Consider the following 91,206-nt stretch of genomic DNA (forward strand, 5'->3'; position numbering starts at 1 on the left):
GATGGTACTGCACCCGGGAGGGTGTGGGAGAGTAGGACACCGCCGGACATTCTTCCGATTCAGGGCCACCCCACCAAGGGGGTGGCCCTGAATCGCGTTTACCGTGCGCCGCAGCAGTCACCGCACGTCCGACCGCCGGGCATTTTCCGGCTTACCGTCCAGCGCCGGTGTCGGTGATAAACCGGGCGCGGTCCGAGCTGACCGGCGAATACCATCCCGCTGGTGACGGCACGCATCGCGGACCGAACGACCGTCGATCCGCTGTGGCGGAACCGGGACTTCGTCGTGTTCTGGTCGGCGCAGACCCTCTCCGTGGTCGGCGACGGCTTCGCTGCGCTGGCGATACCGCTGGTCGTACTTCAGCTGACCGGCTCGGTGGCACTGATGGGTCTGCTCACCGCGGTTGCCGGGGTGGCCTCGGTGGCCACCGCCGTCTTCGCAGGCGTGCTCGTCGACCGGGTGGACCGGAGACGCCTGCTGATCGGCACCGATCTCATCCGTGCCGGACTGTTCACCGCCATTCCGGTGGCCTGGTTGTGGGGCCCGCAGCTGTGGCTGCTCTACCTGGTGCTCCCGGCCAGCGCTGCGGTCGGCATGGTGTTCCGGGTGGCGTACGTCGCGGCAGTGCCGGGGCTCGTCGACGTCGGGCGGATCACCGAGGCCAACGGCAAGCTGTCGGCCAGCTACGCGGTCGCCGGCATCGGCGGCCCGCTGCTGGCCGGGCTGGTGGTCGCCGGGTTCGGTCACTCGACCGCGATCGCGGTGAACGCGGCAAGCTTCGCCGTGGCGGCCACCGCGCTGTGCCTCGTACGGCTGCGGGAGGAAGGGCCCACGCGGACCGTGACATCCCTCGCCGGCCTGCGCGACGAGTTGCTGGAGGGGGCTCGTTTCCTCTGGCAGCATCCGGTCCTACGCGGCCTCACCCTGCTGCTGTCGGCGTTCATCTTCCTCACCTACGGGCTCGACGACGTGTTGATCTACCACGTGCGGCAGAACCTGGAGGGCACCGACGGCACGGTCGGCCTGGTGCTGGGGGTGGCGGCTGCCGGTACGCTCCTCGGCTCGCTCGTGGTGGCCCCGCTGCGGCGCCGGCTCGGCTTCGGAGCGACCTGGTCGGGCAGCATGGCGCTGGCCGGCGTGGCCGTGGCGGTGCTGGGCTCCGCGCGTACCGTGCCCGTGGTGGCGGCGCTGGCAGCGGGTTACCTCGGTGCGGTGGCCGTCGGGGCGATCTGCTCGCTGTCGCTGCGCCAGGAGGTGACCCCGAACCGGCTTCTCGGACGGGTCACCTCGGTGTTCTGGGCAACCCACTACGCGCTGGGCCCGCTCGGTGCCGCCGTCATCACCTGGGGCGCCGAGGCGTACGGCGTACCGCTGGTGTGTGTCCTCGCCGGCGGTGGGTGCGTCGTGGTGGCTCTCGTGGGGCTGGCCACGCCGGTGCGGCACGTCCGTCCCGGCTGACTGGACCCTCGGCCGTGCGGTATGGCGGCCGAGCCGTCAACCGCGGGTCTGCACGCTCTCCCGGATCTGCCGCAGCAGGCCGGCGGAGTCCTCGACCGATCGGGCGGGGAACATGGCGAGCACCACGCTGCCGTGGTCGGCCCAGCCACAGACCGCGAACTCGCCACCCTCGCCGCTGGTGCTGCCGCATTTCATCACACCGCCCAGCCGGCCCGGCGACACGTCACGGAGGTCGGTCACGGCGGCGGTCTCATCGGCCATCAGCTCGAACAGGCTCTCCAGGTCCCGCTCCGGCTGCCACAGCAGGGTCGTCCCACCGAAGATCAGCACCGATCGCCGGGCGTCGGCCGGATCCTGGTAGACGGCACCGAAGCTGCTGTCCAACTGGATGTCGGCGGCGAGACCGCTGCGCAGGTAGTCGGCCGTGCTGACCGCCCGGTCGCTGTTGTCCAGGCGAAGGCCGGCGACCTGGTCGGGCGTGGCGATCCGGGCGTCCTTCTGCTGGAAGATCCGCCAGCCCCAGCTGCCGAGCGCGCCGACCCCCACCAGCGCGATGATCGCCAGCAGCGCGACGGCCAGGCGCCGCCGGCGGGACCGGACCGTCGTACGGTCGGTGCCCTCCGTCGGTTCGCGGTCGCCCAGCTCGATCGGCTCGCCGGTCAGCTCGACCGGCGGAGCGTCCTCGTCGAGCTGGCGGGCGCTGAGATGTGCGTCGGACATAGCCGACACCGTACGCGAACCACCGGTGGCGCACGTCGGGTCCGTCGAAGCGCTCCGTAGACTTTCAGGGTGACCGAGAGACTGGATGCCCGACGCCCCGACGCCCCGACCCTCGCCGGCCAGTACCAGCCCGGCGAGGTAGAGCAGCGACGGTACGAGCAGTGGGTAGCCGACGGTCGGTTCCGGGCCGCCGCGGACAGCGAGCGGGAGCCCTTCACCATCGTCATCCCGCCGCCGAACGTCACCGGCTCGCTGCACATGGGCCACGCGCTCGACCACACGGTCCAGGACGCCCTGGTGCGGCGCAAGCGGATGCAGGGCTACGAGGCGCTGTGGCTGCCGGGCATGGACCACGCCGGCATCGCCACCCAGAACGTGGTCGAGCGGCAGCTCGCCGCGCAGGGGCTGTCCCGGCACGATCTGGGCCGGGAGAAGTTCGTCGAGCGGGTGTGGGAGTGGAAGGCCTCCTCCGGCGGTGCGATCCTCGGCCAGATGCGCCGGCTCGGCGATTCGGTCGACTGGGACCGTGAACGCTTCACCATGGACGAGGGCCTGTCGCGCGCCGTCCAGACCATGTTCAAGAAGCTGTACGACGACGGTCTGATCTACCGGGCGAACCGGATCATCAACTGGTGCCCGCGCTGTCTCACCGCCCTGTCGGACATCGAGGTGGAGCACACCGACGACGACGGTGAGCTGGTCTCCATCCGCTACAGCGACGACGTGGTGGTGGCCACCACCCGGGCGGAGACGATGCTCGGCGACACCGCGGTCGCGGTGCACCCCGACGATGAGCGGTACCGCCACCTGATCGGCACCGAGGTCGAGCTGCCGCTGACCGGCCGGCGGATCCCGATCGTCGGTGACGCGCACGTCGACCCGACCTTCGGCACCGGCATGGTGAAGGTGACCCCGGCCCACGACCCGAACGACTTCGAGATCGGGCAGCGGCACGACCTGCCCACCCTGACGATCATGGACGAGCGGGGAGTCATCACCGCGCCCGGACCCTTCGAGGGCCTGGACCGTTTCGAGGCGCGCCCGGCGATCGTGGCCGCGCTGCGGGCGGAGGGACGCATCGTCGCCGAGAAGCGGCCGTACGTGCACGCCGTCGGCCACTGCTCCCGCTGCGGTACCACCGTCGAGCCCCGGCTGTCGCTGCAGTGGTTCGTCAACACCTCGCCGCTGGCCAAGGCGGCCGGCGACGCGGTGCGCGACGGCCGGGTGCGCATCGAGCCGGCGGAGCTGGCCAAGCGCTACTTCGCCTGGGTCGACAACATGCACGACTGGTGCATCTCCCGGCAGCTCTGGTGGGGCCACCGGATCCCGGTCTGGTACGGCCCGGCCGGCGAGGTGGTCTGTGTCGGTCCGGACGAGCAACCGCCGACCGGCGAGGGCTGGAGCCAGGACGAGGACGTGCTGGACACCTGGTTCTCCAGCGGCCTCTGGCCGTTCTCCACGCTCGGCTGGCCGGAGCAGACCCCGGAACTCGCGAAGTTCTACCCGACCAGCGTGCTGGTCACCGGGTACGACATCCTGTTCTTCTGGGTGGCCCGGATGATGATGTTCGGCCTGTACGCGATGGACGGCCGGCAGCCGTTCGACGTGATCGCCCTGCACGGCATGGTCCGCGACGAGCACGGCAAGAAGATGTCCAAGTCGTTCGGCAACGTGGTCGATCCGCTGGACTGGATCGACCGCTACGGTGCCGACGCGACCCGCTTCACCCTCGCCCGGGGCGCCAACCCCGGTGGCGACGTGCCGGTCAGCGAGGAGTGGTGCCAGGGGTCCCGCAACTTCTGCAACAAGCTCTGGAACGCCACCAGGTTCGCGCTGATCAACGGCGCGCACACCGACGGCCCGATGCCGGAGGCCGGGCGGCTGTCGACCGTCGACCGGTGGATCCTGTCCCGGCTGGCCCACGTGACCGCCGAGGTCGACGAGCAGTTCGAGGCGTACGAGTTCGCCAAGGTCTGTGACCTGCTGTACCACTTCGCCTGGGACGACGTCTGCGACTGGTACGTGGAACTGAGCAAGCCGGTGCTGGCCGGCGGCGGTGAGCCGGCCGCGGTCACCCGGCGGGTCCTCGGTCACGTGCTCGACCAACTGCTGCGGCTGCTGCACCCGGTGATCCCGTTCGTCACCGAGGAGCTGTGGACCGCGCTCACCGGCGGGGAGACCGTGCTGACCGCGGCCTGGCCCACCGCCGACCGCGCGCTGATCGACGCCGCCGCCGAGACCGAGGTGGCCACCCTGCAGCGGGTCGTGACCGAGGTCCGTCGGTTCCGCTCCGACCAGGGGCTGCGCCCGACCCAACGGGTCGCGGCCCGGCTCGACGGTTTGTCCGGTGCCGGGGTGGCGGCGCACGAGCCGCTGATCCGGTCCCTGGCCCGGCTCGACCCGGCCGGCGACGACTTCCAGGCCAGCGCGACCCTGGCCATGCCGGGCGAGGTCAGCGTCGCGTTGGACACCAGGGGCTCGATCGACGTGGCCGCCGAACGCGCCCGGCTGACCAAGGACCGCGCGGCAGCGGAGAAGGAGGCCGGGCAGGCACGGGCGAAGCTGGACAATCCGGCGTTCGTCGGCAAGGCCCCCGAGCACGTCGTTGCCAAGATCCGTGAACGGCTGGCGGTGGCCGAGGCCGACCTGGCCCGCATCGACGCCGCACTGGAGGCGCTTCCCTCGTGACCGACCGTACCGACCACACCGGCGGCCTCCCCGAGGAGCGGGCCGGCGCAGAGCCCAGCGAGCGGACCAACCGTGCCCGTACCGGCGCGGAGCGCGGCGAACGGGTGAACCGGGCCGAGCGTGCCGCCTTCGCGGAGGTCGAGGCCGAACTGGCGGCGCGCGGCTTCACTCGGATGGTCTTCGAGCTGGACCGCATCTCGTCCCTGCTGGACCTGCTGGGCAGCCCGCAGCGGGCGTACCCGTCGATCCACCTCACCGGCACCAACGGCAAGACCTCCACCGCTCGGATGATCGACTCGCTGCTACGGGCCTTCGGGTTGCACACCGGGCGCTACACGAGCCCGCATCTGGAGACCGTGCGGGAGCGGATCAGCCTGGACGGTGAACCGGTTGACGAGGCCCGGTTCACCGCCGTCTACCAGGAGGTGAAGCCGCTGGCCGAGCTGGTCGACGACCGTTCGGCCGAGCCGCTGACCTACTTCGACATGACCACGGCGCTCGCCTTCGCCGCGTTCGCGGACGCCCCGGTCGACGTGGCCGTGGTCGAGGTCGGTCTGGGTGGAGCCGAGGACGCCACCAACGTCATCCAGGCGGGGGTGTGTGTCATGACCCCGATCGGGCTCGATCACACCGAATGGCTCGGCGACACGCTCCAGGACATCGCGGTCGCCAAGGCCGGCATCATCCACTCCGGCGCGACGGTCATCTGCGCCGCCCAGGAGGAGGAGGCCGCCCGGCCGATCCTGCAACGCTGCGCCGAGGTGGGCGCGACCGTCGCCCGGGAGGGCTCGGAGTTCGGCGTACTGCGTCGGGCCGTCGCCGTCGGCGGCCAGGTGCTCACCCTGCAGGGCCTGGGCGGGGTGTACGAGGAGGTCTTCGTTCCGCTGCACGGTGCCCACCAGGCACAGAACGCGGCGGTGGCGCTCGCGGCCGTCGAGGCGTTTCTCGGTGCGGGTGCCCGCCGTCAGCTCGACGTGGAGGCGGTACGGGAGGGTTTCGCCGCCGCCAGTTCCCCCGGCCGGTTGGAGCGGGTGCGCAGCGCCCCGACGATCCTGCTCGACGGTGCGCACAATCCGCAGGGCATGGCGGCCACCGTCACCGCACTTCAGGAGGAGTTCGCGTTCAGCAAGCTCGTCGCCGTCGTGGGGACCCTTGCCGACAAGGACGCCGCCAGCATGCTGGAGCTGCTGGAACCGGTGGTCGACCAGCTGGTGGTGACGCGGAACAGCTCACCCCGGGCGCTGCCGGTCAAGGAGTTGGCCGCGCTGGCGGCGGAGGTGTTCGGCCCGGACCGGGTCGAGGTGGCCGAGGAGATGCCGGACGCGATCGAGGCCGCGGTGGCGCTGGCCGAGGAGGACGTACCGGGCGAACTGGCCGGCGTCGGGGTGCTCATCACCGGCTCCGTGGTGACCGTGGCCGACGCGCGCCGGCTCCTGAAGCGATGACCGGGGACGGCGACGGCCGGCCGCGACGGTCGGGCCTGCGTGATCCGCTACGGGCGGTACGCGGGCTCGGTGCGGGTGCCCTCGGCCTGGAGGCCCTGGTGCTGCTGCTGGCGATCCAGCCGATCCGGGTGGTCGGCGGCGACCTCGGTGGTGCGGCGATCGCCGCGGTCGTGACGCTGGCCGTGGTCGCCGCCGTGCTCGCCGGCATGATGCGTCGGCCGTGGGCCTGGCACGCCGGCACCGTGCTGCAGGGACTGCTGCTGCTGTCCGGCCTGCTGCACTGGTCGCTGTTCGTGCTCGGCGTGATGTTCGCGCTGGTGTGGGCGTACGCGCTGCACGTGCGCCGGGTGATCCTGGGCTGACCGGCCGTCGTGCTTGATCCTGGGCTGACCGGCCGTCGCGCTGGCGGCCGGGCGGCACCCGGCTCCGGCCGCTGCGCGCGGCACCCGGGCCCACGTCGCCGGGGTCACGCCTCGGCGAGCTCCCGCCACTGGGTGAGCGCGATGCCGTGACCGTCGGGATCGCGGAACGCCGCCGCCCACACCTCGAGCTTGCTGCCCCGGTTGACCACGCGGGGCGCGTAGGTGAACCGGACCCCGGACTCGCGCAGCCGTTCGTACGCCGACTGGATGTCGTCAACGTCGAGGTTGACGTGGACCAGTCGGCGGCTGATCGGCTGGGCTCCGGTCACCTCGCGTAGCACCAGGCGGGTCGTGCCCGAGGAGAGCACCGCGTTGCCGTTACCCCGGTCGACCTCGGTGAAGCCGAGCCGGTCCCGGTAGAACTCCAGGGAACGGGGCAACTCGGTCACCAGCAGGGTGATGCCCACCCCGCTGATCGGGGCCGCCGGGTCGGCGACGTCCGGGTCGAAACCGAAGATCGCCTCGTCCAGCTCCCGCGCGCCGACGGTCTCCGTGCGGTCGTCGGCCGATTGTGGGCGGTCGTCGGCCCTCGTGCTGCCGGTGGTCGCTGGCTGGCCGTCGGTCGTGGTGCGGTCGGGGGTGGCGGTCGGGTTCGGTGCCGGATCGTCGAGCGGCAGGTCGAGCGGGTCGAGCGGATCCATCGGATCGGTGAGGGCCGTCGGGGTGGACGTCGGCTCCACGGGCCGCCCCACGGGGGCCGGGTCGGCGAAGAGGTCGTCGGCTTCGTTCCCGACGGACGTCGCCGCCGAGGTCGGTCGAGGCTCGGTGAACCGTTCCTCCGCCGGCATCCTGGGCGAGGGCGTGGCTCGGCGGGGGAGCCGTTGCTCGTCGGAGCGTTCCACCACGGTTCCCTCCAGCACGACCGGTCCACCCGGGCGCTGGCGTACCCGTACCGTCTCGTGCTGCTCGACGGGCTCGGCCGCGCTCTCGTGCGAGGCGCCCAGCGGGCCGCCGTGTGTGCCGTCCGGCGGGTCGCCCAGCGGGTCATGGAAGTCGTCCTCCGGCGCCCGGCCGGCCCACGGCGGTGCCTCCTGCCCGATCAGCACCTCGTCGGGTGGGACCGTGGCGAACTCGGGCGGCAGGTCGGCGGGGATGCCGGCCTCTGTGTGGGTGGGTACCTCGTCCCAGAGCACCCGGACATGTCGCGGGTCGTCGAGCGCCACCCGGATCGGCAGGGTCTGCCCCAGCGACGGCCACTTCGACACCGGAACGCGCGGCTCGATGATCTTCTTCGAGCGGGGCGGCAGCCCAGGCGCGTCGATCACCAGTTGCAGCTCGCAGCGGCCGAAGGCGTACTGGGTCGGCGGCTCGGAGGCGCTGTGCACGTGGCCGGCGCCGACCACCCAGGTGCGGCCGCCGCCCCGGACGGTGGCCAGCGCGATCGCCAGGGCCAACAGGGCGGCGCCGAGCGCGACGATGGCCCAGCTGGTCATGCCCAGGCCGAAGAGGATCACGAAGGTGGCCACGGTGCCCAGCACCGCGGCGATCAACTTGCGTACCGGTGCGATGGGTCGGTTCCCGCCACCATTCGCCACAGTGGACCTCCCGGGGGTCAGGGCCAGGCTAGGCCGGATCGGAGGCCGGGGGAAGGCCGGCCACCGCGCCGGCGCCGGGACCGGGTCGCTAGGCTGACCGTACCCAGCCCGACCGGCTTCCGCTCTGAGGAGGAACCCAGCGTGTCCAGCAGCAGCCCGGACGAGCGTACCCTCGTCCTGATCAAGCCCGACGCGGTCCGCCGAGGGCTGGTGGGCGAGATCGTCTCCCGGTTCGAGCGCAAGGGGCTGCGGATCGACGCGATGGTGTCCCGGACGATGGATGCCGCGCTTGCCGACGAGCACTACGCGGAGCACGTCGAGAAGCCGTTCTACCCCCCGTTGAAGGCGTTCATGACCGGGGGTCCGCTGATCGCGCTCGTGCTCTCCGGCGACCAGGTCGTCGAGGTGGTGCGCGGCCTGATCGGTGCCACCGACGGGCGGAAGGCCGCCGCCGGCACGATCCGCGGCGACCTCTCCCTGTCCAACCGGGAGAACCTGGTGCACGCCTCCGACTCGGCCGACAGCGCCAAGCGCGAACTGGCGCTCTGGTTCCCCGAGCTGAGCTGAGACTGAGACCGTCAGGCCGCCCAGGGCAGCTTGTCCGGGTTGGCCACCATGAAGATGTCGGTGATCCGTCCGGCGGCCGTGCCGAGGGTGACCGCGTACGCGTCGCCGGCCGCCGTGGTCACCACGGCGGCCGGCTGGCCGTTGAGTTCCGTGCGTCGCACGGTGAGCGGCCAGCCCTTGTCGCGGATGCCCAGCAGGAACCGGACGACCCGGTCGACGCCGGTGATCGGGTTGCGGGCCGCCTTCACCCGGCCGCCGCCGTCGCTCCACGCGGTCGCGTCCGCGGCGACCAGGTCGGTCAGCGCGGCCAGATCGCCCTCGGTGGCGGCGGCGATGAACGCTTCCAGCAGTCGCTCCTGCTCGGCCCGGTCGGCGGTGAAGCGGCGCTGATCCCGCCCGATCCGGACGCTCGCCCGGTGGTGCAGCTGCCGACAGTCCTCGGCGGAGCGGTCCAGCAGTTCGGCGATCTCGGCGTAGGGCAGTTCGAAGGCGGTGTGCAGCACGTAGACGGCGCGCTCCGGCGGAGTCAGCCGCTCCAGCAGGTGCAGCAGCGCGGTGGAGAGCGAATCGCGCAGCTCGGCGCGCTCCAGCGGACCGAACGGCGACGGCGCGGTCGGCACCGGCTCCGGCAACCATGGCCCGACGTACGTCTCACGGGCGGCCTGGCGGGCCCGCAGCCGGTCCATCGACAGGTGGGTCACCACCCGGGACAGGTAGCGACGCGGCTCGCTCACCTCGGCGCGGTCGACCCGCAGCCAGCGCAGGTAGGTCTCCTGGAGGACGTCCTCGGCGTCGTGGCGGCTGCCCAGCAGCCGGTAGGCCAGCCCGAGCAGCATCGGCCGGTGCGCGTCGAGCGCACCGGCCGCCTCCGCCGCGTCGACCCGGCTCACACGTCCGTCGGCAGCTCGTTGCGGAAGGTCACCGCGATCCGGTTCCACACGTTGATTGTGGCAATCGCCAGAACCAGGTCGGCGAGGGCCTTCTCCGGCCAGACCTTCGCCGCCGCATTCCATACGTCGTCGGGCACCCCGTGCTCGCCCAAGCGGGTGACCGCGTCGGTCAACGCCAGCGCGGCGCGTTCCCGCTCGTCGAAGAAGGGCGCCTCCCGCCAGGCGGCCACCGCGAACAGCCGCCGGCTCGACTCGCCGGCGCCGAGCGCGTCGCGACTGTGCATGTCGACGCAGTAGGCGCAGCCGTTGAGCATCGACGCGCGCAGCTTGACCAGCTCCAGCACGGTGTGGTCCACGTTGGCCCGGACGTACTTCTCCAGTCCCAGCACGGCGTCGAAGGCCCCCGGTGCCACCTCGGCCACGTTCATCCGCTGCATGACAACCTCCCGCTAGATCGGTGTTGACACCCCCACGACGAACCGGCTGCCCCGCCGCGTGACACCCCACCCCTGTGACGCCGGTCATGCCGGCCCTGACACTCGTTGATCATGAGGTTGTTGTCTGCGCCACGCCGGAGCGGCCGACAACAACCTCATGATCAACGGCAGATCGAGGTGGGGTGGGGTGGGGGGTTATTGGGGGGAGGGGGTGGGGGTGGGGTGGGTATGATCGGGGGTAGGCGATGATCCGGCTATCACCGGGGAGCTTCCGGAAGAACGGCCGGGTGACCGGCTCAGTAGAACCGGACGGGACGGCCCGTCACAGCCGACCTAACGAGCGGGCGGTCGATCCTGACCGCCAAGCGGGGTGGTACCGCGGGCCCGACCCGGGGCGCCGGTCACGGCGTACCGGAGAGGCTCGTCCTCGCAGACCCACACGACAGTGAGCGTCAGCGAGGAGAGCGACCCCCGATGGCCTATCCGTTGCACGACCCGACCGCCGGCGGCGTACCGGCGAGCCCGGACCTGCCCGCGGTCGAGCGCCGGGTCCTGGAGCACTGGACGGCCGACAAGACCTTCGAGGCCTCCGTCGAGGCGAGGCCGGCCTCCAGCCGGCGACCGGACGGCCAGGGCGGCGTGGACGGCGACGACGCACGCGCCGCCGACAACGAGTACGTCTTCTACGACGGACCGCCGTTCGCCAACGGCCTGCCGCACTACGGCCACCTGTTCACCGGCTACGTCAAGGACGTGGTGCCGCGCTACCAGACCATGCGCGGCCGGCGGGTGGAGCGGCGGTTCGGCTGGGACTGCCACGGCCTGCCCGCCGAGGTGGTCGCGGAGAAGCAGCTCGGCATCACCAGCAAGGCGGAAATCCTCGACCTGGGCGTGGCCCGGTTCAACGAGGCGTGCCGCGCCTCGGTGCTGGAGTTCACCCAGGACTGGGAGCGGTACGTCACCCGGCAGGCCCGCTGGGTCGACTTCGCCAACGACTACAAGACCCTCGACCTGGACTACATGGAGAGCGTCATGTGGGCCTTCAAGACCCTGCACGACAAGGGTCTGGTCTACGAGGGCTTCCGGGTGCTGGCGTACTGCTGGCGTTGTGAGACGCCGCTGTCGAACACCGAGACCCGGATGGACGACGTCTACCGCGACCGTCACGACCCGACGTTGACGGTGTGGTTCGAGCTGACCGGCGACGAGTCCGCGCCGGAACTGCTCCGAGGACCGGTGCGGTTGGGTGTCTGGACCACCACGCCGTGGACCCTGCCGTCGAACCTGGCCCTGGCCGTCGGTCCGGACATCGAGTACGCGGTGCTGGAGCGCGACAACGTCCGCTACCTGGTGGGCGCGGCACGGTTGGGCGCGTACGCCAAGGAGTTGGAGGGGTACGAGCAGGTGGGGGTGGTTCGCGGCGCCGACCTGGTCGGCCGCCGGTACACCCCGCTCTTCGACTTCCTGGTCGAGCACGCCGGTGACAACGCGTACCAGGTGCTCGGTGCGGACTTCGTGACCACCGAGGACGGCACCGGGATCGTGCACCTGGCACCCGCCTTCGGCGAGGACGACCAGAACGTCTGCAACGCGGCGGGCATCCCCACCATCGTCACCGTGGACGACCACACCCGCTTCACCGCGCTGGTTCCGCCCTTCGAGGGTGAGCAGGTCTTCGACGTCAACAAGCCGGTGATCCGTCAGCTCAAGGACCGGGGGGTGGTGCTCAAGCAGGACACCTACACCCACGCGTACCCGCACTGTTGGCGCTGTGACACGCCGCTGGTCTACAAGGCGGTGTCGTCGTGGTTCGTGGCGGTGACGCAGTTCAAGGACCGGATGGTCGAGCTGAACCAGCAGATCAACTGGACGCCCGGGCACATCAAGGACGGCTCGTTCGGCAAGTGGCTGGCCAACGCCCGCGACTGGTCGATCAGCCGCAACCGGTTCTGGGGCTCGCCGATCCCGGTGTGGAAGTCCGACGATCCCAACCACCCCCGCGTCGACGTGTACGGGTCGTTGGAGGAGCTGGAGCGGGACTTCGGCGTACGCCTGAGCGACCTGCACCGGCCGGCGGTGGACGAGCTGGTCCGCCCCAACCCGGACGACCCGACCGGCAGGTCGATGATGCGCCGGGTGCCGGAGGTGCTGGACTGCTGGTTCGAGTCCGGCTCGATGCCGTTCGCCCAGGTGCACTACCCGTTCGAGAACCGTGACTGGTTCGAGCACCACTACCCGGGCGACTTCATCGTCGAGTACATCGGGCAGACCCGCGGCTGGTTCTACACCATGCACGTGCTGGCCACCGCGCTGTTCGACCGGCCGGCGTTCCGCAACTGCCTGAGCCACGGCATCCTGCTCGGCTCCGACGGGCGCAAGATGTCCAAGAGCCTGCGCAACTACCCGGACGTCTACCACGTCTTCGACTCCTACGGCTCCGACGCGATGCGTTGGACGCTGATGTCCTCGCCGGTGATGCGCGGTGCGGACATGGCGGTCACCGAGGCGGGCGTCCGCGACGCGGTGCGGCAGGTGCTGCTGCCGTTGTGGAACGTCTGGTACTTCTTCTCGCTCTACGCCAACGCTGACGGCTACCTGGCGAAGCGGAGGACGGAGACCACGTCGGGCGGTGGTGGCGACGCGGCCGGCAACCTGCTCGACCGGTACGTGCTGGCCAAGACGAACGAGCTGGTGTCGACGGTCGGCGCGCAGATGGACGCGTACGACATCTCCGGTGCCTGCGCCACCGTCCGGTCCTACCTGGACGCGCTGACCAATTGGTACGTGCGTCGTTCCCGGGACCGGTTCTGGACGGGGGACACCGACGCGTTCGACACGCTCTGGACGGTGCTGGAGACGCTCTGCCGGGTGGTGGCGCCGCTGGCGCCGCTGACCGCGGAGGAGATCTGGCGCGGGCTGACCGGCGAGCGGTCGGTGCACCTGACCGACTGGCCGAAGGCCGAGGAGTTCCCGGCCGACCACGACCTGGTGGCCGCCATGGACGACGTGCGGTCGGTGGCCTCGGCGGCGTTGTCGCTGCGCAAGGCCAAGGGGCTGCGGGTACGGCTGCCACTGTCGAGGCTGACCGTGGCCAGCCCGGTGGCCGGGCGACTGCGGCCCTTCGCCGATCTGGTCGCCGACGAGGTCAACGTCAAGGAGGTCGTCTTCACCGACGAGGTGTCGGCGTACTGCCAGCAGGTGCTCACGGTGGTGCCCCGGGCGCTCGGGCCCCGGGTGGGCAAGCAGGTGCAGCAGGTTATCAAGGCCGTCAAGGCGGGGGAGTGGGAGCTGGTCGACGGCGCCCCGGTCGCCGCGGGGGTAACCCTCGCCGACGGTGAGTACGAACTGCGCCTGGTCGCCGCCGACGCCGAGCACTCGGCGCCGCTGCCCGGCGCTGAGGGCGTGGTGGTGCTGGACACCACGGTGACCGCCGAGCTGGCGGCGGAGGGGTTGGCCCGGGACTTCGTCCGGGTGGTGCAGCAGGCTCGCCGGGACGCCGACCTCGACGTGTCCGACCGGATCGTGGTGACGGCCTCGGCCTCCGACGAGGTCCGGGCGGCGGTGGCCGGGTACCACGACTTCGTGGCCCGCGAGGTGCTGGCCGACAGCGTCGACTTCGCCGAGGGCATCGACGGCTTCGCCGGTGAGGTCGGCGAGGGTGAGTCCGTGACGGTCGTCGTCCGTCGCGTCTGAGTCGTCGGGAGGGGCCCGTTCCGGTCGGAGGGCCCCTCCCCGACCCCCCCGTACTCAGCCAGCGGACCCGCCCGACCTCGCGCATGCTGGGGTGGGGCGGTCCGCTACGGTGACACCGCCTCTTACCTCACTCGATCCGCCCGGAGGACCAGTGCCGCTGCTCTACACCATCGGCAAGCTCACCGTGGGGCCGGCGATGCGGCTGGCGTTCCGTCCGAAGGTGGAGGGGCTGGAGCACATCCCGGACAGCGGTGGCGCGATCTTCGCCGGCAACCACCTGTCGGTGGCCGACGAGCTGTTCCTCGGCACGGTGGTGCCCCGGCACCTGGCGTTCTGGGCGAAGTCCGAGTACTTCAAGGGCACCGGCATCAAGGGGCGGTTCTCCAAGTTCGTGCTCACCGGTCTCGGTGCGATCCCGGTGGAGCGGGCCGGTGGTCGGGCCGCGTTGGCCGCGTTCGACGCGGCCATCCCGGCGCTCAAGGGCGGCGATCTGGTGGTCGTCTACCCGGAGGGCACCCGCTCGCCGGACGGCCGGTTGTACCGGGGGCGTACCGGTGCGGTCCGGCTGGCCATCGCGGCCGGTGTGCCGATCATCCCGGTGGGCATGATCGGCACGGAGAAGGTGCAGCCGATCGGAGCGCGGGTGCCGCGACCGTTCACCGGCAAGATCACCGTCAGGTTCGGCAAGCCGCTCGACTTCACCGGCCGGCCGGACGACCGGCTGTCGCTGCGGCAGATGACCGACGAGATGATGAGCGAGATTCAGAAGCTCACCGGCCAGGAGTACGTCTCCCGCTACGCCCCGCCGCGTGCCCACCCGCCGGTCGCTGGGGAGGCCGAAGCCGGCTGAGCCTGCTCACGGCTGACTCGGCGCACGGGCTGAGTCGGCCCGCCGGCAGCGGGCCTGCTGCCCGACGACTGCTCGGGCTCGATCTCGGGCTCGATCAGCCGCTCGTGGTGACGATCTGTTCCCGCAGGGTGCCCAGCAGGCGGGAGCTGTCGTCCACGGAGAGCCCGGTGAAGACGCCGGTGGTGATGCTGCCGTGGTCGACCGAGGTGCACACCACCGCGCCGACTCCGTCGGTACGGCCCACGGCGCAGCGCTCGTGGCGGCCCCGTACGCCGGTCTCCATGACCTGCGCCTCGCCGAGGGCGTACTGGTCGGTCAGGCGCTCGATCTCGGCGTCGGCGTCCGCGGACGGGGTGAACCGGAAGCCGGTCCCGCCGAAGACGGTCACCCGCTTGCCGTTGCTGGTGTGGTAGATGCCGGCGAAGGTGTCCTCGGCGAGCCAGTGCGCCTCGCGCATCTGGGTCTCCAACTGGCGCGCGTCGCGGGCACTGCGGGGATCCTCGCGTAGTCGCAGGTCGGCCACCTGGGACGGCAGGGCGGCGTTGGCCGGGTACTGGCTGGTCATCGGCATGCCGTAGTAGGCGGGGCAGCCGCAGCAGCAGGCCAGTGTCAGCAGCAGCAACCAGGGCCAGCGGCGCCGTTTCCGGACCGGGACCGGGACGTACCCCGGGGGTGGCTGCCAACCCGGTGGTGGCGCGACCGGCGGGGCCTTCTTCCCGCCCCGTCGACCGCTCGGCGCAGGCATCACCGGGGGGCCGGCCGGGGCCGGGGGATAGGGTCCCGGTGGTTGCTGCTGGGGCGGCGCCACCGGAGGCGGCGACGGAACCGGCGAGACCGGGGGCGCGGGCGACACCGGAGGCGCGGGCGGCCCGGAGTACGGCCGGGTCGGCGGTGGGCTCGGGTAGGACAGCGTCGGTGGTAGGGCGGGAAAGTCGGCCGAGGGCAGCTCCCAGCCGCTGGTGTCGACGCCGGCCCACGGGTCGACCGGGGTCTGGTGCTCCGGCTGTGGTGCCGGCGCCACCGGTGGTGGCGTGGGTTCGCTGGACTCGCCCCAACCGCGTCGGCGCGGGGGTGCCGGCGGCACCGGGGCCGAGCCGCTCCAGCGCGGGGCGGCTTCCTCCGGCGCGGACTCGGGCAGCACGCGGGTGCCCTGCGGACCGACCGGCGGCTCCGTCGGGGCGGAGGGCTGCCCGTCGTCGGGGAGGGCCTCGGTGTTCCCGGTGCCGACCGGTCCGACACCGGTGGGCGCGGCCCCGGCCGGCGCGGTCTGGTCTGGGGCGGCCTGATTCGGTGCGGTCCGGGCCGTCGCAACCTGCTCCGGCCCGGCCGGTTGGTCGCCCGCCTCGGCCGAGTCGGTGGACAGTTCGTGGGTGACCGCCGGCTCCCCGTCCCGGTGTTGATCCGGACGGCTCCCGTCGACCGGCCGGTCGGCTCCCGGCTGCGGCTCCGGCATCGCGGCAATCTCCTCTCGCGCCGGTCCGAGGTTAGTACCGGTGTGCCACCGGGACCGACCCGGGATGACGGGGAGGTCGGTATCCCTCGGTCCGTCAGCGCGGGTCATTCACCGGTGGTGGTCGTGTGCACACGCTTAGTCTCGGCGTATGTCCGAGCCGGAAACCGTGCCCGGTACGCCGCCGGTGAGCGATATCGGCCGGATGACGGGCTTCAGTGACGGGGTCTTCGCCATCGTGATCACCCTGTTGGTGGTCGAGCTCCAGGTGCCTGAACACCGGCCGGGTGAGCTGCTCCACGCGCTGCTCGAACAGGCGTCGGTCTACCTCGCCTTCCTGCTCTCGTTCGGGTACGTCGGCGTGCTCTGGCTCAACCACCACACCCTGCTTCGGCTCATCCGTGGCACCACGGTCGGCCTCAACTGGATCAACCTGTGGCTGCTGCTCGGCGTCGTGATCATCCCGTTCCCCACCACGGTGCTCGCCGACGCCTTCGCCCACGCGGGCACCGACGGCGACCGGCGGGTCGCCGTGGTGCTCTACGCCCTTGCCGCGGCCGCGATGTCCGCGCCCTGGCTCGCCTTCTTCGCCTACCTGCGACGGCACCCGAGGCTGCTCGGGGAGGGGTTCGACCGGGCCTTCGTGGCCGCTCAGCGGGTCCGCCCGGTGGTCGGCATGGCGCTCTATCTCACCACTGCGGCGCTGGGCTGGTTCGTCAACCCGATCCTCGGGTTGGTGGGCATCGGTGTCATGATCGTTTTCCATGCGATGACCAGCGAAGGCCTGCGGCGTCGGCGGACGCGCCGGTGAAGGCCGGCCCGACCGGTCGCGCTCGCCCCGTCGGCGTGGGTGTCGGTGGAGCACCGCGTACCCTTGGGCATCATGAGTGTTCCGTCCACCACTTCGCGTCCCGTCGCGGCCAACTCCGTGTGGCCCCGGCTGGAGCCGTTGCTGCCCCAGGTCACCAAGCCCATCCAGTACGTCGGTGGCGAGCTGGGTGCGGTGGTCAAGGAGTGGGACGCGGCGACCGTACGGTGGGCGCTGATGTACCCGGACGCGTACGAGGTGGGCCTGCCCAACCAGGGTGTGCAGATCCTCTACGAGGTGCTCAACGAGCTGCCGGACACCCTCGCGGAACGGACCTACGCGGTCTGGCCGGACCTGGAGAAGCTGATGCGCGCCCACGGCGTGCCGCAGTTCACCGTCGACGCCCACCGCCCGGTGCGCGACTTCGACCTGTTCGGCGTGTCGTTCGCCACCGAGCTGGGCTACACCAACCTGCTCACCGCGATCGACCTGGCCGGGATTCCGCTGCTCGCGGCCGACCGCACGGACACCGATCCGGTGATCGTGGCCGGCGGGCACGCCGCGTTCAACCCCGAGCCCATCGCCGACTTCGTCGACGCCGCAGTGCTGGGCGACGGCGAGGAGGCGGTCCTGGAGATCACCGGGATCGTCCGGGAGTGGAAGGCGGAGGGCAGCCCCGGCGGCCGGGACGAACTGCTGCTGCGGCTGGCGCGTACCGAGAGCGTCTACGTGCCGCGCTTCTACGACGTGGACTACCTCCCCGACGGCCGGATCCAGCGGGTCGTGCCGAACCGTGCGGACGTGCCGTTCCGGGTGCACAAGCGCACGACGATGGATCTGGACGCCTGGCCGTACCCGAAGAAGCCCCTCGTACCGCTCGCCGAGACGGTGCACGAGCGGTACGCGGTCGAGATCTTCCGGGGTTGCACCCGGGGTTGCCGGTTCTGTCAGGCGGGCATGATCACTCGCCCGGTTCGCGAGCGTTCCATCACCACCGTGGGGCAGATGGTGCAGCAGGGGCTGGAGTTCTCCGGCTTCCACGAGGTGGGCCTGTTGTCGCTGTCGTCGGCCGACCATTCCGAGATCGGTGACATGTGCTCCGGCCTGGCCGAGCAGTACCAGGGCACCAACGTGTCGCTGTCACTGCCGTCGACCCGGGTGGACGCGTTCAACATCGAGCTGGCGCAGGAGTTGTCCCGCAACGGCCGACGGACCGGTTTGACCTTCGCCCCCGAGGGCGGGTCGGAACGGATCCGCAAGGTGATCAACAAGATGGTGTCGAAGGACGACCTCATCCGTACCGTCGTCACCGCGTACACCAACGGCTGGCGGCAGGTGAAGCTCTACTTCATGTGCGGCCTGCCCACTGAGACCGACGCCGACGTCCTGGAGATCGCGGACATGGCGCACGAGGTCATCCGGGCCGGCCGTGCCGCCACCGGCTCCAAGGACATCCGGTGCACCGTGTCGATCGGCGGTTTCGTGCCGAAGCCGCACACCCCGTTCCAGTGGGCGGCGATGCAGCGGCCGGAGGTCATCGACCACCGGCTCCGACTGCTCAAGCAGGCCATCAACGCCGACCGCTCGCTGGGCCGGGCGATCGGTTACCGCTACCACGACGGCGAGCCGTCGCTGATCGAGGGCCTGCTGTCCCGGGGTGACCGCCGGGTCGGCGCGGTGATCCGCCGGGTCTGGGAGAACGGCGGCCGGTTCGACGGCTGGAGCGAACACTTCTCCTACCAGCGCTGGGTGGACGCCGCCGCCGAGGTGCTGCCCGCCTTCGGGGTGGACCTCGACTGGTACACCACCCGCGAGCGCGACGAGCTGGAGGTCCTGCCCTGGGACCACCTGGACTCGGGCCTGGACAAGGACTGGCTCTGGCAGGACTGGCAGGACGCGCTCAGCGAGTACGAGCAGGACGACTGCCGGTGGACGCCCTGCTTCGACTGCGGCGTCTGCCCGGCGATGGACACCGAGATCCAGATCGGCCCGACCGGCCGGAAGCTTCTCCCGTTGACCCCGGTCAACGGCTTGAAGCTGCCCACCGGCGCCCAGCAGTGACCCCGGCGGCACGGGTGGGGCCCGACACCGAGGAGCACGACAATCAGTAGGAAACCTCAGCCCGAGGGCGGCCAGGCACCGGTCGTCCAGCGCGTCCGGATCCGGTACGCCAAGCGCGGACCGCTGCGGTTCACCTCGCACCGGGACTTCGCTCGGGCCTTCGAGCGGGCGCTGCGCCGGGCCGGCGTACCGGTGGCCTTCTCACAGGGCTTCACCCCGCACCCGAAGATCTCGTACGCCAGCGCGGCGCCGACGGGAGTGGCGAGCGAGGCGGAGTACCTGGAGATCGGCCTGCGCGAGCCGGTCGATCCGGAGCAGCTGCGGTTGGCGCTGGACGCGGCGCTCTCGCCCGGCCTCGACGTGCTCGACGCCGTGGTGGCCGGCGGCGCGAGCCTGCCCGACCGGATCGAGGCGTCCCGCTGGCGGATCGAGCTGCCGCAGGTGGATCCCGAGGTACTGGTCAAGGCCGTGGCCGCCTTCACCGCCGCCGGCGAGGTGCTGGTCGAGCGGATGACCAAGCAGGGGCGGCGGACGTTCGACGCGCGTGGCGCGGTCATCGACATCGATGTGATCGCCGCACCGGTGACGCCTTCCGGGGACCCGGCCGTACCGTGTGCGATACTCGAACTGGTCGTGCGGCAGGTCACCCCGTCCGTACGGCCCGATGACGTCCTTTCCGGCCTCCGCGTGGTGGCCGGCCTGGAGCCGCCGGTGGCCCCAAAGGTGATCCGGCTGGCTCAGGGCACGCTGACCGCGCAGGGTGCGATCGTGGATCCGCTGGACGCGGACCGCGACGGGGCAACCATCGGCGGGCGCTGACCGACGGTCGGCGTCCAGGCAGGCAGACTTCGCCGGTCGCGCACCCCGTGCGCCCGGGGAAACACCTTTTGCGGCAACCCTGCGTGGCAGCGCTCACCCGCGCCCGGGGAAGCCAGAACTGGAGAACGTCCATGCTCGAGAACGGGCCCGAGGGCGGCGAACGGACCGGTGTCAACCCGGCCGACGAGGCCGCCGAGAACCGCACCGCCGACGCGACCGGCGAGGCGACGGGATCCCCGCCGCCACGCGGTGCGGCCGAAGGCGGCACGTCCGCTGCGCCACCTGAGGCGGCCACCGGCGCCGTGAGCGGCGTCGCCGATCTGGAGGATGCCGCCGGCCTGGAGGGCACCGCGGACCTGGAGGGCACCGCCGACCTGGGTGCTGCGTCCACCGCCGAGCCGGCTCCCCGGCGACGGGCGACCCGCCGCCGGGCCACCTCGGTCAGCCGGCCCGAACAGTCGGAGGCCCCGGTGGAGGCGTCCGGCGCGGCGACGACCGGTAGCGGGGAAGCACCCCAGGCCGAGGTCTTCGCCCCGGTCTCCGGTGACCTCGACGCCGCGGCGAAGACTCCACGACGCCGTCGCAAGGCCACCGCCGCGCCGAAGGCCGTCGAGGAGTCGCTGACGGTGGCCGGGGCGGAGGCCGCCGAAGGCGACGTCGTACCGCCGGTCAAGGTGACCCGTACCCGTCGCAAGAAGTCGACGCCCGCAGCCGCGGAGCCGTCCGCAGCCGCGGAGCCGTCCGTGGACGCCGCGGAGCCGCTGACCAGCGTCGAGCCGGAGCAGTCCGCCGTCAGCGAGGTGGACGGTGGGGTCGCGCCGCCGTCGGCCGGCACCGACTTCGGCTCCGCCGCGCTGCCCACCGAGGGCGGGGCCGACCCGGAGGAAGCTGCCGCCCCGGAGGAAGCTGTCGAGCCGGAAGTTGCCGCGTCGGCGGGCCCGGAGGCGGCGGCGCCGGAGAGCCGGTCCCGTCGTCGTAAGGCCGCGCTCACCGCACCGACGGTGCTCTTCATGGCTCCGGAGGAGGTGATCGCGGCCCGCGCCGCCGCGGACGCTCAGGCCGCCGAGGAGGAGACCGCCGAGGAACCGGCCGAGCCGCCCCGGCGGCGCCGTCGGGGCCGCCGGGAGAGCGAGCCGGTGGTGGCGGCCGAGGCCGAGGAGGAGCCCGCCGAGGAGGTCGCGGAGGAGGCCGCCGAGGAGGAGGACGACGACGAGGAGACCGCGGGCGGCCGGCGCCGCCGCCGTCGTGGCCGCCGGGGACGGGGCCGGGGCAAGGGCGGTGCCGACGACGTCGAGGAGTCCGAGGAGAACGAGGCCGAGGAGGCCGTTCAGGCCGAGGCGGACGAGGCCGAGTCCGAGGAGGGTGACGAGGCCGAGGGCGGCGACGGGATGACCCGTCGGCGTCGCCGTCGGCGTCGCCGAGGTGCCGGAGACACCGAGGGTGCCGCCGACGACGGCGTGCCCACCGTGGTGAAGATCCGGGAGCCGCGCCGGACGGTCGACGAGGTGCAGGGTGTCTCCGGCTCGACCCGGTTGGAAGCCAAGCGGCAGCGCCGTCGGGACGGCCGTGAGCAGCGCCGGACCCGTCCGCCGATCCTCAGCGAGTCGGAGTTCCTGGCCCGCCGGGAGGCGGTCGACCGGGTGATGGCGGTACGCCAGCGCGGCGACCGTACCCAGATCGCCGTGCTGGAGGACGGCGTCCTGGTCGAGCACTACGTCACCCGGAGTTCGGCCGGCACCATGGCCGGCAACGTCTACCTCGGCAAGGTGCAGAACGTGCTGCCGAGCATGGAGGCGGCGTTCGTCGACATCGGCCGGGGCCGCAACGCCGTCCTGTACGCCGGCGAGGTCAACTGGGACACCACCGGCCTGGAGGGGCGGGCCCGCTCGATCGAGCAGGCCCTCAGGTCCGGTGATTCGGTGCTGGTCCAGGTCACCAAGGACCCGATCGGGCACAAGGGTGCCCGGTTGACCAGCCACATCGCGCTCTCCGGCCGGCATCTGGTCTACGTACCCGGCGGCAACGCCTCCGGGATCAGCCGCAAGCTTCCGGACACCGAGCGCAAGCGACTGCGTGACGTGTTGAAGAAGCTCGTGCCCGATGGCGCCGGAGTGATCGTCCGGACCGCCGCCGAGGGTGCCAGTGAGGACGAACTGGCCCGGGACGTCAAGCGGCTCCAGGCGCAGTGGGAGGACATCCAGGCCAAGGCCGCCGAGGGTGGTGCGCCGGTGCTCCTCTACCAGGAGCCCGACCTGGTGATCCGGGTGGTCCGGGACCTGTTCAACGAGGACTTCCGCGAGCTGGTGATGGAGGGCGACGAGGCGTACGGCATGGTCGAGTCGTACCTGTCGCACGTGTCGCCGGATCTGGTCGCGCGGTTGCGCCGGCACGTCGGCACCACGGACGTCTTCGCCGAGTACCGCATCGACGAGCAGATCCTCAAGGGGCTCGACCGCAAGGTCTTCCTGCCCTCCGGCGGCCACCTGGTGATCGACCGGACCGAGGCGATGACCGTGGTCGACGTCAACACCGGCAAGTACACCGGTGCCGGGGGCAACCTGGAGGAGACGGTCACCCGCAACAACCTGGAGGCGGCCGAGGAGATCGTCCGGCAGCTGCGGCTGCGCGACATCGGCGGCATCGTGGTGATCGACTTCATCGACATGGTGCTGGAGTCGAATCGGGAACTGGTGCTGCGCCGACTGACCGAGTGCCTGGGTCGGGACCGTACCAAGCACCAGGTCACCGAGATCACCTCGCTGGGCCTGGTGCAGATGACCCGGAAGCGGATCGGCGCCGGACTGCTGGAGGCGTTCAGCGAGACCTGCGAGTGCTGCAAGGGCCGGGGCCTGATCATCCACACCGAGCCGGTGCCGGAGAAGCCACGCTCCGGCGGCGGGGAGAAGGTCAAGGCGGTCGCCTCGGCGGGTGCCCCGACGACCGATCAGTCGAACGGTTCGTCCCGCCGCCGTGCTCGCAAGAGCGCCCCGGCGGAGCGGACGGTGGTGGAGGTCACCGAGACCGACACCACGAGCACCGTCGACGCCGACTACCACGACACCATGGGCTACGACCTGTCGCGTTACGAGACGGACACCCCGGCCGCGCCGGACGTCGCCGACAGCCAGCAGGGTGAGTCGGCACGCCTGGCCGCCCCGGACGATCCGGACGCGTTCGGTGACGCCGACGAGGAGGACGGTGGCGAGGGCGGCACCGGCCGGCGTCGCTCCCGTCGCGGGGGCGCACGCCGCCGTACCCGGCCCTGACCGCTGGCTGTTCCGCCCGACGACGGGCGACCGAGGCTCCATGGGTCCCGTCCGGTGGTGACACCCGCCGGACGGGACCTTCCCGTATCGTCGATGCGCGGTCGCCGCGCGCCCGGCACGGGGCGTGGGCTCGTGTCCGTGTGATCCGGCACGCGATGGGCGGCCGCCGGAGGAGGAGACGATGCGCCGATCGTTCGCCGTCGCGGTGACCGTCGCGACGCTGCTCGCCAGCGTCGCCTGCTCGGCCGAGCGCCGGGGGGTGGACGAACCGACCGCGACGACCTCGACGCGCGTCGAGACCACCACCGACGCGACGACGACGCCCACCCCGGAGCAGCCGGTGGCGTCGTCCGCCCCCGGTGCGGCGGGCGGTAACGCCGCGGCGGTCTGTGCCGCCGCGCAGCAGGCCAGCGGCGATGCCGGTAAGAGGTACGTGGAGCAGCTCGCGGCCATGGCCACGGCGGCCGGCGGGGGTGACACCGCAAAGGCGGAGGCGGCCGGCAGGCGCGCCGAGGCGGCCCTGTCCGAGTGGGCGAGGGCGCTTCGCCAGCAGGCGGCACGCGCCGACGACCGGCAACTCAAGGAGCTGTTGACGGAGTTGTCGACCGAGGTTGGTCGGCTCGGCACCGACATCGAGGCGCTCGAGGGAACCTCACTCGACCGGCTGCAGCAGCGCCTCGACCGGCTCTGCGCCCGCTGACCCGGCCGGCCCGGTTTGGGTCTCGGCCCGACCATGGCGTACGCTAGCCTGCGGCGCACTTTGGTGTGCCGAGTTCCCGCGTGCCCGCGCCGCCGTGCCTCTGCTACCCGGCGAGCCGCCGTGGGGACGACCGTCAGCAGCCTCAACGACAGGGAGTCCGCCTCCGATGTACGCGATCGTCAAGACCGGCGGCAAGCAGTACAAGGTCGCCGAAGGCGACGTGATCGAGGTCGAGAAGCTCGCCGGTGCCCCCGGCGACGCGGTGAAGCTCGCCGCGGTGCTCCTCGTCGACGGTGACGACCTGGTGACCGACGCGGCGAAGCTCGCGCAGGTCGAGGTGTCCGGCGAGATCGCCGCGCACACCAAGGGCCCGAAGATCCGGATCCACAAGTTCAAGAACAAGACCGGCTACCACAAGCGCCAGGGTCACCGCCAGCCGCTGACCCAGGTCAAGGTGACCGGCATTTCCAGCGGGAAGTAGGTCGTCTCAAGATGGCTCACAAAAAGGGTGCGTCCAGCTCGCGTAACGGTCGTGACTCCGCGGCCCAGCGGCTCGGCGTGAAGCGCTTCGGTGGTCAGGTCGTCAGCGCCGGCGAGATCATCGTCCGGCAGCGTGGCACCAAGTTCCACCCCGGTGACCTGGTCGGCCGCGGTGGCGACGACACGCTCTTCGCGCTGGCCGCCGGTTCGGTCCAGTTCGGCACCAAGCGCGGTCGCAAGACCGTCAGCATCGTGCCGCAGCAGTAGCTCTCATCGGCGAAGCGGGCCGTGGACCTGATGTCCCGGCCCGCTTCGCCTTTTCTCGTGCGAGGGCTCCACCTCGCTGGAAGGATTGACGTCCGTGGCGACGTTCGTTGACCGGGTCGTCCTGCATCTGCAGGCCGGCGATGGTGGGCACGGCTGTGTCTCGATCCACCGGGAGAAGTTCAAGCCGTTCGGCGGTCCCGACGGTGGCAACGGCGGGCACGGCGGCAGCGTCTCCCTGGTGGTCGATCCGCAGGTGACCACCCTGCTCGACTTCCACTTCCGGCCGCACGTCAAAGCGCAGAACGGGCGCGGCGGCGCGGGGTCGAACCGGGACGGCGCCAACGGCGCCGATCTGGTGCTCAAGGTGCCCGACGGGACGGTCGTGCAGACCCAGGACGGCACCGTACTGGCCGACATGGTCGGCGCCGGCACCACCTTCGAGGTGGCCCGTGGCGGGCGCGGTGGCCGGGGCAACGCCTCGCTGGCCAACGCGCGCCGGAAGGCGCCCGGCTTCGCCGAGCTAGGGGAACCGGGCGAGCAGCTCGACGTCGTGCTGGAGCTGAAGAGCGTCGCCGACGTGGGCCTGGTGGGCTTTCCGTCGGCCGGCAAGTCGTCGCTGATCTCGGTGATCTCGGCCGCGAAGCCCAAGATCGCCGACTACCCGTTCACCACGCTGGTGCCGAACCTCGGCGTCGTGCGGGTCGACAACCACACCTTCACCGTCGCCGACGTACCCGGGCTGATTCCGGGCGCGGCCACGGGCAAGGGGCTGGGGTTGGAGTTCCTCCGGCACGTGGAGCGCTGTGCCGTGCTGGTGCATGTCATCGACACCGCGACCCTGGAGCCGGGCCGGGACCCGTTGGCCGACATCGACACCATCGAGGCGGAGCTGTCGGCGTACGGTGGGCTGGCCGACCGGCCCCGACTGGTCGCGCTGAACAAGGTCGACGTGCCGGACGGCCGGGACCTCGCCGACATCGTCCGGCCCGACCTCCAGGCGCGTGGCCTGCGGGTCTTCGAGGTCTCCGCAGCCACTCGGGAAGGGCTCAAGGAGCTCACCTACGCGATGGCCGAGCTGGTGGAACAGGCACGACGGGCGGCGCCGCCGGCCGAGCCGACGCGCGTCGTGATCCGCCCGAAGGCGGTCGACGACGCCGGATTCACCATCGAGGCCGAGGACGACGGCTCGTACACCGTGCGTGGTGTCCGCCCGGAGCGCTGGGTACGCCAGACGAACTTCGACAACGACGAGGCGGTGGGCTATCTCGCCGACCGACTGGCTCGCCTCGGTGTGGAGGATCAGCTGGCCAAGGCGGGCGCGCAGCCGGGTGACCTGGTCCGCATCGGCGAGCGGGAATTCGACTGGCAGCCGACCCTCTACGCCGGCGCCGAGTTCGTCCCGGGGGCCCGGGGCCGTGACGTTCGCCTGGAGGAACAGTCGACCCGGGCCAGTGCGGCCGAACGACTGGCGGCCCGGAAGGCCCGCCGGCAGCGCCCCGCCGACGAGGTCGAGCCGGCCCCGGCCGACGAGGACGACGCCGAATAGCTCGATGCGCTCCGAAATGGGGACGCCTGCTGGAAACCTTCGCGAAATTTCGTCGCCCTAGCGTTGGGTGATGCTGATCGAGTCCCGCCCCCTGGCGGATCCGGAGGTTGCCGCACTGGTCACGGCCGGGCAGCGCGAACTGCGTGAGATCGTCGACGGGGCCGCCGGGCGGGACATCGGCACGCACAGTGACGTCTGCTGGTTGACGGCGGTGCTCGCCGGTCGGGCGGTGGCCTGCGGCGGGATCCGGGCGCGGGACGGCGACACCGGCGAGCTGGAGCGGCTGTACGTCCGTCCCGCCTACCGGCGGCGCGGCATCGCCCGCCAACTCGTCGCCGCGCTCGAGGAACTGGCGTACCGGCGGGGGCATTCCGTGGTGCGGGTGGAGACCGGCCCGTATCCGCCGGTGGCGGTGGCGTTGTTCCGGGCCTGCGGGTACGAGCCGATCCCGGGTGATGGTGGGCAGGCCGACGGGCCGCACCGGACGTGCCTCGCAAAACGCCTGCCGGTACCGGCCTGAGGCGGATCAGGGGCGGTCGAAGGGCTGGTCGAGCCGGCCCCCGCTGCCACCGGCCCGGCGCGACAGGAGCAGCCCGAGCAGGATCATGCCGAAGCCGAGCCCCAGGTGCAGCCAGTTGTCCGCGTCGTTGAGCGGGATGAAGTTCGCCGCGCTCTGTTCGTTGACGGCCAGACCGTAGATCCACAACCCGAGGTAGAGCACGCCCCCGCCGACCAGGAAGAGACGGGCCCCGCCGACGCTTCGGGCCAGCGCCAGGCCGGCCACGCCGAAGCCGAGATGCAGCAGGTTGTGCAGGACAGAGACCTGGAACACGCCGAGGAGCCGGGCCTCCGAGTGGTGTCCGGCGAATGCCATGTCGCCGTAGTCCGTGGTGATGCCGGGCACGAACCCGAGCACCCCGAGCACCAGGAAGACCACCGCCACGACCAGAGCGGCGAGTTGGACGGCGGTGCGTCCCACCTGGCGGCCGACTGACCGACGGGCCATCGATCCCACCTCCCTGCGCGGATAACGCCCTCGACGCAAGGCCACCACGGTGCGTGAGGTGGCCCCGACCTGCCAGTTCTTCATTCTCCTGCCGCTTGAACCCCTCCGCAGACAAACCCGCAATCGCGCATGGGAGCGGAAACGGAGGGTAGGGATTCGGCGGCGGCACATCGCCGCACCCCGAAGACCCCCGACGATCCGCGCAGCGGAAGGGACATCATGACCTACGATCTGTCATCCACCCCCGCGACCTACGGAAGCGATTCGAGCAATGGCAGCGGCGTGCGTGAACAGGCCCGGCAGGTGGGCTCCGAGGCCGCGCACGCCGGAGGCGCGGTGGCCGAGACCGCCCGCGAGCAGGGCCGGGAGGTTGGCCGGGAGGCCGCCCGTCAGGCCCGCGACCTGTACGGCGAGGCCCGTACACAACTGGCCGGCCAGGCCGGTGAGCAGCAGCGGCGCGCCGCAGGTGGCCTCCGGTCGCTGGCCGACGAGATGCGGTCGATGGCCGACAACGGTGGCCAGGCCGGTCCGGTCAGTGAGCTCGCCCGCCAGGCCTCCGACCGCGTGCACGGCGTGGCCGGCTGGCTGGAGCAGCGCCAGCCTGGCGACCTGCTCACCGAGGTACGCGACTACGCCCGCCGCAACCCCGGGACGTTCCTGGTCGGAGCGGCCCTGCTCGGCGTGGTGGCCGGCCGGCTGACCCGCAACCTCTCCGCGAACGGCGACGACCGCGCCGCCAACGCCTCGACCGGTGACCCGTACGGCGACCCCGAGCGGACGGTGGCCCTGCCGACGCAGGCGCCGCCGCCCGTGACGCCCGTCGGATCGGCGGGAACGGCAGCCGCCGGCGACCTCGACCCGCGTACGCGGCCCGCCGACCTCCGGTCCGTCGACGAGGGCTACACCGGCACGGGCACCCCGCTGCCTCCGGTGAGCCAGACCGACCCGCTGCCCGGCGTGCCGTCGACCGGGACCACCCGGCCGTGAGGGCCCGAGCCATCCGAAGGGAGGCGACGGCATGACCACGCCGACGCAGAGTTCCGGAACGCACGCCGGGTACCACCCGCCCTCCGCGGAGGAGGTCCGGGGTAGCTCCATCGGCGAACTGATGCGCCAGGTCACCAGCGATCTGTCGACGCTGATGCGGCAGGAGGTGGAGCTGGCCAAGGCCGAGATCCGCCAGGAGGGGAAGAAGGCGGGCAAGGCCGCCGGGCTTTTCGGTGGCGCCGGGTTCGGCGCGTACATGGTCGCCCTGTTCCTCTCACTGGCGCTCTGGGCCGGGCTGTCCAACGTGATGGACGCCGGCTGGGCCGGACTGATCGTGGCCGTCCTCTGGGCGGCGATCGCGGCGCTCCTTTACACGATGGGCCGCAGGAACGCGGAGCGCATCCGCGGATTGAAGCAGACCAACGACAGCGTGCAGCGCATCCCCGACGCGCTCAAGCCACACCCGGATGGAGTGACCCGATGAGCACCGATCCCGATCAGATCCGCCGGGAGATCGAAGCCACCCGCAACAACCTGAGCTCCGACGTGGACGCCTTGGCGTACAAGGTCAGCCCGGGCCGCATCGTCGACGACCGTAAGCAGCGGGTACGCACCGCGCTGCAGAATGTGAGGGACACGGTAATGGGAACCGCATCCGACCTCGGCCACCAGACCAGCCAGGGTGCCCACTCGGCCGGTGACCGCGCCGCGGCAGCGGCGTCCGCGGTCGGCGACGCCGCGCACTCGGCCGCCTCGACCGTCGGCGACGCGGCCCACCGCGCCCCGCAGGTCATCCGGCAGAAGTCCGAGGGGAACCCGCTGGCCGCCGGCCTCATCGCGTTCGGCGTCGGCATGCTCGTCTCCTCACTCATTCCGGCGACCCGGCGCGAGCAGCAGTTGGCCACCCAGACACGGGAGAAGGCCGCCGAGCACGGCTCGGTGGTGACCGAGAAGCTGGGCCAGGTGGCGAGCGAGATGAAGGAGGAGCTGCGCGAACCGGCGCAGCAGGCCGCCGAGTCGGTGAAGGCCACGGCGCAGGACGCCGCGCAGGCGGTGACCGACGACACGCGGTCCGCCGCCCACGACGTGAAGGAGCAGGCGCGACACTCCCGGGACCAGGTGCGGTCCTGACACCCGGCCGCCACTCGCGGCGGTAGGTCGTCGCACGACGCCGGTGTGACCGCGGCAAGGGCTCCTCCTCGGGACAACCCGACCGGAGGAGCCCTTGCCCTCTGCTCCGTTTCGAGGCACTCGCGCCGGGTAGCGCTTCCTGTGGGCGGCCGGGCACCGGCCGCCCGGGTGGAGGAGGCGTGATGAGCAGCAACGGAACGAGATGGGCCCTGCTGGGCGCCGTGACCGTGACGGCGGTCGGCGTCGGCCGGGCGGTGCGCCGGCGGCGGCGCCGGCACCAGCCCCACCAGGAGGACGGCTGGTACGTGGTGCGGCGGGGAGTGACGGTCGACCGGCCGGTCGAGGCGGTGATCGGCTTCTGGACCGAGCGGGAGCGACCCGACCGCGCCCTGGCCGAATGGGCGACCCTGGAGCAGATCGACGGCGATCGGTGGCGGTGCGTGTCGCGTGATCCCGACAGCGGGGGCACCGAGTGGCGGGCCGAGATCACCGTGACCGGCCCGGGTCGGTTGCGGTGGTCGGTGATCGAGGGCCCGGAGCAGCAGGGCACGGTGGAACTGGTGCCCGCACCACAGGGCCGGGGCACGGAGATCCGAGCGGAGCTGCGGTACCGCTCCGGCCCGGTACGCCGCGCCTTGGGCCTGGCCGGCGGTGACGAGCCTGACCTGCGGCTGCGCGACACGCTCCGCCGGGTCAAGTCCCTGATCGAGTGCGGTCAGGTCATCGAGACCCGGCGGGACCCGTCCGGGCGGAGCCGGTTGCAGGAGCGGACCACGGACGAGGTCCGGGAGCGGCTGACGACGGGAGGACGGGCGTGAGGGCGCTGTGCTGGGAGGGCGTCGGCAAGCTGAAGGTTCGCGACGTGCCGGAGCCGCGGGTACGCGCCGACGGCGACATCATCGTCCGGGTCCGGGCCAGCAGCGTCTGCGGCTCGGACCTGCATCTGATCAACGGCTTCATCCCCGCGATGCGGGAGGGCGACGTCCTGGGTCACGAGTTCATGGGCGAGGTGGTCGAGGTCGGGCCCGGGGTGCGTCGACTGGCCGTCGGCGACCGGGTGGTGGTGGGCTCGGTGGTGGCCTGCGGCGGCTGCTGGTACTGCCGAACCGAGCAGTACTCGCTGTGCGACAACTCCAACCCACAGCCGGTCTTCGCGGAGAAGCTGTGGGGGCACTCGCCGGCCGGCATCCTCGGCTACTCGCACGCCGCCGGGGGCTACTCCGGTAGCCACGCCGAGTACGTACGGGTGCCGTTCGGCGACATCGGTGCGTTCAAGGTGCCGGACGGGGTGTCCGACGACGCGGTGGTCTTCGCCTCGGACGCCATGCCGACCGGTTGGATGGCGGCCGACTTCTGCAACCTCACCGGCGGTGAGGTGGTCGCGGTGTGGGGGGCCGGGGGAGTCGGCCAGATGGCCGCCCGGGCCGCTCAACTCCTCGGTGCCGAGCGCGTCATCATGGTCGACCGGCTGCCCGAGCGGCTGGCCACCGCCGCCGACCGGCTCGGCGTCGAGACGGTCAACTACGCCGAGACCGACGTGCTGGAGGCGTTGCGCGAGATGACCTCCGGTCGCGGACCGGACGCCTGCATCGACGCGGTCGGCATGGAGGCGCACGACGTCGGGCCGGCCTACGCCTACGACAGGGCGAAGCAGGGCGCCCGGTTGCAGACCGACCGGCCGACCTCCGTCCGGCAGGCCATCATGGCGGCGCGCAAGGGCGGCACGGTCAGCATCGTCGGGGTCTACGCCGGGCTGGTGGACAAGTTCCCGCTGGGCGCGGCGATGAACAAGGCCCTGGTGCTGCGGATGGGGCAGATGCACGCGCAGCGTTACATCCCGATGTTGCTCGACCGGCTCGCCGCCGGGGAGATCGACCCGGGTTACCTGGCCACCCACCCCCTGCCGCTGGAGCAGGGCGCGCGGGGCTACGAGATGTTCGAGAAGAAGCAGGACGGCTGCCTGCGTACGGTGTTGCATCCGGCCTGAGCCCCCGCCGTCGCCGCCGGTGACTCCGGCGGCGACGGCCTCGGGCGCACCGGCGGTGGGCTCAGCCGGTGCGCCGCACGGCGGTGACCACGAAGCCGCTGCCCGGCAGTGCCGGCATCCGGCTCAGGTCCACGGCGAGATCCTGCGGCGGTACGTCGTAGCGGATGGCCTCGGTCAGCAGGGTGACCGCCCGCTTCATCAGCTCGATCGTGATCCACTCTCCGGCGCAGCGGTGTCCGGTGAGATGACCCCCACCGCCCTGCGGCACCAGTGCGAACGGGTCGCCCCGCCAGCCGGCGAAGCGTTCGGGGCGGAACCGCTCCGGCTCCGGCCACAGCGCGGGGTGATGGTCGGTGCCGTAGAGATCCAGCAGGACGCGGCGGCCCTGCGGGAAGCGGTAGCCCTGCCAGTCGAAGGCTCGTCGGGTCCGGGCGGCGGCCACCGGGAAGAACGGGTAGTAGCGCCGTACCTCCTGCACGAACTGCTCGGTGCCGGCGTCGTCGTCGCGTACCCGCTGCCGCCAGGCGGGATGGTCGTGCAGGGCCAGCGCGGCGAAGACCACGAACCGGGCCACCGCGACGGTCGGGCGGAGCACGTTGAGCAGCTCCACCGCGGCCACCCGGCGGGGAAGCCGGTGACCGTCGCCGTCCTGGTGCTCGGCGATCACGCGCAGCGCGGTGCCCTCGGGTGCGGGCAGCGACCCGTCGCGTACCCGCTCGACGAGGTCGCCGGCCCAGTACTCGGCGCGCCGACGGCCCAGCCGGCCACGCCAGTGCCGGGGACCGACCGCCGCGGCGCTGTCGATCATCGCCTGTAGGTCGGCGGTGCGCCGGTCCAACTCGCCCTCGGTCACCGGCACCCCCGCCCAGGCGCTGACCGCCCGGGTCAGCATCGATGCGACCTCGGTGTGCAGGGTCACCGTCGGGGCCAGTTCCCAGGCCGGCAGCCGGGCCCGCCACTCGTCGGCGAAGAGCTGCCCGAGCCGTCGAACCGCGGTCGGGGTCATCAGCGACATGAACATGGCCTTGCGGACGTGGTGGGCGTCGCCGTCGAGGCCCTGGACGCCGCCCCGGCCGGTCAACGTCCGCTGACCGCGCGCCGGCATGGCACCCGCACGTACCAACCGGTCGACGTCGTAGAAGAGCTCGGCGGCGGCGCGCCCGCGCAGGCAGATCGTCGGTTCCAGCAGCATCCGGGTCTGGAAGATGTCGGTGCCGTACCGATCGCACCGCTGCCCGATGAACCGGTAACCGGCCCGCAGGAAGGCCAGGGTGCTGTCCGGACTGCGGTCCGTCGGAATGGTCGCCATCGGGCCCCCCGCTGCCAGGCACGGCCGTCGCCGACCGGCCGTTCGTCCGTCGCGCGCTGCGTCTACCCAGGTCACGGCCGCTGAACCCCCCGTCCACGGTCGGCCGGTCGGGTTTGTCGGTTGCTGGCCCCTCCCAGGACCGGGCAAGCCTGGTTGGCTGGACCTGGCGACGTCGCCGGGCGCCCGGTCGGGGAGGTCCTCCACCCCGTTTCCGACCGGTCGTTCGGCGCGCCGCCGGTCAGGCGGCTCGGCGTGCCACGGGGAGGAAACATGCGGGACAACCGTGCGGGGTACTGGCGGCGGTGGCCGACCGGGGCGGCCGGCGGGGAGGGGCCGCCGCTGGTGGCACCGCCGCGCCGACCGTCCCGGCCAGACCGTCACTTCACCGTGCATCTCGGCTTCACCGCCGCCGATCTCCTCGCCGCCCGTGAGGCGGCGGTCGGGTACGCCGAGGCGTTGAGCGTGCTCCGACCCGAGCTGGCGATCGGTGCCTCCGCGCTGTCACCGGCGGACGCCTGGCAGCGTGCGGAGCGGCTGTTCTGCGGAGCGCTCGGGCCGGACGGCGAGCGCTGTGTCGATGTCGCCGGCCACGCCGGTTTCCATCACGCGCCCGGCCCCGGTGGCCTCGGCTGGGGCGACGGCGATCGTTCCTGGACGCCGCACTGACGCGTTCAGTCCAGGTCGAACTCACCGTCCTGGGCGCCCGCGACGAAGGCGTCCCACTCGGCCTGGGTGAACACCAGCACCGGGCCGTCCGGTTCGGCGGAGTTGCGCATGCCGATGAGATCGTCGACGAAGGCGACCTCCACCGCGGCCTCCGAGGTGTCGCCCTCGGCCCGCTGCCAGACCGCCCGGGAGAGGTCGAAGTCACCCTTGGGGTGCGCTGTCATGTCCCGTCCTCCAGTACCAGGGGAAATGGGGAAGCCGGTTCGTTCCCTCATCGGGCAGGATAAGCGGATGCCGAGCCTGAGCCGTGCAGAGGCGACCGCGCGTGGCGCGTCGATCACCGTCGAGTCCTACCACGTGGACCTCGACCTGAGCGGGGACGCTGAGCGGTTCCGCTCACACGTCACGATCCGGTTCCGGGCCACCGGCACCGAGACCTTCGCCGAGGTCAAGCCGGCGAAACTGCTCGCCGTACGCCTCAACGACACCGATCTCGACCCCGCCACGCTGGACGACAACCGGCTGCCGCTGAGCGGGTTGGCGGCGCAGAACACGCTGACCGTCGAGGCCGAGATGGCGTACACGAACACGGGCGAGGGGATGCACCGCTTCGTCGACCCGGCCGACGGCGAGACCTACCTCTACGTGATGTCGTTCCTGGACGACGTGCAGCGGGTCTTCGCCGCCTTCGACCAGCCCGACCTGAAGGCGCCGGTGACGCTGTCGGTGACCGCGCCGGAGCACTGGACGGTGGCGGCCAACGCGGAGCTGGCGAGCAGTCCGGGGCCGGGCCGCTGGGAGTTCGCCCCCACCCTGCCGATCGCGATGTACTTCTTCACGCTGATCGCCGGCCCGTGGCACGTGCTCCGGGACACCCACGACGGGATCCCGCTGGGGGTGTACTGCCGGCGCTCACTCGCCGAACATCTGAACACCGACGCGGCGGAGATCTTCACGGTCACCAAGGAGTGCCTCGACCGATTCCACCAGCTGTTCGACGAGCGCTACCCGTTCGGCAAGTACGACCAGGCGTTCGTGCCCGAGTTCAACGCCGGCGCGATGGAGAATCCGGGTCTGGTGACCCTCCGCGACGACTACGTCTTCCGGTCGGCGGTCACGGACAGCCAGCGCGAGCTGCGCGCCACCACCATCGCCCACGAGATGGCCCACATGTGGTTCGGTGACCTGGTCACCATGCGCTGGTGGGACGACCTGTGGCTGAACGAGTCGTTCGCGGAGTACCTGGGCACCCGGGTCACCGCCGAGGCGACCCGGTTCGACCGGGCGTGGACGACGTTCGCGCTGCGCCGCAAGGCGTGGGGCTACGCCGCCGACCAGCGTCCCTCCACCCATCCGGTGGCGCCCGAGCGGGTGGCCGACGCCGCCGAGGGGCTGCTCAACTTCGACGGCATCTCGTACGCCAAGGGGGCCAGCGTCCTGCGACAGTTGGTGGCGTGGCTCGGCGACGAGGCGTTCCTGGCCGGTCTCAACGACCACTTCGCCCGGCACCGCTTCGGCAACGCGACCCTTGCCGACCTCCTCGACAGCCTGGCCGCCAGCAGCGGCCGGGAGTTGACCGACTGGGCGGAATCCTGGCTGCGCACCGCGCAGGTCAACACGCTGCGGGCCGAGGTGGCGGTGGACGCCGACGGTCGATACGGCGAGGTGGTGATCGCTCAGACCGCGCCGCCGACGTACCCGGTGCTGCGTCCGCACCGCATCGGCGTGGGCCGGTACGCCGTGGACGGCACCGCCGAGCGCTGCGAGGTCGACCTCGATCCGAAGACCGACAACGGTCGTACCCGGCTCGACGCCCTGGTCGGCGAGCCGGCGGCCGCGGTCCTGCTGCCCAACGACGGCGACCTGACCTTTGCCAAGATCCGCCTCGACGCCGCCTCGGCCGACGCGGTGCCCTTGCTGCTGCCCCGCCTTGCCGACCCGCTGGCCCGTGCCCTGCTATGGGGTGAGGCGTTGGACGCGGCGACCGACGGGGAACGACCGGTCACCGGGCTGGTCGACCTGATCGTCGCGGCGCTGCCCGCCGAGTCGGAAGTGATCATCGTCGAGGACGTGCTGTCGATGAGCCGTGCGCTGATCGACCGTTACCTCGACCCGTTGGCCCGGCGGTCCGCCCTGGCCCGGGTCGCCGAGTCCTGCCGGCGGCTGCTCGACGGCGCCGTACCGGGGGAGTCGTTGCAGCTGGCCGCCGCACGCGGGCTGATCGCGGCGAGCACCGACGCCGAGTTGCTCTCCGGGTGGCTCGCCGGTCGGGCCGTACCTGCCGGGTTGGCCGTGGACGCCGAACTGCGGTGGGCGGTGCTCGGCCGGTTGGTGGTGCTCGGGGCGGCCGGAGCGGCCGAGATCGAGGCGGAACTGGCCGCCGACCCGAGCGCCACCGGTGCCGAGCGGGCCGCCCGGTGCCGGGCCGCCCTGCCGGAGCCGGCTGACAAGCAGGCCGCGTGGGAGATCATCGTGGCGAACACGGAGTTGTCGAACCGGCTGATCGAGGCGACGGCAGAGGGCTTCTGGCAGCCCGAACAGGCGGAGCTGACCAGCGAGTACGTGGCCAGCTACTTCGCCGACATGCCGGCCGCCGCGCGGCTGCGTACGCCCTGGGTGGCCGACGAGGTCGCCAAGCTGGCCTTCCCCCGCCACGCCGTGTCCCAGCAGACCCGGGAGGCGGCCGCGGCGCTGCTGGCCCGCGACGACCTCACGCCGGGGCTGCGTCGGGTGGTCACCGACGCCGACGACGACCTGCGCCGGGCGCTGGTGGCGCGCACGGCGGTGGCCGCCGCGAGCGCCTGACGCGGGTGGCCGGTCCGCTACCGAGGATGGTGGGTCGGTCCGACGCGTGGCGTGCCGGGATTAGGATCATGGGGTGGAGGAAGACATCCGGCGGATCGGGATCATGGGCGGTACCTTCGATCCGATCCATCAGGGGCACCTGGTGGCCGCGAGCGAGGTGGCGGACCGGTTCGGTCTCGACGAAGTGATCTTCGTGCCGACGGGGCAGCCGTGGCAGAAGGCCGACGTCCCGGTCAGCTCCGCCGAGGACCGCTACCTGATGACCGTGATCGCCACGGCCTCCAATCCCCGGTTCCAGGTCAGCCGGGTCGACATCGACCGGGGTGGGCCCACGTACACCGTCGACACCCTGCGCGACCTGCGCGCCCGCTACGGACCGAAGGCCCAGCTGTTCTTCATCACCGGCGCGGACGCCCTGGAACGAATTCTCAGCTGGAAGGATCTCGACGAGATCTTCGGACTGGCGCACTTCATCGGGGTCACCCGGCCGGGCTTCGAGCTGACCGACGCGCACCTGCCCGCCGACACGGTCAGCCTGGTGCAGGTGCCGGCGATGGCGATCTCCTCCACCGACTGCCGGGCGCGGGTCGCCCGAGGCGAGCCGATCTGGTACCTCGTCCCGGACGGTGTGGTGCAGTACATCGCGAAGAGGCGGCTCTACCGGGAGTGATTCGCCCGTTTCATCCCACTTTTCGGGCAAAACTGGCGGGTCGCTTTTCCGGGTCGTGTGAGAGGCTGGAAGCATCGCACGGTTGATCGAAGGAGAACGGTGACAGTTTCCGAACGCGCTCACGAGCTGGCGATCGTCGCCGCCCAGGCCGCAGCCGACAAGAAGGCTCAGGACATCGTCATCATCGACGTGGGTGACCAGCTCGCCATCACCGACGCGTTCCTGCTCGCCGCGGCCCCGAACGAGCGTCAGGTGCTGGCCATCGTCGACGCCATCGAGGAAGCCCTGCTCGAGCTGCCGGAGAAGGCGAAGCCGGTGCGGCGGGAGGGCGAGCGCGGCGGCCGGTGGGTGCTGCTCGACTACGTCGACATCGTGGTGCACGTCCAGCACACCGAGGAACGCGAGTTCTACGCCCTCGACCGGCTCTGGAAGGACTGCCCGACCATTCCGTTCGTCGACCGGGACCTCGCCCGCGCCGAGGCGGCCGCCGGATCGGGCGAGTGACCAGGCTGATCATCTGGCGGCACGGCAACACCGACTGGAACGCCGCCAGCCGGGTGCAGGGACAGACCGACGTACCGCTGAACGATCTCGGCCGGGAACAGGCGCGGACCGCCGCGCCGCTGCTCGCCGCGCTGCGCCCGGACGCCCTGATCGCCAGCGACCTGAGCCGCGCCGCGGAGACCGCCGCCGCGCTGTCCGCGTTGACCGGCCTGCCGGTACGCTCCGACCCCCGGTTGCGGGAACGCCACTTCGGCAGCTGGCAGGGGCTGCTGCTCACCGAGGTGGTCGAGCGTTTCCCCGAGGAGTACGCCCGCTGGCGGGCCGGCGATCCCGATCCGGGGGCTGATATCGAGCCGTTGGACGAGGTGAGCAAACGCATCGGCACCGCGTTGCAGGAGGTCGCCGACGAGCTGGCCGGCGGCACCGTTGTGATCGCCACCCACGGCGCCGCCGCCCGCCAGGGCTGCGGCCACCTGCTCGGCTGGGCACCCGACGTGCTGCGGACCGTCGGCTCGCTGGGCAACTGTCACTGGACGGAGCTGCGCCACGACGTTGTGCGTGGCTGGCACCTGCGCGCCCACAACGTCGGCCCGATCGACGTCCCCGCCGTCCCGGCCGGCGGCACCGCGGTCTCCGCGGAGTCGGTCTGACGACGCGGCCGGGCAGCCGCCCAGCTTGATCCGCTACGGTGCCCGCATGCCAGTCGCGGTCGTCACCGACTCCACCGCCTATCTCCCGCCCGAGCTGGTGCGGGAGCATCGACTGACCGTGGTACCGCTGACCGTGGTGCTGGCCGGCGTGGAGGGCCTGGAGGGCGTCGAGACTCTTCCGGCGGATGCCACCCGGGCGCTTCGCGCTCGGCGGGTGTCGGTGAGCACGTCACGGCCGTCGCCGGAGCAGTTCGGGCGGACCTACCGGGAACTGCTCGACGCCGGGGCCGAGGGCATCGTCTCGGTGCACCTGTCGGCCGGGCTCTCCGGCACCGTGGAGGCCGCCGAGCTGGCCGCCGCCGAACTGGGCGGCCGGGTCAGCGTGGTGGACAGTCGCTCCTGCGGCATGGGCCTCGGTTTTCCGGCGATCGCCGCGGCGCAGGCCGCCGAGCGGGGTGCCGACCTGGCCGGCGTACGCGCCGCGGCAGACTCCGCGATCGGCCGCACCAGCATCCACTTCTACGTCGACACGCTGGAGTTCCTCCGCCGGGGTGGGCGGATCAACGCGGCGGAGGCGTTGCTCGGCACCGCCCTGTCGGTCAAGCCGATCCTGCACATGTCGGACGGCCGCATCGTGCTGCGGGACAAGGTGCGTACCGCCAGCCGGGGCATGGCGCGGCTGGTCGACCTCGCGGTCGAGGCGGCCGGTGACGGGCCGGTGGACCTGGCCGTGCACCATCTCGACGCGCCGCAGCGGGCTGCCGACCTGGTCGGTACGCTGACCGCCCGGCTCGGCGACCGGCTACGCGACACGCACGTCTCCGAGGCCGGTGCCGCCGTCGCCGTGCACGTCGGGCCGGGCCTCGCCTGCGTGGTGATCCACCGCCGGCCGGACGCCGCCGGCTGACCTGCTTGGCCGTCATGGACCGTTCCCCAACCGCCGCCGGCCGGGCGGGCCCGCGCGCTCGCCGCCGCGAGTTCGTCGGTGCCGGATCCCTAGGCTGCCCACGATTCCGCTGGGCTGTTCGGCGGTGGTGGCGGGGGTGGGTGAGGATTGGTCACGGGGCCGGGCTGGGGAGGTGCGGACGAATGTCCTGTGTGGTTACCGGTGGTGGACGCGGGGTCGGGCGGGGGATCGTGGAGCGGCTGCTCGCCGACGGCCGGACGGTGGTGGTGATCGAACGCGATGCCGACGCGTTGTCCTGGGTGGAGCGCCACCCCCGCTCCGACCGGCTCGCCGCGGTCGTCGGTGACGCCGCCGACGAGGGCATCGCCGGCCGGGCCGCCGACCTGGCGGAACGGGCCGAGCCGCTCACCGGCTGGGTGAACAACGCCGCGGTGTTCCGGGACGCCTCCGTCCACGACGCTCCGGTCGGCGAGGTGGTCGATCTGATCACCCGTAACCTGCGCCCGGCCGTGGTCGGAGCCGCCACCGCGGTCCGGCGCTTCCTCGCCGCCGGCACCGCTGGCGCCGTGGTGAACGTCTCGTCCCACCAGGCCACCCGACCGGTGCCGGGCTGCCTGCCGTACGCCACCGCGAAGGCGGCTGTCGAAGGGCTCACCCGGTCGCTGGCCGTCGAGTACGGCCGGTTCGGCATCCGCGCCAACGCGGTCGCTCTCGGTTCGGTGGCGACCGAACGCCACGAGGCGTTCCTCGCCGGGGCGGCGCCGGACGAGGCGCGGCGGATCGAGGCGGACCTGGTCCGGCTGCACCCGGTGGGCCGGATCGGCCAGCCGCAGGACGTGGCGGAGACGGTCGCGTTCCTGCTCTCACCGGCGGCGGGCTTCGTCAACGGGGTGACCCTGCCGGTCGACGGCGGCCGCGCCGCTCTCGGTCTGGACCCGGAGTCCCGCACGAACTGAATTCGGTGCCCAGCGCGGGCGGAGAGCCAGGCCCTATCTAGCGCATCCTGTGCATGATCAGGGCGTTGTCCACAGACTCTCGCCTGTCCACAGATCCGGTGCGCGCGTCGCGCGGGACCGGGTCTCGCCGCCCTAGCCTCGCGCCGTGTCAAAGGACGAAGACGAGGAGACGGCGGTCCGGCAGCGCCTGTGGCGACTGATGCCCGGTGCGCCGGCCGACGCGCTGGACCTGTCGCCGGATGCCGTCGTACCGCCGACGTCCGGCCGGAGGCGGTCGCCCGTCGAGGTGCGGTCGCCCGTCGCGCCCCCGCCGCTGGCGACGGACTGGCCGACAATGCTGCTGCCGGTGCGCGGCCCGGCCCACGCCGAGCCGGGTCGGCCGATTCCGGTCGGCCCCGATGGCGCTGCCGGCCCACTGGGGATGGCTGGTCCGGCCGGCACCGATCGGCTGGCGCACACCGTCGACGAGGGACCGATCGCGGTCGAATCGGTGCGGCCGGTCGATGAGACGTCGCCGAGGAATCTCCTGCCTGGTCCGGGGCCGTTCGACCCGGGGCGGCGCGGTGTCCGTGCGCTCGCGGTGATCGCCGTCCTCGTGGTGCTGGCCGCGGGCCTCGGGGCGTGGCGATCCCGACCGCGGGTGGAGCCGGTCGTCGCGGTGACCGGTGCCGCCGTGACGTCGGATCCGTCCGGCACGGCCGGCGACGAGCCGGCGGTGGCGGACGCCGCGCCGACCGGTGAACTGGTGGTCGCCGTGGCCGGCAAGGTCCGGCGGCCCGGGCTGGTACGCCTGCCGCCCGGGGCGCGGGTGGCCGACGCCGTCGAGGCCGCCGGAGGCGCACTGCCGGGAGTGGATGTGGCGATGCTGAACCCGGCCCGTCGGGTCAGCGACGGCGAACTGATCCTGGTCGGCGTGCCGGCGCCAACCGCGGCGGCGGGGCCTGCGCCGGGTGCGGGCCCGGGCGTGGGTGGCGACCCCGGCACGGGTGGGCGAGTCAACCTGAACACCGCCACGTCGGCGCAGCTCGAACAGTTGCCCGGGGTGGGGCCGGTGCTCGCCGGGCGGATCATCGAGCATCGCGAACAGCACGGGGGCTTCCGGTCCGTCGGCGACCTGCGTCAGGTCAACGGGATCGGCGACGCACGGTACGAGCAGCTCAAGGACTTGGTGACGGTATGAGGCCCGGCGGGGCGGCAGGCGCCGGTCGCCGTGCCGGTGACAGCGGAGCGAACGAACTGCCCGCGACGGTGCCGCCGTCGGCCGGGATCGTCGAGGTCGCGACCGTACCCGACCTCCGACTGGCCGGGCTGGCCGTGACGGCCTGGCTCACCGCGTTGGCGGGGCTGCACCTCGACACCGAGCGGATGCTGCTGGTGGCGGCCGGCGCGACGGGTCTCGCCGGGCTGGCGGCACTGCGCCTGCTCGGGTTCCTCGGTCAGCCCGGCCCGGCCGCGCGCCGCCACGGCTGGATCGTGGTGGCGATGCTGATCGGCGTCGTCTGCGGCGGAGCGGCCACCTCGGCCCGGTTGACCGTACGGGACGCGGACTCCGTTCGAACGTTGATGGACGAGCGGGCCCGGGTCACCACCGAGTTGGTCGTCCGGGACGATCCCCGCGCGGTACGCGGGGGCATCGTGGGCCGCCCACCGACCCTGCTGGTGCCGGCCCGGCTGGTCGCCCTGACCGGGCCGCAGGGCCAGCGGATCACCGCACCGGTACGGGTGCTGGTGCTCGCCAACGATCCGGCGTGGCGAGGTCTGCTGCCGGGTCAGCGGCTCACGGCCGAGGGGCGGCTGGCCGAACCGCGCGGAGGCGACCTCACCGGTGCGGTGCTGATGGCCGTCGGCCCACCCGTGCGGCTCGGCACGTCCTCGGCGCTGCAACGAGCGGCCGGACGGCTCCGGGCGGGCCTCCAGCAGGCGTGTGCACCCCTGCCGAACGACCCCGGTGGCCTGTTGCCCGGCCTGGTCGTCGGAGACACCAGCCGGCTGCCCGACACCGTGGAGGAGGACTTCCGGGCCACCGGAATGACCCATCTGAACGCCGTGTCCGGATCGAATGTCGCGATCGTGGTGGGTGCGGTGCTGCTGCTGGCCCGCTGGGCCCGAGCCGGTCCGGTGCTGGCCGCCGGCCTCTGCGGGTTGGCCCTGGTGGGTTTCGTCATCCTGGTCCGGCCGTCGCCGAGCGTGGTGCGCGCGGCCACCATGGGGGCCATCGGGCTCGCCGCGCTGGCCGCCGGTCGGCCTCGGGCGGCGGTGCCCGCGCTGGCCGCCGCCGTGGCGGTGCTGGTGCTGGTCGACCCCGACCTGGCCGGCGACGCGGGTTTCGCGCTGTCCGTGCTGGCCACTGGGGGCCTGCTGCTGCTCGCGCCGGGTTGGCGGGACGGCCTGCGTCGGCGGGGCGTGCCGACGGGGGCGGCCGAGGCGCTGGCGGTGCCTGCCGCGGCGCAACTCGCCTGCGCGCCGGTGATCGCCGGCCTGACGGGCACGGTCAGCCTGGTGGCGGTGCCCGCGAACCTTCTCGCGGTGCCGGCGATCGCTCCGGCGACGGTGCTCGGTGTGGTGGCAGCGACCGTGTCGCCGATCTGGCCGGTCGGCGCGGAGATCGTCGCCTGGCTGGCGCACTGGCCGGCGTGGTGGCTGGTGCTGGTCGCCCGGTACGGCGCCCGCCTGCCGGCGGGGAACCTGCCCTGGCCGGGTGGGGTCTCCGGGGCGCTGCTGCTGGCCGCACTGACCGTGACGTTGCTGGTCGCCGCCCGGCGACCGCTGGTACGCCGTCTGGTGGCGGTCTGTGCCGTCGCGGTGGTGCTGGGTGCCGTGCCGGTGCGGGTGATCGCGCCGGGGTGGCCGCCCGACGGTTGGGTCGTCACGGCCTGCGCGGTGGGTCAGGGCGACACGGTGCTGCTGCCGGTCGCGCCCGGTCGGGCGGTCGTGGTCGACGCCGGCCCGGATCCGGCGGCGGCCGACGCCTGCCTGCGCCGACTCGGCGTACGCCGGGTGTCGCTGCTGGTGGTCAGCCACTTCCACGTGGACCACACCGGCGGTGTGGCCGGGATCTTCCGGGGCAGACGGGTGGACACGGTGCTGGTGCCGCGGTGGCCGGAACCGGCGGCCGGCCGGGATCTGGTGCACGGCACCGCCGCGGCACACGCCAGCCCGGTGGCGGCGGCCCCGGCGGGGTGGCGTTACCGGGCCGGCACGGTCGACCTGACCGTGCTCGGTCCGCCGCACCCGATGCGGGGGACCCGCTCGGATCCGAACAACAACTCCCTGGTGCTGCTCGCCACGGTGCACGGGGTGCGGATCCTGCTGACCGGTGACGCGGAGGTCGAGGAGCAGCAGGCGCTGCGGGAGCGGCTGCCGCCGGACGGGCTGCGGGCCGACGTGCTCAAGGTCGCCCACCACGGCAGCGCCTACCAGGACCCGGCCTTTCTGGACGCGGTCCGGCCCTCCGTCGCCCTGGTGCCGGTCGGCGCGGGCAACACCTATGGTCATCCCAACGAGGCGGTGCTCGCCCGGCTGGCCCGGGGCGGGGCCCGGGTGCTGCGTACCGACGTCGACGGTGACGTGGCGGTGGTGCGGTCGTCGTCGGGGCTAGCGGTGGTGAATGCCGGCGTCGACCGGGTTCGTTCACCGCGATGAATCGACGGCAATTTACGGGAAAAGCGGAAATGTAAGCAAATTGTCCGGATTTGCGCTGAGTGCGGGGTCTGCCGGCACAGTACCGACGAGCAGACTGGACCAGCCGGCCCAGCGTGCGAATATGGGCGGCGTGACCGCCGCCAGTGCCGCTCCTATTGTGCTCGTCCTCGGCGACGAGGAGCTGCTCGCCACGCGCGCGGTGACCGAAACCGTCGCCGCCGCCCGTGCCGCCGACCCCGACGTCGACGTGCGCGAGTACCAGGCCGGCCAGCTCACCGTCGGCGAGATCGACGAGATGCTCAGCCCGTCGCTCTTCGGGGGGCGTCGGGTGCTGGTGCTCCGCTCCGGTCAGGACGCCCGCAAGGACCTGGTCGCCGCCCTGCTGGCGTACGCGAAGAGCCCCGATCCGGAGGTGCAGCTCGTCGTGACGCACCTCGGTGCCGCGAAGGGCAAGGCCTTCGCCGACGGCCTGAAGTCGGCCGGTGCCCAGGTCGTGTCGGCCGCTCGGCTCAAGGGGCATCGCGAGCGGGTGGCCTTCGTCCGCGACGAGATCCGCCGGGCGGGCGGGCGGTGCACGGACGACGCCGCCGAGGCACTGATCGCGGCGGTCGGCAACGACCTGCGCGAACTCGCGGCGGCCTGCTCCCAGTTGATCGCCGACACGGACGGTCGGATCGGCGCCGACACGGTGGCCCGCTACTACCGGGGTCGGGTGGAGGTGAGCGGCTTCACCGTTGCGGACGCCACGATGGTGGGTGACCTGCCGGGCGCACTGGAGGCGCTGCGCTGGGCGCTGCACGTCGGGGTGGACCCGGTACCGATCGCCGACGCCCTCGCCGACGGCATCCGGACCGTCGCCCGGGTCGCCTCGGCCGGCCGGGGCAGTCCGTACCAGCTCGCCAGCAGTCTGGGCATGCCGCCATGGAAGGTCGAGCGAGCCCAACGGCAGGCCCGTGGGTGGACTCCCGACGGGCTGGTCCTGGCCATGCGGGCGGCCGCGGAGTGCAACGCGGCGGTCAAGGGCGGCTCCGACGACCGGGCGTACGCGCTGGAGAAGGCGGTCTTCTCGGTGGCGGCCGCCCGACGGGGCGGCGCCAGGTGAGTGGAACCCTCCGTGGCTCATGGGCCACGATCCCGCCGGACGAGGAGCGGTATCGGCCGTTCTACGCCCGGGCGCTCGGGCTCCGTTTCGTCAACCCGGGCGGGGTGCTCTGCTTCATCTTCTTCGAGGGCGCGATCGCACTGGCGGCCCTGCTCGCCCTCGCCGAACTGGTGAATTGGTGGGCGGTGCTCGTCCTGCCGACCGCGGTGGCCGTGATGGTCAAGCTCAACGACCTGGTGGCCGCCGCCGTGGTGCGCGGCGCCGCCGCCGTGCCCGAGCAGGAACGTGACCGGTTCCGCCGGCAGATGGAGCCCGTCGTCGGGCGTGCCCGGGTCGACTGGCTGCGGCACAGCGTGCCCGGTGAGGTGGTGCGGGTCGAGCCGGCGGACGATCAGCCCGGGCCTCCGGGCCGGCCGGCACCGCGCGGTGCCGAGGGTGGGACCGACCGGGGGCCGACCGGACCTCGACCGGAGACCACCGAGCCCGGGTCCTGAGGGGCGCGCGCGGTCCGGGAGGAGACGGCCGGTGGATGCACGTGCGGAAGCCCCGAGGCGGTGCCCCGGGGCTTCCGTCAGGTCTGGGCGCTAGCTCAGGAGGCGAGCGACGAGACGCGCTTGGCGATCGCGGACTTGCGGTTCGCGGCCTGGTTGCTGTGGATGACGCCCTTGCTGGCAGCCTTGTCCAGCTTGCGCGAGGCGTCCTGCATGAGGGCGGTGGCCTTCTCGACGTCACCGGCCTCAGCGGCCTCGTGGAACTTGCGGATGGCGGTCTTCAGCGACGACTTGACCGACTTGTTACGCAGCCGGCGCTTCTCGTTCTGCCGGTTGCGCTTGATCTGGGACTTGATGTTCGCCACGCGACAGCCTCGTCTTGATAGCTCGGGTTGGTCAGCTTGTGCGCGCGACGAGCATGCGTCATCGCTGCGCGAAGAGCCAGGTTACCAGGTCTGCTCGAACGGGCCAAAACAGCCTCCAGTCAACCGGGGCGGGTGCGGGGGTGGGTGGTCAGGTCCAGCCTTGGCGGCGGGCCAGCCAGTGCAGCGCCTGGTCGCCGGTCCAGCGCTGGTGAGCGGGCAGGTTGGTCGAGGCGGTCGGTGGTGCCGACGCGGCCGCGGTGAGGTGGTAGCCGGCCAGTGCGGCCAGCGTCACGTCCAGCGCGTCCGACGGTGCGTCGGCGGCGGCCGGGTGGGCGGCGAAGCGAGCGTCCACGTCCAGCCCGCTGGCGTACCCGGTGATCAGCAGGCCGGCCAGGTCGAACCAGGCCGGCCCGTGACACAGCCAGGTCCAGTCGCAGAACCAGGCGGCCCCGGTCGGGTCGATCAGTACGTTGTCCACCCGCAGGTCGCCGTGGATCAGTCCGGTTCCGGCGGCGTACCCGGGTAGCCGGGACTCCAGCGCGGCCAGGTCGTCCAGTCGTCCCGCGACCACGGCGGGTAGCGGCGGTGCGGGTTCACGCCCGGCGCACACCTCACTCCACCAGAGGATGTCGTCGCGGGCCAGGTCGGCGAGCCGGGGCAGGCCGAGTCCGACCAACTCGGCCGGCGGATAGGCGAGCGCGGCGGCGATGTCGGCGTACCCGGCGAGGGTGGCGTCGATCTCGGCCGGTTGCCACGGCAGCCGGGGTGTGTGTCCGTCGACCGGGTCCAGGCAGAGCGCGTACCAGCCGGCCTCCCACAGCGCCCAGCGCAACCGGGGTGCCGGCAGTGGGGCGGGCAGCCGGGCCAGGATCGCGGCTTCCCGGGCGTACCAGTCGACCAGATGCGGTTGCTCGGCGTGGGGCGCGGCCTTGACGAAGGCGCTACCCCCGTCGGCGGTGCGCAGCACCGCGGCGAACCCCCGGGTGAAGCCGGCGCCGGCGCTGCGGGCCTCGACCACGTCAGCGCCGAGCCGCGCCGACACCGCCGAGCGCAGCGCGGCCGGCAGCGCACGCCACGCGGGCCGTTCGGCGGTCGCGTGATAGGCCACGGGCGGCGGACCGGGAGCGCGCACCCGTCCATGCTGCCCGATGTCGCACCGCCCGGCGATCCTCGGCGCGGATCCGGGCACCAGGTGCGGCGTCTGCCAGACTGCCAGGCCATGAGGACCGACGACTTCTGGCAGTTGATCGACCGGGCCCGCACCGGTGGGGGAGAGCCGGACGCCATCGCCGCCCGGGCCGTCGCACTGCTCGCCGCCCGCGATCCCGAGGAAATCGTCGGGTACGCGCACCACCAGCAGAGGGTCCTCGCCGCGTCGTACCGGGTGGATCTGTGGGGCGCCGCGTACCTGATCAACGGTGGTGCCTCCGACGACGGATTCGAGTACTTCCGCGGCTGGCTGATGACCCAGGGCCGGGAGGTCTTCGCTCGGGCGGTGGCCGATCCGGACTCGCTGGCCGAACTGCCGCAGGTCCGGTCCGCCTCGCTCAGCGGCGAGGAGTTCGAGTGCGAGGACATGCTCGCCGTGCCGTGGGACGCGTACCGCAAGGCGACCGCGACCGACCTGCCGGCGGAGCGCGCGGCAACGCCGGAGCCGGACCTGAACGACTTCTGGGACTTCGACGACGAGGAGGAGGCCCGCCGTCGACTGCCCCGGCTTGCCGCTCTCTTCGTCGAGCCGCCGCAGGAGTGACGGACGCCCGGCCGATGTCCGCCGGGGACATGGGAGCATAGAGAGGGCTGGCGTGTGCCGGCCCCTCACGTCAGCCGACCAGAACGGACCGCTGTGCCACCGACGCTCGATCCCGGCGCGAACGCTCCTGGTGCCACCGACCCGGCGCGGATCAGGAACTTCTGCATCATCGCTCACATCGACCACGGAAAGTCGACCCTGGCCGACCGGATGTTGCAGCTCACCGGCGTGGTCGACCCGCGGCAGATGCGCGCGCAGTACCTCGACCGGATGGACATCGAGCGCGAGCGTGGCATCACCATCAAGAGCCAGGCGGTCCGGATGCCGTGGACGATCGTCGAGGGCGAGCGGGCCGGTGAGCAGGCCGTGCTCAACATGATCGACACCCCCGGCCACGTCGACTTCACCTATGAGGTGTCCCGGTCGCTGGCAGCCTGCGAGGGGGCGATCCTGCTCGTGGACGCGGCCCAGGGCATCGAGGCGCAGACGCTGGCCAACCTGTATCTGGCGCTCGAGAACGACCTGCACATCATTCCGGTGCTCAACAAGATCGATCTGCCGGCGGCGCAGCCGGAGAAGTACGCCGAGGAACTGGCCCACCTCATCGGCGGTGACCCGGCGGACTGCATCAAGGTCTCCGGCAAGACCGGCGAGGGGGTGCCGCACCTGCTCGACGAGATCGTCCGACAGTTCGTCCCGCCGGTCGGCGACGCCGAGGCACCGGCCCGCGCGATGATCTTCGACTCGGTGTACGACGTCTACCGGGGCGTGGTCACCTACGTCCGGGTGATCGACGGTCAGATCAGCGCCCGGGACCGGATCAAGATGATGTCCACCGGCGCGGTGCACGAGTTGCTGGAGATCGGCGTCATCTCGCCGGAGATGGTGAAGGCCGACGCCCTCGGCGTCGGCGAGGTCGGCTACCTGATCACCGGCGTGAAGGACGTGCGGCAGTCCCGGGTCGGCGACACCGTCACCATCAACAACCGCCCGGCGGCCGAGCCGCTCGGCGGTTACAAGGACCCGAAGCCGATGGTCTACTCGGGTCTGTACCCGATCGACGGATCGGACTACCCGGCGCTGCGCGACGCCCTGGACAAACTCAAGCTCAACGACGCCGCGCTGACCTACGAGCCGGAGACCTCCGGCGCGCTGGGCTTCGGGTTCCGCTGCGGCTTCCTCGGCCTGCTGCACCTGGAGATCATCCGGGAGCGGCTGGAGCGGGAGTTCAACCTGGACCTGATCTCCACCGCCCCGAACGTGGTCTACCGGGCCATCCAGGAGGACGGCGCGGAGATCGTCGTCACCAACCCGAGCGAGTACCCGACCGGCAAGATCGCCGAGGTGTACGAACCGACGGTGCGGGCCAGCGTGCTCACCCCGAACGACTACGTCGGCGCGGTGATGGAACTCTGTCAGGGCCGGCGGGGCAACCTGCTCGGCATGGAGTACCTCTCCGCCGACCGGGTGGAGCTGCGCTACACGCTGCCCCTGGCCGAGATCATCTTTGACTTCTTCGACCAGCTCAAGAGCCGGACCAAGGGCTACGCCTCGCTGGACTACGAGCCCACCGACGAGCAGGCGTCCGACCTGGTGAAGGTCGACATCCTGCTGCACGGTGAGCCGGTGGACGCGTTCAGCGCGATCGTGCACAAGGACAAGGCGTACGCCTACGGCACCACGATCGCGGCTAAGTTGCGCAACCTGATTCCGCGCCAGCAGTTCGAGGTGCCGATCCAGGCCGCCATCGGCAGCCGGGTCATCGCCCGGGAGACCATCCGGGCGATCCGCAAGGACGTGCTCGCCAAGTGCTACGGCGGTGACATCAGCCGTAAGCGCAAGCTGCTGGAGAAGCAGAAGGAGGGCAAGAAGCGGATGAAGATGGTGGGCCGGGTGGAGGTCCCGCAGGAGGCCTTCATCGCCGCACTCTCCTCCGACTCCGACGGCAAGGCGACCGGCAAGAAGTGACCGCCCGGGCAGCCGGGCGGCCGGCCCGGAGGACAGTTGGCGGATGTCCACATCTCACACTGAAATAATCATTTCTTTGTGAAAACGCGCTTCCACGGGAAGTCCAGCCCGGACGGGCAATGCGGCCGTCTCATGGACGGGCGACACGAACCGTGTCGCCCGTCCATGACGCTTCGGGCGGTTTGGGTATCGGGCGTCGAGGGAATCTGATCGACACGACAGGAACCCCCCGAATGACATCTTCTGGGTAAGGAGATCCGCCATGGAGCTCACCGTCTGGGGCATCATCACCGCGCTGATCGTCGGTCTGATCATCGGCGCGCTGGGCCGCCTCGTGGTGCCGGGTCGGCAGGACATGCCCATCTGGCTGCACATGATCATCGGTGTCGGTGCGGCGCTGCTCGGTACTGTGCTCGCCCGTGCGATGGGCATCGCCACGGTGACCGCCGGTATCGACTGGGCCGAGCTGGCCGTCCAGGTCGCCCTGGCCGCGATCGCGGTCGCCCTGGTGGCCGGCGTGGGCAGTCGCCGTCGCGGCGTCACCCATCGGTAACCACCTCCGCCTCGACGGGCGCCCGGCCACCCGGCCGGGCGCCCGTCGGCGTTGCGGGCCCGCCCTGCCCGCGGCCGACGAGCGAGGGCCGGCGACGGGGAACCGGCGAGCGGGGCCGGGGCGGGCCTGACCAGGCGTATCGACGAGTTTTTCGGAGTCGTCGTGACGTCTCGGACGGAAAAGCCGGTTTGGGATCTTCGTGGGTCGGGCATTAGGCGGTCACGACAGGAACGCCACACATTGTGGAACGTCTTTGTGAAGGAGATCCGCCATGGAGCTCACCGTCTGGGGCATCATCACCGCGCTGATCGTCGGTCTGATCATCGGCGCGCTGGGCCGACTGGTGGTGCCGGGCCGTCAGAACATGCCGATGTGGCTGCACATGCTCATCGGTGTCGGCGCCGCGCTGCTCGGTACGGTGATCGCCCGCGCGTCCGGCTTCGCCGAGACCGCCGGTATCGACTGGCGGGAGCTGATGCTCCAGGTGCTGCTGGCCGCCGTCGCCGTCGCGCTGGTCGCCGGTGTGGGCCGCAACCGCCGGGGTATCACCCACCGGTAACCGCTGAGTGTCGAAAGGCGCCCGACCATTCAGGTCGGGCGCCTTTCGCGTGCGTACGCAAGGTTCGGGATTCGTCGCGCCAGGCCTGGTCGGCGACACCCGTGCGGAGCCGCGGCGCGGCGTAGCGGCTCCCGTAGGATGCGGATCATGACGGGCAGGGTGGCATCGGTCAACGTCGGCATCGTGACCGAGGCGGCGTGGGCCGGTGACGCGAGCGGCCGCAGCGGCATCGACAAGCGGCCGTCCGAGGCCCCCGTGCTCTTCCGCGCCGACGGGGTGGCCGGCGACTTCATCGGTGAACGGGCCCACCACGGTGGTCCGGACAAGGCGGTCTACGCGTACGCGGAGGAGGACGCGGCCTGGTGGGAGGCCGAGCTCGGGCGCACCATCCGTCCCGGTGGCTTCGGCGAGAACCTCACCACGTACGCGGTCGACGTGACCGGCGCGGTGATCGGCGAGCAGTGGGCGGTCGGCGAGGCCCTGCTTCAGGTGAGCATGCCGCGCACGCCGTGCACCACCTTCGCCGGTTTCTGGGGGGTACCGGACCTGATCAGGCGGTTCACCGCCCGGGCAACCCCCGGGGCGTACCTGCGGGTGATGCGCGAGGGCGCGGTGGGCGCCGGTGACCCGGTCGAGGTCGTGCACCGGCCGGCGCACGGGGTGACCGTCGGCGAGGTGTTCCGGGCGACCAGCCTGGAGCTGGAGCTGCTGCCCCGGTTGCTGGCGGCCGACGAACTACCCGAGTCGATCCGGGAGAAGGTACGTCGTCGTCTCGGGGAACCGCCCGGCTGACCGGCCGGCGGGCCCGATGCGGCGAAGGGCCCCGGGCGGCACGACCTGAGGCGGCGCCCGGGGCCCTTCGTCACGGCCTGGTCAGCGGAGCCAGGGGATGTTGCGGTTGAGCAGACCGCGCTGCTTGAGTTCCTTACGCAGCGGGATCTCGTCGTCGATGTAGCCGTCCCAGTTGATGCCCCAGTAGTTGGCCGTGTGGGTGCCCTCACCGAGAAGCTGACGCTGCACCGGCGTGCGGTTGCGGTACCACTCGCCGTCCTTGTCGACGTGCAGCTCGTCCAGCGGGCGGATCCACCGGTACGTGTAGCCGACGAACAGCATCTTGCGGGTGATCGAGGACAGGTTCGTCGACCGGGAGTGCCACTGACGCCGGTCGAAGATGAACGCGTCACCCGGGTTGGCGGTGATCTCGACCGTGCCCTCCGGGTCCGGGTTGTGCACGCTCAGGTCCGCCGGGCGGGGCAGCGAGTTCCACAGGTGGCTGCCGGGGATCACCTTCGTCGCACCCCGACCCTTCTCCGACAGGTCGGAGAGCACGTAGGCGACCTTCAGCGAGAACATCGGCCGCGGCACGTTCGGGTCCATCGTCTCCGGGTCGGAGTTCTGCCGGTACCCGTCCTGGTGCCAGCCCCAGTACGGCTTCTCGGGCTCCAGCGCCGGAGGCGTGACATCGAGGTGGTTGTGGTGGGTGTAGATGTTCCAACCCGCCAGACCCCACATGTAGGGGAACGCGATCGGGTGGGTCAGCAACTCGCCGAAGAGCTCGTCGCGCTCAAGGAAACCCAGCAGGTGCAGGGTGCCGTCCTTGGTCGTGTTGCCCTTGGCCTTCTCCTCCTCGTACACCCGGTCGACCGCGGCCTCGAGAGCGGCCCGGTGATCCTCGGTCAGGACGTTGCGCAGCAGGAGAAAGCCCTGCTCATGGAACTCCTTGCGGTCGACGTCGCTGATCGGTTCATATCCGGTCCGGTCGCCGTAGTCGAATGCCACGTCGTACCCCTCCCCAAGAGGTGAAACCATTTCTGGGCACAGGCCGCCGATCGTAACGCGCGGGCGCACGGCTCGGGGGGCGGCCCGCACGGATCCCGCGGGCATCACGACGGAAGGCGGCCAAGCAACTACTGGCAGTTACGCAGAGTGGCCTAACGAGGGGACATAAACCGAATGCCCGATTTCACAGTGACTGCGGGTAAGGAGATCGGGGTCGTTCAGACGTCGGCGTGAACCTCGGCGTAGACCTGTTCGGCGGTTCGTTCGCTCTCCGGCAAGCGCTTCCAGGTGCCGCGCTTGGCGGTCCACTCCCGCCCGTCGAAGCGCACCCGTTTCACCCCGTGCTCCTTGGCATGGGAGACCAGCCAGTGCGCGTACCGCCAGCCGGCGCGTTCACCGGCACCGCTCATGCTCCGGCCGCCGCTCTCGCCCCGAAGGTGGGCGCGCATGCCCACGGTCAGGTGGGTCGGAGCGCCGTCGGCATCGGCGTCGGTGCTGAAGTAGTCCGGCCCGTCGGCCACGTCGTCGACGGCGGAGTAGGCGGTCAGGCCCCAGTCCAGCCTCAGTCCCCGGGCGAGCGCGCTGAGCGCGGCGGCCCCGCGCAGCACCGGGTCGCCGCCGACCGTGCAGGTGACCGCCGTGGTGGCGTGACCGAGCAGGGCCCGGGTGAGCACCTCCGACTCGTCGGCCCACTTCTCGTACGCCTCCGGGAACGCCGAACGCTGCACCTTCTGGGCGGCGTCGGTGACCCGCATGTCCTCCCAGCCACGCACCTTCTTCAGCGCCGCGTAGAACTTCCTCGCCGCGTACCGGGGGTCACGGATCTGCTCCGGCGTGCCCCAGCCCTGACTCGGCCGCTGCTGGAACAGCCCCACCGAGTCGCGGTCACCACCGGCCAGGTTGCGCAGCCCGGATTCCTGGTACGCCGTGGCCAACGCCACCACCACCGCCCGCTCGGGCATCTCGCGCTGCACGCCGATGGCCGCGATCGTCGCCGCGTTCGCCATCTGCTGCGAGTCGAGTGTCACCTCACCGTCGGCCTGCACCGTGCAGGCTCGGCCGGTCAGCGGCAGCCGCAACCCCTCACCGGCCTGGCGCAGCACCACGACGATCCCGATCACGGCGATCAGGACGAGGACCACGAAGCCCGTCGCGACTGACCGAGTTCGCACCCGCACCTCCTGTGTCAAGGTCCGCCAAGCGTACGTCCCTCATCGGCCGGTGCGGGTCGTCCGACCGGTTCCACCCGCCGCGCGCCCACCGCGCGCATACGAGGTTCCCCGTCCCGGGCCCGCCTCACCTGCCGAGTTCGGCCACCCAGCGCGGCGCCCGCTTCTCGCGGAACGCGGTGACGCCTTCGATCCCGTCCGCCGACAGGAAGTAACCGGTGGACAGCTCGGCCAGCTCCGCCAGCTCGGCGCGCAGGTCGGTGGCCGCCGGGCGGCGCAGCAGCCCCTTGGCGCCGGCCAACGCGGCCGGAGCGCCCCGCACCAGCGAGTCGCGGTACCGGTGTACCGCGGCGTCCAACTCCTCGGCCGGCACCGCGGCGGTGACCAGGCCGATCTCGGCCGCCCGCCGGCCGTCGAAGGTGTCGCCGGTCAGGTACAGCTCGGCCGCCGCCCGGGGATGCAGCCGGGGCAGCACCGTCGCGGAGATCACCGCGGGGATCACCCCGATCCGTACCTCGGTGAAGGCGAACGTGGCCTCGACCGCGCAGACGGCCAGGTCGGCCGCCGCGATCAGACCCAGGCCACCGGCCCGGGCCGGGCCGGCCACCTTGGCCAGCACCGGCTTGGGGCACTCCCAGACCGCCGCGAGGACGTCACCCAGCATCCCGGCGGGCACGGTGCCGCTGGCGTACGCCGCCGCGGTCTCCTTCAGGTCGGCCCCGGAACAGAAGACCGGCCCGGTGTGGTCGAGCACGATCACCCGGACCGCGTCGTCGGCGACCGCCGCGGCCAGGCCCGCCAGCAGTTCGGTCATCAGCGGCGTGGAGAGCGCGTTGCGGTTGTGCGGACTGTCCAGGGTGAGCGTGGTCACCCCGTGGGCCGTGGCGACCCGCACGAGCGCGTCGGGAGAGGTCATGGGAGGGCACACTAGTGGCCATGCCCGGCGTCCTTCCAGCAGGCGAGCCCGTCCCCACCGACGGGTCGCTGCCCGCCACCGCCCGCGCGTCCGTCGGTGCCCGGGGTTTCGGGGTGTACGTGCACGTCCCCTTCTGCGCCAGCCGCTGCGGCTACTGCGACTTCAACACGTACACCGCGGCTGAACTGGGTGGCGGTGCCAGCCGGGAGGACTACGCCGACACCGTACTGGCGGAACTGGCGCTCGCCGGCCGGGTGCTGGGTGAGGATCCGCCGCCCCGGGTGGACACCGTCTTCGTCGGCGGCGGCACCCCCACCCTGCTGCCCACCGACGACCTGGCCCGGATCCTCGACGCGATCGACCGGACCTGGGGGCTGGCGGCCGACGCGGAGGTGACCACCGAGGCGAACCCGGAATCGGTGACCCCCACCTCCCTGAAGGAGCTGCGCGCGGCCGGGTACACCCGGATCTCGCTGGGCATGCAGTCGGCCGCTCCCGGGGTGCTCGCCGTGCTCGACCGCCGACACAGCGCCGGGCGGGCCACGGCCGCCGCCCTGGAGGCCCGCGACGCCGGCTTCGACCACGTCAACCTCGACCTGATCTACGGGACGCCGGGGGAGCGGGCCGAGGACTTCGCCGCCTCGTTGGCGCAGGTGGTGGCCGCCGGAGTGGACCACGTCAGCGCGTACGCCCTGATCGTCGAGGACGGCACCCGGCTGGCCGCCCGGATGCGCCGCGGCGAGCTGCCGTATCCGGACGAGGACGTGGCGGCGGACCGTTACCTGGCCGCCGAGGCCGCCCTCGTCGCGGCCGGCTTCTCCTGGTACGAGGTCTCCAACTGGGCCCGCACGCCGGAGGCCCGCTGCCGGCACAACCTGCTCTACTGGACCGGCGGCGACTGGTGGGGCCTCGGGCCGGGGGCGCACAGCCACGTCGGTGGGGTGCGCTGGTGGAACGTCAAGCATCCGGCCGCGTACGCCCGGCGCCTCGCCACCGGCCAGTCACCCGGACAGGCCCGGGAGGTGCTCACCGGCGACGAGGCGCACATGGAGGAGGTCATGCTCCGGTTGCGGCTGGCCTCCGGCCTGCCGCTGGACGTGCTGACCGACGCCGGACGGGCGGGCGCGGCGCGGGCGGTGGCCGAGGGCCTGCTCGCCGAGCCGGCGCACGTCGCCGGCCGCGCCGAACTCACCCTGCGCGGCCGGCTGCTCGCCGACGCCGTGGTCCGCGACCTGCTTCCCTGATCCCCGTCACCAGGGCTGCCCCGCCTGGGTCAGCGCTTCACGAACGAGTAGCTCATCGGGTACTGGTAGAGCACCCCGTCGTTGGCCTTGACCCCGCCGATGATGCCGAAGATCACCGGCACGATCAGGACCAGGATCGGCACGAAGAACAGGATGCCGCAGGTGATCGTGGCCAGCACCCAGCTCAGCACGCCGGCGATGGCCCAGGTGAGCTGGAAGTTCAGCGCGGCCACGGAGTGCGCCCGGACGATGGGGGACTGCTGCCCCCGGGTCATCATCGCGATCAGCGGTGCGACCCAGCCGAAGAGGCCGCCACCGACGACCACCCCGAGTGGGCCGCCGAAGTGGGCGATCAGCACCCAGGTCTTGTCCTCGTTGTTGGCGTAGCCACCACCCGGGGCGCCGTAACCGCCGGTCGGGTAGCCGACACCGCCCGCGCCGGGCGGGGGCGGATAACCACCGGGCGGGGGATAGCCGCCGGGCGGGGGGTAGCCGGCCGGCGGCGGCTGGTCGCCGGTGGGGGGTGGATAGCCGCCGGGCGGGGGATAGCCGCCCTGGCCAGGAGAACCGGACAGTGGTGTCGTGGGTTCGTCGCCGGAGTCTGGGGGACGAGGTGGTTCAGTCATGGACGTCACCGTAGGTGTCATCGGCAACGGCGCACCAGAGCGACACCGGCGAGTGTCAACCCGCCGATCGGCTGGATGAGGGGCGTGCTGACTTGATCATCGCGTTGACGGGGGCCCCGACGTAGACTGGCACTCGCTACAGTCGAGTGCCAGAGTGTTCCTCTGAAGGCCGTGACGCCGAGGGCTGACCTGCGACAGGAGGTGGGGAGAATGGGTCTGGACGACCGCAAGCTCGCCGTGCTCCGGGCGATCGTCGAGGACTATGTCGCCACCCAGGAGCCGGTCGGCAGCAAGTCGTTGGTCGAACGGCACCAGCTCGGTGTCTCACCGGCGACGGTCCGCAACGACATGGCCGTGCTGGAGGAGGAGGGCTACATCCGCCAGCCGCACACCAGCGCGGGGCGGGTGCCCACCGACCGTGGCTACCGGCTCTTCGTCGACCGGCTGAGCCGGGTCAAGCCGCTCAGCCCGGCCGAGCGCCGGGCGATCGAGCGCTTCCTGGCCGGCGCCGTCGACCTCGACGATGTCGTGCACCGCACGGTGCGGCTGCTGGCGCAGCTGACCCGGCAGGTCGCCGTCGTGCAGTACCCGAGCCTGGCCCGCTCCCGGGTGCGTCACCTGGAACTCGTGCCGATCTCCACCACGCGGCTGATGCTGGTGATGATCGCCGACACCGGCCGGGTCGAGCAGCGGCTGGTCGAGCTGCCCGCGCCGGTCCTCGCCGACGATGTTCTCGACCTGCGCCGGCTGGTCAACGAGAAGCTGGTCGGCGTCCGCCTGTCGGAGACCCCGCCGCTGGTGCAGGCCCTCATCGACGAGTCCGTGCCGCACCTGCGTCCGGCCATGACGACCCTGTCCACCGTGCTGCTGGAGACGCTGGTCGAGCGGCACGAGGAGCGGCTCGCCCTGGCCGGCACCGCCAACCTGACCCGGGGCGGCCTGCTCGACTTCCAGGGTTCCCTGCGTCCCATCCTCGAAGCGCTCGAGGAGGAGGTCGTGCTGCTCAAGCTCATCGGGGAGGTCGAGCCGAGCACCCTGCGGGTGCGCATCGGCGACGAGAACGAGATCGACAACCTGCGGGCGGCATCCGTGGTCAGCACCGGGTACGGCCCGGGCGCGACCATCGTCGGGGGGATGGGTGTGTTGGGACCGACTCGGATGGACTACCCCGGAACCATCGCCACGGTGAGGGCCGTGGCACGCTACGTGGGCGAGCTGCTGGCCCAGAACTGACCAGTCAGGGCCGACGGCAGGCTGCCGCCACCGAACGGCGTAACTCGAGACGAACACGAGGACACGGAACGCAGTGGCCAGGGACTACTACGGCATTCTCGGCGTGAGCAAGGGTGCCTCCGATGACGAGATCAAGCGCGCCTACCGCAAGCTGGCGCGCCAGTTCCACCCGGACGTGAATCCGGATCCGGAGGCGCAGGAGAAGTTCAAGGACATCAACGCCGCGTACGAGGTCCTCTCGGACGATCGGAAACGGCAGATCGTCGACCTGGGCGGGGACCCGCTGGCACCGGGCGGAGGCGGGCCCGGCGGTCCGGGCGGCCCCGGCGGGGCCGGGCCCTTCGTCGGCTTCCAGGACATCATGGACGCGTTCTTCGGCGGCGCCACTGGCGCCGGACGGGGCCCGCGACCGCGTACCCGCCCCGGTGCCGACGCCATCCTGCGGCTGGAACTCGATCTCCAGGAGACCGCCTTCGGCGTCGAGGCGCCGATCACCGTCGACACCGCCGTGCTCTGCACCACCTGCTCCGGCGCCGGCACCGCCGCCGGCACCCACCTGGCCACCTGCGAGGCGTGCGGCGGCCGGGGCGAGGTGCAGTCGGTGCAGCGCACCTTCCTCGGCCAGGTGGTCTCCGCCCGGCCGTGCACGGTCTGCCAGGGCTACGGCACCACCATCCCGCACCCCTGCCCGACCTGTGCCGGAGACGGCCGGGTGCGCACCCGCCGCTCGCTGACCGTCAAGATCCCCGCCGGGGTGGAGGACGGCATGCGGATCCGCCTCGCCCAGCAGGGTGAGGTCGGCCCGGGCGGCGGCACCGCCGGGGACCTCTACGTCGAGATCCACGAGCGGCCACACGACGTCTTCTCCCGCAAGGGCGACGACCTGCACTGTCGGGTCACCGTGCCGATGACCGCCGCCGCGCTCGGCACCCGGCTGACGATCAAGACGCTGGACAGCGAGGAGCCGGTCGACGTCAAGCCGGGCACCCAGCCGGGCAGCACCCTGCGGCTACGCGCCCGCGGCGTACCCCATCTGCGTGGCACCGGCCGGGGCGACCTCTACGTCCACCTGGACGTGCGTACCCCCACCAAGCTCGACGCCGAGCAGGAGCGGATGCTGCGCGAGTTCGCCAAGACCCGCGGTGAGGAGGTCGCCGAGCTGACCAAGCAGGGCGGCTTCTTCTCCCGGATGCGCGACGCCTTCAACGGCCACGCCTGACGTGTCCGCCCCGCTGTTCCTGGTCGAGTCGCTGCCGACCACGGCCTCGATGGTGCTGGACGGCCCCGAGGGGCACCACGCCGCCACCGTGCAACGGCTGCGGGTGGGTGAGCAGGTGCTGCTCGCCGACGGCCACGGCGGCACCGCCACCGCCGTGGTCACCGCCGTCGGCCGGGGCACCCTCGACCTCGACCTGACCGACCGGGGGTACGTCGACGCGGCGAACCCCCGGCTGGTGGTGGTCCAGGGCATCGCCAAGGGCGATCGGGGCGAGCTGGCCGTGCAGGCGATGACCGAGGTCGGCGTCGACGAGATCGTGCCCTGGGCGGCGGGCCGTTCGGTGGTGCAGTGGCGCGGCGACCGGGGCGTACGGGCCCGGGAGAGGTGGGTCAACACCGCCCGGGAGGCCGCGAAGCAGGCCCGCCGGGCATGGCTGCCGGTGGTGGCGGGAGCGCCGGACGAGGCCACCGCCTCGGTGGCCCGCCGGATCGCCGGGGCGGCGGCCGGGTACGTCCTGCACGAGGAGGCGGCCGACCGGCTCACCACCGCCGAGCTGCCCGACAACGGCGAAATCGTGCTGGTGGTGGGCCCGGAGGGTGGCATCACGCCGGCCGAGCTGTCGGCCTTCCGGGAGGCCGGTGCACACCCGGTGCGGCTCGGCCCGTCGGTGTTGCGTACCTCCACCGCCGGCGTGGCCGCCCTGGCGGTCCTCGCCACCCGCCTGTCGCGCTGGTGACCGCCGCGCCGCTCAGGTAACTGTTAAGAAGGGGCCCCTTCCATACCGGAGACGATAAGAAGGGGCCCTTCCTTACACTGCCCGGATGGGAAGCGACTGTCTGTTCTGCCGCATCGTCGCCGGTGAGATTCCGGCCACCGTGGTCCGTGAGACGCCCACCACGCTCGCCTTCCGCGACATCGACCCGAAGGCGCCGGTCCACGTGCTGGTCATTCCGAAGGAGCACTACGCGGACGTGGCTACCCTCGGTCAGGGTGATCCGACCCTGGCCGGCGAGGTGCTGGCCACGGCCGCCGCGGTGGCCGAGGACGAGGGCCTGCTCGGCGACGGGTTCCGGTTGATGTTCAATACCGGGGCGTACGGCGGCCAGGAGGTCTTCCACGTGCACGCGCACGTACTGGGCGGTGCGCCGCTCGGCCCGATGCTGGCCCGGAGCCTCGGGTGACCTCGGCCGGCGGCCGCACCGCCGCCGGCCACCTGGACCGGATGGTGCGGCAGGTGCAGGCGCAGGCCCGGGTGCCGGCGGTCTCCGCGGCGGTGCACCGCGCCGACCGGCCGCTGTGGACGTGCACCGTCGGCGGCACCGGCAACGACACGGCGCTGGACGAGCAGACCCGGTTCCGGATCGGTTCGGTCACCAAGACCTTCACCGCCGTCCTGGTCATGCAGTGCCGCGACGACGGCCTGCTCGACCTCGACGATCCGCTGCGGCGGCACCTCGACCTGCCGGCACACGGCGAGCTGACCGTGCGCCGGCTGCTGTCACACACCGCCGGCCTGCAACGGGAGCCGTACGGCGACGTCTGGGACACGCTGCACGCGCCGGACGCCGACCAGTTGATCACCGAGCTGGCCCGGGCCGAGCGGGTGCTGCCACCCGGACGCCGCTACCACTACTCGAACCTCGGCATGGCGCTGCTCGGCCACCTCGTCGGGCAGGTACGCGGTGGCACCTGGGCGGAGGTGCTGACCGAGCGGGTGCTGACCCCGCTGGGGCTGACCGCCACGACCGTCACCCCGGGCCCGCGCGCCGCCACCGGGTTCCTGGTCGACGCGTACTCCGACGAGGCGCATCCGGAGCCACCCACCGACTTCGGCGCGGTGGGCCCCGCCGCGCAACTGTGGAGCACGGCGGCGGACATGGCCCGGTGGGCCGCCTTCCTGGCCGACCCGGCCGCGTTGGACGCGGCGGCCCGGGTGCTCGCCCCGGCCACCCTCGACGAGATGCGCTGGCCGGTGACGGTGACCGACGAGGCGATGTGGACCGGCGGGTTCGGCCTCGGCCTGATCCTGGTGCCCCAGGGTGAACGGGTGATGCACGTCGGGCACGACGGGGCGATGCCCGGCTTCCTCGCCGGCGTCTACGGCCGTCGAGGTGGCGAGGGCACCCCGGCCGCGCTCGGCACCGCCGTGCTGGGCTCCTCGGGCACCGCTGCCGAGCTCCTGGAGCTACCGCACCGGCTGCTCCACGCCGCGGTCGAGCACGACCCGGCCGACATCGATCCGTGGCGTCCCGGTGAACCGGCGCCGCCGCACCTGCGCGGGCTGCTCGGCCGTTGGTGGGGTGAGGGCTTCGAGTACGTCTTCTCGTGGCAGGAGGGAGCCCTGCGCGCCCGTGGGGCGGGTGATCCGCAGGGGAAGCCGCCGGCGGTGTTCGCCCCGGTGGCGGACCAGCCGGACGTGTTCCGTACCGTCTCCGGCCGGGAGGCCGGTGAACTGCTCCGGCTGACCCGGGACTCCGCCGGCGTGGTGGTCCGGATGCACTGGGCGACGTACCGGTTCACCCGCCGTCAGGAGACCTTCGACCGTTACGACTTCCGCGCCTGACCGCGCCGTCCACCAGGGCGGATTGCCGGGTTCCGCCGGATCGTGCCAGGCGTCACGGCGGCGGAAATGGGCAGCGTCTCCGCGCCGTTGACCCGATACGATGGATGCAACGTCCGCACGCCGCGCCCCGGGCCCGGCACCGAGATCGAGAGCAGGTGGCGCAGGGCCCCGCGGCCCGACCTATGACCGGCACCCCACCTCCCGGCCCGCCCCGGGTGCAGACCAGGATCACGGTCCCCGACTCGAAGATCATGGTCAACCTGCTCGGCGCGGGTGACGAAATCCTGCGCCTGGTCGAGCGTTCGGTGAACAGTGACGTGCACGTGCGTGGCAACGAGATCACCATCACCGGCGCTCCCGCCGACAACGCCCTCGCCGAGCGGCTCTTCAGTGAGCTGCTCGAACTCATCGAGAAAGGCGAGACCCTGACCACAGACGCCGTCCGGCGTACCGTCGGCATGCTCGAGCAGGGCGGCGCGGAGCGGCCCGCCGAGGTCCTGACGCTCAACATCCTCTCCCGGCGCGGGCGCACCATCCGTCCCAAGACGCTCGGGCAGAAACGGTACGTCGACGCGATCGACGGACACACCATCGTCTTCGGCATCGGCCCGGCCGGTACGGGTAAGACCTACCTCGCCATGGCCAAGGCGGTGCAGGCGTTGCAGGCCAAGCAGATCAACCGGATCATCCTGACCCGGCCGGCGGTCGAGGCGGGGGAGCGGCTGGGCTTCCTGCCCGGCACGCTCAACGAGAAGATCGACCCCTACCTGCGTCCGCTCTACGACGCCCTGCACGACATGCTCGACCCGGAGACCATCCCGAAGCTGATGGCCGCCGGCACGATCGAGGTCGCCCCCCTGGCATACATGAGGGGTCGCACGCTTAACGACGCGTTCATCATTCTCGACGAGGCGCAGAACACCACGCCCGAGCAGATGAAGATGTTCCTCACCCGGCTCGGCTTCGGGTCCAAGATCGTGGTTACCGGCGACGTCACCCAGGTCGACCTGCCCGGCGGGACGACCAGCGGCCTGCGGGTCGTCCGGGACATCCTGGCCGGCGTCGAGGACGTGCACTTCGCGCAGTTGTCCAGCGCCGACGTGGTGCGTCACCGGCTGGTCGGGGAGATCGTCGACGCGTACGCGCGGTATGACGCCGAGCGGGAGAATCAGCAGGCGCAGGGCGTGCACGCGGTGTCCGGGCGCAGTGCCCAGGGCAACCGCGCCGGCCGGCGCCGCTAGACCGAGGGAAGACAGTTGTCCATCGAGATCGCCAACGAGTCCGGTGTCGAGGTCGACACCGACGCCGTGCTCGCCGTCGCCCGCCACGCGCTCGACGAGATGGGGGTCAACCCGCTCGCCGAGCTTTCCGTGCTGCTGGTGGACGTCGACTACATGACCGAGCTGAACCACCGGTGGATGGGCGGCGACGGGCCGACCGACGTGCTGGCCTTTCCGATGGACGAGGGCAGTGTCGACCACGGTCCGGGTGAGAACGCGGCCGCCGGCGGTGAGCCGGCGTTGCTCGGCGACATCGTGCTCTGTCCCGAGGTGGCGGCGAAGCAGGCTGCGACCGCCGGGCACAGCACCGCTGACGAGCTGCACCTGCTCACCGTGCACGGCGTCCTGCACCTGCTCGGGTACGACCACGCGGAGCCGGAGGAGGAGCGGGAGATGTTCGGGCTCCAGGCCCGGCTGCTGGCGAGCTGGCGGTCGGCCCGCTCCCGGTGATGGACTCCTCACTGGCCGCGGCCTCCACCGGCCTACCCGACCTGCAGCTGCTCGTGGTCGCCGCCGGGTTGGTGGTGCTCGCCGGCCTGATCGCGATGACCGAGGCCGCCCTGGCCGCGGTCTCCCCGGCCCGGGCGGCCGAACTGGCCCGCGAGGGGGTCCGCGGAGCCCGCACCCTCCAGGCGATCGCCGGTGACGTGGTCCGGCACCTCAATCTCCTGCTGCTGCTCCGGTTGCTCGCCGAGCTGACCGCCACCACGCTGGTGGCGCTGGTCGCGGTGGACACCTTCGGAGCCGGTTGGCGGGCGGCGCTGGTCACCGCCGGGGCGATGACCGTGGTCAGCTTCGTCGTGGTCGGCGTCGGTCCGCGTACCCTCGGACGGCAGCACGCGTACGCGGTCGGCCGGTCGGCCGCCCCGTTGGTCCGCTGGCTGGGTCGGGTGCTCAACCCGCTGGCCTCCCTGCTGATCCTGATCGGCAACGCGGTCACCCCGGGTCGGGGCTTCCGGGAAGGTCCGTTCGCCACCCAGGTCGAGCTGCGTGAGCTGGTCGACCTCGCCGAGCAGCGGGGCGTGGTGGAACACGGTGAGCGGCAGATGATCCATTCGGTCTTCGCCCTGGGCGACACCATCGCCCGCGAGGTCATGGTGCCGCGTACCGAGATGGTGTGGATCGAGTCGGGCAAGAACCTCTCCCAGGCGCTCGCGTTGTTCCTGCGCTCCGGGTTCTCCCGGATCCCCGTGATCGGCGAGAGCGTCGACGACGTGCTCGGCGTGCTCTACCTCAAGGACCTCGTCCGGCGTACCCAGGGCGGTGCCGCGGAGGACCGCCGACTGCCGGTGGCCGACCTGATGCGGCCGGCGACCTTCGTGCCGGAGTCCAAGCCCGTCGACGACCTGCTCTCGGAGATGCAGGCCGCCCGGAACCACCTGGTGATCGTGGTGGATGAGTACGGCGGTACCGGCGGGCTGGTCACCATCGAGGACATCCTCGAGGAGATCGTCGGGGAGATCACCGACGAGTACGACGTCGAGCGCCCGCCGGTCGAGCAGCTGCCGGACGGTGCGGTGCGGGTCACCGCCCGGCTGCCGGTGGAGGATCTCGGTGAGCTGTTCGACACCGAGCTGCCGCACGACGAGGTGGAGACCGTGGGTGGTCTGCTCGCGCAGTCCCTGGGGCGGGTTCCGATCCCGGGCGCGCAGGTCGAGGTGGCCGGTCTACGGCTGGTCGCCGAGGGCACCACCGGTCGTCGCAACCGGATCGACACGGTCCTGGTGCGCCGGGTGGAGCCCACCGACACGAAGGACGATCCGGGCGGTACGCCGAGGGCGTCCCGTACCGACAGCGACCGATCCGAGGAGAGGCTGTCCGCCGATGCCTGAGTCACCCGCCGTACCCGCCGCCGGGTCCACCGGTTCCGAGCTGAGCGCCGAGGACGGCAAGCTGGTCATCCTCGCCCGGGGTGCCCGAGGGCGGGTGGGCGCCGTGGAGGGAGCCGCGGTCCGGGACCAGGACGGCCGGACCTACGCGGCGGCGAGTGTCTCGCTGCCCTCGCTGACCGTCACCGCGCTCCAGTTGGCGGTTGCCTCGGCGGCCGCGGCGGGCGCCACCCGGCTGGAGGCCGCGGTGGTGGTGACGGAGGCGTCGACGTTGGACGGTGCCGGGTACGCGGCCGTGCGTGACCTGGCCGCTGACGCGCCGGTGCACGTGGCCGCGCCGGACGGCACGGTGATCGGCACGGTGACCGAATGACCGAGCGCGCCTACCGGGCGGGATTCGCGTGTTTCGTCGGGCGGCCCAACGCCGGCAAGTCCACGCTGACCAATGCCATCGTCGGGCAGAAGATCGCGATCACGTCGAACAAGCCGCAGACGACCCGGCACGTCATCCGGGCGGTGCTGCACCGGCCCGAGTCGCAGCTGGTGCTGGTCGACACCCCCGGGCTGCACCGTCCCCGGACCCTGTTGGGTGAGCGGCTCAACGACCTGGTCCGGCAGACCTGGAGCGAGGTCGACGTGATCGGCCTCTGCATCCCGGCCGACGAGCCGATCGGCCGGGGCGACCGGTTCATCACCGGGGAACTGGCCGAGTTGAAGGCGACCGTGTTGGCGGTGGTGACCAAGACCGACCTGGTCGATCGCAAGCGGCTGGCCGAGCAGTTGCTCGCCGTCAGCGAGCTGGGGGACTTCGCGGAGGTCGTGCCGGTCAGCGCGGTCTCCGGGCACCAGGTGGACACCCTGGTGGAGGTGATGACGCGTTATCTCCCCGAGTCGCCGCAGCTCTATCCGGACGACATGCTCACCGACGATCCGGAGCAGGTGCTGGTGGCGGAGCTGATCCGGGAGGCGGCGCTGGAGGGCGTGCGGGACGAGCTGCCGCACTCCATCGCCGTCGTGGTGGAGGAGATGATCCCCGAGGGGCGGCTGACGAAGATCTACGCCGACGTGTACGTGGAGCGGCCCAGTCAGAAGGCGATCGTCATCGGGCACCGGGGCGCTCGGCTCAAGGGGGTCGGTACCACCGCGCGGCGGCAGATCGAGGAGCTGCTGGGCACGAAGGTCTACCTCGATCTGCACGTGCGGGTGGCCAAGGACTGGCAACGCGATCCGAAGCAGTTGCGCAAGCTCGGCTTCTGAACCGGTCGGCGGGTCGGCGATCCGGGACGATCGGCACTCGGCTGGCTGATCGGTACCGGTCAGGCATATGGGAAGTTTCACTATCGTCGTGGGTTCCTGGTCGTTTCGGTGTCGCGCACCGGAGGGTAGGAGACGCTGCGCCTCCATACCCCCCGACATAGATGCAGGCTGATGCGAAACAGATACCTGGACCTGCTGCGCTTCCTGGCCATCGTGCGGGTCGTCGTCTACCACGTCACCGGCTGGGCTTCGCTGACGCTGCTGTTTCCGGCGATGTCGGTGATGTTCGCGCTCGCCGGGTCGCTGATGGCGGCGTCCCTGCTGCGGTCCGGGCCGACGGCGGTCGGTCGACGGCTGCGCCGGTTGCTGCCGTCGCTGTGGGTGGTTGCCGCGATCTTCGTGCCGGCGATGCTGCTCACCGGGCTGCCGCTGACCCCGAAGGTGCTGCTCTGGCTCTTCCCGGTGGCTGACCCGCCGGCAAACTACTGGGGCGCGTTGGCGCTGAGCCCGATCTGGTATCTGCGTGACTACCTCTGGTTCGTCCTCGCCTCACCGATAGCGCTCTGGCTGTTCCGGCGTTTCCCGCTGCCCACGCTGCTCGCCCCGTACTGCCTGCTGCTGGCCATCGAGGTCGGCATCTATCCGAATCCGCCCGCGGTCCTGCGCGAGTTCGGCCTCTACTTCGGTGCCTGGCTGCTGGGCTTCGCCCACCAGGCCGGGATGCTTCGCCGCCTGACCAACCGGGTCCTGGTGCCGACCGTGCTCGTGCTCGCCACGCTCGGCGGCGCGTGGATCCTGACCCACCAGGGTCCGCGGGGCTACGACCTCAACGACATCCCACTCGGCAACGCCCTCTGGTCGGCGGCGTTCATCCTGGTCGCGCTCGGCCGGGCTCCGTCGACCGCGGCCTGGGTGGACCGCAACGAGCTGTTCGGTCGGGCGGTCACCGTGCTGAACCGGCGGGCGTTGACGGTCTACCTGTGGCACATGGCGTTCGTGGTCGCGCTCACCCCGCTGGTGGACGTGGTCGGCTGGTCACACCAGGACCTGCTGGGCCTGGCGATCCGGGTGGTGCTGGTCTTCCTGCTGGTGGGCCTGGTGACCGCGATGGTGGGCTGGGTCGAGGACGTGGCGGCGCAGCGTCCGCCCGAGCTGATCCCCGGTGGCCGCCGGGCGGCCTCGCGACCCGCCCGCCACGCGGAGTCCCGCGCCGGCGACGACCACGACCCGAACGGCGGGCCGCCCCCGGTCGGCGCACCGGAACCCCCGGACGGCGGCAAACGTCAGGGCCCGGTGGGTGCCGGTCGCTCCGCCGGTGCGCCGGCCGGCGAGGCGGTGGAACGCCGGGAGGACGCCGTACCGGGCCAGCGTGGCCGGGGCGGCGGGGTCACCGCGAGGTGACGGTGATGTCGCCGCTGCCGGTACGCAGGTCGAGCACGGATGCGGCGGACGGGTCATCCGGCACACCCAGGTCGATCTCGCCGGAGTCGGCCCTCGGCCGGACCTGGTACGCCCCGCTCGGCACGGTCAGTTCGACGTTGCCGCTCGACGCGTGTGCCCGCGCGGAGACGGGCTTGTCCAGATCGAGGGTGACGTCGCCGGACTTGGTCTCCGCGTCCACCTCGCCGCCGAGCCGGCTTCCCGTCACGTTTCCGGAGGAGGCCCGCAGCACGACGGGTTTGGCGACGTCGTACACCTCGATGTCGCCCGAGCCGGTTTCCACCCGCACCGCGCCGGTCGCCGCGGCGACCCGCACGTTGCCGGAGCCGACCTTCAGGTCCACCTGGCCGACGCGGCTGAGGTCGACGTCCCCGGAGCCGGTCTCGCCCCGGACGTTCACCCCGGGGCCGGCGGTCACCTCGTAGGACACGCTGCATCGGGGGCCGCAGGAGGTGTCCAGCACCAGTTCCGTTTCCTTGATCTCGTACGTCGCGTCGGGCTGGCCGTCCTGGTAGCGCACCACGCGCTTGACGCGTACCCCGTCCACGCCGCCGTCGGCCCGGACCACCACGTCGCCGGAGCCCGGCAGCACCCGGATCGCGGTGATCCGGGCGGCCTCGGTGGTGTCGAAGTCCAGCCGCCGGTAGGACAGGTTGTCGCACCCGACCAGGACGATGAGGGCGGCCGCCGCGGCGATCGCCGTGCCGGTCCGGCGGGCGGTGGTCCCTCGCGGCGCGCTGGTCCGTCGCCTGACGGTGGGCCGGGGGCCTGCGGCGGTGGGCCGGGGGACGGCGGTGGTCCGGTGCGAAGCCATGTCGAGCACGCTACGACCGGCGTCACCGGGCGCGCATCCGGGTTCGCCGGCACGGCGACCCCGAGCGGACCCTGAATTCCGACCCGGGGTCGGACCTGATGTCCGGCCGGAGGGGAGAATGGCGCGATGGCCGGGTACCGCCGACAGCTCTACCGCGACGACGCGGTGGTGCTGCGTGTGCAGAAACTCGGCGAATCGGATCGCATCATCACCCTGCTCACCCGGCGGCACGGTCGGTTGCGCGCGGTCGCCCGGGGGGTCCGCCGGACCACCTCGAAGTTCGGTGCCCGGCTGGAGCCGTTCGGCCACGTCGACCTGCAACTCGCCGGTGACCCCAAGGGTGAGCAGGGCAGTTCGTTGCACACCGTCAGCCAGGTCGAGGGGATCGACCTCTACGGCAAGCGATTCCTCGGCGACTATCCCCGCTACACGGCCGCGAGCGCGATCGCCGAGACCGCCGAGCGGCTCACCCCGGTCGAGCGGGAGCCGTCGCTGCGGCTGTTCCAGCTCACCCTGGGCGCGCTGCGCGCCCTCGCCGAGGGCGGGCACGCCACCACGCTGGTGCTCGACGCGTACCTGCTGCGTGGGATGGCCCTGGCGGGCTGGGCGCCGGCGTTGACCGCCTGCGCGGTCTGCGGCACCCCCGGCCGGCACCGGGCCTTCTCCGTACCGGCCGGAGGCGCGGTCTGCCCGGACTGCCGGCCACCCGGGGCCGCCCACCCGGCCCCGGCCACCATCGACCTGATGTCGGCGCTGACCGTCGGCGACTGGCGGGTCGCCGACGCCACCGAGACCGGGGTACGCCGGGAATGCAGCGGCCTGGTCGCGGCGCACCTGCAGTGGCATCTGGAACGCGCGCTACGCTCGCTGCCGCTGGTCGACCGCGGCGGTGGCGCGCCGACGGCGCCCGCCGCGATCCGGCCGGCCGGGGACGCGGGCACCGCGGCTGCGGCCGGTGCAGCGCCGCCGCCCGACCGGGCGTCACCGGATGTGAGCAGGGAGAGAACCGAGTGATCCGATCGTCCAGGGCCGACCGGCGCCAGCCGGTGCCGCCGACACCACACCCGTCGGGAGCCCGACCGCCGGCGCTGCCGCCAGGGGCGGTTCCCCGTCACGTCGCCGTGGTGATGGACGGCAACGGCCGGTGGGCCAAGGAGCGCGGCCTGCCCCGCACCAAGGGCCACGAGGCGGGGGAGTTCTCCCTCTTCGACACCGTCGAGGGCGCTATCGAGATGGGCATCCCCTACCTGTCGGCGTACGCCTTCTCGACGGAGAACTGGCGGCGTTCGCCGGATGAGGTGCGGTTCCTGATGGGCTTCAACCGGGACGTCATCCGCCGCCGCCGGGACCAGCTGGTCGACCTCGGGGTGCGGGTGGTCTGGTCGGGTCGGGCCGGGCGGCTGTGGAAGAGCGTCATCACCGAGTTGCAGACCGCCGAGGAGATGTCCCGGGGCAACTCGACGCTGACCCTCCAGTTCTGCGTGAACTACGGCGGGCAGGCGGAGATCGCCGACGCCGCCGCCGCGATCGCCCGGGACGTGGCCGCCGGCCGGCTCGACCCGGCCAAGGTGACCGAGAAGACGGTCGGGAAGTACCTCTACCACCCCGAGGTGCCCGAGGTGGATCTGTTCCTGCGGCCCTCCGGCGAGCAGCGGACCTCGAACTTCCTGCTCTGGCAGAGTGCCTACGCCGAGCTGATCTTCCTGGACACGCTCTGGCCCGACTTCGACCGCCGTCACCTGTGGTACGCCTGCGAGCTGTACGCCCAACGCGACCGCCGGTTCGGTGGCGCGCTGCCCAACCCGGTGGCACCGACCACCTGAGCGCTTAACGAGCGGCCACGCTGGGTATCACCGCTGGCAGCAGCCACTGACGGAGGTGAACCCATATGATCCGCAAGCGCATCGGGCAGTGGGCGGTGATGGCCATCGCGGTGCCGGTCGCCGCCGCCGGAGCCCGGAAGCTGAGCCACACGTTGGAGTCCCGGCGTGGCCCCAACCGGGTCACCCGCCTGCTCAACCAGGGCGCCGACCTGATCCGCCCGCGGCAGGCCAAGCGCCGCCGCTTCTTCTGACCCCTGAACTGCGGCATCTCGCGGTATCCGACAGCTGGGACACCGCGAGATGCCGCAGTTCGTGCTAAGCCGACCCTGACCCTCGGCGGGTGGCTCAGGCCTCGACCTCGGCGCGGTCGGGGGTGGCCCAGAGCGTGTGGAACGAACCGTCCCGGTCGACCCGGCGGTAGGTGTGGGCACCGAAGTTGTCGCGCAGGCCCTGGATCAGTGCGGCCGGCAGCCGCTCCGCCCGCAGCGCGTCGAAGTAGGCCAGCGACGAGGCGAACGCCGGGGCCGGCACGCCCGCCCGGGCCGCCTCGGCCACCACCCGCCGCCAGCTGGGCACGCCGTCGCGTACCGTGTCGGCGAACCACGGCGCCACCAGCAGGGTGGGCAGCTCCGGCTGCTCGTCGTACGCCTGCTTGATGCGGTCCAGGAAACGGGCTCGGATGATGCAGCCGCCACGCCAGATCGTCGCCGTGCCGCCCAGGTCGATGCCCCAGTCGTACTCGGCGCTGCCGGCGCGGATCTGGTCGAAGCCCTGGGCATACGCGACGATCTTCGAGGCCAGCAACGCCCGGCGTACGTCCTCGATGAAGGCCTCGCGGTCGCTGACCTGCCACTTCTCGCCGGCCTCCGGGAAGGCCCGCAGTGCGGCCTCGCGCTGACCGACATGCCCGGACAGCGACCGGGCGAAGGTGGCCTCGGCGATGCCGGTGATCGGAATGCCGAGGTCGAGAGCGATCTGGACGGTCCACCGGCCGGTGCCCTTCTGCTCGGCCCGGTCCTGCACCACGTCCACGAACGCCCGCCCGGTGCTGGCGTCGGTGTGCGCCAGCACATCGGCGGTGATCTCGATCAGGAAGGACTCCAGCTCACCAGAGTTCCACTCCCGGAAGATCTGCGCGATCTCCGCCGGCTCCGCGCCCAGCCCGGCCCGCAACAGGTCGTACGCCTCGGCGATGAGCTGCATGTCCGCGTACTCGATGCCGTTGTGGACCATCTTGACGAAGTGCCCGGCACCGTCCGGCCCGACGTGCTGGCAGCAGGGCACGCCCTCGACCTGCGCGGCGATCTTCTCGAAGATCGGCCCGAGCTTGCGGTACGACTCGGCGGAGCCGCCCGGCATGATGCTCGGCCCCCACAGCGCGCCCTCCTCGCCACCGGAGACACCGGTGCCGACGAAGTGCAGCCCCTGTGCGCGCAGCGCCTCCTCTCGGCGACGGGTGTCGGCGAAGTGCGCGTTGCCGCAGTCGATGATGATGTCGCCCTCTTCCAGCAGCGGCACCAACTCGTCGATCACGGCGTCGGTGGGCCCGCCCGCCTTGACCATGATGATCACCGCGCGGGGGCGTTCGAGCGCGGCGACGAAGTCCGCCAGGGACTCCGTCGGGACGAAGGTGCCCTCGTCGCCGTGCTCCGCCACCAGCGACCGGGTCCGCTCCGGCGAGCGGTTGTGCAACGCCACGGTGAACCCGTTGCGAGCCAGGTTCCGGGCCAGGTTGCGCCCCATCACCGCCAGCCCGGTCACACCGATCTGCGCCGTAGCCCGATCCGCCATCCTCGTCGCCACCTTCCGCCGTCTACCTGTAGTGCTGCGACGGTATCGCGGTCCCGGATCGTCGCGCCTCGTCCCCCCACCGCTGGTCATCAGGTGGTCGCGTAGCGCATGTCGAGGCGGCGCGGACCGGTGGCGAAATTCGGCTGCGCCCACGTTGGCCGGGGAGGTAACGTGCGGGCATGCGCTACTGACGCCCCTTTCCCGAGCCGGGTCCGCCGCCGTCGTGCCGCGGCCCGAGTGCTCCCGGGCGTCCGCGTCTGTCCACCCGCCGTCGGCGGTGGCGTCCTCCGTGGCCGGTCCCGGGGCAGCAGCCCATCCGTCCCCGACCGCCCTGGAGGCGGTCCTCACGACGCGGTCGACCGACCGTCCGCCGGTCGCCGGCCGAGCGAGGAGGCACAGATGCCCGCCAAGCGCAGCTCCCGGAAGTCCCGTCCCGACCGTAATTCGGCCGAACTCGCCGCCGTCACACCGGCGAACCTGGACGACGTCGCGATCATGCCGGCGCCCAGCCTGCCGGCCGTCCGGCCGACCGCACCGAAGGCCGGTCCGCCGGCCGCCGGCATCTGCGGCGTCGGACGCGGTCAGCGGACCGGCCAGGTCCGCCGCTACGCCTTCCGGCGTAGCTGACGGTCCGCGGGGGCCGGGTGCGGCGTCGGTACCCGCACCCGGCCCCCGCCCTCCCGCGTCGCGCCGGTGCCAGGCGCCACGGTCGGAGGATCAACAGCGTTCAGTGATCGGCGCAGCAGGGCGTCGGGTCGGGCACCTCGAACGGGGTGAGGCCACCCGCGTGGTGCGGCACGGTGACCAGGACCAGCTCGCCGGCCTGCCACTGTGGCCGGACGAAGTCTCCGGTGTGCACCGGCGTCTCCGGGCTGACCGGCGCTGCACCCAAGGCCACCACCCGCTCGATGGCACCGGCGGCGAGCAGTTCGCCGACGGTGAGGACGCCGACCATCCGGTCCGCACCCGGATAGCGCACCGCCCGGCCGGACCGCCGGGCGGCGTGCTCGCCGGCTGCCCGGGCCGCCGCGGACCGCAGCTCCGGCGGGGTGACCGCCAGCTCCGCGAGCCGCTCCGGGGCGGACCCGGCCACACTGAGCGCCACGTGCGGATACGGCCCGGAGACCAGATGGGTGCAGGCGACCACGTCCGGCCCGAGCGTGGCCACCTGGTCGTCGAGCCAGTGATCGGCCTCGCGCAGGGTGCGGTGGCCCAGGCTGAGGCCGACGATCACTGCGGCAGCACCCAGATCGGGTTCGCGTAGAACCACAGGTCCTCCCACGGGTCGGCGGCCCCGGCGACATCCAGCGCGGGGCCGTACGGGTCGACCGCCGCGCCCATCAGACCGGGTTGGCTGCGCTTGCCGTCGGTACCCCGGACCCGCAGGTAGAACGGCTGGTCCACCCGGCCGAAGGAGTAGCTGAACGAGACCCGGCCGGTCTTCCTGGTGACCTCGAAGGACTTCACCACCCGGGTGTCGGGGGCGGTGAAGGTGTCCTGGTCGGCGACCGGGCCGGTCACCCGGCCGGCGATCACGTCGAGCCGGGCGAGTTCCGGCACGAACTGCGACCAGTTCGGGATGTCGGCCAGGTCGACGTCGATGGTCACCTCGACGGAGGTGCCGCGCCTGACCCGCAGCACCCCGCCGAGCGGCGTGCCGGAACCGGGCCGCCGATCACCGGCGACGCGGGCGCGCACATCCAGTCCCTTGATCAGGCCGCCGTGGTCGACCCAGACCCGGCCGGCGCGCAGGCCGTCCATCACCGCCCGGTAGCTGAAGCTGCTCGCCCCGACGTGGGTGCGGCTGTACTGCCCCGGCCAGTAGTCACCGGCGTCGGTGATCAACGGCCCGTAGACCGGGTCGTTGTACCTGCCGTTGAGGTTGAAGTCGCTGCCCGGCCCCCGCTGCGAGGTGTCCAGGTAGTTGACGTGCGAGTCGGAGTTCGCGCTGATCCACCAGGCCCGACCCTCGGCGAGCAGGCTGTCCCAGAGCCCGCCGACCGTCGCGGTCATCCAGTCGTACCCGCCCCAGGTGCGGTAGCTCTCCAGCGGGTAGCCGGGGAAGGAGTTGGCCGACGGGTTGTTGTCGTAGTAGCCGCGGGCCCGGCCGCCGCCGCCTCGCGGCAGACCGGCGGCCTGGTGACCCGGGGCACCCTCCATGCCGATGGCGACGCTCGGGTCGGCGTCGCGCCAGGCCCGGATCTCGTGCGGGGAGTCGATCCCCCGACGGGCCGGGTGGTTGGCCAGGAAGAGCGCGCCCTCCACGCGGCGCTTGCGGACCGCCTCGCCGAGGAACTTGATGCCGGCGATGGCCAGCGCCTCGTTGGCCGGGGTGCTGTCGCCGGCGTTGCGGACGCTGCCGTCGAACGAGTTCTCGAACTCCTTGAGCACCGCCACCTCGTCGCGGCCCGGGTGGACGAAGACCGTGGCGTGCTCGGCCGCCGGGATGTTCCACTCCAGGCCCTGGTAGATCAGCAGGTCCTTGAGCCGGGAACGGGCGGCGACGATGTCCGGGTTGACCTTCTCCACGCCGATCTTCGCGTGCGTCGCGCTGCCGTGGTCGGTGACGACCATCCAGTCCAGGCCGTACGCCCGGGCGTGGCGGGCCTGGTCGATGACCCGGTACATGGCGTCGGAGCTGTACTGGGTGTGGATGTGGTGGTCGCCGGCGAGCCAGCGGAACCCGCCGGTTCTGCCGTGGTCGCCGCCGGGTCCCTGACCGTGGTCGTGGCCGCCGGCCACCGCCGGTGTGCCGGTGGCCAGCACGGTGGTGGCCGCACCGGCACCGAGCAGGCCGGCGTTGCGTAGGAAACCGCGCCGGCTCAGATCGGCCGGTGGCAGCTCGGCGTCCGGGATGGACAGATCGAGTGCGGCGGGTACGTCGGCGCCGGTGGCGGTGTCGTGATCGTGGTGGTGCGCGTGGCCGTGGCCCATCTGCTGCTCCGGTTCGATCGAGGAGTCGTCGCAGGCCAATCTGGTCGGGTCGGGGGAACGCCGCGTGTCACCTTGACGGCGAACATGCGAACATGCGCCTCCGACCATGTGTGGCCCTCGATCGCCCGGCACCGACGCGCCACACCTCCGCGCTGCCGCGCCACGCCGCCACGCCGCGCGGGCGCGGCTCGTCAGCCGATCAGTGGGCGGAAGGTGCCGAGCGCCACGCTGACGGCCAGCGCGGCCCCGGCCGTCGCCGTCGCGCCGACCACGAGCAGCCAGTCGGCCACGCGGAAGTGTTGCCGCCGCGCGAAGGTGCGCGGCACTTCGCTGTCGAAGCCCCGGGCGTCCATCGCCACGGCGAGCCGGGTGCCCCGCCGGATCGCCCCGACCAGCAGGGTGAACGCCGTCGAGACGAACAGCCGCAGGCGGGCCACCGGGCTGCGCCCCGCCTCGACCCCGCGGGCCCGTCGGGCCATGGTGATCATCTGCCACTCCTGGCCGAGCAGGGGCACCAGCCGGAACGCCGCCAACGCGCCGATGGCGAAGCGGGCGGGTGCCTTCGCGTTCTGGACCAGTGCGTCGGCCAGGTCGGTCGGGTCGGTGGTGGCGAAGACGATGACTCCGGGCAGGGCCACCGCGAACAGCCGCAGCACCAGGCCGAGCGCGGTGGTCAGCACGCCCGAGGTCACCACGACCGGCCCCGCGTCGAGCAGTACGCGTCCCGACCGGTCGGCCGCGAAGAGCACCAGCGTGACCAGGATGCCGCCGGCGGCGGCCAGCAGCGGCCAGGCCCGGCGGACCAGTAGTCGGGGGTGCACCCCGAACAGCGGCAGCACCGCCAGTTCCACCGCGATCGCGATGGCCGGCGCGACCGGGTCCAGCGTGGCCATCAGCGGGAACGCGAACAGCATCGCCGCCGCCAGCTTGGCCACCGGATTGCGCCGGGCCAGCGGTGCGTCCGGCCGGGCGACCGGTGCCAGGGTGATCATCGCGGCTCCGGTCCGGCGGTCGGCGGGTCGAGCGCCAGCGTGCGGTCGGCCAGCGCGGCCACGAACTCGGCGTCGTGGGTGACCGTGACCAGGCCATGGCCGGCGTCGCGCAACCCGGCGAGGAGGTCCACCAGTTCGTGCCAGGTGCGTCGGTCCTGGCCGAAGGTGGGTTCGTCACAGATCAGCAGGCGGGGCGCGGTGGCCAGGGCGGTCGCCACGCTCAGCCGTCGGGCCTCGCCTCCGGAGAGGGTGTACGGGTTGGCGGCGGCGAGCCGGCTCAGCCGAAGTCGGCTCAACAGCTCCGTCACCCGGTCGCGTACCGCGGACTCGGACGTCCCGGTCCGCCTCGGCCCCAGAGCCAGTTCGTCGAAGACCGTGTCGGTGACGAACTGGTGCTCAGGGTTCTGGAACACCGAGCCGATCCGGCCGGCAAGCGCGGGTGCCCGCCAGCGGTGTGGCGCGGTGTGCGCGTCGTCGCCGGCCAGCTCCGGGCTCGCCGCCAGCCGCCCGCTGCCCGGCTTGAGCAGCCCACCGAGCAGCAGCGCCAGGGTGGACTTCCCGGCGCCGTTCGGTCCGAGCACGGCGAGCGCCTCGCCGGCGCGTACCGTCAGGTCGGTGGCGGCCAGCCGGGGCGGGTGGCCGAGCCGCTCGGCGGTGAGCAGCACCTCGCCGGCCGGGCCGGCGGCCCGGCGTGGCGGGATCTCCCGACCGGGTACCCAGACCCCTTCGGCGGCGAGTGCGTCGCCGTGGGTGGCGAAGACCGCCTCGGGTGGGCCGTCGGCGCGGACGCCGCCGCCGGGTTCGAGCACCACGACCCGGTCGACCAGGGGCAGCGCCTCCGCCACGCGGTGCTCGACCAGGATCAGCGTGGTGTCGGCGTCCACCGCCCGGGCGAGCGCCGCCCGAATGAGCGCGGCGCCCACCGGGTCGAGGTTGGCGGTGGGCTCGTCGAGCAGCAGCAGGCCGGGACGCAGCGCCAGCACACCGGCCAGGGCGAGGCGCTGCTGTTCGCCACCGGAGAGTGCCGCGGTGGGCCGGTCCCGGTGGTACGGGAAGCCGACCCGGTGCAGCGCCTCGTCCACCCGCGGCCAGATCCGGTCGGCCGCCACCCCCCGGTTCTCCAGCCCGAACGCCACGTCGTCACCGCTGCGGGCCATGACGAGCTGGGACTGCGGGTCCTGGAAGACGATGCCGACCCGGTCCCGTGACTCGGCGGCCGACCGGCCGTCGATCTCGATCCTGCCCTCGTGCTCGCCGGAGTCCTCGGGCAGCAGCCCGGCCAGGGCCGCCAGCAGGGTGCTCTTGCCGGCCCCGGACGGCCCGAGCAGCAGCACCCGCTCGCCGCGCTCCACCCGCAGATCCACCCCGCGTAGCGCCCACGCACGCCGCCCGGCGTGCCGCCACCCGAACCCCCGCAGCCTCACCCCCATCCGTGCCTCTCCTTCCCTTCGTTGATCATGAGGTTGACGGTTGTTCTGGAGATCGAGAGCGCCGTCAACCTCATGATCAACGCGATCATTCGGGGGTGTCAGACGAGGGGGCGGTCGCGGCCGGCGGGGAAGCGGTCGAGGACGCCGGTGCGGGCCAGGGCGCGGGTCAGGGCGTACGCGCCGGCGCCGGCGATCACCGTGGCGCTGACGATGGTGAGCAGTGCGTAGGGGAGGCGGTAGGTGGCGATGTCGCGTCCGGCGTTCCAGTAGACGAAGTCGAAGACGGCGGCGCTCAGACCGGTCAGCGCACCGGCCAGCAGGGCGATCGGCAGCCGGTACGAGCGGTAGCGGAAGGCGGCGAAGGCCAGCTCGGCACCGACACCCTGCATCAGGCCCTGGAGCAAAACGATGCTGCCCCACTGGCTGCCCAGCAGGGCCGAGATGATCGCCGCCAGCAGCTCGCAGTACAGCGCGGCGCCGGGCTTGCGGATGACCAGGCCGCCGAGGACGGCCGGTACCAGCCAGACGCCGTAGATGAGCGTCTGTGCCGGCGGGAAGAAGCTGAAGGCGCCGTCGGTGGCGCTCCACACCACGCCCCAGGCCCAGAAGATGACGCCGAAGGCGACGGCGATGACCGAGGCCACCACGATGTCGATGGTGCGCCAGCGGCTGCTGTCGGTGGTCTTCATGATGATCGCTCCCAGTCCAGTTGCGAACCAGGCAAGACGCACGCCCCGTCCGGCGACGCCGAACGGCGGCGGGCTGGAGGTGGACCGAACTCCCTGCGCTGGCATTACCCAGATCAGGTACGGAGGGTCTGCGGGCGGACCCGCACTCTCAGCGCTGTGCGCTCCCCTGTCGGAGGTGTTGTCTGTCCCGCCGACGCTAACACCACTGAAGATCCACCGGCAATGTGATCTTCGCAGGTCACGACGGGTCTTCGTATCGGGTGGTCGGTGGTGGCGGGGGAGTCCGCGGTCCGGGCAATTCTGTGACATCCATCGACGTCACCCTGCGCCGGACGGTAATCTCAGGCCGCCGATCCGCCACGGGCCGAAGGACGACGGGTGACCACAGACACTGACCGGGCCGTGCCGGCCGGCGAACCGCGCGGCACGTCCTCGGGCGGAGGCGTCGACACCGAGAGCCGCCCGCCCGAACCCGCCGGTGGCGAGCCGCCCCGGCGCTGGCTCGGCGACCGGATCGGCTCCGTGGAGGTCCTGGCGGGGCTGCTGATTCTTTTGATCATCTTCCGGGAGCCGCTCGCCGCGGCCCTGGACGATCCCCGCCTGCAGACCTGGACCACCGTCTTCGTCTCGATCATGGTGCAGGCGGTGCCGTTCCTGGTATTCGGAGTGCTGCTCTCCGCGGTGATCGCGGTCTTCGTACCCCGCTCGTTCTGGGCAAAGGCGTTGCCCCGGCATCCGGCGCTGGCGGTGCCGGCGGCCAGCGCCGCCGGAGTGGTGCTGCCGGGCTGCGAGTGCGGGTCGGTGCCGATCGCCGGGTCACTGATCCGGCGGGGCGTCACGCCCGCCGCCGCGCTGGCGTTCCTGCTGGCCGCCCCGGCGGTCAATCCGATCGTGCTCACCGCCACCGCGGTCGCCTTCCCCAACAATCCCGAGATGGTCGTCGCCCGGGGCGTCGCGAGCCTGATCGTCGCCATGATCATGGGCTGGCTGTGGTTGCGGCTCGGCCGTACCGAGTGGATCAGGATGCCGCGCCGGCCGGAACTGGACGACGCCTCCCGAGGCCGGGCCTTCTGGGCGGCGGTCCGCCACGACGTCACACACGCCGGGGGCTTCCTGGTGCTCGGCGCGATGGCCGCCGCCAGCATCAACGTGCTGGTGCCGGAGCGGTGGTTGCAGACCCTCGCCGACAACGCGTGGCTGTCGATCCTGGCGCTGGCGCTGCTGGCCGTGCTGCTCTCGCTCTGCTCCGAGGCCGACGCCTTCGTCGCAGCCTCGCTGTCGCAGTTCTCCCTCACGTCCCGACTGGTCTTCCTGGTGGTGGGGCCGATGGTCGATCTCAAGCTGATCTCGATGCAGGCCGGCGTGTTCGGCCGCCGGTTCGCCTTCCGGTTCGCGCCGACCACCTTCGCGGTGGCCCTGCTGGTCGCGGTCGGTGCCGGGGCGGTGCTGCTGTGAACCGGCAGGCGCAGGCGGTGGTCCTGCTACTGCTCGGCGGCGCGGTGATCCGGGCCAGCGTCACCGACCTCTACCTGCGCTACGTCAAGGAAGGGCTGCGTCCCTTCCTGATCGCCGCCGGTCTGCTGCTGGTGGCCGCCGCGATCATGACGCTCTGGTACGAACTGCGCCCGGCCGCCCCCCGCGCGCTGGCACCGGCCGGCGGACCAGGCGACGCCGCCGAACGAGGCGACGACAACGGTCCCGGGCACGGCGACGTCAGCGCGGCCGAGCGCGGCGACGGCGGGGTCCTGGTCGGCGGGTCCGGCGCCGGACACGACGAGCACGACGGGCACGGGCACGCCCACCACGAGCCGCGGGTCGGGTGGTTGCTCATCCTGCCCGTGCTCGGCCTGCTGCTGGTCGCCCCGCCGGCCCTCGGGTCGTACGCGGCGGGTCAGGCCGGCACGGCGTTGAGCAGCCAGCAGCAGTCGGACTACCCGCCGCTGCCCGACGGCGACCCGGTGCAGGTCAGCGTCCTGGACTACGCCTCCCGGGCGCTGTTCGACCGGGGTGCCTCGATCGGGGATCGGCGGGTGCAGCTCACCGGCTTCATCGCCAACGGACCGGACGGTCAGCCGATCCTGGCCCGCATGGTGCTGTCCTGCTGCGCCGCCGACGGCCGTCCGGTCAAGCTCGGCTTGACCGGCGACGTACCGGCCGGGCTCCCGGACGACAGCTGGGTGGAGGTGACCGGCCGCTACAGCGACCGGCTCGGCCGGGATCCGGTCAACGACGCCGAGATCCCCTACGTCGAGGTCGAGTCCTGGCGGCAGGTGCCCGTGCCCAAACGCCCGTACGACTAGGTCGAGGGCGTCGACATCCGCGCTAGGCTGCCGGCATGCGCATCGAGGCCCGAGGTCTGCGGTTCGACGTCGCCGTCGGTGGTCCGGAGCAGGGCGAAGCGGTGCTGCTGCTGCACGGGTTCCCGCAGCACTCGGGCGAGTGGGACGGCGTGCTGCCGGCCCTGCACGCGGCGGGTCTGCGCACCTACGCGCTGAACCAGCGGGGCTACTCGCCGCAGGCCCGGCCCACGCACGTCGAGGCGTACCGGCTGGGTGAGCTGGTCGCCGACGCGGCGGCCGTGCTGGACGCCCTCGGCGCGCCCGCCGCGCACCTGGTCGGGCACGACTGGGGTGCGGTGGTCGGCTGGGCGCTGGCCGCCACCCATCCGGACCGGGTGCGGACCCTGACAGCGGTCTCCGTGCCACATCCGGCCGCCATGGCCGAGGCGTTGGCCAGGGATCCACAGCAGAAGGCGCGCTCGGCGTACATGCTGCTGTTCCGGCAGCCGGTGGTGGCCGAGAAGACGCTGCTGGCCCTGAACGCCGGTGGGCTGCGGCGGCTGCTGCGCGGTGTCGGCGACGCCGCCCGGGTGGCCGCGTACGCCGATCCGATGCGCGAGCCCGGCGCGTTGACCGCGGCGCTCAACTGGTACCGGGCGATGTCCCGTGCGGATCTGGCGGCGACCGGCCCGGTTGGTGTGCCCACCACCTTCGTCTGGAGCGACGGCGACATCGCCATCGGACGCACCGCCGCGCAGGCGTGTGCCGCCCACGTCACCGGCGACTACCGGTTCGTCGAGTTGCCCGGGATCAGCCACTGGATTCCGGACGAGGCGCCGACGCCGCTGGCGGAGGCGATCCTCGCCCGGGTCCGGCCGGCGGTTTGAGCGGGCGGAGGGGGAGCATGGCACCCAGTGCCGAGGAGTACCTGGCCACGGTCATCGAGACGATGAACCGGGTGGCGCACGGCCAACGGGAACAGGTGGCCCGGGCGGCGGATCTGATCGCCGAGGCGATCCGGTCCGACGGTGTGGTGCACGCCTTCGGCACCGGTCATTCCGAGGCGCTGGCGATGGAGATCGCCGGGCGGGCCGGCGGGCTGGTACCCACCAACCGGATCGCCCTGCGTGACCTGGTGCTGCACGGCGGTGAGCCGGCCGACGTGCTGGGGCCGAAGCTGGAACGTGATCCGGCCGTGGCCCACCGGCTGTACGACCTGGCCCCGATCGGCGCGTCCGACGTCTTCGTGCTCGCCTCGAACTCGGGGGTGAACGGCGCGATGGTGGAGTTCGCGGCTCTGGTGCGGCGGCGCGGTCACGGGCTGGTGGCGATCACCTCCGCCCGGCACTCGGCCCGGATGGAGTCGCGGCATCCCTCCGGACGCAAGCTCGCCGACTTCGCCGACGTGGTGCTGGACAACGGTGCCCCGTACGGCGACGCCACGCTGCCGCTGCCCGATGGCGGTGCCGTCGGCGCGGTCTCCTCCATCACCGCCGCGCTGCTGGCCCAGCAGATCGTGGTGGAGGTGGTGGCCCGGCTGCTCGCCACGGGCCAGCGTCCACCGGTCTACCTGTCGGCCAACATCGCGGGCGGCGACGCGCACAACGACGCCCTGGAGGCCCGGTACGCCGGCCGGATCCGCCGAGGCTCCTGAGCGGGTTTCGGGTCGTGCCCGGTGGGGCATCAGCGTTGCCGCGTCGGCGAGAGCCGGCGGGAGTCCCCGGAGGTCGGCGGTGTCGAAGGAAACCGAGAGGCAGCGGTGGCAGCGCAACTTCGCCGACCTGCTGCAGGAGTTGCGGGTCGCGCAGACCGGCGTGCAGATCCTCTTCGCCTTTCTGCTGACCCTGCCGTTCAGCGCCGGCTTCGGCGAGACCACCCCGTTCCAACGGGACGTCTACATCGTCGCGTTGCTGGCGGCAGCCGGAGCCACCGCGATGATCATCTCGCCGGTGGCCTTCCACCGGGCGCTGTTCCGGCAGGGACGCAAGCCGGAACTGGTGCGCTTCGCCCACCGGATGGCCAGCGCCGGTCTCGCCTTCATGCTGATCGCGATGGTGAGTTCGGTGCTGCTGATCACCGACTTCGTGCTCGCCCGACCGATCGCCTTCCTGCTCAGCGCGGTCACCGGCCTGTGGTTCCTGACCTTCTGGATGATCCTGCCGTTCGCCCGCCGCAACTGGGGTGAGGACGACATCGACGACGACGAGGACCCCAGCGGCCTGGCCCAGGACTGAGCCGACGGCTACTGCGGATAACCGTCACTACCTTTGGGTAACAAACGCGGGTAGCCTGCTGAACAGGCGGAACAGTCCGACTGTCCGGATCCAGCCCGGGGGGTTTGCCGTGGCCATCGCCGAGAACCGTCCGTCAGCCACCGACAGCCGTAGCGCCGGCCCGTCGCCGGAGGCAGCAAGCCGGGCGTCCGCGCCCGACGCGGTGGGCCAGGTGTCCGAGAAGGAGGCACGTCAGGTCGCCGAGGCGGCCCGGCAGACCACCTGGGACCGGCCCAGCTTCGGCAAGGAGCTCTTCCTGGGCCGGCTGCGGCTCGACCTGATCGATCCCTGGCCGCGACCCGATCCCGAGGAACAGGCCCGTGCCGAGGAGTTTCTCGGCCGGCTCCGCGACTACGTCGCCTCCGAGGTGGACGGTGCGGCGATCGAACGCGACGCACGGATCCCTGACGAGGTCTTCCAGGGTCTGGCCCGGTTGGGCGCCTTCGGGATGAAGATCGGTCGGGAGTACGGCGGGTTGGGACTCAGCAACCTGCACTACTGCCGGGCGTTGATGCTGGCCGGCTCAATCAGCCCGGCCATCGGTGCGCTGTTGTCGGCGCACCAGTCGATCGGCGTACCGCAGCCGTTGAAGATGTTCGGCAGCGAAGAGCAGAAGCGCCGCTTCCTGCCCCGGCTGGCCGCCGGCGAGGTCTCCGCGTTCCTGCTCACCGAGCCGGACGTGGGCTCCGACCCGGCCCGTCTGGCGACCACCGCCGAACCGACGCCCGACGGCACCGGCTACCGGATCAACGGCGTCAAGTTGTGGGCCACCAACGGCACCGTGGCCACCCAGCTCGTGGTGATGGCCCGGGTGCCGAAGGCCGAAGGGCGTCGCGGTGGCATCACCGCCTTCGTGGTCGACGGTGACGCCGAGGGCATCACGGTCGAGCGGCGCAACGCCTTCGTGGGCCTGCGCGGGCTGGAGAACAGCCTCACCCGCTTCCACGACGTCTTCGTACCGAAAGAGAACGTCATCGGCGGCGAGGGCAGGGGGTTGCGCATCGCCCTGAGCACGCTGACCACGGGCCGGCTGTCGCTGCCGGCGATGTGTGTCGGTGCCGGCAAGTGGGCGCTGAACGTGGCCCGGGAGTGGTCGGCGGAGCGGGTCCAGTGGGGCCGGGCGGTGGGCGAACACGAGGCGGTCGCCCAGAAGCTCTCCTTCATCGCCGCGACCACGTACGGCATGGAGACCATGCTCGACCTCTGCTGCCTGCTCGCCGACGACGACCGCAACGACATCCGGATCGAGGCGGCGCTGGTGAAGCTCTACGCTAGCGAGATGGCGTGGCGGATCGCCGACGAACTGGTTCAGATCCGCGGCGGCCGGGGGTACGAGACGGCCGACTCGCTCGCCGCCCGGGGTGAACGTCCCGCCGCGGTCGAGCAGCTGCTCCGCGACCTGCGGATCAACCGGATCTTCGAGGGCTCGACCGAGATCATGCATCTGCTCATCGCCCGCGAGGCGGTGGACGCGCACCTGTCGGTGGCGGGGGACATCATCGACCCCGACGCCGGGCTGGCCCGCAAGGCGAAGGCCGGTGCCCGGGCGGGCGCGTTCTACGCCCGCTGGCTGCCGACCCTCGCCGTCGGCAAGGGGCAACAACCCACGGGGTACGGCGAGTTCGGCCCGCTCGCCGGGCACCTGCGTCACGTGGAGCGCGCCAGCCGGAAGCTGGCCCGGTCCACCTTCTACGCGATGTCCCGTTGGCAGGGCCGGATGGAGCGCAAGCAGGCCTTCCTCGGCCGGGTGGTGGACATCGGCGCGGAGCTGTTCGCGATGAGCGCGGTCTGCGTACGCGCCCACGCCGAGCGCGACACCAGGCCGGAGAATCTCGAACTGGCCGACCTGTTCTGCCGTCAGGCCCGGGTCCGGGTCGAGGCGTTGTTCACCGCCCTGTGGGAGAACACCGACTCGATCGACGTGACGGCCGCCAAGCGGATCCTCGCCGGCCGCTACGCCGCGCTCGAAGACGGCGTCATCACCCCACCCGCCGACCTGCCCTGGGTCGCCCCCTGGACCCCCGGTCCCTCCACCGTCACCCCCGACGCCCGCCGCCGCCCCCCACCCCCACCCCCACCCACCTGACCCCGGCGTAGCAGCCACCGGTCCCCGCCCGCCCGGTCGATCATGAAGTTGTTGCCGCGCCACGCCGATGTCGGCGACAACAACTTCATGATCGAAGGGTTGAGGTGGGGTGGGTCAGGGGTGGTGGGGGTCGCGGAGGCCGAGGCGGCGCAGTTCCAGGGCGGCGAGGGCGTCCACGGTCGCCTCGTCGCCACGACGCCAGGCCTCGGCCACGTCAGGGGCGATCCGGGTGAGCCTGCGCAGTGGCTGGCCGGCCAGGGCCCGCAGGGCCAGCAGGTCCCGGCCGGCGGGCGCGGCGGCCAGCGTCGCCGCCGAACCGGCCCGGCGCATCCAGCGCACCCGCAGCGGCAGCCAACCGAACAACACCAGCCCGAGCGGCACGATCAGCAGTCCGACGGCCAGGGCGAGGGCCAACTGGTCGACCAGTTCCTGCTGGTCGCGTCCCGCCTCGGCAAGTGATCTGGCGGCCCCGGCGGCGCGCTCGAAGGGGGCGGTCAGCTCGTCGCCGACCAACGGCACCCGACCGACCTTGCCGCCGGCCTCGGCGAGGTTGTCGGCCAGTCCGCCGCCCGCACCCTCCAGCTTCTGGCCGGGTACGGCCAGCTTCTGTACCAGGTCGTGCAGCCACAGCGCACCCCGGATCGCCCCGTACACAAAGGCGATGACGAACAGATCGGTGAGCAGCTGTCGTAGCGCGGTGGGAAAACGATCAGCGTAGATCTTCACGCCGGACAGCCTGCCACGCCCCGACCCGTCGGTCATCCCGACCTCGGCGCACCCGCGCACCGCCGATCATGCACATTCGGTCGCCGCTGTGCCCTGCCTCGCGGCCTTCGCCCCGACGAAAAGTGCAAGATCGCGAGGAGGGGGAGGGTGGGGATCAGCGGGCGCAGGCGGGGCAGGTGCCGAAGATCTCCAGGGTGTGGCTGACGTCGGTGAAGCCGTGCTGGGCGGCCACCCGGTCGGCCCAGTTCTCCACGGTCGGGCCGGCCACCTCCACCGTCCGGCCGCAGGACCGGCAGACCAGGTGATGGTGGTGCCCCTCGCTGCAGCGGCGGTACAGGTGCTCACCGCCGGGCGGGCGCATCACGTCGATCTCGCCCGCGTCGGCCAGGCCCTGCAAGGTCCGGTAGACCGTGGTCAGCCCGACCCGCTCGCCACGCTCGCGCAGCATCGCGTGCAGGTCCTGGGCGCTGTGGAAGCCCTCCACCTCGGCGAGCAGCGCGCTCACCGCCGAACGTTGACGGGTGTTGCGTACCGCCGTACCGCTGTCGCTCATGATCCCTCCCCGGCGTGGCTGACCGCGTCTGCCACGATGTGCGCGACGTGCTCGTCGACCAGGGTGTACGCGATCTCCCGCCCCCGCCGGGAGCCTCGGACCACACCCGCCCCACGGAGCACCCTGAGGTGCTGGGAGACCAGCGGCTGCGTCACGCCGAGCTTGTCGACCAGCTCGTGCACGCAACGCTCACCGTCGGCCAGCTCGCTGACGATGGCCAGCCGGATCGGGGCCGAGAGGGCGCGCAGCAGCTCGCTGGCACCCTCGTACGCGTCGTAGCCGGATCCGCTGGTCACCCTGCAACGGTAACCAATACCGGCGCGCGGCTCGTGATCAGGACCCGCCGAGCACCACCTCGTGCGGTTCGGGAGCGGGCGCGGGCTGCGGTCGGGCCCGACGGACCCGACGCCAGGCGGCGGCCAGCAGGGTGACCACGACGAAGGAGGCGATCGCGAGCACGACCACCGAGGCGCCGGGCGCGGTGTCGGCGAGCGCCGCCATCCAGATGCCCGCCCCCGCGGCGAACAGGCCCAGCGCCATCGCCGCGGCCATCGTGCTGCGGAACCCCCGGGTGACCTGCTGCGCGGTGGCCACCGGGACGACCATCAGCGCGCTGATCAGCAGTACGCCGACGGCGCGCATGGCGATCGTCACCGTGATCGCGGTGGTGATCGCGAGCAGCAGGTTGAGCGCGCGTACCGGCAGGCCGGAGACCCGGGCGTACTCCTCGTCGTGGCAGACCGCGAAGAGCGCGGGCCGCAACGCGATCATCGTGACCAGCACGGCGACGCCGAGCACGGCGATGGTGACCAGGTCGTCGCGGGAGGTCGTGGTGAGCGCCCCGAACAGGTACGCGTTGAGGTTGGCGCTGGTGCTGTCGGAGAGCCCGACCAGCACCACCCCACCGGCGATGCCGCCGTAGAAGAGCAGCGCGAGGGCCAGGTCACCGGAGGTGCGGCCGCGCTCGCGGATCAACTCGATGGTGATCGCGCCGATGGTGGCCGCGATCACCGCCATTATCACGGGGGAGGTCTGGAAGAGCAGGCCGGCACCGACCCCGGTCAGCGCCACGTGCCCGATGCCGTCGCCGATCAGCGCCAGCCGCCGTTGCACCAGGTAGATGCCGAGCGCCGGAGCGGCCAGACCGATGATCAACGCGCCGATCAGGGCGCGCAGCATGAACTCGTACTGGAAGAGACTCATCGTGCGCTCCACAGCCCGGCGGGCTCCTCGGGACCGTGCGGATGCACGTGGTCGTGGTCGGGCGCCGCGTGGTGCCCGGCCGGCTCCGGCACGGCGCCGTCGTGGGCCACGACCCCCTGGTGTACGACGATCGCCCGGCTGATCAGTGGTCGCAGCGGACCCAGCTCGTGGGCGACGAGCAGCACGGTGCCCCCGCCTGAGGCGAAGTCCCGCAACGCCCCGGCGAAGGCCTCCTGGCTGGCCGCGTCCACGCCGGCGGTCGGCTCGTCGAGGACCAGCAGTTCGGGGCGGCCGGCCAGGGCCCGGGCGATCAGCGTGCGCTGCTGCTGCCCACCGGAAAGGGTGGCGACCGGGTCCTTCGCCCGGTCGGCCAGGCCGACGGCGTGCAACGCCTCGACGACGGCCTCCCGGTCGGCACGCCCGGGCGGTCGCAGGATCCCCCGGCGGGCCAGCCGCCCGGCGGCGACCACCTCGGCGACGGTGGCCGGTACGCCGCTGCCGGCGCCGAGGCGCTGGGGGACGTACCCGATGCGGTGCCACTGCCGGAACCGGCGTGCCGGCCGACCGAAGAGGGTCACCGCACCGGCGCTGAGCGGGACCAGCCCGAGGATGGCGCGGATCAGGGTGGACTTGCCGGAGCCGTTGGCGCCGAGGAGCGCGACCACCTCACCGGCGGTCACGGTCAGTGAGACGTCACGAAGCACGGGGCGGCCGTCGTAGCCGACCACCCCGTGCGTGACGGTGATTACGTCAGGTGTCACGAGCAGCTCAACGCCGTCCTCAGGGTCTGCAGGTTGGTACGCATCACCGAAAGGTAGTCCGCGCCGTTCTCGGCCGACAGGCCCTCGATCGGATCGAGCACCGCGGTCTGGGCGCCGACCTCCCGGGCGATGGTCTCGGCCACCTTCGGGCTGACCAGCGTCTCGAAGAAGATCGTGGTGGCCTGGTGCTCCCGGGCCTCCTCGGTGACCGCCGCGAGTCGCTGCGGGGACGGCTCGTCCTCCGGGCTGAGCCCGCTGATGCCGATCTGCTCCAGCTGGTACTTCTGCGCCAGGTAGCCGAACGCGGTGTGGCTGACCACGATCTCCCGGCGCTGGCAGGTCTTCAACCCTTCGGCGAACTCGGTGTCGAGCTGCTCCAGTTCGGTACGCAGGGCGGCGGCCCGCTGGGTGTAGTCACCGGCCCGGTCCGGGTCGACCGTGCCGAGCCGCTCGGCGAGCTTGTCGCCGATGGTGGCCAGCCGGGTCGGGTCGAGCCAGACGTGCGGGTCCTTGGCACCGTCGGTCGCCTCGTCGGCGTGCTTCTCCTCCTCGGCGTGTTCCTCGTCCTCGTGGCCGTGCTCGTCCTCCTCGCCCTCGTGGCCGTGGTCGTGGCCACCGGCGGTGGCGTCCAGCAGCGGTTCCACGGTCGCCACGTCGAAGGCGCGGTCACCGGCGTTCTGCTCGACCGCCTCGTCCACGGCCGGCTGGAAGCCGTGCAGGAAGATGACCAGCTCCGCCTCGCTGACCTGGCCGACCTGACCCGGGTTCAGCTCCAGGTCGTGTGGCTCGGCGCCGGGACGGGCCAGATTCGTCACGGCCACGGCGTCGCCGCCGATCCGCTCGGCGAGGAACTGCAACGGGTAGAAGCCGGCCACCACGTCGACCCGTTCGGGGTCGGCGCCGGCCGGGCTGCCGTCGTTCGAACAGGCGGTGACACCGGTCAGGGCGAGCAGGGCGGCCGTGGCGGTGGCCAGGGCGCGCGGGGCGGTGCGGAGGTTCATGTCTTCGACTGTCCGCGACAACGACAATGATTGTCAAAAACGCATGATTGCATGTTCAGAGCAGCTTCACCAGGCCGGCGGTGACCAGCAGGGTCAGGGCGATCAGCCGAATGACCCGGGTCTGTGGCGTCTGCACCGACCAGGTCGTCACCAGCAGGGCCGCCAGCGCCCCGGCCAGCAGCAGCGTCAACAGCGCGCCGACCAGGCCCGGCGTGAAGAACGCCACCAGAACGAGGAGGAGGGTGACCAGGAACACCGTCGTCGGGTTGGTCCGGGCCAGCCGGCCGGTGATCCCGCGCTGCGTACGCTGCATCCCACAGACTCTACGAGGAGGAGAAGCCAGTGCTGGTGACCAACCGGTTCGTGGTCGACGAGGACGTCGCGGAGGCGTTCACGGCCCGGGCCCACGCGGCCCTCGCGGCGCTCGCCGCCCGGCCCGGCTACCAGCGGGGACAGCTGGTCCGGGCGCTGGACGACCCCCGACACTGGTGCCTGGTCACCGAATGGGAGTCGGTGGGCAGCTACCGCCGTGCCCTCGGCGGCTTCGACGTGAAGATCACGGCGGTGCCGCTGCTCGCCGAGAGCCTCGACGAGCCGTCCGCGTACGAGGCGCTGGCGACCGCCGCGCCGGGCGGGGACGTGGTAACCGTCGCCAGCGACCGGGCTGCGGGTCCTTACCGCTGAGTCGCCGGGCACTACGCTGGCTCCTATGACCGCTCCCGGACCGGCAGCCCCACCACCGCACCCCTCGCTGCCCGGCCAGCAGGGACCCCAGGTCCCGGGTGAAGGCGGCGCGTCGCCCAGTCCCGGCCCGCCGTCCACCGACGGCACCGGCGCGACGGCCGCCTTCGACTCCGCCGGGTCACCGCCCACCGGCCCGACCTCGCCCGGCACCGCCGCTCCGCCACCCGACCCGACGTCGGCCGGCCCGGTGCCGCCCGGTGCCACGTCGCCCGGCTCGTCGCCGCCCGGGCAGCTGCCGCCTGGCTCGTCGCCCGGGCAGCTGCCGCCTGGCTCGTCGCCCGGGCAGCTGCCGCCCGGTCCGCCGTCCGGTGCCGAGCACGGCGTACCGGTGCCGCCGGCCGGACCCGGGGTGGCGCCGCCCTTCGCGGCGCCGCCGACCGAGGGCGGCCGGTCACGCCTCTGGCTCGGACTCGGTGCCGGGGCGCTGGCTATCCTGCTCTGCTGCGGCGGTGGCGGCACCGCGGTGGTCGGCCTGCTGATCAGCGGAGTACAGGCGATCGAGGAGCAGGGCCGCACGGTATCCGGCGACTACTACCGGGCCCTGGCCGACGGCGACTACGGCCGGGCATACGACCAGCTCTGCGAGGACGCCCGGCGGCGCGAGTCCCGGCAGGAGTTCGAGCGCCGGGCCGCCGCCGAGCCGCAGATCTCCTCCTACCGCGTCGGTGAGGTGGACACCACCACGCTCACCGTGCCGGTGGAGGTGACCTACAGCGGTGGCGGCCAGGAGCGCCAGCAGGTGGTGCTCGCACAGGACCCGCAGACCGGCGGCATGGAGGTCTGCGGAGTCAACTGACCGGCCGCAGGTAATGTCCTGGGTTCGGGACCGCACCGGTCGTACCGTGGTCCCGAACCGTCCCCGCCGACCGTCACGTCCCCGCCGACCGCCAGTCGGCGTAGGAGGAAAAATGCCAGCCGACCGTATCGACGCCGTCGTCAGCCTCGCCAAGCGCCGAGGCTTCGTCTTCCCCTCCAGCGAGATCTACGGGGGCACCCGGTCGGCGTGGGACTACGGCCCGCTCGGCGTGGAACTCAAGGAGAACGTCCGCCGACAGTGGTGGAAGACCATGGTCCAGCAGCGCGACGACGTGGTGGGCCTGGACTCCGCGGTGATCCTCGCCCGGGACGTCTGGGCCGCCTCCGGGCACCTGGAGGCCTTCGTCGACCCGCTGACCGAGTGCCAGTCCTGCCACAAGCGGTTCCGCGCCGACCATCTCGAGGAGGCGTACGAGGCCAAGCACGGCCGCCCGCCGACCTCGCTGGCCGAGCTGAACTGCCCCAACTGCGGCAACAAGGGCACCTTCACCGAGCCGCGGATGTTCAACGGCCTGATGAAGACCTACCTCGGCCCGGTCGAGAGCGACGAGGGTCTGCACTACCTGCGGCCGGAAACCGCCCAGGGCATCTTCGTGAACTACCGCAACGTGGAGACGGTCGCCCGCAAGAAGCCGCCGTTCGGCATCGCGCAGACGGGCAAGTCGTTCCGCAACGAGATCACCCCGGGCAACTTCATCTTCCGTACGCGCGAGTTCGAGCAGATGGAGATGGAGTTCTTCGTCGAGCCGGGCACCGACGAGCAGTGGCACGAATACTGGCTCGCCGAGCGGTGGAACTGGTACGTCGACCTCGGCCTGTCCGAGTCCAACCTGCGCATGTACGAGCACCCGAAGGAGAAGCTCTCCCACTACTCGAAGCGCACCGTCGACATCGAGTACCGGTTCCAGTTCGGCGGCACCGAGTTCGCCGAGCTGGAGGGTGTCGCCAACCGCACCGACTTCGACCTGTCCACGCACAGCAAGCACTCCGGTGTCGACCTGTCGTACTTCGACCAGACCAAGGGCGAGCGGTGGATCCCGTACGTGATCGAGCCGGCCGCCGGCCTCACCCGTGCGGTGCTGGCCTTCCTGCTGGAGGCGTACGACGAGGACGAGGCGCCGAACACCAAGGGCGGGGTCGACAAGCGCACCGTGATGCGCTTCGACCCGCGGCTGGCCCCGGTCAAGGTCGCGGTGCTGCCGCTGTCACGTAACGAGGCGCTCTCACCCAAGGCGAAGGACCTCGCCGCCCGGCTGCGCAAGCGCTGGGTGGTCGAGTTCGACGACTCCCAGGCGATCGGCCGTCGCTACCGCCGGCAGGACGAGATCGGCACCCCGTTCTGCGTCACCGTCGACTTCGACACCCTGGACGACAACGCGGTCACCGTACGGAACCGCGACACGATGACCCAGGAGCGCATCCCCCTCGACCAGGTCGAGCGCTACCTGATCGACCACCTCCCCGGCTGCTGAGGTGTAAGGAAGGGCCCCTTCTTAACGCCTGGCGTAGAGGAGGGGCCCCTTATTAGGGCGTGTTTTGAAATCCGGGTGGGGTGTGTTGGTGCCCGGGATGTGGCGAGGTCTCCGGTAGATGGTTCATCGACGAAGAAGAACCTGATACCGG

General features: G+C 72.1%; 90 protein-coding genes and 1 riboswitch. Of the genes, 62 read left to right on the forward strand and 28 right to left on the reverse strand.

Annotated features, from left to right (window positions below):
• Positions 1-222: 222 nt before the first annotated feature.
• Complete coding sequence (locus tag SM447_RS26195) at positions 223-1,458, forward strand: MFS transporter (protein ID WP_474575539.1); 1,236 nt, start codon at positions 223-225, stop codon at positions 1,456-1,458.
• A gap of 36 nt (positions 1,459-1,494) precedes the next feature.
• Here SM447_RS26195 and SM447_RS26200 read toward each other — a convergent pair whose 3' ends face one another.
• Complete coding sequence (locus tag SM447_RS26200; RefSeq protein WP_474575540.1) at positions 1,495-2,178, reverse strand: hypothetical protein; 684 nt, start codon at positions 2,176-2,178, stop codon at positions 1,495-1,497.
• A gap of 69 nt (positions 2,179-2,247) precedes the next feature.
• Between SM447_RS26200 and SM447_RS26205 the strand changes: the two genes are divergently transcribed.
• The 3 genes from SM447_RS26205 to SM447_RS26215 all read left to right on the forward strand — a co-directional run bounded on the left by SM447_RS26205 (position 2,248) and on the right by SM447_RS26215 (position 6,673).
• Positions 2,248-4,866, forward strand: a complete 2,619-nt coding sequence (locus SM447_RS26205; RefSeq protein ID WP_474575541.1) for a valine--tRNA ligase — start codon at positions 2,248-2,250, stop codon at positions 4,864-4,866.
• A 173-nt stretch (positions 4,867-5,039) separates the two neighbouring features.
• On the forward strand, positions 5,040-6,311 hold the full coding sequence (locus SM447_RS26210) for a bifunctional folylpolyglutamate synthase/dihydrofolate synthase (RefSeq protein WP_474575616.1): 1,272 nt from the start codon (positions 5,040-5,042) through the stop codon (positions 6,309-6,311).
• Complete coding sequence (locus tag SM447_RS26215) at positions 6,308-6,673, forward strand: DUF4233 domain-containing protein (RefSeq protein WP_474575542.1); 366 nt, start codon at positions 6,308-6,310, stop codon at positions 6,671-6,673. Before SM447_RS26210 ends, SM447_RS26215 begins: the two co-directional genes overlap by 4 nt.
• A gap of 104 nt (positions 6,674-6,777) precedes the next feature.
• On the opposite strand, the gene SM447_RS26220 is transcribed toward SM447_RS26215, so the two are convergent.
• Complete coding sequence (locus tag SM447_RS26220) at positions 6,778-8,268, reverse strand: VOC family protein (RefSeq protein ID WP_474575543.1); 1,491 nt, start codon at positions 8,266-8,268, stop codon at positions 6,778-6,780.
• 141 nt (positions 8,269-8,409) lie between these two features.
• Here SM447_RS26220 and ndk point away from each other — a divergent pair, with 141 nt between their 5' ends.
• The gene (gene ndk / locus SM447_RS26225) at positions 8,410-8,835 is read left to right on the forward strand and encodes a nucleoside-diphosphate kinase (RefSeq protein ID WP_474575544.1); all 426 of its coding nucleotides are present in this window, start codon (positions 8,410-8,412) and stop codon (positions 8,833-8,835) included.
• 11 nt (positions 8,836-8,846) lie between these two features.
• Here ndk and sigJ read toward each other — a convergent pair whose 3' ends face one another.
• Together sigJ and SM447_RS26235 are read right to left on the reverse strand one after the other, a co-directional pair.
• Entirely contained in the window at positions 8,847-9,725 is an 879-nt protein-coding gene (gene sigJ / locus SM447_RS26230; protein ID WP_474575545.1) for an RNA polymerase sigma factor SigJ, read from the reverse strand.
• Complete coding sequence (locus SM447_RS26235) at positions 9,722-10,162, reverse strand: carboxymuconolactone decarboxylase family protein (RefSeq protein WP_474575546.1); 441 nt, start codon at positions 10,160-10,162, stop codon at positions 9,722-9,724. The genes sigJ and SM447_RS26235 overlap by 4 nt, the downstream gene beginning before the upstream one ends.
• 474 nt (positions 10,163-10,636) lie before the next feature.
• Between SM447_RS26235 and ileS the strand changes: the two genes are divergently transcribed.
• Positions 10,637-13,855, forward strand: a complete 3,219-nt coding sequence (gene ileS / locus SM447_RS26240) for an isoleucine--tRNA ligase (protein ID WP_474575547.1) — start codon at positions 10,637-10,639, stop codon at positions 13,853-13,855.
• 151 nt (positions 13,856-14,006) lie between these two features.
• Positions 14,007-14,705: a lysophospholipid acyltransferase family protein gene (locus tag SM447_RS26245; protein ID WP_474575548.1), complete on the forward strand. Its 699-nt coding sequence runs from the start codon at positions 14,007-14,009 to the stop codon at positions 14,703-14,705.
• Positions 14,706-14,799: 94 nt separating this feature from the next.
• Here SM447_RS26245 and SM447_RS26250 read toward each other — a convergent pair whose 3' ends face one another.
• Complete coding sequence (locus tag SM447_RS26250) at positions 14,800-16,158, reverse strand: hypothetical protein (RefSeq protein ID WP_474575549.1); 1,359 nt, start codon at positions 16,156-16,158, stop codon at positions 14,800-14,802.
• A gap of 148 nt (positions 16,159-16,306) precedes the next feature.
• Between SM447_RS26250 and SM447_RS26255 the strand changes: the two genes are divergently transcribed.
• The 9 genes from SM447_RS26255 (at position 16,307) to SM447_RS26295 (ending at position 26,622) form a co-directional block, all read left to right on the forward strand.
• Complete coding sequence (locus SM447_RS26255) at positions 16,307-16,966, forward strand: TMEM175 family protein (protein WP_474575550.1); 660 nt, start codon at positions 16,307-16,309, stop codon at positions 16,964-16,966.
• Positions 16,967-17,038: 72 nt separating this feature from the next.
• Positions 17,039-19,024, forward strand: a complete 1,986-nt coding sequence (locus tag SM447_RS26260) for a TIGR03960 family B12-binding radical SAM protein (RefSeq protein WP_474575551.1) — start codon at positions 17,039-17,041, stop codon at positions 19,022-19,024.
• A gap of 99 nt (positions 19,025-19,123) precedes the next feature.
• Positions 19,124-19,843, forward strand: coding sequence for a TIGR03936 family radical SAM-associated protein (locus SM447_RS26265; protein ID WP_474575617.1), 720 nt, complete (start codon positions 19,124-19,126; stop codon positions 19,841-19,843).
• A gap of 131 nt (positions 19,844-19,974) precedes the next feature.
• Positions 19,975-23,109, forward strand: coding sequence for an Rne/Rng family ribonuclease (locus SM447_RS26270; protein WP_474575552.1), 3,135 nt, complete (start codon positions 19,975-19,977; stop codon positions 23,107-23,109).
• Positions 23,110-23,290: 181 nt separating this feature from the next.
• Positions 23,291-23,809 (forward strand): hypothetical protein, encoded by a 519-nt coding sequence (locus tag SM447_RS26275; protein ID WP_474575553.1) that lies wholly within the window; start codon positions 23,291-23,293, stop codon positions 23,807-23,809.
• A 166-nt stretch (positions 23,810-23,975) separates the two neighbouring features.
• Complete coding sequence (gene rplU, locus SM447_RS26280; RefSeq protein WP_131304423.1) at positions 23,976-24,290, forward strand: 50S ribosomal protein L21; 315 nt, start codon at positions 23,976-23,978, stop codon at positions 24,288-24,290.
• An 11-nt stretch (positions 24,291-24,301) separates the two neighbouring features.
• Positions 24,302-24,556 (forward strand): 50S ribosomal protein L27, encoded by a 255-nt coding sequence (rpmA, locus tag SM447_RS26285; protein ID WP_341717210.1) that lies wholly within the window; start codon positions 24,302-24,304, stop codon positions 24,554-24,556.
• 94 nt (positions 24,557-24,650) lie between these two features.
• Positions 24,651-26,102, forward strand: a complete 1,452-nt coding sequence (obgE, locus tag SM447_RS26290) for a GTPase ObgE (protein WP_474575554.1) — start codon at positions 24,651-24,653, stop codon at positions 26,100-26,102.
• Positions 26,103-26,172: 70 nt separating this feature from the next.
• Positions 26,173-26,622 carry a GNAT family N-acetyltransferase gene (locus SM447_RS26295; protein WP_474575555.1) on the forward strand — a complete coding sequence of 150 codons (450 nt, stop codon included), beginning with the start codon at positions 26,173-26,175 and terminating at the stop codon, positions 26,620-26,622.
• A 6-nt stretch (positions 26,623-26,628) separates the two neighbouring features.
• Here the strand turns inward: SM447_RS26295 and SM447_RS26300 are convergent, their stop codons facing one another.
• Positions 26,629-27,108 (reverse strand): DUF4383 domain-containing protein, encoded by a 480-nt coding sequence (locus SM447_RS26300; RefSeq protein WP_474575556.1) that lies wholly within the window; start codon positions 27,106-27,108, stop codon positions 26,629-26,631.
• 219 nt (positions 27,109-27,327) lie between these two features.
• Between SM447_RS26300 and SM447_RS26305 the strand changes: the two genes are divergently transcribed.
• From SM447_RS26305 to SM447_RS26325, 5 genes are all read left to right on the forward strand, one after another.
• Positions 27,328-28,095, forward strand: coding sequence for a hypothetical protein (locus SM447_RS26305; protein WP_474575557.1), 768 nt, complete (start codon positions 27,328-27,330; stop codon positions 28,093-28,095).
• Positions 28,096-28,126: 31 nt separating this feature from the next.
• Positions 28,127-28,579: a phage holin family protein gene (locus SM447_RS26310; RefSeq protein ID WP_474575558.1), complete on the forward strand. Its 453-nt coding sequence runs from the start codon at positions 28,127-28,129 to the stop codon at positions 28,577-28,579.
• Complete coding sequence (locus tag SM447_RS26315; RefSeq protein ID WP_474575559.1) at positions 28,576-29,226, forward strand: DUF3618 domain-containing protein; 651 nt, start codon at positions 28,576-28,578, stop codon at positions 29,224-29,226. The genes SM447_RS26310 and SM447_RS26315 overlap by 4 nt, the downstream gene beginning before the upstream one ends.
• Positions 29,227-29,408: 182 nt before the next feature.
• Positions 29,409-30,044, forward strand: coding sequence for an SRPBCC family protein (locus tag SM447_RS26320; protein WP_474575560.1), 636 nt, complete (start codon positions 29,409-29,411; stop codon positions 30,042-30,044).
• Complete coding sequence (locus tag SM447_RS26325; RefSeq protein WP_474575561.1) at positions 30,041-31,213, forward strand: zinc-dependent alcohol dehydrogenase; 1,173 nt, start codon at positions 30,041-30,043, stop codon at positions 31,211-31,213. The genes SM447_RS26320 and SM447_RS26325 overlap by 4 nt, the downstream gene beginning before the upstream one ends.
• A gap of 61 nt (positions 31,214-31,274) precedes the next feature.
• Here SM447_RS26325 and SM447_RS26330 read toward each other — a convergent pair whose 3' ends face one another.
• Positions 31,275-32,522 (reverse strand): cytochrome P450, encoded by a 1,248-nt coding sequence (locus tag SM447_RS26330; protein WP_474575562.1) that lies wholly within the window; start codon positions 32,520-32,522, stop codon positions 31,275-31,277.
• Positions 32,523-32,792: 270 nt separating this feature from the next.
• On the opposite strand from SM447_RS26330, the gene SM447_RS26335 reads away from it, so the two are divergent.
• Positions 32,793-33,188: a hypothetical protein gene (locus SM447_RS26335; protein ID WP_474575563.1), complete on the forward strand. Its 396-nt coding sequence runs from the start codon at positions 32,793-32,795 to the stop codon at positions 33,186-33,188.
• Positions 33,189-33,193: 5 nt separating this feature from the next.
• On the opposite strand, the gene SM447_RS26340 is transcribed toward SM447_RS26335, so the two are convergent.
• Positions 33,194-33,412 carry a DUF397 domain-containing protein gene (locus SM447_RS26340; RefSeq protein WP_093407559.1) on the reverse strand — a complete coding sequence of 73 codons (219 nt, stop codon included), beginning with the start codon at positions 33,410-33,412 and terminating at the stop codon, positions 33,194-33,196.
• Positions 33,413-33,479: 67 nt separating this feature from the next.
• Between SM447_RS26340 and pepN the strand changes: the two genes are divergently transcribed.
• The 10 genes from pepN to SM447_RS26390 all read left to right on the forward strand — a co-directional run bounded on the left by pepN (position 33,480) and on the right by SM447_RS26390 (position 44,918).
• Positions 33,480-35,993, forward strand: coding sequence for an aminopeptidase N (pepN, locus tag SM447_RS26345; protein WP_474575564.1), 2,514 nt, complete (start codon positions 33,480-33,482; stop codon positions 35,991-35,993).
• A 73-nt stretch (positions 35,994-36,066) separates the two neighbouring features.
• On the forward strand, positions 36,067-36,663 hold the full coding sequence (nadD, locus tag SM447_RS26350) for a nicotinate-nucleotide adenylyltransferase (RefSeq protein WP_474575565.1): 597 nt from the start codon (positions 36,067-36,069) through the stop codon (positions 36,661-36,663).
• Between the two features lie 99 nt (positions 36,664-36,762).
• Positions 36,763-37,167, forward strand: a complete 405-nt coding sequence (gene rsfS / locus SM447_RS26355; RefSeq protein WP_474575566.1) for a ribosome silencing factor — start codon at positions 36,763-36,765, stop codon at positions 37,165-37,167.
• Positions 37,164-37,817 (forward strand): histidine phosphatase family protein, encoded by a 654-nt coding sequence (locus SM447_RS26360; RefSeq protein ID WP_474575567.1) that lies wholly within the window; start codon positions 37,164-37,166, stop codon positions 37,815-37,817. Before rsfS ends, SM447_RS26360 begins: the two co-directional genes overlap by 4 nt.
• A 46-nt stretch (positions 37,818-37,863) precedes the next feature.
• On the forward strand, positions 37,864-38,724 hold the full coding sequence (locus tag SM447_RS26365; RefSeq protein WP_474575568.1) for a DegV family protein: 861 nt from the start codon (positions 37,864-37,866) through the stop codon (positions 38,722-38,724).
• A gap of 182 nt (positions 38,725-38,906) precedes the next feature.
• A complete protein-coding gene (locus tag SM447_RS26370) occupies positions 38,907-39,680 on the forward strand; it encodes an SDR family NAD(P)-dependent oxidoreductase (RefSeq protein ID WP_474575569.1) in 774 nt (257 codons plus the stop codon).
• Between the two features lie 199 nt (positions 39,681-39,879).
• Entirely contained in the window at positions 39,880-40,860 is a 981-nt protein-coding gene (locus SM447_RS26375) for a ComEA family DNA-binding protein (protein ID WP_474575618.1), read from the forward strand.
• The gene (locus SM447_RS26380; protein ID WP_474575570.1) at positions 40,857-43,322 is read left to right on the forward strand and encodes a ComEC/Rec2 family competence protein; all 2,466 of its coding nucleotides are present in this window, start codon (positions 40,857-40,859) and stop codon (positions 43,320-43,322) included. The genes SM447_RS26375 and SM447_RS26380 overlap by 4 nt, the downstream gene beginning before the upstream one ends.
• A 121-nt stretch (positions 43,323-43,443) precedes the next feature.
• Entirely contained in the window at positions 43,444-44,424 is a 981-nt protein-coding gene (gene holA / locus SM447_RS26385) for a DNA polymerase III subunit delta (RefSeq protein WP_474575571.1), read from the forward strand.
• A complete protein-coding gene (locus SM447_RS26390; RefSeq protein WP_474575572.1) occupies positions 44,421-44,918 on the forward strand; it encodes a hypothetical protein in 498 nt (165 codons plus the stop codon). Before holA ends, SM447_RS26390 begins: the two co-directional genes overlap by 4 nt.
• Before the next feature lie 95 nt (positions 44,919-45,013).
• Here the strand turns inward: SM447_RS26390 and rpsT are convergent, their stop codons facing one another.
• Positions 45,014-45,280 carry a 30S ribosomal protein S20 gene (rpsT, locus tag SM447_RS26395; protein ID WP_474575573.1) on the reverse strand — a complete coding sequence of 89 codons (267 nt, stop codon included), beginning with the start codon at positions 45,278-45,280 and terminating at the stop codon, positions 45,014-45,016.
• Positions 45,281-45,428: 148 nt separating this feature from the next.
• The gene (locus tag SM447_RS26400; protein ID WP_474575574.1) at positions 45,429-46,412 is read right to left on the reverse strand and encodes a phosphotransferase family protein; all 984 of its coding nucleotides are present in this window, start codon (positions 46,410-46,412) and stop codon (positions 45,429-45,431) included.
• Positions 46,413-46,499: 87 nt separating this feature from the next.
• Here SM447_RS26400 and SM447_RS26405 point away from each other — a divergent pair, with 87 nt between their 5' ends.
• The 5 genes from SM447_RS26405 (at position 46,500) to SM447_RS26425 (ending at position 50,905) form a co-directional block, all read left to right on the forward strand.
• The gene (locus SM447_RS26405; RefSeq protein ID WP_474575575.1) at positions 46,500-47,033 is read left to right on the forward strand and encodes a DUF4240 domain-containing protein; all 534 of its coding nucleotides are present in this window, start codon (positions 46,500-46,502) and stop codon (positions 47,031-47,033) included.
• Positions 47,034-47,126: 93 nt separating this feature from the next.
• Positions 47,127-49,001, forward strand: coding sequence for a translation elongation factor 4 (gene lepA / locus SM447_RS26410; RefSeq protein ID WP_474575576.1), 1,875 nt, complete (start codon positions 47,127-47,129; stop codon positions 48,999-49,001).
• Between the two features lie 262 nt (positions 49,002-49,263).
• Positions 49,264-49,554, forward strand: a complete 291-nt coding sequence (locus SM447_RS26415; protein ID WP_474575577.1) for a GlsB/YeaQ/YmgE family stress response membrane protein — start codon at positions 49,264-49,266, stop codon at positions 49,552-49,554.
• 271 nt (positions 49,555-49,825) lie between these two features.
• Positions 49,826-50,113, forward strand: coding sequence for a GlsB/YeaQ/YmgE family stress response membrane protein (locus SM447_RS26420; RefSeq protein ID WP_474575578.1), 288 nt, complete (start codon positions 49,826-49,828; stop codon positions 50,111-50,113).
• A gap of 147 nt (positions 50,114-50,260) precedes the next feature.
• A complete protein-coding gene (locus tag SM447_RS26425) occupies positions 50,261-50,905 on the forward strand; it encodes an MOSC domain-containing protein (RefSeq protein ID WP_474575579.1) in 645 nt (214 codons plus the stop codon).
• Positions 50,906-50,986: 81 nt separating this feature from the next.
• On the opposite strand, the gene SM447_RS26430 is transcribed toward SM447_RS26425, so the two are convergent.
• The 3 genes from SM447_RS26430 to SM447_RS26440 all read right to left on the reverse strand — a co-directional run bounded on the left by SM447_RS26430 (position 50,987) and on the right by SM447_RS26440 (position 53,977).
• Positions 50,987-51,892, reverse strand: coding sequence for a phytanoyl-CoA dioxygenase family protein (locus tag SM447_RS26430; protein ID WP_474575580.1), 906 nt, complete (start codon positions 51,890-51,892; stop codon positions 50,987-50,989).
• Between the two features lie 218 nt (positions 51,893-52,110).
• A complete protein-coding gene (locus tag SM447_RS26435; RefSeq protein WP_474575619.1) occupies positions 52,111-53,070 on the reverse strand; it encodes a hypothetical protein in 960 nt (319 codons plus the stop codon).
• Between the two features lie 118 nt (positions 53,071-53,188).
• Positions 53,189-53,977, reverse strand: coding sequence for an enoyl-CoA hydratase-related protein (locus SM447_RS26440; protein WP_474575581.1), 789 nt, complete (start codon positions 53,975-53,977; stop codon positions 53,189-53,191).
• Positions 53,978-53,997: 20 nt separating this feature from the next.
• Between SM447_RS26440 and hemW the strand changes: the two genes are divergently transcribed.
• Positions 53,998-55,221, forward strand: coding sequence for a radical SAM family heme chaperone HemW (gene hemW / locus SM447_RS26445; RefSeq protein ID WP_474575582.1), 1,224 nt, complete (start codon positions 53,998-54,000; stop codon positions 55,219-55,221).
• A 29-nt stretch (positions 55,222-55,250) separates the two neighbouring features.
• On the opposite strand, the gene SM447_RS26450 is transcribed toward hemW, so the two are convergent.
• Complete coding sequence (locus SM447_RS26450) at positions 55,251-55,847, reverse strand: DUF4870 domain-containing protein (RefSeq protein WP_474575583.1); 597 nt, start codon at positions 55,845-55,847, stop codon at positions 55,251-55,253.
• A gap of 210 nt (positions 55,848-56,057) precedes the next feature.
• On the opposite strand from SM447_RS26450, the gene hrcA reads away from it, so the two are divergent.
• The 11 genes from hrcA to SM447_RS26505 all read left to right on the forward strand — a co-directional run bounded on the left by hrcA (position 56,058) and on the right by SM447_RS26505 (position 66,629).
• Positions 56,058-57,080, forward strand: a complete 1,023-nt coding sequence (hrcA, locus tag SM447_RS26455) for a heat-inducible transcriptional repressor HrcA (RefSeq protein WP_474575584.1) — start codon at positions 56,058-56,060, stop codon at positions 57,078-57,080.
• Between the two features lie 73 nt (positions 57,081-57,153).
• Positions 57,154-58,299, forward strand: coding sequence for a molecular chaperone DnaJ (gene dnaJ / locus SM447_RS26460; RefSeq protein WP_203996138.1), 1,146 nt, complete (start codon positions 57,154-57,156; stop codon positions 58,297-58,299).
• Between the two features lies 1 nt (position 58,300).
• Complete coding sequence (locus tag SM447_RS26465; RefSeq protein WP_474575585.1) at positions 58,301-59,035, forward strand: 16S rRNA (uracil(1498)-N(3))-methyltransferase; 735 nt, start codon at positions 58,301-58,303, stop codon at positions 59,033-59,035.
• An 85-nt stretch (positions 59,036-59,120) separates the two neighbouring features.
• Positions 59,121-59,480 (forward strand): histidine triad nucleotide-binding protein, encoded by a 360-nt coding sequence (locus SM447_RS26470; RefSeq protein WP_474575586.1) that lies wholly within the window; start codon positions 59,121-59,123, stop codon positions 59,478-59,480.
• Positions 59,481-59,521: 41 nt separating this feature from the next.
• Positions 59,522-60,862 carry a serine hydrolase domain-containing protein gene (locus SM447_RS26475; RefSeq protein WP_474575620.1) on the forward strand — a complete coding sequence of 447 codons (1,341 nt, stop codon included), beginning with the start codon at positions 59,522-59,524 and terminating at the stop codon, positions 60,860-60,862.
• A 182-nt stretch (positions 60,863-61,044) separates the two neighbouring features.
• Positions 61,045-62,103 carry a PhoH family protein gene (locus SM447_RS26480; protein WP_474575621.1) on the forward strand — a complete coding sequence of 353 codons (1,059 nt, stop codon included), beginning with the start codon at positions 61,045-61,047 and terminating at the stop codon, positions 62,101-62,103.
• A gap of 15 nt (positions 62,104-62,118) precedes the next feature.
• Entirely contained in the window at positions 62,119-62,592 is a 474-nt protein-coding gene (gene ybeY / locus SM447_RS26485; protein WP_474575587.1) for an rRNA maturation RNase YbeY, read from the forward strand.
• Positions 62,592-63,974, forward strand: a complete 1,383-nt coding sequence (locus tag SM447_RS26490) for a hemolysin family protein (protein ID WP_474575588.1) — start codon at positions 62,592-62,594, stop codon at positions 63,972-63,974. Before ybeY ends, SM447_RS26490 begins: the two co-directional genes overlap by 1 nt.
• Entirely contained in the window at positions 63,967-64,344 is a 378-nt protein-coding gene (locus SM447_RS26495) for a cytidine deaminase (protein WP_474575589.1), read from the forward strand. The genes SM447_RS26490 and SM447_RS26495 overlap by 8 nt, the downstream gene beginning before the upstream one ends.
• Positions 64,341-65,228 carry a GTPase Era gene (gene era, locus SM447_RS26500; RefSeq protein ID WP_474575590.1) on the forward strand — a complete coding sequence of 296 codons (888 nt, stop codon included), beginning with the start codon at positions 64,341-64,343 and terminating at the stop codon, positions 65,226-65,228. Before SM447_RS26495 ends, era begins: the two co-directional genes overlap by 4 nt.
• Positions 65,229-65,399: 171 nt before the next feature.
• Positions 65,400-66,629 (forward strand): acyltransferase family protein, encoded by a 1,230-nt coding sequence (locus SM447_RS26505; protein WP_474575591.1) that lies wholly within the window; start codon positions 65,400-65,402, stop codon positions 66,627-66,629.
• Here SM447_RS26505 and SM447_RS26510 read toward each other — a convergent pair.
• Positions 66,616-67,482 carry a DUF4097 family beta strand repeat-containing protein gene (locus tag SM447_RS26510; protein ID WP_474575592.1) on the reverse strand — a complete coding sequence of 289 codons (867 nt, stop codon included), beginning with the start codon at positions 67,480-67,482 and terminating at the stop codon, positions 66,616-66,618. The genes SM447_RS26505 and SM447_RS26510 overlap by 14 nt on opposite strands.
• Before the next feature lie 126 nt (positions 67,483-67,608).
• Here SM447_RS26510 and recO point away from each other — a divergent pair, with 126 nt between their 5' ends.
• The 3 genes from recO (at position 67,609) to SM447_RS26525 (ending at position 69,556) form a co-directional block, all read left to right on the forward strand.
• A complete protein-coding gene (gene recO / locus SM447_RS26515; RefSeq protein ID WP_474575593.1) occupies positions 67,609-68,496 on the forward strand; it encodes a DNA repair protein RecO in 888 nt (295 codons plus the stop codon).
• A 32-nt stretch (positions 68,497-68,528) separates the two neighbouring features.
• Positions 68,529-69,305, forward strand: coding sequence for an isoprenyl transferase (locus tag SM447_RS26520; RefSeq protein ID WP_474575622.1), 777 nt, complete (start codon positions 68,529-68,531; stop codon positions 69,303-69,305).
• Between the two features lie 65 nt (positions 69,306-69,370).
• Positions 69,371-69,556: a hypothetical protein gene (locus tag SM447_RS26525; RefSeq protein ID WP_474575594.1), complete on the forward strand. Its 186-nt coding sequence runs from the start codon at positions 69,371-69,373 to the stop codon at positions 69,554-69,556.
• 94 nt (positions 69,557-69,650) lie between these two features.
• Here SM447_RS26525 and gndA read toward each other — a convergent pair whose 3' ends face one another.
• Positions 69,651-71,096, reverse strand: a complete 1,446-nt coding sequence (gene gndA / locus SM447_RS26530) for an NADP-dependent phosphogluconate dehydrogenase (protein WP_474575595.1) — start codon at positions 71,094-71,096, stop codon at positions 69,651-69,653.
• A 399-nt stretch (positions 71,097-71,495) separates the two neighbouring features.
• Between gndA and SM447_RS26535 the strand changes: the two genes are divergently transcribed.
• Positions 71,496-71,723: a hypothetical protein gene (locus SM447_RS26535; RefSeq protein ID WP_474575596.1), complete on the forward strand. Its 228-nt coding sequence runs from the start codon at positions 71,496-71,498 to the stop codon at positions 71,721-71,723.
• A gap of 100 nt (positions 71,724-71,823) precedes the next feature.
• Here SM447_RS26535 and SM447_RS26540 read toward each other — a convergent pair whose 3' ends face one another.
• The 5 genes from SM447_RS26540 to SM447_RS26560 form a co-directional block, all read right to left on the reverse strand.
• Complete coding sequence (locus SM447_RS26540; RefSeq protein WP_474575597.1) at positions 71,824-72,366, reverse strand: hypothetical protein; 543 nt, start codon at positions 72,364-72,366, stop codon at positions 71,824-71,826.
• Positions 72,327-74,030 (reverse strand): PHP domain-containing protein, encoded by a 1,704-nt coding sequence (locus SM447_RS26545; RefSeq protein ID WP_474575598.1) that lies wholly within the window; start codon positions 74,028-74,030, stop codon positions 72,327-72,329. Before SM447_RS26545 ends, SM447_RS26540 begins: the two co-directional genes overlap by 40 nt.
• Before the next feature lie 191 nt (positions 74,031-74,221).
• Positions 74,222-75,022 (reverse strand): energy-coupling factor transporter transmembrane component T family protein, encoded by an 801-nt coding sequence (locus SM447_RS26550; protein ID WP_474575599.1) that lies wholly within the window; start codon positions 75,020-75,022, stop codon positions 74,222-74,224.
• Entirely contained in the window at positions 75,019-76,452 is a 1,434-nt protein-coding gene (locus SM447_RS26555; RefSeq protein ID WP_474575600.1) for an ABC transporter ATP-binding protein, read from the reverse strand. Before SM447_RS26555 ends, SM447_RS26550 begins: the two co-directional genes overlap by 4 nt.
• 98 nt (positions 76,453-76,550) lie before the next feature.
• Positions 76,551-77,141 carry an ECF transporter S component gene (locus SM447_RS26560; protein WP_474575601.1) on the reverse strand — a complete coding sequence of 197 codons (591 nt, stop codon included), beginning with the start codon at positions 77,139-77,141 and terminating at the stop codon, positions 76,551-76,553.
• A 72-nt stretch (positions 77,142-77,213) separates the two neighbouring features.
• A riboswitch (TPP riboswitch) is annotated at positions 77,214-77,319 on the reverse strand.
• A 200-nt stretch (positions 77,320-77,519) separates the two neighbouring features.
• Between SM447_RS26560 and SM447_RS26565 the strand changes: the two genes are divergently transcribed.
• The 6 genes from SM447_RS26565 to SM447_RS26590 all read left to right on the forward strand — a co-directional run bounded on the left by SM447_RS26565 (position 77,520) and on the right by SM447_RS26590 (position 83,779).
• Entirely contained in the window at positions 77,520-78,596 is a 1,077-nt protein-coding gene (locus SM447_RS26565) for a permease (RefSeq protein WP_474575602.1), read from the forward strand.
• The gene (locus SM447_RS26570) at positions 78,593-79,441 is read left to right on the forward strand and encodes a TIGR03943 family putative permease subunit (protein WP_474575603.1); all 849 of its coding nucleotides are present in this window, start codon (positions 78,593-78,595) and stop codon (positions 79,439-79,441) included. Before SM447_RS26565 ends, SM447_RS26570 begins: the two co-directional genes overlap by 4 nt.
• A gap of 35 nt (positions 79,442-79,476) precedes the next feature.
• Positions 79,477-80,307: an alpha/beta fold hydrolase gene (locus SM447_RS26575; protein WP_474575604.1), complete on the forward strand. Its 831-nt coding sequence runs from the start codon at positions 79,477-79,479 to the stop codon at positions 80,305-80,307.
• 17 nt (positions 80,308-80,324) lie between these two features.
• On the forward strand, positions 80,325-81,074 hold the full coding sequence (locus SM447_RS26580; RefSeq protein WP_474575605.1) for a sugar isomerase domain-containing protein: 750 nt from the start codon (positions 80,325-80,327) through the stop codon (positions 81,072-81,074).
• 79 nt (positions 81,075-81,153) lie between these two features.
• The gene (locus SM447_RS26585) at positions 81,154-81,654 is read left to right on the forward strand and encodes a DUF6328 family protein (RefSeq protein ID WP_474575606.1); all 501 of its coding nucleotides are present in this window, start codon (positions 81,154-81,156) and stop codon (positions 81,652-81,654) included.
• A gap of 115 nt (positions 81,655-81,769) precedes the next feature.
• Positions 81,770-83,779, forward strand: coding sequence for an acyl-CoA dehydrogenase family protein (locus SM447_RS26590; protein WP_474575623.1), 2,010 nt, complete (start codon positions 81,770-81,772; stop codon positions 83,777-83,779).
• A gap of 114 nt (positions 83,780-83,893) precedes the next feature.
• On the opposite strand, the gene SM447_RS26595 is transcribed toward SM447_RS26590, so the two are convergent.
• The 7 genes from SM447_RS26595 to SM447_RS26625 form a co-directional block, all read right to left on the reverse strand.
• Complete coding sequence (locus tag SM447_RS26595; RefSeq protein WP_474575607.1) at positions 83,894-84,505, reverse strand: hypothetical protein; 612 nt, start codon at positions 84,503-84,505, stop codon at positions 83,894-83,896.
• 154 nt (positions 84,506-84,659) lie between these two features.
• A complete protein-coding gene (locus tag SM447_RS26600; protein ID WP_474575608.1) occupies positions 84,660-85,058 on the reverse strand; it encodes a Fur family transcriptional regulator in 399 nt (132 codons plus the stop codon).
• A complete protein-coding gene (locus SM447_RS26605; RefSeq protein ID WP_474575609.1) occupies positions 85,055-85,354 on the reverse strand; it encodes an ArsR/SmtB family transcription factor in 300 nt (99 codons plus the stop codon). The genes SM447_RS26600 and SM447_RS26605 overlap by 4 nt, the downstream gene beginning before the upstream one ends.
• Positions 85,355-85,391: 37 nt before the next feature.
• Complete coding sequence (locus SM447_RS26610) at positions 85,392-86,261, reverse strand: metal ABC transporter permease (RefSeq protein WP_474575610.1); 870 nt, start codon at positions 86,259-86,261, stop codon at positions 85,392-85,394.
• The gene (locus SM447_RS26615) at positions 86,258-87,022 is read right to left on the reverse strand and encodes a metal ABC transporter ATP-binding protein (RefSeq protein ID WP_474575611.1); all 765 of its coding nucleotides are present in this window, start codon (positions 87,020-87,022) and stop codon (positions 86,258-86,260) included. Before SM447_RS26615 ends, SM447_RS26610 begins: the two co-directional genes overlap by 4 nt.
• The gene (locus SM447_RS26620) at positions 87,019-88,023 is read right to left on the reverse strand and encodes a metal ABC transporter substrate-binding protein (RefSeq protein WP_474575612.1); all 1,005 of its coding nucleotides are present in this window, start codon (positions 88,021-88,023) and stop codon (positions 87,019-87,021) included. The genes SM447_RS26615 and SM447_RS26620 overlap by 4 nt, the downstream gene beginning before the upstream one ends.
• 55 nt (positions 88,024-88,078) lie before the next feature.
• On the reverse strand, positions 88,079-88,336 hold the full coding sequence (locus SM447_RS26625; protein WP_474575613.1) for a hypothetical protein: 258 nt from the start codon (positions 88,334-88,336) through the stop codon (positions 88,079-88,081).
• A gap of 29 nt (positions 88,337-88,365) precedes the next feature.
• On the opposite strand from SM447_RS26625, the gene SM447_RS26630 reads away from it, so the two are divergent.
• From SM447_RS26630 to SM447_RS26640, 3 genes are all read left to right on the forward strand, one after another.
• Positions 88,366-88,707 carry an antibiotic biosynthesis monooxygenase family protein gene (locus tag SM447_RS26630; RefSeq protein WP_474575614.1) on the forward strand — a complete coding sequence of 114 codons (342 nt, stop codon included), beginning with the start codon at positions 88,366-88,368 and terminating at the stop codon, positions 88,705-88,707.
• Between the two features lie 346 nt (positions 88,708-89,053).
• Complete coding sequence (locus SM447_RS26635; protein ID WP_474575624.1) at positions 89,054-89,563, forward strand: Rv0361 family membrane protein; 510 nt, start codon at positions 89,054-89,056, stop codon at positions 89,561-89,563.
• A 112-nt stretch (positions 89,564-89,675) separates the two neighbouring features.
• Entirely contained in the window at positions 89,676-91,055 is a 1,380-nt protein-coding gene (locus tag SM447_RS26640; protein WP_474575615.1) for a glycine--tRNA ligase, read from the forward strand.
• Positions 91,056-91,206 lie beyond the last annotated feature (151 nt).

The organism is Micromonospora aridisoli, from assembly GCF_056150025.1.

What these genes read in the sequence shown, in the direction of transcription:
- SM447_RS26620 (WP_474575612.1), bottom strand. Translation starts at nt 88,023, where the DNA reads ATGAACCTCCGCACCGCCCCGCGCGCCCTGGCCACCGCCACGGCCGCC.
- SM447_RS26555 (WP_474575600.1), bottom strand. Translation starts at nt 76,452, where the DNA reads ATGGGGGTGAGGCTGCGGGGGTTCGGGTGGCGGCACGCCGGGCGGCGT.
- SM447_RS26235 (WP_474575546.1), bottom strand. Translation starts at nt 10,162, where the DNA reads ATGCAGCGGATGAACGTGGCCGAGGTGGCACCGGGGGCCTTCGACGCC.
- hrcA (WP_474575584.1), top strand. Translation starts at nt 56,058, where the DNA reads ATGGGTCTGGACGACCGCAAGCTCGCCGTGCTCCGGGCGATCGTCGAG.
- SM447_RS26505 (WP_474575591.1), top strand. Translation starts at nt 65,400, where the DNA reads ATGCGAAACAGATACCTGGACCTGCTGCGCTTCCTGGCCATCGTGCGG.
- SM447_RS26320 (WP_474575560.1), top strand. Translation starts at nt 29,409, where the DNA reads ATGAGCAGCAACGGAACGAGATGGGCCCTGCTGGGCGCCGTGACCGTG.
- SM447_RS26495 (WP_474575589.1), top strand. Translation starts at nt 63,967, where the DNA reads ATGCCTGAGTCACCCGCCGTACCCGCCGCCGGGTCCACCGGTTCCGAG.
- SM447_RS26405 (WP_474575575.1), top strand. Translation starts at nt 46,500, where the DNA reads ATGAGGACCGACGACTTCTGGCAGTTGATCGACCGGGCCCGCACCGGT.
- rpmA (WP_341717210.1), top strand. Translation starts at nt 24,302, where the DNA reads ATGGCTCACAAAAAGGGTGCGTCCAGCTCGCGTAACGGTCGTGACTCC.
- SM447_RS26625 (WP_474575613.1), bottom strand. Translation starts at nt 88,336, where the DNA reads ATGCAGCGTACGCAGCGCGGGATCACCGGCCGGCTGGCCCGGACCAAC.
- SM447_RS26370 (WP_474575569.1), top strand. Translation starts at nt 38,907, where the DNA reads ATGTCCTGTGTGGTTACCGGTGGTGGACGCGGGGTCGGGCGGGGGATC.
- gndA (WP_474575595.1), bottom strand. Translation starts at nt 71,096, where the DNA reads ATGGCGGATCGGGCTACGGCGCAGATCGGTGTGACCGGGCTGGCGGTG.
- SM447_RS26490 (WP_474575588.1), top strand. Translation starts at nt 62,592, where the DNA reads ATGGACTCCTCACTGGCCGCGGCCTCCACCGGCCTACCCGACCTGCAG.
- SM447_RS26365 (WP_474575568.1), top strand. Translation starts at nt 37,864, where the DNA reads ATGCCAGTCGCGGTCGTCACCGACTCCACCGCCTATCTCCCGCCCGAG.
- SM447_RS26270 (WP_474575552.1), top strand. Translation starts at nt 19,975, where the DNA reads ATGCTCGAGAACGGGCCCGAGGGCGGCGAACGGACCGGTGTCAACCCG.
- SM447_RS26415 (WP_474575577.1), top strand. Translation starts at nt 49,264, where the DNA reads ATGGAGCTCACCGTCTGGGGCATCATCACCGCGCTGATCGTCGGTCTG.
- SM447_RS26600 (WP_474575608.1), bottom strand. Translation starts at nt 85,058, where the DNA reads ATGAGCGACAGCGGTACGGCGGTACGCAACACCCGTCAACGTTCGGCG.
- SM447_RS26545 (WP_474575598.1), bottom strand. Translation starts at nt 74,030, where the DNA reads ATGGGCCACGGCCACGCGCACCACCACGATCACGACACCGCCACCGGC.
- SM447_RS26425 (WP_474575579.1), top strand. Translation starts at nt 50,261, where the DNA reads ATGACGGGCAGGGTGGCATCGGTCAACGTCGGCATCGTGACCGAGGCG.
- hemW (WP_474575582.1), top strand. Translation starts at nt 53,998, where the DNA reads ATGCCCGGCGTCCTTCCAGCAGGCGAGCCCGTCCCCACCGACGGGTCG.
- SM447_RS26335 (WP_474575563.1), top strand. Translation starts at nt 32,793, where the DNA reads ATGCGGGACAACCGTGCGGGGTACTGGCGGCGGTGGCCGACCGGGGCG.
- SM447_RS26420 (WP_474575578.1), top strand. Translation starts at nt 49,826, where the DNA reads ATGGAGCTCACCGTCTGGGGCATCATCACCGCGCTGATCGTCGGTCTG.
- SM447_RS26375 (WP_474575618.1), top strand. Translation starts at nt 39,880, where the DNA reads ATGCCCGGTGCGCCGGCCGACGCGCTGGACCTGTCGCCGGATGCCGTC.
- rplU (WP_131304423.1), top strand. Translation starts at nt 23,976, where the DNA reads ATGTACGCGATCGTCAAGACCGGCGGCAAGCAGTACAAGGTCGCCGAA.
- SM447_RS26275 (WP_474575553.1), top strand. Translation starts at nt 23,291, where the DNA reads ATGCGCCGATCGTTCGCCGTCGCGGTGACCGTCGCGACGCTGCTCGCC.
- SM447_RS26330 (WP_474575562.1), bottom strand. Translation starts at nt 32,522, where the DNA reads ATGGCGACCATTCCGACGGACCGCAGTCCGGACAGCACCCTGGCCTTC.
- SM447_RS26440 (WP_474575581.1), bottom strand. Translation starts at nt 53,977, where the DNA reads ATGACCTCTCCCGACGCGCTCGTGCGGGTCGCCACGGCCCACGGGGTG.
- SM447_RS26295 (WP_474575555.1), top strand. Translation starts at nt 26,173, where the DNA reads ATGCTGATCGAGTCCCGCCCCCTGGCGGATCCGGAGGTTGCCGCACTG.
- pepN (WP_474575564.1), top strand. Translation starts at nt 33,480, where the DNA reads ATGCCGAGCCTGAGCCGTGCAGAGGCGACCGCGCGTGGCGCGTCGATC.
- SM447_RS26200 (WP_474575540.1), bottom strand. Translation starts at nt 2,178, where the DNA reads ATGTCCGACGCACATCTCAGCGCCCGCCAGCTCGACGAGGACGCTCCG.
- ileS (WP_474575547.1), top strand. Translation starts at nt 10,637, where the DNA reads ATGGCCTATCCGTTGCACGACCCGACCGCCGGCGGCGTACCGGCGAGC.
- SM447_RS26510 (WP_474575592.1), bottom strand. Translation starts at nt 67,482, where the DNA reads ATGGCTTCGCACCGGACCACCGCCGTCCCCCGGCCCACCGCCGCAGGC.
- SM447_RS26210 (WP_474575616.1), top strand. Translation starts at nt 5,040, where the DNA reads ATGGTCTTCGAGCTGGACCGCATCTCGTCCCTGCTGGACCTGCTGGGC.
- era (WP_474575590.1), top strand. Translation starts at nt 64,341, where the DNA reads ATGACCGAGCGCGCCTACCGGGCGGGATTCGCGTGTTTCGTCGGGCGG.
- SM447_RS26550 (WP_474575599.1), bottom strand. Translation starts at nt 75,022, where the DNA reads ATGATCACCCTGGCACCGGTCGCCCGGCCGGACGCACCGCTGGCCCGG.
- SM447_RS26535 (WP_474575596.1), top strand. Translation starts at nt 71,496, where the DNA reads ATGCCCGCCAAGCGCAGCTCCCGGAAGTCCCGTCCCGACCGTAATTCG.
- SM447_RS26580 (WP_474575605.1), top strand. Translation starts at nt 80,325, where the DNA reads ATGGCACCCAGTGCCGAGGAGTACCTGGCCACGGTCATCGAGACGATG.
- SM447_RS26575 (WP_474575604.1), top strand. Translation starts at nt 79,477, where the DNA reads ATGCGCATCGAGGCCCGAGGTCTGCGGTTCGACGTCGCCGTCGGTGGT.
- SM447_RS26255 (WP_474575550.1), top strand. Translation starts at nt 16,307, where the DNA reads ATGTCCGAGCCGGAAACCGTGCCCGGTACGCCGCCGGTGAGCGATATC.
- holA (WP_474575571.1), top strand. Translation starts at nt 43,444, where the DNA reads ATGGGCGGCGTGACCGCCGCCAGTGCCGCTCCTATTGTGCTCGTCCTC.
- SM447_RS26450 (WP_474575583.1), bottom strand. Translation starts at nt 55,847, where the DNA reads ATGACTGAACCACCTCGTCCCCCAGACTCCGGCGACGAACCCACGACA.
- SM447_RS26470 (WP_474575586.1), top strand. Translation starts at nt 59,121, where the DNA reads ATGGGAAGCGACTGTCTGTTCTGCCGCATCGTCGCCGGTGAGATTCCG.
- SM447_RS26250 (WP_474575549.1), bottom strand. Translation starts at nt 16,158, where the DNA reads ATGCCGGAGCCGCAGCCGGGAGCCGACCGGCCGGTCGACGGGAGCCGT.
- SM447_RS26560 (WP_474575601.1), bottom strand. Translation starts at nt 77,141, where the DNA reads ATGAAGACCACCGACAGCAGCCGCTGGCGCACCATCGACATCGTGGTG.
- SM447_RS26380 (WP_474575570.1), top strand. Translation starts at nt 40,857, where the DNA reads ATGAGGCCCGGCGGGGCGGCAGGCGCCGGTCGCCGTGCCGGTGACAGC.
- SM447_RS26300 (WP_474575556.1), bottom strand. Translation starts at nt 27,108, where the DNA reads ATGGCCCGTCGGTCAGTCGGCCGCCAGGTGGGACGCACCGCCGTCCAA.
- SM447_RS26475 (WP_474575620.1), top strand. Translation starts at nt 59,522, where the DNA reads ATGGTGCGGCAGGTGCAGGCGCAGGCCCGGGTGCCGGCGGTCTCCGCG.
- SM447_RS26305 (WP_474575557.1), top strand. Translation starts at nt 27,328, where the DNA reads ATGACCTACGATCTGTCATCCACCCCCGCGACCTACGGAAGCGATTCG.
- SM447_RS26340 (WP_093407559.1), bottom strand. Translation starts at nt 33,412, where the DNA reads ATGACAGCGCACCCCAAGGGTGACTTCGACCTCTCCCGGGCGGTCTGG.
- SM447_RS26260 (WP_474575551.1), top strand. Translation starts at nt 17,039, where the DNA reads ATGAGTGTTCCGTCCACCACTTCGCGTCCCGTCGCGGCCAACTCCGTG.
- SM447_RS26640 (WP_474575615.1), top strand. Translation starts at nt 89,676, where the DNA reads ATGCCAGCCGACCGTATCGACGCCGTCGTCAGCCTCGCCAAGCGCCGA.
- SM447_RS26215 (WP_474575542.1), top strand. Translation starts at nt 6,308, where the DNA reads ATGACCGGGGACGGCGACGGCCGGCCGCGACGGTCGGGCCTGCGTGAT.
- SM447_RS26525 (WP_474575594.1), top strand. Translation starts at nt 69,371, where the DNA reads ATGATCCGCAAGCGCATCGGGCAGTGGGCGGTGATGGCCATCGCGGTG.
- SM447_RS26610 (WP_474575610.1), bottom strand. Translation starts at nt 86,261, where the DNA reads ATGAGTCTCTTCCAGTACGAGTTCATGCTGCGCGCCCTGATCGGCGCG.
- SM447_RS26480 (WP_474575621.1), top strand. Translation starts at nt 61,045, where the DNA reads ATGACCGGCACCCCACCTCCCGGCCCGCCCCGGGTGCAGACCAGGATC.
- SM447_RS26315 (WP_474575559.1), top strand. Translation starts at nt 28,576, where the DNA reads ATGAGCACCGATCCCGATCAGATCCGCCGGGAGATCGAAGCCACCCGC.
- recO (WP_474575593.1), top strand. Translation starts at nt 67,609, where the DNA reads ATGGCCGGGTACCGCCGACAGCTCTACCGCGACGACGCGGTGGTGCTG.
- SM447_RS26310 (WP_474575558.1), top strand. Translation starts at nt 28,127, where the DNA reads ATGACCACGCCGACGCAGAGTTCCGGAACGCACGCCGGGTACCACCCG.